This is a genomic window from Stenotrophomonas sp. YJH_SMC_101-4, assembly GCF_059370395.1.
Genome location: NZ_JCAFTP010000001.1, coordinates 1 through 112,607, shown reverse-complemented (window position 1 = coordinate 112,607; position 112,607 = coordinate 1). Strand labels below are relative to the sequence as shown.

Sequence of the window (112,607 nt, the reverse complement as noted above, 5' to 3'; positions counted from 1 at the left end):
CGGCCTGGGCGTGATCGAGCTCACCGTGGCCCTGCACTACCTGTACCAGACCCCGCAGGACCAGCTGGTCTGGGACGTCGGTCACCAGACCTACCCGCACAAGATCCTGACCGGTCGCCGCGACGAGATCCACACCGTCAAGCAGAAGGACGGCGTGGCGCCGTTCCCGAAGCGTGAAGAGAGCGAGTACGACACCTTCGGCGTCGGCCATTCGTCGACCTCGATCTCGGCCGCGCTCGGCATGGCCATCGCTCGCCAGTCCGAAGGCGACAACCGCCAGGTCGTTGCAGTGATCGGTGACGGTGCGATGACCGCCGGCATGGCCTTCGAAGCGCTGATGCACGCCGGCGGCATGGAGCCGGAACCGAATCTGCTGGTGATCCTCAACGACAACAACATGTCGATCTCCGAGGCGGTCGGCGGCCTGACCAAGATGCTCGGCCGTGCTACCGGCAGCCGCACGCTCAATGCACTGCGCGAAGGCGGCAAGAAGATCCTCGGCGACAAGAAGAACAACCCGGCGCGCTTCGTGAAGCGCTGGGAAGAACACTGGAAGGGCATGTTCGTGCCGTCCACGATGTTCGAGGAAATGGGTTTCCACTACACCGGCCCGATCGATGGCCACGACATGCCCGCCCTGCTGTCCACGCTGAAGACGCTGCGCGCCTCCAAGGGCCCGAAGCTGCTGCACGTGATGACGACAAAGGGCAAGGGCTACGAGCCGGCCGAAGGCGATCAGATCGGCTACCACGCGGTGGGTCCGTTCGATCCGGACAAGGGCCTGGTGGCCAAGGCTGGCGCCAAGAAGCCCACCTATACCGACGTGTTCAGCGACTGGCTGTGCGATGCCGCCGCCGCCGAGCCGCGCCTGTACGGCATCACCCCGGCGATGCGCGAAGGCTCCGGCCTGGTGCGTTTCAGCAAGGAATACCCGCAGCGCTACTTCGACGTGGCGATTGCCGAACAGCACGCGGTCACGCTGGCCGCCGGCATGGCGACCCAGGGGGGCAAGCCGGTGGTGGCGATCTATTCGACCTTCCTGCAGCGCGCGTACGACCAGTTGGTGCATGACGTGGCCATCCAGGACCTGGATGTTCTGTTCGCCATTGACCGCGCCGGTGTGGTCGGCCCGGACGGTGCGACCCATGCCGGCAACCTCGACCTGAGCTTCCTGCGCTGCGTTCCGAACATGGTGGTGATGGCGCCATCCAATGAGGCCGAGTGCCGGCAGATGCTCAGCACCGGCCTGCAGCACCCGGGCCCAGCCGCCGTGCGCTATCCGCGCGGCACCGGCACCGGCGTGGCTGCCGGCACCGACCTGTCCACCCTGCCGATCGGCAAGGGCGAGTTGCGCCTGCAGGGCAGTCGTATCGCCCTGCTCGCCTTCGGCAGCACCGTGGCCGCCGCCGAACAGGTTGGCCGCGAACTGGGCCTGAGCGTGGTCAACATGCGCTTCATCAAGCCGCTGGACCGCGAGCTGGTGCTGGCTGTCGCCGCCCAGCACGAGGGGCTGGTGACGATCGAAGACAACGTGGTGGCCGGTGGCGCCGGCTCCGGCGTCGGTGAGCTGCTCAATGCCGAAGGCGTGCTGCGCCCGATCCTGCACCTGGGCCTGCCCGACAGCTACCAGCACCACGCCAGCCGCGAGGACCTGCTGGCCGAAGCCGGCATCGACGCCGCAGGCATCCGCGCGGCGGTACTCAAGCGCTGGCCGCAGCTGGCTGCCGGGACCCCGCCGCTCAGCGCGGCAGGCTGAGACCGGTCACCACCCAGTGGATCCACGTATGGCGTGGATCCACTGCGGAACAGGGGTCGATCCACGCCATGCGTGGGGACAGATCAGGGAGCCCCAGCTCTCAGCCGTAGCTGACCGCTTCCACGAACGCGCCGCTGGCCTCCACCCGCACCGCAGCGCGCTGCCCGGTGTCGACGAAGTGGAGGCGTGCAAGGGTTTCAGCGAAATCGTAGGCCCGGGCACCATCGCGGAACTCGATCGGTTCCGGCCGGTCCGGGTGCAGCACGCGCCATTGGCGTTGCTCGCATTGCAGGCGGATCAACATGCAGCTCACTCCTTGAGGCAGCGTATCGACGGTGGCGGGACGGGCGTGCCGGTTACGGCAGACTTCATCGCGGCGGATCAGGGGCACGCAGAGGTGCCCTGATCGCAGAAGATACGACGTTCAAAATGTGAGCTGTATCAGATTATTCTGATTTTCGAGGCGCGTGCTCAATTCACCTGGAACTGCGCCCGGCAACCGTCGCTGACCCAGATGCCACGGCGGTCCCAGCCCCAGGTCTGGCCCTCGATGCAGGCGCTGCGCGAATCCTGGCGGACCAGGCGCACACCACGACGGATGCGCGCATCGCAGTACTCCTGGCGATGACCGTTGGAATGGCAGGTGATCACCTCACCCCCACCCCAGCCATTGCCACCATTGCCCCAGCCGTTGCCATGGCCACCACCCCAGCCACCGCCGCGGCGGTACTCACCAACGAACTCGGCACGACAGCCCTGGGTAACCCAGACACCATAGCGCGATTGTCCCCAGGTCTCGCCTTCCACGCACGGCGAGCCCGACAACTGGCGGATCATCCGGGCACGGCCTTCCAGGCGGCATTCATTGCTGCGGTTCTTGATCGATTCGCAGCGTACGATGCCGCCGCCATCACGACCGCCGTAGCGATCGTCGTCATAACCGTAACCATAGCTCTGCGCCTGCGCGCCGCCCGCGGCCGCCAGCATTGGCAGCAGGGTGCAGGCCAGGGTGCGCCAGGTGAGTGCCTTGCCCATCGGGATCTCCGGATGAATACGATGGCGCAAGCATCGGGGATTCGTGGCGCGGCGCACAGGGGGGCGCCCCACGGCGGTTTTTCCCCATTCAAACAACTCAACCGTGGCTGACTGCGCCTCAGCCGGTGGTGTCAACTTCCGACGTGGAGTGCGTCCACCGAATTGCCGAGCGCCTCGACCCGTACCGTGCTGCGCTGGCCGGTACGGCGGTGGTGCTCCAGGGCCCGCGCCGCAGCGACATCGAAAGCCTCGGCGCCCCGTGCATAACGGGTGGCGTCATGCGCCTGCGGATCCAGTACGGACCAGTGCCGGGCGTTGCATTGAACGGTAATGACCATTGGAAGACTCCTGCGGAATGAAGGCACGCCGGCAGCGGAAGGCTCTGAGTGCCGGTACACCATCAGGCTAGCGAGCACCTCCGGGATGGCCTATCAGATTTGTACGAAAATGCCGCGCCGGACTGTCAGACCGCCCCGCCCTCACATCCCTGAGGCCGTTTAGTGAATCCCTTTCGTGACCCTTGTCACGGAGTTGACAGAGCTTCACACTACCGTCACCAACAGGGGCCCCTTCCACATGCGCACCTTCTTCTCGCAGCAGCGTTCGACGTTGCTGAAGTTCTACTTCGTGGCCAGCTATCTGGTGCTGATCGAGGAACTGATCCGCGCCGCCCTGCACTGAGCACTTGCTGCCGTTTTTCCTGCGGCCGACACTGTTGCTTTAGGCACGGAGCTCCGCCGATGAAATCCCTTCTTCTGATTCCCGCGCTACTGGTCCTGGTCGCCTGCGCCAGCCCGGACAAGGCACCCACGCACGCCGAAGCGACAGCCACGCCGGTGGTCGGCGGTGATCGCGATGCGCATGGCTGCATCGGTTCGGCCGGCTACCAGTGGTGCGAGCACAGCCAGCGTTGCGAACGCCCGTGGGAACTGGCGCAGGCACAGGGCCTGGCCAACACCGCCGAAGCCATCAACGCCTATTGCGCAAAGCCGGCCAGCCCGGCGCGCAAGTGAGTCGCGCCCACCATGGCTGAGCTCAGTCCGCTCCCCACCCTGGCCCCGGGCCGCTACCGCCACTTCAAGGGCGGCGAGTACGAAGTGCTGGACATCGTCCGCAGCAGCGAGACCCTGCAGCCGATGGTGCTGTACCGCGCGTTGTATGGCGAAGGCGGTCTGTGGGTACGCCCGTACGCCATGTTCGTCGAGCAGGTGCCCGGCGAGCACGGACCGCAACCACGTTTCGCCCGCGTCGACGCATGACGGTTCCGCTGCCGGTCCAGGCCGGCAGCGCGCGGCAACACAGCGGGCCTGCGCTACAATCGTACCGTCCAGTCGGTTTCTTCCCACCATGTCCGCATCCCCCTCCCGTTCGCGCCGCAAGGCGCCCGACAGCGTGCGCCAGTCACTGCTGCAGGCCACCATTGAAGTGATCGGCCGTAACGGCCTGGCCGCGCTGACCGTGCAGGACGTCGCGCAGGCCGCTGGTGTCAGCAAGGGTGCGTTGTTCCATCATTTCAGCAGCAAGCAGGCACTGGTGGATGAAGCCGTCGGAGCGCTCATCGGCGAGTTCGAAACGCGGGTACGCGCCCTGCTGCAGGAGAATCCCGAAGGCCATGGCCGTTTCAGCCGCGCCTATGTGCAGGCCAATTTCGAGCATCTGCTGCAGCAGGAGCAGGACAACGACATCGGCCTGACCCTCGGCAACCTGATGGAACCGGCCCTGCTCGCGCATTGGCGCACCTGGAAGCGTGCGATGCTGGCCGAATTCGCCGGCGAAGCCAACGATCCCCGGCTGTACGCGGCGCGCTGCGCTGCCGATGGCTACTGGGCCACGGCCTATGGGCGTCCGCTGGACGAGGAGGAACGTGCCAACGCATTGGCCATGGCCGAGCAGGCCCTGAAACTGTGCGACCCGCAGTGAGCTGGAGCGCGCAATGAATCCCTACCTCTACCTTGCTGCCGCCATCGTGCTGGAAGTGATTGCCACATCACTGCTGAAGGCATCCGACGGCATGAGCCGGCTGGCGCCGACGCTGGGCGCGCTGGTCGGCTACGGGCTGTGCTTCTACCTGTTGTCGATGACCATGAAGTCGATTCCGACCGGCATCGCCTACGCGATCTGGTCCGGCGTCGGCATCGTGCTGATCTCGCTGATCGGGCTGGTAGTGTTCAAGCAGCGCCTGGATGCACCCGCGTTGATCGGCATCGGCCTGATTTGCGCCGGTGTAATGGTGATCAATCTGTTCTCGCGCAGCAGCGCACATTGAGCACGCTGCTGCGCGATCAACGCTAGCTGACCTTCTTCGCTACGGTCATGCCGAGCAGGAACAGCACCACGGCGATGATGATGCCGGCCCAGAACAGGAACTTGGCGATGCCGACCGCGGCACCGGCAATGCCACCGAAGCCGAGCACGCCCGCAATGACGCCGATGATGGCGAAGATGATGGCCCACTTGATCATGTCAAACCTTTCCCCGCAGGGACTGCGTACTGGATGATCAGGCTAGGCCGTGGCCGATGCGGCAGTCGTGAACAGGCCGCGTGCGCGGCGTGAATCAGCGCGGACGGAAGCGCAGCAGCGCGACGGCAAACGCCAGGAACACGCTGCCCACCAGCCGCTCGAACCAGCGTCGCGCAAACGGCTTGGCCAGCCAGCGGCGCAGGCCATGGCCACCGGCTGCATACATCACGTACCAGAACAGTTCGCAGGCGGCGAAGGTGGCCACCAGCACGCTGTACTGCAGTGCCTGGCCGCGTGACGGATCGACGAACTGCGGCAGGAACGCCGCCGCGAACAGCAGCAGCTTGGGATTGCTCAGGCCCACCAGAAGGCCACCACGGAACACGGTCCAGGCACCAAGCGTCGGCGTCATCGGCAGTGCGGCATCCACCGTCACCGCAGGCGCGGGACGGCAGCTATCGCGCCATGCCTTCAGGCCCAGCCAGGCCAGGTAGGCCACACCCAGATAGCGCAGCACTTCGAACAGCATCGGCGAGGAATGAAGCAATGCGCTCAGGCCAGCAGCGGACGCGGCCAGCACCAGCAGCATCGCCAGCAGGCAGCCGGCCATCGCCGGCACACTGCCGCGGAAGCCGAGTCCGACGCTGCGGCCGAGGATATGCAGCATGTTCGGCCCCGGCGTGCCACACAGAACAAACACCGTGGCCAGGAACCACCACCAGGTATGCAGGGCCATGGCGCACATCCACTTCAGAAGACCGTACCAGCATAGAGTGCGTCTGCAACGCGCGGCACATACAGCACAGCGTGGATGTGGTGGTTACAGAGGCAGGCTCAGGCCGCGTGCGCGTCGCGCCGTACCAGTACCTGGTCGATCAGGCCCCATTCGCATGCCTGCTCGGCACTCATGAAATGATCGCGGTCCAGGGTCTGCTCGACCTCCTCGACACTGCGTCCGCAATGCTGCGCATACAGCCGGGTGATGCGCTGCTTGGTGCGCTGCATTTCCTCGGCGTGGATGAAGATGTCCGAAGCCTGGCCCTGCACCCCGCCCAGCGGCTGGTGCACGTGCAGGCTGGCATTGGCCAACGCCGCGCGGTGACCGGGCTCGCCGGCCATCAGCAGGAACGAACCCATCGACCGTGCGGTGCCCATGCACAGCGTATGCACCGGGGCCGAGATGTATTGCATCGTGTCGTACATCGCCAGGCCGCTGGAGATCACCCCACCCGGCGAGTTGATGTACAGATGGATCGGCTTCTCCGGGTTTTCCGATTCCAGGAACAACAACTGCGCGCAGACCAGCGCCGACACGGCGTCATCGACTTCGCCGTTGAGAAAGATGATGCGCTCGCGCAGGAGCCGCGAGTAGATGTCATAGGAGCGCTCGCCCCGCTCGCTGCGCTCCACCACCATCGGTACCAGCTGCATTCTGTCCGGCATGTGCCTGCTCCTTGTCCGGTGGGATTGAGGCGCCACCTCAGGCCGCGCGCATCATGGTGCGATGATCGTCGTTGGCGGCCAACGGCAGCGGCGCGCGCAGGTCGGTGAGCCGATGCACGATGGTCAGCACCGTCCCCCCACTGTCATCCGCGCGCAGCTGGAAACACACCAGGCTGTGCAGATGTGGGGGCTGCGCATCGCGCAAGTGGAACCCCAGCTCCCGTCCTTCCTCGCACAGGCAGGGCTGCGGGTCGGCAAGATCGGCTGCAGGCAACCAGCGCTCACGCAGCGCTGGATCGCACAGTGCGCGCCAGACCCGTCCCGGTGGTGCTGGCAGCCGTTGCTCCATCACCAAGGCGGGAGCCGCTTCGTTCAGAACGTCGTCCATCAGTCCATCTCCTCCAACAGGTTCTGCAGTGCGGACATCCGCGCCGGCCAGTAGGCCCGGTAGCGCTGCAACCAGCGGCCGATGTGGGCCAGCCCGCGCGGATCGACCTCGTAGTGGACGAAGCGGCCTTGGCGCTGCTCATGCACCAGTCCGGCATCGCGCAGCACTGCCAGGTGCTGGGACATCGCAGACTGGCTGATCGCCATGCCCTCGCGCAGCGCGCTGGCATGCTGCCCGCCCTCGGCCAGCTTTTCGAAGATATGGCGGCGGGTGGGGTCGGCCAGCGCCTTGAACAGGGCGTTCTCGATCATGATCAATACATTAGTATCCACTAATGTTTAATGCAACCCTCCGATCTGCTGTGCTGCAATGACAGCCTCTTCCCTGGAGCAATGCATGAAGACCCTTGGCCTGATCGGCGGCATGAGCTGGGAAAGCTCGGCCCAGTACTACCGGCTCATCAACGAGGACGTACGGCAGCGCCTCGGTGGCGCGCACTCCGCGCAGCTGCTGCTGTGGTCGGTGGACTTCGCCCCGATCAAGCAGCTGCAGCACGACGGCGACTGGGATGCACTGGGCGACCACATGGTCGACGCCGCACGGCGCCTGCAGGCCGGTGGTGCCGATCTGCTGCTGGTCTGCACCAACACCATGCACACGCTGGCCGACCGCATCGAGGCGGCCTGCCCACTGCCGCTGCTGCATATCGTCGACCCCACCGCCCAGGCCATCGTGCAGGCAGGCGCACGCAAGGTGGGCCTGCTCGGCACCGCCTTCACCATGGAGCAGGACTTCTACCGCGGCCGGCTGCAGGATCGCTTCGATCTGGAAGTGCTGGTGCCCGATGCCGATGACCGGCGCAGCGTGCACGACATCATCTACCAGGAGCTGATTGCCGGCGTGGTCAGCGAGCACTCACGGCAGGTCTATGCCGGCGTGATCGCGCGACTGGTGGCGCGCGGTGCCGAAGCGATCATTCTTGGCTGCACCGAGATCATGCTGCTGGTACGCCCGGAGGACAGTTCAGTGCCGTTGTTCGATACCACTGCCCTGCATGCGCGGGCTGCCGTGGACGCAGCACTGGCCTGATCCTGCCTTCGGTGCAGCGCGGAATCAGTCCGCGCCCTGCACTTCCAGCGCGGTGATCAGCCACTCGACCACCGCCTGGGAATCGCACAGGAAGAAGATGGCATCGCCGGAGCGCGCTTCGGTAAGCAGGCGATAGACCGTGATCGCCACCGCCGACTGGTTGGCGATGAACACTTCCGGGCTGCGCGGCCCTTCGCTGTGGCCGGCAACCGCGTGCAGCGCCTTGCGTGCGGCCACGGTCGCAGCCGGGTCCGCGCTGCGGGTCAGTTCCGGCCCGCGCAGGCCCCAGGCAATGAACACATGCTTGCCCTTGAACGTGGTGTCCAGGACCCGCACCTCGGCGCCGCCTGCGTCGGCCGAGCGATGAATGACGGTACTGCTGATCAACGCAACCCCCTGTGGTCGTCGTGGTCCGCGCATCCTCCCCCACAGGCCGCCCGCACACCAGTGACGGCAGCCACAGGCTGCGCCGACAGGCGTGGAAGACATGTAAGAAGGTGTAAACCGATGCGATCGGATGTGCAGCGATGATACGGGATGTAAGCCTCTGCATGGGCCCGTGCGCACTACTAAATCCTTACTGAGCCACATCCGGAACGATGCGTTCCGACGGCCTCGTGCTGGGTCATTCTTGCCGCCCGAATCCACGCTCGAGGCTCCCTATGACCCTTCGCCCGCTGCTGCCGATCACCGGCGCCGCCCTTGTCCTGCTGCTGGCCGCCACCGCCGTGGCCGCCCAGGACTACGACACTGATCACATTCCAGCGCTGCGCTGCGAATCCCAGTTCAACAAGACCGAGCAATGCCCCATCGAGGGCCCGATGCGCCTGGCCAGGCAACTGTCGGTCACCCGCTGCGTGGAGAACCAGAACTGGGGCCAGAGCCGCCGCACGTTATGGGTGACCGACGGCTGCCGCGCCGAGTTCGTCGCCGATGGATACGGGCGATGGCCGGGACGTGGCCGCGGCCGTGACCGCGACAACGAGGGTGAACGCCTGGTCTGCGAGTCCTACGAGAACAAGGACAAGGAGTGCCGGATTCGCGTTCGTCACGAGGTACGGCTGGTCAAGCAGAAATCGGTGACGACCTGCATCGAGGACCGCAACTGGGGCTGGGACCGTCGCGGCGTGTGGGTCAGCGACGGCTGCCGTGCCGAGTTCCGGGTGTATTGACTGCCTGCCACGCGCTGGCTGCAACGCGTAGGCGTGCGTGCAAGGCGGAGTCGATAGACTATGGCCTGCATGGCAGGGAGCACGACATGGAACGATGGTATCTGGCGACGCTGCTGGCGTTGATCCTGCATCAGATCGACGCTGCGTTCTGGCAGGAATGGACCATGTTCCATGTGCCCGGCGGCATCCAGGGCTTCCTGCTGTTCAACCTGTTCGCAGTCGGCGCCGTGCTTTGGGGTTATCGCCATGCCCTGCTGGGTACATCCACGGCGCGCGGCTATGCATTGGTTTGTGGCGCGCTCGGCATTGGCACGGCGCTGATCCACCTGGCGTTTGCCCTGCTCGGTCGCAATGAATTCCACCTGCCGCTGTCGATCATCGTCCTGCTCGCCTGTTTTGTATCGGGTGGCGGTCTGTTGCTGCAGCTCCGCCCGCGATGAGCCAGACGTCCCGTTCTCCGCGCCTGCGTAACGGCAGCCCCCAGGACGCGGATGCCTTGATCGCGCTCGACAGCGTGGCAGCCATTGATCCAGAGCGGATCATGCAGATTGGCAACTGGCTGGCACACGGCGGCGTGTATGTCGCCGAGCAGGACGGCAGGGTCGTCGGCTACCTGGTCATGCATCACCACTTCTTCGGCGAGGCCTTCGTCGAGATGCTGATGGTGGCGCGCGAACGCCGCGGCCACGGCATTGGTACCGCACTGCTGCGACACGCGATCGCACGGCGCGGTCGCGGCAAGCTGTTCACCTCGACCAATGCCTCCAACATCGGCATGCAGCGCCTGCTCGTTGCGTCGGGCTTCATCGACAGCGGCATCGTGCACGGATTGGATGACGGCGACCCGGAGCTGATCTACCGCTTCGCTGAAGACTGATCATCGGCATCAGCAGCGCGCACAAAAAAGCCCACGCATTGCTGCGCAGGCTTCTTGATTCATCACAGTGGTCGGGACGGCCGGATTCGAACCGACGACCCTCTGCCCCCCAGGCAGATGCGCTACCAGGCTGCGCTACGCCCCGACTGATGCTGCGATGTGCCCGCCAGTGCGGCGGGCCGTGAAGTATAGCGGATTACGATGGAAATGGGATCAGCGGCGCAACAACTGCAGCACTTCTTCCAGCTCCATGCGTACCTGCTTGATGATCTGGTTGCTCAGCGCCGATTCCTCGCGGGCATCGGGGCCGTCCAGACGCAGGCGTGCACCACCGATGGTGTAGCCCTGTTCGTACAGCAGGCTGCGGATCTGCCGCACCATCAGCACGTCATGGCGCTGGTAGTAGCGGCGGTTGCCTCGGCGCTTGGCCGGCTCAAGGCTGGGAAACTCGGTTTCCCAGTAGCGCAGGACGTGCGGCTTGACGTCGCACAGCTCGCTGACTTCACCGATGGTGAAGTAGCGCTTGGCCGGGATCGGCGGTAGTTCGCGGTTACTGCCCGGATCCAGCATAAGCTTCCACCCTCTCCTTGAGCTTCTGGCCCGGACGGAAGGTGACCACCGTACGGGCGGAAATCGGAATTTCCTCGCCGGTCTTGGGGTTGCGACCCGGGCGCTGGTTCTTGCGCCGCAGATCGAAATTACCGAAGCCCGACAGCTTCACCTGACGTCCCTGTTCCAATGCTTCACGCAGCACATCGAAAAACGCGTCGACGAATTCCTTGGCTTCCCGCTTGTTCAGACCGACTTCGTCGAACAGCTTTTCCGCCATCTCCGCCTTGGTCAATGCCATTGCCTGCTACCCCCGAGTGCTGCCCGCTCAGCCGCGGATCCGGGCGTGGTGTTCACGCTCGATGGCAGTGACCGCCTCGGCCACCACCGCATCCACGTCGCGGTCCGTCAGAGTGCGCGACTTGTCCTGCAAAATCAAGCCCATAGCGAGACTCTTGAATCCCGGCTCGACGCCCTGGCCGACATAGCGGTCGAACAGGTTCAGGTCGCGCAGCAGCGGGCCGGCGGCCTGGCGGACGGTCGCCGCCAGATCGGCCCAGGCCACCTGTTCAGGCACCAGGAACGCCAGGTCGCGACGCACCGCTGGGAAGCGCGACAGCTCGCCGGCACGCGGCAGGCGGCGGGCGGTCAGCGGTTCCAGATCCAGTTCGAAGGCGTAGACGTCGGATTCGATGTCCATCGCCTTGACCAGGCGCGGATGGACCTGGCCGATCCAGCCCATCGCCACGCCATCGCGGAACACCTCGGCCGAGCGCGCCGGGTGGCCGTAAGGACGGGCCGACGGGCGGAACTCCAGCTGCGCGCCACTGGCAGCGGCCAGCGATTCCAGGTCGCCCTTCAGATCGTGGAAGTCGACCTTGCGGGTCGGCAGGCCCCACTGCACCGCCTGCGCATCACCGCAGACCGCAGCGGCCACGCGCGGGGTTTCCAGCGGCGCCGGCTGGCCATCTCCGGCCTGCTGGGTGAACACCCGGCCGAGCTCGAACAGGCGCACGCGACCCAACTGGCGCGCGGCATTGCGGCCCAGCGTGGCGACCAGGCCCGGCAGCAGCGACGGGCGCATCACCGCCAGTTCGGCCGACAGTGGGTTGGCCAGCGGTACCAGGCCATCGCGCAGCTGCCACTGGGTCAGCAGCGCGTCGTCGACGAAGGCAAAGTTGACGGTTTCCTGCTGGTCGCGGGCGATCAGCTGGCGACGAACGCTCAGCGCGTCCAGCTGGGTCTCGCTCGGCATCGCCACGCGCGAGGCACCGCCCGGCAGCGTGGTCGGGATCTGCTCGTAACCGTGGATGCGGGCCAGTTCTTCGATCAGGTCTTCTTCGATGGCGATGTCGAAGCGACGGCTCGGCGCGGCGACCTGCCAGCCCTCGGCCGTCGCAGCCACGTCCATGCCCAGCGCGCGCAGGATGCGCTCGACTTCGGCGTCGTCGATGGTGATGCCCAGCACGCGGCTGATGCGAGCACGGCGCAGTACGATCGTCGCCGGCTGCGGCAGGTCATCGGCACGCACGGCCTCGGTGACCGGCGCCGGGGTACCGCCGGCGAGGTCCAGCACCAGGCGGGTGGCGTATTCGATGGCGGTGCGCGGCAATGCCGGGTCGACGCCACGCTCGAAGCGGTGGCCGGCATCGGTGTGCAGGCCGAGCTTGCGGCCACGGCCCATGATCGCGGCCGGCGCGAAGTGCGCAGCTTCCAGGAACACGGCGGTGGTCGCGTCGGTGACGCGGGTATCGAAGCCGCCCATCAGGCCGGCCAGACCGACCGCACGGTCAGCATCGGCAACCACCAGGAAGCTGTCGTCCAGTGCGGCATCGCGGCCGTCCAGCAGCTTCAGGCTCTCGCCCGCGCGCGAACGGCGCACGGCAATGCTGCCCTGCAGGGTACCGAGGTCGTAGGCATGCATCGGCTGGCCCAGCTCCAGCATCACGTACTGGGTGATGTCGACCAGCAGCGAGACCGGACGCACACCGCTGCGGCGCAGGCGCTCAGCCATCCACAGCGGGGTCTTGGCAGCGGCGTTGACGCCTTCGATGACGCGGCCCAGGTAACGCGGTGCTTCGGCGCCGGCGTCGAGCTGGATCGACAGTTCGCGGCTGCCGACCGGCGCAATGGCGTCGGCCGCGAAGTCCAGCACTTCACTGCGGGTGGCGGCGGCGACGTCGTAGGCGATGCCGCGCAGGCTGAAGCAGTCGGCACGGTTCGGGGTCAGCTTGATCTCGATGCTGGCGTCCGGCAGCCCCAGATACTCGACCAGGGACTGGCCGACCGGTGCGTCGTTCGGCAGTTCCAGCAGGCCGGAGGCATCGTTGTCCAGGCCCAGCTCCTTGGCCGAGCACAGCATGCCGTTGGACTCGACGCCGCGCAGCTTGGCCGGCTTGATCTTCAGCTCGCCGATCTGCGCGCCGACCATCGCCAGAGGCGCGACCAGGCCCGGGCGCGCGTTCGGCGCGCCGCACACGATCTGCAGCAGCTCGCCCTGCCCGGCATCGACCTTGCACACCTGCAGGCGATCGGCTTCGGGATGGCGCACCGCTTCGACGATGCGCGCCACGACCACGTGCTCGAGGCCTTCGCCAAGCGCGGCCACCTCTTCCACTTCCAGGCCGATGGCGGTCAGCACCGCGCTGAGCTCATCGCGCGAGGCGGAGGTCGGGACGTGGCTGCGCAGCCAGTTTTCGGAGAATTTCATGGTGTCACCCTGGTGGGCCCGGCGCATGCGCCTGGGCCTGCGAATTTAGGAGCAGCCGAGCATGGCTCGGCTCTACATGGTTGCGACTTACGCGAACTGTTTCAGGAATCGCACGTCGTTCTCGAAGAACGCGCGCAGGTCGTTGACGCCGTAGCGCAGCATCGCGAAACGCTCCACGCCCATGCCGAAGGCAAAGCCGGTGTAGCGCTCCGGATCGATGCCGACATTGCGCAGCACGTTCGGATGGACCATGCCGCAGCCGAGCACTTCCAGCCAGCGGGTGCTGCCATCGGGCTGCTGCCAGGCGATGTCCACTTCCGCACCCGGTTCAACGAACGGGAAGTAGCTGGGACGGAAACGCATCTCGAAGTCGCGCTCGAAGAACGCGCGCACGAACTCGGCCAGCGTGCCCTTCAGGTCGGCGAAGGTCGAATGCTCGTCCACCAGCAGGCCTTCGACCTGGTGGAACATCGGCGAGTGGGTCTGGTCGCTGTCGCTGCGGTACACCTTGCCGGCGGCGATCATGCGCAGCGGCGGCGCGTGGTCGCCCATGTAGCGCACCTGCACACCGGAGGTATGCGTGCGCAGCAGGCGTCCGTCGCCGAAGTAGAAGGTGTCGTGCATGGCGCGCGCCGGGTGGTGCGGCGGGAAGTTCAGCGCCTCGAAGTTGTGCCAGTCGTCCTCGATCTCCGGCCCTTCCGACAGCTCGTAGCCCAGCCGGCCGAAGATGCCGGTGATGCGCTCCAGGGTGCGGGTGATCGGGTGCAGGCCGGCGCGGTCGCCGTTGCGACCCGGCAGGGTGATGTCGATGGCTTCGGCGGCCAGGCGCGCATCCAGTGCCGCGTCTTCCAGCAGTGCCTTGCGCTCACCCAGCGCGCGGGTCAGCGCATCGCGGGCCTGGTTGATCGCTTCACCGGCGGCCTTGCGCTCGTCGGCCGGCAGCGCGCCGAGCTGCTTGAGCTGCGAAGTGATGCTGCCACTCTTGCCAAGCAGGGCCACGCGCAGCTGTTCCAGCACGTCGGGGCTCTGTGCGGCGGCCACATCGGCCAGCGCCTGGGTGGTGAGGGATTGGATGTCGCTCATGGGGGGCCGGAACTCCAGTCGATCTGCCATCGCGATGCGCGAAGGGCCGACCCCTGTCGCCACCGCCGTCCCCGCGCTGCCATCGTGGCCTCGCCGGGACCCAAAAAAGAATGGGGAAGGACTTGCGCCCTTCCCCATGCATTGCCTTGACCTGACACCGTTCCGAGTGAACGGTTACGGCATCGGGAAGGACTTATGCCGCCAGCGCGCCCTTGGCCTTTTCGGCCAGCGCAGCAAAACCGGCTGCGTCGTGCACGGCGATGTCAGCCAGGACCTTGCGATCCAGGGTGATGCCGGCCTTCAGCAGACCGTTCATGAAGCGGCTGTAGCTCAGGCCGTTGATGCGGGCAGCCGCATTGATACGGGTGATCCACAGCGAACGGAAGTTGCGCTTCTTCTGCTTACGGCCGATGTAGGCGTACTGCTGAGCCTTGATGACCGCCTGCTTGGCGACGCGGAAGACCTTGCGACGGGCGTTGTAATAGCCCTTGGCGAGATCCAGAATCTTCTTGTGGCGGCGACGCGCCTGTACGCCACGCTTAACTCGTGCCATTTTTCAGTTCCTCAGAGGTAAGGGAGCATGCGGTCCAGACGGCCTGCGTCTTCTGCACGGACATGGCCCGTCTGACGCAGATTACGCTTACGCTTGGTCGCTTTCTTCGTGAGGATGTGGCTACGGTTGGCGTGGCCGCACTTGTACTTGCCCGAGGCGGTCTTGCGGAAACGCTTGGCCGCTGCCCGGTTGGTCTTGATCTTGGGCATTGCAATGTCCTTGATGGGATATGACCCTGGTTTCTGACTGATCTGGCGGCGGCCTGGGCCGCTCTTTCCGTCCTGCCATGATCGGCGTACGACCCGTCCTGGGTGGGTCGAGCCGGGCATGATACAGGCAAAACCGCCCTGCCACCAGCCCCTGCAACCCTTTCACGGCAATTCACCGGCATGCCGCAAAAGCGAAGGGGCGCCGATGGCGCCCCTTCACCCTGAACCGTTCAGCCAGGCGCCCCGGAGGGCGGCCCGTCAGGCCTCAGGTCTTCTTCTTCGGCGCGATCATCATGACCATCTGACGCCCTTCCAGGCGCGGACGGGATTCAATGACGATGTCCTCGCCCAGATCGGTCTCGATCCGGTTGGCCATTTCGCGGCCCAGTTCCTGGTGGCTCATTTCACGGCCACGGAAGCGGATGTTGACCTTGATCTTGTCACCATCCTCAAGGAACCCGCGCATCTTGCGCAGCTTGATCTGGTAGTCGCCCTCGTCCGTGACCGGACGGAACTTCACTTCCTTGATCTCGACCTGCTTGGTCTTCTTCTTGGCCTCGCTGGCCTTCTTCTGCGCTTCGAACTTGAACTTGCCGAAGTCCATGATCTTGCAGACCGGCGGATCGGCCTGCGGCTGGATTTCGACCAGGTCCAGGCCTTCATCTTCGGCCATGGACAGCGCTTCGTCGCGCGACAACACGCCGATCATTTCTCCGTCACTGCCGATCACGCGGACGCGCGGCACACGGATTTCCTGATTCTTGCGGTTCTGTTTGTTGTCAGGGGTGCTGATATTACGTTCTCCCAAGGGTATCGAACCGGTCCGGGTGCCTGTGCGCCCGGACCGGACCTTTGCTTACGCGCCCTCGGCGTGGAGCCGCTCGATGAAGGCCTGCAGGCTCATGCTGCCCAGATCTTCGCCAGAACGCGTACGCACCGCCACAGCCCCATTTTCCTTCTCGCGGTCACCAATGACCAGCAGGTAGGGCACGCGCTGCAACGTATGCTCGCGGATTTTATAGCCGATCTTCTCGTTACGCAAATCCGAGCTGACGCGGAAGCCTTGCTCCGCAAGGGTTTTGGTCACGCCCGAGACGTAGTCGGCCTGGGCGTCGGTGATGTTGGCCACCACCACCTGGGTCGGGGCCAGCCAGGCCGGGAACTGGCCGGCATGGTGCTCGATCAGGATGCCCAGGAAGCGCTCCATCGAGCCGACGATGGCCCGGTGCAGCATGACCGGGTGCCTCTTCTGGCTGTTCTCGTCCACGTACTCGGCGCCCAGGCGGCCCGGCATCATGAAGTCGACCTGCATGGTGCCCAGCTGCCAGGTACGGCCGATGGCGTCCTTCAGGTGGTACTCGATCTTCGGGCCATAGAAGGCACCCTCGCCCGGCAGCTCCTGCCATTCCACGCCACAGGCGGTCAGCGCCGAGCGCAGCGCGCCCTCCGCTTTGTCCCAGGTCGCATCGTCACCCAGGCGCGATTCCGGGCGCAGGGCGATCTTGATCTGGATGTCGTCGAAGCCGAAGTGCTGGTAGACCGCCAGCGCCTGCTGATGGAAGGCCGTCACTTCCGACTCGATCTGGTTTTCCGTGCAGAACACGTGGCCGTCGTCCTGGGTGAAGCCACGCACGCGCAGGATGCCGTGCAGCGCGCCGGACGGCTCGTTGCGGTGGCAGGAACCGAACTCACCGTAGCGGATCGGCAGGTCGCGGTAACTGTGCAGGCCCTGGTTGAACACCTGGATGTGGCCCGGGCAGTTCATCGGCTTGACCGCGTAGGTGCGCTTCTCCGATTCGGTGAAGAACATGTTGTCCTGGTAGTTGTCCCAGTGGCCGGACTTCTTCCACAGGCTCACGTCCAGGATCTGCGGGCAGCGCACTTCGCCGTAGCCGCTGTTGCGGTAGACCTTGCGCATGTACTGCTCGACCACCTGCCACAGCGCCCAGCCCTTCGGGTGCCAGAACACCAGGCCCGGCGCTTCTTCCTGCAGGTGGAACAGGTCCTGCTGCTTGCCGATGCGGCGGTGGTCGCGCATCTCGGCTTCCTCGATGCGCTTGATGTACGCCTCAAGCTGCTTCTTGTCCGCCCAGGCGGTGCCGTAGATGCGCTGCAGCTGTTCGTTCTGCGCGTCGCCACGCCAGTAGGCGCCGGAGATGCGGGTCAGCTTGAAGGCCTTCAGGAAGCGCGTGTTCGGCACGTGCGGGCCACGGCACATGTCCACGTATTCCTGATGGTAGTACATGCCCATCGCCTGGATGTCGTCGGACATGTCCTCGATCAGGCGCAGCTTGTAGTCCTCACCACGGGCCTTGAAGATCTCGATCACTTCGGCGCGCGGCGTCATCTTCTTGATGACGTCGTAGTCCTGGGCGATCAGTTCACCCATGCGCTTCTCGATCGCGGCCATGTCGTCCGGGGTGAACGGGCGCTCGGAGTAGATGTCGTAGTAGAAGCCTTCGGCGATCACCGGGCCGATCACCATCTTCACATCCGGGTACAGCTGCTTGACGGCGTGGCCGACCAGGTGGGCGCAGGAGTGGCGGATGATCTCCACGCCCTCCTCGTCCTTGGCGGTGATGATGCGCAGGCTGGCATCGTGGTCGATGACGTCGCTGGCATCGACCAGCACGCCATCCACGGCACCGGCGATGGTGGCCTTGGCCAGGCCGGCACCGATCGACTGGGCGACGTCCATGACGCTGACGGGGTTTTCAAACTCGCGGCGGCTGCCGTCGGGAAGGGTAATGTTGATCATCGCAGTGGCTTCGTGCGGGGCCCGCTGGGCGGGCTGGAAAGCGCTCCCGGGGCGGCGCCCGGGCAATAAAAAAGCGCCACGAGGGCGCCAGGGACACAGGGCCTTCGGGGGCAGGTCAACAGTGGGCGGTGGTAGTGCTCATGTCGCACGCTCGGCCGGCGCTGGGCGCGGGCCACCTTGTTCCAGTCAGGGAGTGTGATGATCTTAAACCAGCGCACCGGAAAGCCCAAGGGCTACCGTACGGTACGCTGAATGGCCCTCGCTGGCGGCGTGAAAACGCAATGATTACCATGTCCGCGCAGCCCGCCCCGTGCCAGCCTGCCCGCTTCCCCCCAGGACCTCGTGATGCGCCACCCGCTCCGACCGGCTCCCGCCGGCCCCGCCCGTGCCCCGCGTTCGCTGGCCCGCTGCCACGGCGGCCGCCCGCAATGATCACCGTCGGCCTTTCCACCCTGGGCTTCTGCAGCCTGGGCATGCTGGCGGCGATGTTCTCCGCGCTGGCCTTCTATGCTGCCTCGCCGCACTGCCGCTGGCCGCGCCTGCGCCGGGCCGGCCGCCTGGGCCGCCAGATCGGCCTGGTCGCGGCCGCCGCCGCGCTGTGGCTGTGGATGGCCGAGCTCGGCTTTGCCGCCGGCCTGGTGGCCATGCTGTGCACCTGGATGCTGGCGGCGATGCTGCTGCCGGCACTGGCCGCCTGGCATCGCCCGGGCACGGAGTCGCCCTGATGTGGCCGCGCGCCTTCGCCGGCATCGTCGCCGGCTTCTTCCTGGCCGCGGCCGCGACCGGCCTGCTGGCATGGCTGCCGCCCGGCCCCTGGCAGCGGGCGCTGGTGCCGACCCTGATCGCTTTCATCCCGCTGTGGATGCTGGCCGCCCTGTGGGCGTTCAGTTTCCGCAGCGCGCTGCGTGCCTGGCTCGTGCTGGGCGGCAGCGCCGCCGCCGGCTTCGCCGTGCTCGGGCTGCTGCGCCTGACCGGCGCGGTGCAATGAGACCTCTCCCATGAAGTTCAGTTCGCAGACGCTGCGCACGTTCACCACCCTGCACACCTGGGTCGGCCTGGTCGCCGGGTTCGGCCTGTTCGTGGCCTTCTACGCCGGTGCGCTGACCCTGTTCCATCACGACCTGCCGCTGTGGCAGACCCCGGGCGCGGCCACCGCACTGCCAGCCGGGCTGGACGATGCGCAGTACCTGCTGGAAGACGTACTGGCGACACACCCGGAAGCCCGCCGCCACGTCGGCATGACCTTCCCCGGCGCCGACCACCCGCAGCCACTTGCGTACTGGCAGGCCGATGATGGCAGCTGGCGCTATGCCTGGCCGGGGCAGATTGGCGGCAGCCCGACGCCGCCGCAGACCGGGCTGGCCGAGCTGGTCAACGAGCTGCACTACAGCCTGGGCCTGCCCGTGGCCGGCATCTACGTGATGGGCATTGTCAGCCTGCTGTACGGCATGGCGCTGCTCAGCGGCCTGGTGATCCATCTGCCGAAGCTGCTCGGCGACCTGTTCGCGCTGCGTCCGGGGCGCAACCTGAAACAGCTGTGGCAGGACGCGCACAACGTGATCGGCGTACTGAGCCTGCCCTTCCACCTGATGTTCGCGGTGACCGGCGCCCTGCTCTGCCTGGTGTTCGTGCAGATGGCCCTGCTCAACCCCCTGATCTTCGACGGCAAGGCCCTGCAGGCCGTGCCAACAGCGATGGACACCGCACCGGTGCGTGAAGCGACCGGCATCCCCTCGCCGCCGGGCAGCCTGCGCGTGCTGCAGGCGCGGGCGCTGGAGGTGGCGCGCGCACAGGGCGTGACCAGCTTCGAGCCGGCCTACCTGAAGCTGGCCAACGCGGGCGACACCAACGCCACCATCGAGATCACCGGCGAATCCACCGGCACCCTCGGCCCGCTCGGCGCCGTGGCGCTGGATGTCGCCACCGGCCAGGTACTGGCCACCCAGCTGCCAGGCCAGCGCGACGCCAACCACGCCACGCTCAGCGCCGCCTATGCGCTGCACTTCGGCGAGTTCGGCAACGGCGTGGTGGTCTGGCTGTACTTCCTGCTCGGCCTGGGCGGTGCGTTCCTGTTCTACTCGGGCAACCTGCTGTGGATCGAGTCGCGGCGCAAGCGTCGCCAGCCGCAGCAACCGCGCGCCGGAGTGAACATGGCACGGGCCACGGTCGGCGTGTGCATCGGCCTGTGCGTGGCGATCTCGGTCGCGTTCCTCACCGCGCTGGTGCTGGAACGGCTGGCGCCGGCGGCGGTCGACCACGGCATCCGCTGGGCCTGCTTCGGCAGCTGGGCGGCCTGTGCGCTGTGGGCCGCGCTGCGCCGCCCGGCACAGGCCGCACGCGAGCTGCTGTGGGCGGCGGCAATCAGTACCGCGCTGGTGCCGATCCTGCACGGCGCACTCAATGGTGACTGGCTGTGGCGTGCGGCCGCGCGTGGCCACTGGCCGCTGTTCTGGGTCGATGCCATCGCGCTGGCCATGGCCTTCGGCTTCGCCCGCCTGGCAGTGGCCAGTCAACGCCGCGCCCGCAACGGCGATCCGAACAGCGTCTGGGCCAACTGAGCCTTCGCCGGGCATGGCCCGGCGCTACCGGAGCAGGTGCGCTGGGTCCAGGTAGCGGCTGACTTCGATCAGGTTGCCATCCGGGTCGCGGAAGTACACCGATTCGATTGGACCCAGTGCGCCGGTGCGGGCCACCGGCCCCTCCTCCACCGCGACGGCCTGCGCCTGCAGGTGTGCCAGCACATCGATTGCCGCCGTATGCGTGACCAGGCACAGGTCGGCGCTGCCCGGCGTGGGTCGTAACGCATGCGGCTGCAGCGGGGCACTGGCCGGATGCAGATTGATCTTCTGCTGGCCGAACTGCAGCGCGGTACGTCCCGCGCCGAAGCGCACGACCTGCATGCCGAGCACGCGCTGGTAGAAATCACAGCTGCGGTCGATGTCGGCGACGGTGAGGACCAGATGGTCCAGGCGTTCGAGATGGATCATGCCCGCAGCGTAACGCTGCGGGCGTGGACATGCTGTGCGGGGTTGGGCCGATGGCGTTGCGGCATTGCGCCGGGCATCGCCTGATGCAGCTCAATCGCCGATGCGCGCCTTCTGCCAGGGGCCCAGCATGGCGTTGAGCAGGCTGGCCTGCTCGTCGTCGCCGGTCAGCTCCCACATGAATACACCGGCCAGGCCCTGCTCGCGGGCGAACTGCGCACGCAGCCCGATCGAGCGCGGGTCTTCATAGCTGATGAAGACCTTCTGTTCGGCGTTGTACAGCCACGGGCTCTGCGCCTGCGGCTGCCAGTGCTTCGTCCAGCCCGGCTGGTCGAGATAGCGCGCCTTGATCACCCGCCAGTCGCCTGCATCGGCCGGTGCGCTGTAGGGCTGGTACAACCCATCCGGGGCATCACCTGTAACCTTGAAGCCGCGCCCGTAGAACGGCACGCCCAGCACCAGCTTGTGGGCCGGTACGCCGTGGTCGCGGTAAAACTGCACGGCACCGGCCACGTTGTTCCAACGGCGCAGCTCCGGCGCCAGTGGATCGGCCGCCACCTCAAGCAGCGGTGCGTTGAAGGTCGACACCGCCGAGAAGCCGGTGCCCATGTCGTAGCTCATCAGGTTGATGAAATCGAACACCTTGGCCAGCGCCTGCAGGTCGTAGCTCGCCGCCGGATCGTAGGGGCCATCCGTCTGCAGGCGACCGGCGGCCAGCGCGGCGGTCAGCAGCATCGGCTGCCCCGCCTTGCGACCGCGCGCATCAAGTGCCACGCGGAACGCCTGCGCGAGCCGGGTCAGGTTGGCGCGATCCTGCGGGCGGTGCGCCAGTTCCTTCGGCCCACCACTGACCGGGAATTCCCAGTCGATGTCCACACCATCGAAGCTGCCTGCATGACGCTCGAAGAACAGCGTCATGCATGAGTCGACCAGGCGCTTGCGGCTGGTATCGGTCAGTGCCGCATCGGAGAACCCGCCTGCGCCCCAGCCGCCGATCGAAATCAGCGTGCGCAGGTGCGGATGCGCCTTCTTGAGTTCGGCCAGTGCGGCGAAATGCTTCGGCGCTTCCGCACCGATCGTGCAGCGCCCGTCCTCGATGGTCGAGAACGCGTAGAACAGGTGGGTCAGGCGCTCGGCCGGAATGCTCGACACCGGATAGCGCTCGGCGGAACCACCGGGGTAGTAGGCACCGAAGATCGGCGGCTGTGCGGGCGCAGCGTGCGCGGCAATGGGCAGGGCGCCGGCAATCAGTACGGCAAGGACGGCCACAGTCTGGCGGAACATGGAATCTCCCGGTTCGAAGGCGCCGCCACGTTAGCAAACCGATGGGGCTGTGGGACCGATGTCGTGGCATGTCGTCCGATGGACAGGCGCGATCCGTGCAACGGTGACAGAACAATGGCTGCGTAGCGCCTCTCATGCACCGCAGCAGGACATGCGGCGACCTGGGTGAGCGGTTGTTCGCAACTTCGAGGCAAAGAAAAAGCGGGCCGAAGCCCGCTTTTTCATTTCAGCGATTCCAGGAGCGTGTCAACCAAGCAAGGTTGACACCCACCGCCGATTATTCGGCGCTGACGGCGTCGCCTTCTTCCACGGCCTTCATCGACAGGCGGATACGGCCCTGCTTGTCGACTTCCAGCACCTTGACCTTGACCACATCGCCTTCCTTCAGCACGTCGCCGACCTTCTCGACGCGATCGCTGGAGATCTGCGACACGTGGACCAGACCGTCCTTGCCCGGCAGGATCGTGACGAACGCACCGAAGTCCATGATCTTGGCGACCTTGCCTTCGTAGATGCGGCCCGGCTCGACGTCCGAGGTGATCTGCTCGATGCGGGCCTTGGCGGCCTGGGCAGCGATGGCGTTGACCGATGCGATGACGATGGTGCCGTCGTCCTGGATGTCGATCTGGGTGCCGGTTTCCTTGGTGATGGCCTGGATGGTCGAACCACCCTTGCCGATCACTTCGCGGATCTTGTCCGGGTGGATCTTGATGGTCAACAGGCGCGGCGCGTAGTCCGACAGCTCTTCACGCGGAGCGGTCAGGCCGTGGGCCATTTCGCCCAGGATGTGCAGACGGCCAGCCTTGGCCTGCTGCAGGGCCTGCTTCATGATCTCTTCGGTGATGCCTTCGATCTTGATGTCCATCTGCAGGGCGGAGATGCCCTCAGCGGTACCGGCCACCTTGAAGTCCATGTCGCCCAGGTGATCTTCGTCACCCAGGATGTCGGACAGGACGACGAAGCGCTCGCCTTCCTTGACCAGACCCATGGCGATACCGGCAACCGGTGCCTTCACCGGCACGCCGGCGTCCATCAGGGCCAGCGAGGAACCGCAGACCGAGGCCATCGACGAGGAACCGTTCGACTCGGTGATTTCCGAGACGACGCGGATGGTGTACGGGAAGGCTTCCAGCGACGGCATGACAGCCAGCACGCCGCGCTTGGCCAGGCGACCGTGGCCGATTTCGCGGCGCTTCGGGCCCATCATACGGCCGCACTCACCCACCGAGAACGGAGGGAAGTTGTAGTGGAACAGGAAGTTTTCCTTGTACTCACCGGCAACGGCGTCGATGACCTGGCCGTCACGGGCGGTGCCCAGGGTGATGGTCACAATGGCCTGGGTTTCGCCGCGGGTGAACAGCGAGGAACCGTGGGTACGCGGCAGCACGCCGGTCTTCACGGCGATCGGGCGGACGGTGTCCAGCGCACGGCCGTCGATGCGGATCTTGGTGTCCAGCACCGAGTCACGCATGGTGCGGTATTCCAGCTCGCCGAATTCCTTCGACAGCTCGGCCGGGTTCCAGCCTTCAGCGGCCACGCGGCCAGCCAGGGTTTCGACCACGTCCTTCTTGATCGCCGAGATGGCGTCGCGGCGCTGCAGCTTGTCGCGCACCTGGAAGGCTTCGCCCAGGCGCGGGCCGATGGCTTCCTTCAGGGCGGAGATCAGCGCGTCGTTCTTGGCCGGGGCTTCCCAGGTCGACGGCTTGGTGCCGGCTTCGACGGTCAGCTCGTTGATCGCGTTGATGACCTTCTGCATCTCGCGGTGACCGAAGGTCACGGCGCCCAGCATCACTTCTTCGGACAGCAGCGCAGCTTCGGATTCAACCATCAGCACGGCGTTGGAGGTGCCGGCGACGACCAGTTCCAGCTGCGAGTCAGCCAGTTCGCTGACGGTCGGGTTCAGGATGTACTCGCCGTTCTTGTAACCGACCTTGGCAGCGCCGATCGGACCCATGAACGGGGTGCCGGCCAGGGCCAGGGCAGCCGAGGCGCCGATCAGGGCCGGGATGTCGCCGTCCACGTCCGGGTTCAGCGACATGACCGTGGCGATGATCTGCACTTCGTTCTTGTAGTCTTCGGGGAACAGCGGGCGGATCGGACGGTCGATCAGACGCGAGATCAGGGTTTCCTTCTCGGTCGCACGGCCTTCACGCTTGAAGAAACCACCCGGGATACGGCCGCCGGCGTAGAACTTTTCCTGATAATCGACGGTCAGCGGGAAGAAGTCCTGGCCTTCGCGCGCGCTCTTGGCGGCGACGGCGGTGACCAGCAGTACGGTGTCGTCCATCTTGACGATGACGGCACCGCTGGCCTGACGGGCGACTTCGCCGGTCTCGAGCGTGACGGTGTGCTTGCCGTACTGGAAGGTTTTGGTGATTTTTGCCACGGAGGGTGTCCTTGGGGATGCTGTCTGCGAATTTGGACCGTCGGCGACCCTTGCCGCCAGCGGGTGGCCGGATCGTTCCGGCCTGAATCGGGGATTGCGGTGCTACAAAACAAAACCGCGGCGCATCGCTGCGCCGCGGGGGATTCGTTGCTTAGCGACGCAGGCCAAGCTTTTCGATCAGGGCCTTGTAACGCTCGACGTCCTTCTTCTTCAGGTAGTCGAGCAGGCTGCGACGGCGGTTGACCATCTGCAGCAGGCCGCGGCGGCTGTGGTGGTCCTTCTTGTGGGTCTTGAAGTGGCCGGTCAGCAGTTCGATGCGGGCGGTCAGCAGTGCAACCTGGACTTCCGGGGAGCCGGTGTCAGCCGAGCTGCGCTTGTTGTCTTCAATGACCTTCTGGGTGTCGATCGACATTTCTTTTTTCTCTGTGATGCGTGGCCGGCAGGAACGCGCTTCGCGCACCGCCAGGCTCGCCGTGGACTACGAGGATGAAACCCGCGCGAGGCAGGCTGCCGGAAAACGGCCGCGAAATTGTAACGGTCGGGGGCTTCCGGGACAAGGACCGGGGCTGAACCGCCCGGGCCCGGTCAGAGGTTGAAACGACGCTGCGGAGCCAGCAGGCCACTGTCATCGACCTGGCCCAACCCCTGGACAGCATCGTCCGGACCGAACACGGACACCAGACCACGGGGCCACGACAGATCGCGCTGGCGCTGGCCGACGCAGAAGCGATGGGCCTGGTCGGCATCGAGGTCGACCCGCGGGTATTCAGCCAGGCCGGCCGCCAGCGGCAGCAACAGCGCGTCCATGCCCGCCTCGTCACCCGCCTCGACCATCGCCCGCAGCTGATCCAGGGTGACCATCGCCGGTTCACGGAACGGCTCGACCCAGAGCCGGCGCAGCGCGCTGATATGCGCGCCACAGCCCAGCGCCTCGCCCAGATCGCGGGCCAGGCTGCGGATATAGGTGCCCGAGCCGCAGGTCACACGCAGCCGCAACCGCTCCGGCCGCTGCTCGAGCACCTCGATGGCGTGCACCTGCACCTCGCGCTCCGGCGCTTCAATGACGTCACCGCGGCGGGCCTTCACATACAGCGGCTCCCCGCCCTGCTTCAGCGCCGAATAGATCGGGGCGCGCTGGCGGATGCTGCCGGTCAGCGGCGCCAGCGCCGCCTGCAAGGTCTCGGCACTGATCGAAGGCACCGGGCGCTGCAGCAGCACCTGGCCTTCGGCATCGTCGGTGTCGGTGGTCTGGCCCAGCATGATCTCGGCGTCGTAGGCCTTGGCCGAGCCGAGCAGCAGGCCGGCAATCTTGGTCGCCTCGCCGAAGCACAGCGGCAACAGGCCGGTGGCCAGCGGGTCGAGACTGCCGGTATGGCCGCCCTTTTCGGCACGGAACAGGCGACGAGCCACCTGCAGGGCGGCGTTGGAACTCATGCCGGTCGACTTGTCGAGCAGCAGGATGCCATCCAGGCGGCGGAACTGAATTCGGGTCATGACAGGATTGTGTAGAGCCGAGCCATGCTCGGCTGCCGCAGCGCGGCCGGCACAGGCATCGCGTTGCCGGAATGAAAAGACGCCGGGCATGGGCCCGGCGCTGGCTTATTCTTCGTCGCTCTCGCGACGCTTCTCCGCGGCCAGCGTATCGGGCAGGTCGCGCAGGATGTTGTCGATGTGCTCACCACGGTCGACCGAGTCGTCATAGTGGAAATGCAGCTCCGGCACGTGGCGCAACTTCATCGCACGGGCCAGGTCCATGCGCAGGCGGTAGCCCAGCTCCTTCAGGCCGGCCACGGCTTCGGCCGAACGCTCCGGCATCAGCGCGGTGACGAACACCTTGGCATGAGCCATGTCGCGGGTGATTTCCACGTCGGACACGCTCACCGAGGGCAACCCATGCTCGCGCACGGCGTTGTGCACCAGGGTGCCGAGTTCACGGCGCAGCTGGGCGGAGACACGGTCGGTTCGATGGAAAGTCTTGGGCACGCGGTCGGGCTCTCGATTTGAATGTGACCCGACCAAGGTCGGGTCCTACCAGGAGGAGCGGCCCGACCAAGGTCGGGCCCCACCAGGGGGTGGACCGGCCCGTGAGGGCCGGTCCTGTACAGCATTACAGGGTGCGCGGCACTTCGATACGCTCGAAGCACTCGATCTGGTCACCCGGCTTGACGTCGTTGTAGGCCTTCACCGCGATACCGCATTCGGTACCGTTGCGGACTTCCTCGACGTTTTCCTTGAAGCGGCGCAGCGATTCCAGTTCGCCTTCGAAGATCACCACGCTGTCGCGCAGCACGCGGATCGGCTTGTTGCGCTTGACCACGCCCTCGATGACCATCGAGCCGGCAACGGCGCCCAGCTTGGAGCTGCGGAACACGTCGCGGACCTCGGCGATACCGATGATCTCTTCGCGGATCTCCACGCCCAGCAGACCGGAGGCCACCTGCTTCACCTGATCGATCACGTCATAGATGATCGAGAAGTAGCGCAGGTCCACGCCGTTGGATTCGATGATGCGACGGGCCGAAGCATCCGCACGCACGTTGAAGCCGATGACGGTAGCCTTCGAAGCGGCCGCCGAGTTGGCGTCCGATTCGGTGATGCCGCCCACGCCGGAGTGGATCACGTTGATGCGGATGTCTTCGTTGGACAGCGCGACCAATGCCTGGCTGAGGGCCTGCACCGAACCCTGCACGTCGGCCTTGATGACCAGGTTGAGGACCTGCTGGCCCTCGCCCTTGCCCAGGGTCGCCATGATGTCTTCCATGCGGCTGCCCGCGGTGGCCACCAGGCGCGATTCACGGCGCTTGGTCTCACGCTGCTGGGCAACGTCCTTGGCCAGGCGCTCGTCCTCGACGACCACGAAGTCGTCACCGGCTTCCGGCACGCCGGACAGGCCCAGGACCTGCACCGGGATGGACGGGCCGGCGAACTCCGGCTGCTTGCCGGTTTCGTCGAACAGCGCACGCACGCGGCCGTACTGGATGCCGCACACCAGGTAGTCGCCCTTCTTCAGGCGGCCCTGCTGCACCAGCACGGTCGCGACCGGGCCACGGCCCTTGTCCAGCGACGATTCGATCACCACGCCCGCGGCGCGGCCTTCGTCGACCGCCTTCAGTTCCAGCAGTTCGGCCTGGATCGAGATGGCGTCCAGCAGGTCGTCGATGCCCAGGCCGGTCTTGGCCGAGATCTCCACCATCTGGGTGTCACCACCGAAGTCTTCGGCCACGACCTGCTCGGACAGCAGTTCGTTCTTGACCCGCATCGGGTCGGCGTCGGACTTGTCGATCTTGTTGATCGCCACGATCAGCGGCACACCCGCCGAACGGGCGTGCTGGATCGCTTCCTTGGTCTGCGGCATGACGCCGTCATCGGCGGCCACGACCAGCACCACGATGTCGGTCAGCTTGGCGCCGCGGGCACGCATCGAGGTGAAGGCAGCATGGCCCGGGGTATCCAGGAAGCTGATCACGCCCTTCGGCGTATCCACGTGGTAGGCACCGATGTGCTGGGTGATGCCGCCGGCTTCGCCGGTGGCGACCTTGGTACGGCGGATGTAATCCAGCAGCGAGGTCTTGCCGTGGTCGACGTGGCCCATGATGGTGACCACCGGCGGACGCTGGGTGGCTTCGCCCTGGTTTTCACCGGTCGAGGCCAGCAGTGCGTCTTCGGCGTCGTTGTCATTGGCACGGATCGCCTTGTGGCCGAGCTCTTCGGTCACCAGCGCAGCGGTGTCATGGTCGATGGACTGGGTGATGGTGGCCATCACGCCCATCTTGAACAGCGCCTTGACCACCTCGCCGCCCTTCAGCGCGAGCTTCTGCGCCAGGTCGGCCACGGTGATCGTGTCGCCGATCGCCACTTCACGCACCACCGGCGCGGTCGGACGCTCAAAGGCGTGCGGACCGGCGTTGTTGCCACCGCGCGACATGTCGCGACGGCCACCCGCCTGGTTGCGCCCGCCCGGACGACCACGGGTGTTGCTGTTGTTGCTGTTGCCACGACGCGCGCGGTCGGCAGCCGACAGGTGCATCTGGCCGGCGAAACGATCGCCCGGGCCACGCTCGTTGCGCGGCGCGCTGCGGTTGTTGCGGTCGTCGTTGCGCGGCGGCGGCGGCGCACTGCGCGGCGCAGCCGGAGCGGCGGCCGGCGTGCGTGGCGGCCGCGGCGCGGTTTCATCGATCGGAGCGCGCTTGGGCTTGGTGGCGGCCAGTGCCTCGGCAGCCTTGGCGGCAGCCGCAGCCTCTTCGGCAGCCTTCTTCTCGGCCTCTGCGCGTTCCTTGGCCGCAATCTCTTCCTCACGGGCGCGGACGATGGCTTCGTCGCGCAGACGATCCTTCTCGGCCAAGGCCTGCTGTTCGGCGAGGTTGCGGGCACGCGACTCTTCCAGCTTGCGCAGGATGTCGGCGCGCTCTTCGTCCGGCGTCATGGCGCGCGCACCATCCTTGACGTAGGTGCGCTTCTGGCGCACCTCGACATTCACGGTCGTCTTGCTGCGACCGGAATTGACCGTCACTTCCTGCTGCTTCCGGCGGTTGAGCGTGATCTTCTTTGCAGACTGATCGGTCTCTTCCGGGGCCTGCTCGGGCTTGCCGTGCGAACGACGAAGGAAGCCCAGGAGCTTAACCTTCTCGGAGCTGGTCACGACCTGGTCGGGACCGCTGAACTTCATGCCGGCACCGGCCAGCTGTTCCAGCAGTTTTTCGACCGGCGTGTTGACCAGTTCGGCAAGCTTGCGGATGGTGGTTTGCTGCGACATTCGGATCCTATGATCTTGTGGGCGCCCCCCCGCATCTGGAGGTGGCGCGGATTCTACGCCCTGAGCGGCTCAGGGCCCTGTTCATTGCCGGCTCATTCGCCGCGTTCCAGTCGGGCGATCTCTTCGGCACGGGCGGCCAGGATCAGCGCAGCGGCGCGCGCCTGATCCAGTCCTTCGATACCGAAGTCCATGACCTCGTCGGCGGCCAGGTCGGACAGGTCCTCGCTGGTACGCACGCCGTGGCCGGCCAGCGCATATGCGGTGGCTTCGTCCATGCCCTTCAGGGACAGCAGGTCCTGCGCCGGCTGGCCGTCTTCAAGGCCTTCTTCGACTGCCAGGGCCTCATTGAGCAGCGCATCGCGGGCACGAGCGCGCAGCTCTTCGACGATGTCTTCGTCGAAACCTTCCACGGCCAGCAGTTCGCCGACCGGGACATAAGCGATTTCCTCGACGGTACCGAAGCCTTCGCTGACCAGGATGCCGGCGATCTCTTCGTCAACTTCCAGCTTGTCCATGAACAGCTGGCGGGCCGACGCCTGCTCGGCTTCCGACTTGGCGGTGACCTGGTCCTGGGTCATCACGTTGAGCTGCCAGCCGGTCAGGCGGCTGGCCAGGCGCACGTTCTGCCCGCCCTTGCCGATCGCCTGGGCCAGGCGGTCTTCAGCGACAGCCAGGTCCATCGAGTGCTTGTCTTCATCAACGATGATCGACTGCACTTCGGCCGGCGCCATCGCGTTGATGACGAAGTTGGCCGGGTTGTCGTTCCACAGCACGATGTCCACGCGCTCGCCATTGAGCTCGTTGGACACGGCCTGCACGCGCGAACCGCGCATGCCGATGCAGGCACCGATCGGATCGGTGCGCTGGTCGTGGGCCAGCACGGCGATCTTGGCGCGGTCGCCCGGATCGCGGGCACAGGCCTTGATTTCCACCAGGCCCTGGCCGACTTCCGGCACTTCCAGCTTGAACAGCTCGATCATGAATTCCGGGGCGGCACGGCTGATGAACAGCTGCGGGCCACGCGGTTCCGAACGGACTTCGGCCAGGTAGCCGCGCACGCGGTCGCCGGCGCGCAGCACGTCGCGCGGAATGCCCTTGTCCTTCGGGATGAAGCCTTCGGCGTTGCCACCGAGGTCGACGTAGATGTTGCCGCGCTCGGCGCGCTTGACCACACCGGTGATCAGCTCACCCACGCGATCCTTCCATGCATCCACGACCTGCTGGCGCTCGGCTTCGCGCACGCGCTGGACGATGACCTGCTTGGCGGCCTGGGCAGCGATGCGGCCGAAATCCGGGTTCTCGATCTGCTCTTCGATGTAGTCGCCGACGTCCACGCCTTCGGCCTCATCGACCGCGTCCATCAGGCGGATCTGGCGATCCGGCGATTCCATGACCACGTCATCGGCCACCACTTCCCAGCGGCGGTAGGTTTCGTAGCTGCCATCCTTGTGGTCGATGACCACGCGGGTCAGCACTTCCTCGTCGGGATAGCGCTTCTTCGCTGCCGAGGCCAGGGCGGCCTCGATGGCATCGAAGATCACTTCACGCGGCACGCCCTTCTCGTTGGCGACTGCGTCGACTACCAGCAACAGTTCCTTGCTCATTGGCTCACTCCGCGCGCGGCTTCTTTGCCGCCGGCTCGTTGGAAGAAGAATTCGTGTTCGGCTTCGGACGCTTCGGTGCCGGACCGGTCGGCTTGCTCGGGGCCAGCCCCAGCGCCACCCAGTCGGGCATGATCCGTGCCTTGTCGATGTTGTCGGCCGACACCACCACTTCGGTCTTGTCGACGATGAAGGTGATGGTGCCAGCGGCCTCGTCGGTCGCCTCGATACGGCCCTGCAGGCGACGACGGTTGTCCTGCGGCAGCTTCAGCGTGACCTTGGCCGATTCACCCTGGTGGCGGGCGAACTGCTCCAGGTTGAACAGCGGGCGATCCACGCCCGGCGAGGACACTTCCAGCGTGTAATTGCCGCTGATCGGGTCTTCGACGTCCAGCTGCGCCGACACTTCGCGGCTGACCCGCTCGCAGTCGTCGACATTGATGATGCGCTCGGGCTGTTCAGCCAGCGGCACGTCGATGTAAAGGCGCAGGGTCGCACCGCCGGGGGCCGGCAGATACTCAACGCCCAGCAGCTCCAGGCCCAGCGACACGACGGTCGGGGCGAGCAGATTCGCGATGTCGGTTGCCTTGTCGCTCACAGCCTGCCTTGATCTCTTGGTTGGGTGCCGGCCTTGGCCGGCGTGAAAACATGACGCCCCGGAAACGACAAAGGGCCCGCTGGGCCCCTTTTTCCGGAAAGACTCCGGTGACTGGATTCCGGTTGCAACCCGCATTGCCTGCCGGTTGCGGCCCTCCTTCCGGGTCTGGACTCCCGCTGGGGAGGCCACCTTCAGGGGTGTTGCTAGGTCGCTGATGATAGCGGCTGCACCGCGCTGGTGCAAGGTGCGAGGCCTGGGGTCAGATCCCATTTCCGCAGGATAAAGGGATCTGACCCCAATCGGACGGAAACGACGCAAACTGCAAAGAAAAACGCCTTCGAAGCAGGACTTCGAAGGCGATCTCTTTACTTGGTAGCGGGGGCAGGATTTGAACCTGCGACCTTCGGGTTATGAGCCCGACGAGCTGCCAGACTGCTCCACCCCGCATCAGAAGCGGAATTATGAGTGATGGCTTCAAAACATGCAAGCTTTCCCTCATTCATCAAACCGGTTGGCGCCGATCTGAAGTTGGTAGCGGGGGCAGGATTTGAACCTGCGACCTTCGGGTTATGAGCCCGACGAGCTGCCAGACTGCTCCACCCCGCACCGGAAGTGTTTGAACTGCTGCCCTGCTCTTTCGAGGAGGACTCCCGCAACGATGTTCTGGCTGAACCGCTGCAGTGACAACTCAGGCTGCGCATATTACACGAATCGCGCAGCTTTGTGTCAACTTTTATGCAAGATGCGCAAATGCCTGCTGGCACCAGACCATGATCGGGTTCCAGGCCAGGCCCAGAGCCAGCAGCGCCAGGGCGTTCACGCCCAGCACCAGGCCCAGCACGCGATCGTTGCTGCGCGGCATGGCCTCACCCACCGGCTCATCGAAGTACATGACCTTGATGACACGCAGGTAGTAGAAGCAGCCGACCACCGCGCACAGCACGCCCAGGATCGCCAGCCACAGCAGGCCACCGTTCACGGCAGCGCCGAGCACGGCCAGCTTGGTCCAGAAGCCCAGGAACGGCGGGATGCCGGCCAGCGACGCCATGATGCACAGCACGAGGCCGGCCATCCACGGGTTGCGGGCATTGAGGCCCTTGAAGTCCTCGATGTTCTCGGCTTCAAAGCCGGCGCGCGACAGGGCGATGATCGCACCGAAGGCGGCGGTGGACATGATGGCGTAGGCCAGTGCGTAGAACAGCGCTGCGGCATAGCCCTGGGCGCCACCACCGGCGATGCCCATCAGCAGGAAGCCGATATGCGACACGGTGGAGAAGGCCAGCATGCGCTTGAGGTTGCTCTGCGCGATGGCCATCAGGTTGCCGATGACCAGCGACACGGCGGCCAGGCCGGCAATCAGCATCTGCAGTTCGGTCGACAGCGGGCCCACGCCCATTTCCAGCAGGCGGTAGGCCATGCCGAAGGCGGCCAGCTTCGGCGCCGAGCTGATGAACAGCGCGATCGGCGCCGGGGCACCCTGGTAAACGTCCGGCAGCCACATGTGGAACGGCGCGGCACCCAGCTTGAAGGCGACGCCGGCGATCATGAACACCGCACCGGTGATCAGCAGCACGCGCTCTTCCGAGTGCGGGATGGCATCGCGGATGACGTCCAGGTGCAGGCTGCCGGTGGCGCCGTAGATCAGCGACATGCCGTACAGCAGCAGGCCGGAGGCCAGCGAGCCGAGCACGATGTACTTCATCGCCGCTTCCGAGGCCAGGCCGTTCTCGCGGTTGCTGGCGACCAGGGCGTAGGAGCACAGCGCCAGCAGTTCCAGGCCCAGGTAGACCATCAGCAGGCTGCCGGCGGACACCAGGATCATCATGCCGGCGGTGCCGAACAGGATCAGAACCGGGATTTCACCCTGGAACAGGTCACGGTCACGCAGGTAGCGCCAGCCGTAGATCAGGGTCAGGCCGCTGAGCAGCACGATCCCGGTCTTCATCACGTCCGCGGCGGTGTCGCGCACGAACATGCCATGGAAGACTTCCCCCTGCCCGCCCACGCCGGTGGCCAGCATGAACAGCACCACGGCCAGCGCGGCGACTGCGAACAGTTGGGTGACGATCTTGTTCCGGTTGCTGACGAACAGGTCGAGGATCATCAGGGCGAAGGCGCTGCCGATCAGCACCAGCTCGGGAGCGAGCGGAGGCAGGTCGGCGGCGGTCAATGGCAGCAGCGGCGAGGTGGTCATCATCAAATCCTGGAATTACAGCAGCTTGCTGGATGCGATCTGCATCGCCAGCTTCGCGATCGAGGGCTCCATCAGGTCGGTCAGCGGCTTGGGGTAGATGCCCAGGGCCAGCACGCCGATGGCGAACACGCCCAGCACCAGCCATTCGCGGCCGTTGATGTCCTTCAGTTCGGCCACGTGGCTGTTGGCCACTTCGCCGAAGAAGATGCGCTTGTACAGCCACAGGGTGTAGGCGGCGCCGATGATCAGGGTGGTGGCCGCGCCCAGTGCGATCCACGGATTACGCTGGAAGGCCGACAGGATGACCATGAACTCGCCAACGAAACCGCTGGTGCCCGGCAGGCCCGCATTGGCCATGAAGAACAGCATGGCGAAGGTGGCGAACCACGGCATCACGTTGACCACGCCGCCGTAATCGGCGATGCGGCGGCTGTGCATGCGGTCGTACAGCACGCCGACGCAGGAGAACATCGCACCGGACACGAAGCCGTGCGAGATCATCTGCACCATGGCGCCCTGCAGGCCCAGGCGGGCGGCATCGGCGTTGCCGGCCTCACGCACCAGCCACAGGGCGATGAAGGTGCCCAGGGTGACGAAGCCCATGTGCGCGATCGACGAATAGGCGATCAGCTTCTTCATGTCGTCCTGCACCAGGGCGACCAGGCCGACGTAGATCACCGCGATCAGCGACAGCGCGATCACCAGCCAGGCCCATTCCTGCGACGCGTCCGGGACGATCGGCAGGTTGAAGCGCAGGAAGCCGTAGCCACCGATCTTCAGCGCGATGGCGGCCAGGATCACCGAACCGGCGGTCGGCGCTTCCACGTGGGCGTCCGGCAGCCAGGTGTGGACCGGGAACATCGGCACCTTGACCGCGAAGGCGATCAGGAAGGCGAAGAAGATCCAGGTCTGTTCCTTGGCCGACAGCGGCAGCGCGTACAGGTCGGCCAGCTGGAAGCTGCCGCCCTTCATGTACAGGTAGATCAGCGCCACCAGCATCAGCACCGAGCCGAGGAAGGTGTACAGGAAGAACTTCAGCGCGGCGTAGATGCGGCGCGGACCACCCCAGACACCGATGATCAGGAACATCGGGATCAGCATCGCCTCGAAGAACACGTAGAACAGCATCGCGTCCGTGGCCGAGAAGATACCGACGGTGACGCCTTCCAGGATCAGGAAGGCCGCCACATACTGGTTCACGCGCTTGTCGATGGCGCTCCAGGCGCCGATCAGGGCAAGCACGCTGACCAGGGTGGTCAGCAGGATCAGCGCCACGGCAATGCCGTCCACGCCCAGGTTGTAGCCGATCTTGTACGCCGGGATCCAGGCATGGGTCTCGACGAACTGCAGACCGTCGATGCCCGCGTTGTAGCCGCTCAGCAGCGAGAGGCTTGCAACGAAGGTGAGTACCGCGACGCCCAGCGACGCCCAGCGGGCGGTCTGTGCATCACGGATCGCAAGGATCAGGGCGCCACCGATGATCGGCAGCCAGATGAGGACACTGAGTAGAGGCCAGTTCGACACGTCTTCTTATTCCGTACAGGTCATCAACGCAGGTAATGCATCAGCACGCCCAACAGGGCAATCAGGCCGATGATCATCGCGAAGGCGTAGTGATAGAGGAAACCGGATTGGGTACGACGCAGCACGCCGGCTGCAACGTCCACAACACGTGCCGAGAGATTGACCACGCCGTCGACGATGTTGCTGTCGATCCAGCGCGAGACCTTGCCCAGCTTGACGCTGCCGCCGGCAAAGCCATCGATCCACAGCTTGTCGAAGCCGTACTTGTTTTCCAGCACCGAAACGATCGGGGCGAAGGTCTTGCGTGCCTTGCCCGACAGGTCCGGCTTCCACAGGTAGAACAGCGCGGCCAGCAGGAAGCCCGCCAGGGTCAGCCAGAACGGCGGCAGCATCATGCCGTGCAGCGCGAACGCCACCGGCCCGTGGAACTCTTCGCCCAGGAAGGCAACGGTGTTCTTGGCCGGATCGTAGAAGTCGACGATGCCGGTGAAGAACGTCTGTGCCTGGCCCTTGATCGCCTCGTGCGCATGGTGGCCGGCCCAGTCGGTACCGTGCAGCATCGGACCGATGCTGAAGAAACCGATGGCGATCGACGGGATGGCCAGCAGGATCAGCGGCAGGGTCACCACCCACGGGGTTTCATGCGGCTCATGCGGACCGTGGCCATGGCCGTGGTCGTCATGGGCATCGCCGTGGTGGGCGTCAGCGGCGTGGTGATCGTCATGGCCATGGCCATGATCGTCGTGCGCGTCGCGGAAGCGTTCCTTGCCATGGAAGGTCATGAACAGCAGGCGGAAGCTGTAGAAGCTGGTCACCAGTACGCCACCCAGCACCGCCCAGTAGCCATAGGTGGCCACCCAGCTGTTCTGCATGTGGGCGTGGATCTCGGCTGCCTCGATGATGGTGTCCTTCGAATAGAAGCCGGAGAAGAACGGCGTACCGACCAGGGCCAGCGTACCGATCCACATGGTGATGAAGGTGATCGGCATGTACTTGCGCAGGCCGCCCATCTTGCGCATGTCCTGCTCGTGGTGCATCGCGATGATGACCGAGCCGGCACCCAGGAACAGCAGCGCCTTGAAGAAGGCGTGGGTCATCAGGTGGAACACGGCGGCCGAGTAGGCCGACACGCCCAGCGCCACGGTCATGTAGCCCAGCTGCGACAGCGTGGAGTACGCGACGACGCGCTTGATGTCGTTCTGCACGATGCCGATCAGGCCGGTGAAGAACGCGGTGGTGGCACCGATGAAGAGGATGAAGTTCAGCGCGGTCTGCGACAGCTCGAACAGCGGCGACATGCGGGTGACCATGAAGATACCGGCGGTCACCATCGTCGCGGCGTGGATCAGTGCCGAGATCGGGGTCGGGCCTTCCATCGAGTCCGGCAGCCACACGTGCAGCGGGACCTGGGCCGACTTGCCCATGGCACCGATGAACAGGCAGATGCAGATGACGGTGGCGATCGACCAGATCACCGGCTCGTTCAGCAGCTGCATGCCCAGGATCGTGCCGTCCCAGATCTGCAGCTGGGCACGCGGGTCAGCCAGCATGCCGGCCTGCGAGAACACCTGCGAGTAGTCCAGGGTACCGAACACCCACAGCACGCCGGCGATGCCCAGCAGGAAGCCGAAGTCACCGACGCGGTTGACCAGGAACGCCTTCATGTTGGCGAAGATCGCGGTCGGACGCTTGAACCAGAAGCCGATCAGCAGGTACGACACCAGGCCCACCGCTTCCCAGCCGAAGAACAGCTGCAGGAAGTTGTTGCTCATCACCAGGGTGAGCATCGAGAAGGTGAACAGCGAGATGTAGCTGAAGAACCGCTGGTAGCCCGGATCGTCCTGCATGTAGCCGATCGTGTAGATGTGGACCAGCAGCGACACGAAGGTCACCACCACCATCATCATCGCGGTCAGCTTGTCGACCATGAAGCCGACGTGGGCCGAGTACTGGCCGACTTCAAAGAACGTGTAGATGTTCTGGTTGAACGGCTGCGCACCGCCCCAGAGCAGCTGGTAGAGCGTGTACATCGACAGGCCGCAGGCAACCGCAACGCCGAGGATGGTGATGGTCTGCGCGCCGAAGCGCTTGACCTGGCGACCGAACAGGCCGGCGATGATGCTGCCGAACAGCGGTGCAAGCACCACTGCGATCAACAGACTCTTGGAGAGAGTGATTTCCATCTGCGGATCAGCCCTTCAACGAATCGACTTCGCCGACATTGATCGTGCGGCGGGTACGGAACAGGGTCACCAGGATCGCCAGGCCGATGGCGGCTTCCGCGGCGGCGACGGTCAGGATGAAGAACACGAACAGCTGGCCGGACGGATCGCCCAGCTGACGCGAGAACGCGACGAAATTGACGTTCACCGACAGCAGCATCAGCTCGATCGACATCAGCAGGACGATCACGTTCTTCCGGTTGAGGAAGATGCCGGCCAGGCTGATGGCGAACAGCACCGCGCCCAGCGCAAGCATGTGGCCAAGGGTAATCACGGCTGGGTCTCCTCGCCGGCGGCCGGCTTGCTGTTGCTGTGCACGACCGGTGCCTCGGCGCCCATCTTGACCATGCGCAGGCGCTGGCCGGCCTTGACCATGGTCTGCTCGCCCGGGTTCTGGCTCTTCACGCCGGTACGGCGACGCAGGGTCAGCATCACGGCGGCAACCACGGCCACGGTCAGGATGACCGCAGCAAACTCGAACGGCAGCAGGTATTCGGTGAACAGCGTGCGGGCCAGCCAGGTGACGTTGGAGCTGTCGGCGGCGAGCGCAGCGGCGTTGTCGGCCGGGAACGGGGTGACCGCCCTGCCCTTCACGCCGATCAGGATCAGCATCTGCACCAGCATGGCCACGGCAACGATCAGGCCGACCGGCAGGTAGCGCACCCAACCCTCACGCATCTTGGTGGGGTCGATGTCCAGCATCATCACCACGAACAGGAACAGCACCATCACCGCGCCGACATACACCAGCACCAGTGCCACACCGAGGAACTCGGCGCCGACCAGCAGCCAGACGCAGGCGATGGAGAAGAAGGTCAGCACCAGGCAGAGCACGGCGTGAACCGGGTTGCGCACGCTGATCACCGCACCGGCCGAAACCGTTGCCGCGATGGCGAACACCCAGAAAGCGATATTTACCCAATCCATCTCTCGACCTCAGCGGTAAGCGGCATCGGCGGCGCGACGCTCGGCGATCTCGGACTCGAGACGGTCGCCCAGGGCCAGCAGCTGCGGCTTGGTAACGATGTTTTCGCCACGATTCTCGAAGTGGTACTCGAGGATGTGGGTTTCGACGATCGAGTCCACCGGGCAGCTTTCTTCACAGAAGCCGCAGAAGATGCACTTGAACAGATCGATGTCATAGCGCGTGGTACGGCGGGTGCCGTCTTCGCGCTTGGCCGAGTCGATGGTGATGGCCAGTGCCGGGCACACCGCTTCGCACAGCTTGCAGGCGATGCAGCGCTCTTCACCGTTGGGGTAACGGCGCAGGGCGTGCAGGCCACGGAAGCGCGGCGACTGCGGGAACTTCTCCATCGGGTACATCATCGTGTACTTGGGCTTGAAGCTGTACTTCAAGGTCAGCCAGAGACCGGCCAGCAGTTCGAGCAGCAGCAGGCTCTTGAAGTAATGGGTAATCCTGTTCATCACTTTAGACGCCCTTTTGAATCACGCCGAAGAACACCATGACGGCGGTAACCGCGATCCACAGAATGGCCAGCGGGATGAAGACCTTCCAGCCCAGGCGCATGATCTGGTCGTAGCGGAAGCGCGGGAAGCTGGCACGGAACCAGATGTAGGCACTGGCGAAGAAGAACACCTTGACGAACAGCCACGGTGCACCGCCCTTCCAGATCCAGTCGACCAGCGGCGAGACATCGCCGAAGTTGACCCAGCCCTGGATCGGGCTCAGCCAGCCGCCGAGGAAGAAGATCGAGATCAGGAAGCTGATCAGGATCATGTTCGCGTATTCGGCCAGGAAGAACAGGGCGAAGGCACCGCCGGAGTACTCGACCATGTGGCCGGCGACGATTTCCGACTCGCCTTCCACCACGTCGAACGGCGCGCGGTTGGTTTCAGCCACGCCCGACACCCAGTAGATGACGAACAGCGGGAACAGCGGCAGCAGGAACCAGTCGAAGAAACCGGAATTGCCGGCCTGCGCCATCACGATGTTGCTCAGGTTCAGGCTGCCCGACGCGATCATCACGCCAACCAGGGCGAAGCCCATGGCGATTTCGTAGCTGATCATCTGTGCCGAGGCGCGCATCGCACCCAGGAACGCATACTTCGAGTTGGATGCCCAACCGGCCAGGATGATGCCGTAGATGCCCAGCGAGGTCATCGCCAGCAGATACAGCAGGCCGGCGTTGGCGTTGGACAGCACGATCTGCGAATCGAAGGGCACCACCGACCAGGCCGCGAAGGCCGGCGCCAGGGTGATCAGCGGTGCCAGCAGGTAGATCGCCTTGTTGGCACTGCTCGGCTGGACCACTTCCTTGAACAGCAGCTTGAAGACGTCGGCGAAGGCCTGGAAGATGCCCATGCCCACGTACATCGGGCCGTGGCGGACGTGCATCCAGCCGATCAGCTTGCGTTCCCAGACCACATAGAAGGCCACCGAGATGATCACCGGAACGGTGATCACCAGGATCTTCAGGATGATCCAGATCAGCGCGCCGATGTCACCGAGGCCAAGCAGCCACTGGTGCAGCGGGTCGACCGCGTTCAACAGCAATTCGTTCATGCAGCCACCACCGATACGCGAGCGGCACCCAGCGGCGCGGTCGCGCCGTGGCCCGATTCAATCCAGACCGAACCCGCAGCGACGCGGGCGTCGACCACCACCGGCAGGGTGGCCTTGCCGGCATCGGTGCCGACCTTGGCCATCTGCCCTTCCTGCAGCTGCAGGCGAGCGGCATCTTCAGCATTCAGCACGATGCGCGGGGCGTTGTTGAGCGGATGCGACTGCAGCGCCGGGGCGCGACGGACCACCGCATCGGTGCGGTAGATCGCGGCGGTCGAAGCCACTTCCAGGCCTTCGCCGGCAACCGCCGGCTGCGCCGAAGCGGCGACGGCGACCGAAACCGGGGCCAGGCTGGCACGCAGGCCGGCCAGGTCGGTGAAGTCGAAACCGGCCACGGCCAGCTCGCCGCCCAGGGCGCGCAGCACGCGCCAACCCTCACGGGCCTCGCCCGGCAGCTTGCCGCCGGCACGGGCCAACTGCTCGCGACCATCGAGGTTGGTCAGGGTGGCGTCGATTTCCGGCAGCGCACCGATCGGCAGGATCACGTCGGCGACGTCGCGGGTCGAAGCACAGGCGAACTGGCTGAAGGCCACCACCTGGGCACCCACCAGCGCCTTGCGCGCGGCGGGTGCGTCGGCGAAGTCCAGGCCCGGCTCCAGGCCGTACACCACGTAGGCCTGGCGCGGCTGCGCCAGCATCGCGGCGACGTCCTTGCCGGCCGGCAGCACACCGGCGCGGGTCAGGCCAACAGCATTGGCGCCCTGCGGGATGCGGCACAGCTTGGCACCGGTAGCGGCAGCGAAGTCACGCGCGGCGGCGCGGATCGCGGCAGCCTGCGGGTGGTTCTCGGCGATGCCACCGACGATCAGTACGGTGTTGTTGCCGCCCTGCACTGCCGAGCGCAGCTCTGCGTTGGCCAGCGCGTCGACGAACTTCGACGGCGCAACGATCTGCTTGCCGGCGATGCTGAAGGCGAAGTCGAAGTCCACTGGGTTGACGACGTGGATCTTCGCGCCGTTGGTGGTCTGCGCCTTGCGCAGGCGGGCGTGCAGCAGCGGCAGTTCGTGGCGGATGTTGCTGCCCAGAACGACGATGCGGTCGGCGCCTTCGATTTCGGCCAGCGGCAGGCCGAACACTTCGGCGGTGGCGGCGTCGGAGAAATCGCGGTTGTTGACGCGGTGGTCGATGTTGCTCGAGCCCAGGCCCTTGGCCAGACGGGCCAGCAGCGCACCTTCCTCGTTCGAGGTGGACGGATGCACCAGCACGCCCAGGTTGTCGCCCTGGTTCGCCTTGAGAATCTCGGCGGCCGCGGCCAGGCCTTCGGCCCAGCTCACTTCCTTCCACTCGCCATTGACCTTGCGCAGCGGCTTGACCGCACGGTCTTCGCTGTACAGGCCCTGGTGCGAGTAGCGGTCACGGTCGGACAGCCAGCACTCGTTCACCGCTTCGTTGTCGCGCGGCACGGTGCGCAGCACTTCGCCGCGACGTACGTGCAGGAACAGGTTCGAACCCATCGCGTCGTGGTAGCCCAGCGATTCGCGCGCGGTCAGTTCCCACGGGCGGGCGCGGAACTGGAACACCTTGTTGGTCAGCGCACCGACCGGGCAGACGTCGACGACGTTGCCCGACAGCTCGGTGGTCAGCGGCTTGCCGTCGAAGGTACCGATCTGCAGGTTCTCACCGCGGTACATGCCACCCAGTTCGTAGGTACCGGCCACGTCGGCGGTGAAGCGGACGCAGCGGGTGCACTGGATGCAGCGGGTCATCTCGGTGGCGACCAGCGGGCCCATGTCCTCGTCCGGCACCACGCGCTTGCGCTCGTTGAAGCGGCTGACCGAACGGCCATAGCCCAGCGACACGTCCTGCAGCTCGCACTCGCCGCCCTGATCGCAGATCGGGCAGTCCAGCGGGTGGTTGATGAGCAGGAACTCCATCACCGAGCGCTGGAACTTCAGTGCCTTTTCGCTGCGGGTGGCGACCTTCATGCCGTCCATCACCGGGGTAGCGCAGGCCGGCGCCGGCTTCGGCGACTTCTCCACGTCCACCAGGCACATGCGGCAGTTGGCGGCAATCGGCAGCTTCTCGTGGTAGCAGAAGCGCGGAATCGAAATGCCGGCCTTGTCGGCCGCCTGGATGATCATCGAACCCTTGGGCACGACCAGGGACTTGCCATCGATTTCGATGGTCACGTGATCCGGTGGCACGTTCGGGTTTACGGGTTGCGCGCTCATGCGGCGGCTGCCTCCACCTTCTTGCCGTCAACCATCGAATGACCGTTGACGATGTAGTACTCGAATTCGTCCCAGAACTGGCGCAGGAAGCCCTGGATGGGCCATGCAGCCGCTTCACCGAACGCACAGATGGTGTGGCCTTCGATCTGGCCGGCCACCGCCTTCAGCTGGTGCAGGTCTTCCATCGTGGCCTTGCCGGCGACGATGCGCTCCAGCACGCGGTGCATCCAGCCGGTACCTTCACGGCACGGGGTGCACTGGCCGCAGGATTCCTTGTGGAAGAACTGGCTGATGCGGCAGGCGAACTTGACGCAGCACACGCTGTCGTCGAGCACCACGATCGCACCCGAACCCAGGCCGGAGCCCAGCGCACGGATGGTGTCGTAGTCCATCGGCAGGTCCTTCAGCTCGGCCGCGGTCAGCACCGGCATCGACACACCGCCCGGGATCGCGCCCTTCAGCGTGCGGCCCGGACGCAGGCCACCGGCCATTTCCAGCAGATCGTGGAATTTGGTGCCCAGCGGCACTTCGAAGTTGCCACCGTTCTGCACGCAGCCGGACACCGAGAAGCACTTCGGGCCGCCGTTGGCGGTCAGGCTCAGGCCCTTGAACCACTCCGGGCCGTTGCGGATGATCGCCGGCACCGAACCATAGGTTTCGGTGTTGTTGATCGTCGACGGCTTGCCGTACAGGCCGAAGTTGGCCGGGAACGGCGGCTTGTAGCGCGGCTGGCCCTTCTTGCCTTCCAGCGATTCCATCAGCGCGGTTTCTTCGCCGCAGATGTAGGCGCCAGCGCCCAGCGCGCCGTAGATGTCGATGTCCACGCCGCTGCCGAGGATGTTCTTGCCCAGCCAGCCGTTCGCATAGGCATCGGCCAAGGCCTGTTCGAAGTGCTCGAACGGCTCATGGTGGAACTCACCGCGCAGGTAGTTGTAGCCCACGGTCGAACCGGTGGCGTAGCAGGCGATCGCCATGCCTTCCACCACCGAATGCGGGTTGTAGCGCAGGATGTCGCGATCCTTGCAGGTGCCCGGCTCGGATTCGTCCGAGTTGCAGAGGATGTACTTCTGCATGTTGCCCTTGGGCATGAAGGACCACTTCAGGCCGGTCGGGAAGCCTGCGCCACCGCGGCCGCGCAGGCCCGAGGCCTTGACCATCTCGATGACCTGCTCCGGCGGGATCTTCTCTTCGAGGATCTTGCGCAGGGCGGCGTAGCCACCGGTCTTCAGGTAGCTTTCGTACGACCACGGGGTGTCGTAATGCAGGGTGGTGTAGACCACCTGGTGCGGCAGCGGCGCGGGGCCGACCGGACCCTTGGATTCGTGGTGATGTGCCATGCCCTTACTCCAGCCCGTCCAGCAGCTCGTCGACCTTTTCCAGGGTCAGACGCTCATGGTAGTGACCGTTGATGACCATCATCGGCGCGCCACCGCAACCGGCCAGGCACTCTTCCTCGCGCTTGAGGTAGACGCGGCCGTCCGGGGTCGATTCACCGTGCTTGATGCCCAGCTTCTTCTCGCAATGGCGGACGATGTCCTCGGCGCCATTGAGCCAGCAGCTGATGTTGGTGCAGATGGCCACGTTGTTGCGGCCCACCTTCTCGGTCTCGAACATCGAGTAGAAGCTGGCGACCTCGTAGGCCCACACCGGCGGCAGATCAAGGTACTTGGCCACGCCGGCGATCAGCTCGTCGGTAAGCCAGCCCTCGTTCTGTTCCTGGGCCGCATGCAGGCCCTGCAGCACGGCAGAGCGCTTGCGGTCCGGCGGGAACTTGGACAGCCAGTGATCGATGTGAGCGCGGGTCTTGTCGCTCAGCACCACCATCGGGTCGACGTCGCGCGCCGCCTCGAAATTACCTGTCGCCTTCATCGGCCGACCTCAGCGAAATGCATAACGTGAAATTCCAGAAACTGCGGCGCCGGCTTGCGCCGGCTGCCTGCAGCGGGCGTTGGCGTGGCGGACGGCATTACCGGTCAACCTCGCCGAACACCAGGTCGTAGGTACCGATCATCGCCACCACGTCGGCCAGCATGTGGCCGCGCACGACCGAATCGATCGAGGACAGGTGGGCGAAGCCCGGTGCGCGCAGGTGCACGCGGAACGGCTTGTTGGCGCCATCGGAGACCAGGTAGCAGCCGAACTCGCCCTTGGGCGCTTCCACTGCCGCATAGGTCTCGCCGGCCGGCACGCAATAGCCTTCACTGAACAGCTTGAAGTGATGGATCAGCGCTTCCATGTCGTCCTTCATGTCCTCGCGCTTGGGCGGAGCGACCTTGAAGTTCTTCACCATCACCGGGCCCGGGTTGGCCTTCAGCCACGCCACGCACTGCTTGATGATGCGGTTGGATTCGCGCATTTCGGCAACGCGGACCAGGTAACGGTCGTAGCAGTCGCCTTCCTTGCCCAGCGGGATGTCGAAATCGACGGCATCGTACTTGGCGTACGGACGCTTCTTGCGCAGGTCCCAGGCAATGCCCGAGCCGCGCAGCATCACGCCGGTCATGCCCCACTGGTGGGCCAGTTCCGGAGTGACCACGCCGATACCGACGGTACGCTGCTTCCAGATGCGGTTGTCGGTCAGCAGGGTTTCGTATTCGTCGATGCGCTTGGGGAACTCGACGGTGAAGTTCTCCAGGAAGTCCAGCAGCGAGCCTTCGCGCGAAGCATTGAGCTGCTTCAGCGCCTTGCCCTTGTGCCAGCGCGATTCCTTGTACTTCGGCATGTGGTCCGGCAGGTCGCGGTAGACACCGCCCGGACGGTAGTACGCCGCGTGCATGCGCGCGCCGGAGACCGCTTCATAGCAGTCCATCAGCTCTTCGCGCTCGCGGAAGGCGTACAGCATCACCGCCATCGCACCCAGGTCGAGCGCGTTGGAGCCCAGCCACATCAGGTGGTTGAGGATGCGGGTGATTTCGTCGTACATGGTGCGGATGTACTGCGCACGCTCCGGCGCCTCGATGCCCATCAGGGTCTCGATCGCGCGCACGTAGGCGTGCTCGTTGCACATCATCGACACGTAATCCAGGCGATCCATGTAGCCGATCGACTGGTTGAACGGCTTGGACTCGGCCAGCTTTTCGGTACCACGGTGCAGCAGGCCCACGTGCGGGTCGGCGCGCATGATGGTTTCGCCGTCCATTTCCAGGATCAGGCGCAGCACACCGTGCGCGGCCGGATGCTGCGGGCCGAAGTTCATGGTGTAGTTGCGGATTTCCTGCCGGCTTTCGGCGGCGTTGCTGGCGAATGCTTCGCCGGCCTGGTGTACGTGGCTCACTTCACTGCCTCCTGCGCGCGCTCACCTTCTGCGGTCTGCAGACGGGCGTCGTCGCGGATCACGCGCGGCACGCCGACGCGCGGCTCCACCGAGGTGACCGGTTCGTAGATCACGCGCTTCTTTTCTTCGTCGTAGCGGACTTCGACATTGCCGATCAACGGGAAGTCCTTGCGGAACGGATGGCCGACGAAACCGTAGTCGGTCAGGATCCGGCGCAGGTCCGGGTGGCCTTCGAAGATCACGCCGTACAGGTCGAACGCTTCGCGCTCGAACCAGTTCAGGCCCGGCCAGATGCTGGTCAGCGAGGACACCACCGGCAGCGCTTCGTCAGGGGCGAAGCACCGCAGGTGCATCATCAGGTTGTGCTGGTACGAGCGCAGCTGGGCGACCACGGCGAAGCGCTGGGTCGGCATGTGCTGCGGGCGGGCACCGTCGGCGCCGTTTTCCTCGGTGGGGAACTCGCCCCACGCGAAGCGGCCCTGGGCCTTGCCTTCGACGCCGCGACTGAAGCCCTGAGAAGACACGTCGGCGGTGTCCCATTCGTCGGAGCCATAACCAAGGTAGTCGACGCCGCAGAGATCCACGGCCTGTTCGAAACCAAACTCGTCACGCAGCGCCAGGGCGGTGGCGTGCCACTCGGCGGCAGGCACTTCCAGCGTCACTTCGCCGCGGGGTTCGACCACGATGACTTTCGCACCAGCGAAACGTGCGGACAGTCGGTCGATGAAGGATGCTTGCTCTGCCATGGGGGCTTGGCGCGCTCTTGTCAGGTGAAGGGGTCAGCGGGCGATGGTCTGTGTACGCCAGATCTTCTTCTGCAGCTGCAGGATCCCGTACACCAGCGCCTCGGCGGTCGGCGGGCAGCCCGGGACGTAGACGTCCACCGGCACCACGCGATCACAGCCGCGCACCACAGAATAGGAGTAGTGGTAATAGCCGCCACCGTTGGCGCAGCTACCCATCGAGATGACCCACTTCGGGTCCGGCATCTGGTCGTAGACCTTGCGCAGCGCCGGGGCCATCTTGTTGACCAGGGTACCGGCCACGATCATCACGTCGGACTGACGCGGCGACGGGCGGAACACCACGCCGTAGCGGTCAAGGTCCAGGCGAGCGGCGCCGGCGTGCATCATCTCGACCGCGCAGCAGGCCAGACCGAAGGTCATCGGCCACATCGAGCCGGTGCGCGCCCAGTTCAGCAGTGCATCGACGCTGGTGGTGACGAAGCCCTTTTCCAGCAGCGGGTTGTCGCCTTCCGGCCGCAGGATGTCATCAACCCGGCCTTCCGGCGTGGGGTTGTTCATGAGGCCATCGAGAGTCTGAATCACTCCCATTCCAGCGCTCCCTTCTTCCAGACGTAAATGAAACCGAGGAACAGCATGCCGACGAACAGGCCCATGGTGATGAGCGAACGGGCACCCAGCTCCATGAAGACCTGGGTCCACGGCACGATGAAGATGATTTCCAGGTCGAAGACGATGAACTGGATCGCGATCAGGTAGTAGCGCACGTCGAACTTCATGCGCGCGTCTTCGAAGGCCTCGAAGCCGCACTCGTACGGCGACAGCTTTTCCAGATCGGGGCGGCGGGGACCGAGGAATCGACCAACCAGCATCAGCGTAACGCCGATACCGGTGGCAACGATCAGAAACAGCAGAGACGGCAAATATTCGGCCAGCACAGCGATTCTCTCTTGCCTCTGCCGCCGCGCCTGCAGGCGCTTTGGCATGGGGGAGTGGACGGGAATCTGCCTGGCGCCTTGCGCGCCAGACGAACCCGCTTTACTTACAAATGGTGCCCAAGAGGGGACTCGAACCCCTACGACTTGCGTCGCTACCACCTCAAGGTAGTGCGTCTACCAATTCCGCCACCTGGGCAAACGATCACATCAGACTATCTTCCCGATGCGCCGCGTATTGTAACCGGCTTCAGTCTTTCTGGGAGCCTTCCGAAGGCATTTCTTCACCAGAAACCGAAGATTCCGCCTGAGCCGGCACATTCGCGGCCGGAACCGGGGCGGCCGGGACCGCATCGGCCTTCGGAACGGCCGGCAGCTCGCCCGCCGGAGCCGCCGGAGCGACGGCCGCCGGAGCGGACATCAGGCCCAGATCCTGGTCGGCCGCCGGGCGGCTGCCATGACCGGCATACCAGGCCATGAAGAGGCTGATGCCGAAGAACACGACAGCCAGCCACTTGGTCGATTTGGACAGGAAGTTCGAGGCGCCACGCGCACCGAACACCGTACCCGAGGCACCGGCACCAAAGCCCGAACCCGCCGCCGCACCCGAACCACGCTGCATCAGGATCAGCGCGATCATGGCCACAGCGACCAGCACGTAGACGACATTGAGGATCAACATCAGCATTGGAAACCGCCCTCGGACAAAACTTCTAGGATTAGTTCGCGGCCGCCGCCCTTGCGATGGCCAGGAAGTCCGCGGCCACCAGGGAGGCGCCGCCGACCAGCCCACCATCGACATCCGGCTGCGCGAACAGTTCCCCGGCATTGTCGGGCTTCACGCTACCGCCGTAAACAATGGGCAGTGAATCAGCGATTCTAGCATCGATGCGCGCGACTTCGCCACGGATGAACGCGTGCACCTGCTGCGCCTGCTCCTTGGTGGCGGTACGGCCGGTACCGATGGCCCAGACCGGCTCGTAGGCGACCACGGCCTTGGCGAAACCGGCCGCGCCGACCAGCTCCAGCACCGGCGCCAGCTGGCTGGCGATGACCGCTTCAGTCTGCCCGGCCTCGCGCTGCTCCAGGGTCTCGCCCACGCACAGCACCGGCACCAGGCCGGCGTGCTGGGCGGCGGCGAACTTGCGTGCGACCAGCTCGCTGCTTTCATGGTGGTACTGGCGACGCTCGGAATGGCCGACCAGGCCATAGCGGGCCCCGACCTCGACCAGCATGGCCGCGCAGACTTCGCCGGTGTAGGCGCCCTTCTCGTTGCTGCTCACGTCCTGTGCGCCAAAGGCCAGGCCGGCCTCGCCGAAGTCCTCGACCAGCTCCCCCAGGTAGGGCAGCGGCGGCAGGATCACCACGTCCACCCCCTCCAGCGGCAGCCCGGCGGCCACCTGCCCCAGCAGTTCATTGGCGAATTGACGGCTGCCATGCAGCTTCCAGTTTCCGGCGACGATCTTGCGGCGCATGAGCGGGTGGCTCCTGTGTGAAGTCAGCCGGTCATGATACCCGTTGCGGCAAAAATCCGTTTCCTTGTAAGCGGTTACATGGATTTTCAGCCAACGGCGCAGCCCCTCGTGGCGGGAGTTTGGTTGGGTTGGTCGCGGAAAGCCCGGTTGGATTGGCGGGCTTGGCCGGGCGGGTGGGGATGGCGGGGGACGCCGTAAACCCGTCCCTGGGGGCTTGGCCGCGGCATCCATGCCGCGGACACCCCCGCCATCCCCACCCGCCCGGCCTCTGACACATTCCGGCGGTTCCGCCCGCCACGGAAAGAAAAAGAAGATCAAAAGCAAAAGCGGCATTGCGGGTGGCTGCCGGGCTGGACCAGCCCCCTACCCCGCTTCGATCTGACAGATCTCATCCACGCATGGCGTGGATCTACTGTGTCGACCAAGGTCGACACCTACCCACCGTCACCGGGAATCCGTCGAAGGCGGGGCGGTGTGGGCTGGCAGGACCGTTGGCGCCATGGATGGCGCCATCGAGCCCCCAGGGACGGGTTCACGGCGTGTCCTGCCAACCCACACCGCCCCGCCCAACACGCAGAAACCCAGAGCCGATTTGGCTTTGGGCCTTGGCTTTGGCTTCGGCCTCTGCGGGTGCAGGGTGCAACCCTGCAAAGAAGAAGGCCGCCTTTCGGCGGCCTCACTTCTCTTTACTTCAGCTTGATCTCGCGCAGGCGTTCCTCGAGGAAGCCGTGGGCGGTGATCGCCTCCGGGTACCGGCTCGGGTTCTCCGGGGTGATGCAGGACGGCAGCACGTCGATCAGGAAGTCCGGGTTCGGGTGCAGGAAGAACGGCACCGAGTAGCGCGGCTGGCGCGCAAGCTCACCCGGAGGATTGACCACACGGTGGATCGTCGACGGATACACGTGGTTGGTCAGGCGCTGCAGCATGTCGCCGATGTTGACCACGATCGTGTCCGCGTCTGACGTAAACGGCACCCACTCGCCCTCATGCGACTGCACTTCCAGGCCCGCGGCGCTGGCACCGACCAGCAGGGTGATGAAGTTGATGTCGCCATGGGCACCGGCACGCACGTTCGGGATGTCGTCGGTGGTGATCGGCGGGTAATGGATCGGGCGCAGGATCGAATTGCCGAAGTTGGTCTTGTCGGCGAAGAAGTCTTCCGGCAGGCCGATGTGCAGGGCCAGCGCCGACAGCACGCGCGAACCCAGATTATCCAGCGCCTGGTACAGCCCGTAACCGCGCTCACGGAAGCCCTCGACCTCGGTCGGCCACAGGTTCGGCGCCATCACGTCACGATACTTGGAGTCGTCGGCGATCTCGCGACCGATGTGCCAGAACTCCTTCAGGTCGAAGTGCTTGGAGCCCTTGGCGGTCTCCACGCCGAAGGGGGTATAGCCGCGGGCGCCGCCGCTGCCGGCCACGTGGTACTTGCGCTTGACCTCCTCCGGCAGGGCAAAGAAGGCCTTGAAGGCATCGTAGGCAGCGTCGATGTCGGCCTGCGGGATGCCGTGGTTGCGGATGCCCGCGAATCCCCATTGGCGGTAGGCCGCGCCCAGCTCGGCCACGAAGGCCTCGCGGTCGCTGTCAAAACGGGTGATGTCGAGGGTGGGGATCTGGCTCACAGCGGTTCCTGGCTTGTCGTTGGGTCTGGGAGGGCCAGCGCATTCATGGCCCACCTGAACATTGTGACAGATCGCCCCGGGGACGCCACTCGATACGAAGAAACAAACCGATACAATGCGCAACCCGCGCGCGGATTAACGATTCCGTCACAACCGGGACTCCCGCCCTGTTCCACCTGCCCCCTCCGTCCTTCATGCGTCCTGCTGCTCCTTCTGCCGACACCTCCCTGCCCTCCGGCCCGGCACGCCATTGGCGACGACTGGCCTGGTGGTCGCTGTTCGTGGCCGGCAACGCATTGCTGGCCATGGCGATCACGCTCGGCAACGTGCCGTTGGCCGACAACCCGGGTGGCAGCGTGGGCCTGGCCTATCTGGCCGTCGCCCTGCCCGGCCACCTGCTGGCCTTCGGCGCCCTTGCCGGCCTGCTGCCTCTGCTGCTGGGCCTGTGGCCGCGCAGCGCACGCACGCTGAGCATCAGCGCCGTGCTGCTGCAGGGCCTGTGGCTGTGCCTGTTGCTGGTTGATGCGAAGGTTTTCACTCTGTATCGGTTCCACCTCAATGCCATGGTCGTGAACATGGTGTTCGGCGGTGCGCTGCAGGACCAGGTCGCGTTGTCGTGGAAAACCTGGCTGCAGGCCGGACTGCTGGTGGCCGCCATCTTCGCTGCCGAAGGCTTGTTGGCCTGGGCCTGCTGGAAGCTGCTGCCTGCCCCGCCGCGCCGCCGCCGGGTCCTGCAGGCCTGGGCCGTGGTTGCACTGCTGATGGCGGGCGGCCAGGTCGCCACGGCCTACTACGATGCCCGCGGCGACCGCGACGTCATCGCCCAGTGGAACTACCTGCCCTGGGCACAGCCGATCACCGCCAAGAGCTTCATGCGCAGGCTCGGGGTCATCAGCGAACAGCAGGCCGGCCTGCCCGACCCGCGCCATGCGCAGCTGCTGTATCCGCTGCACCCCCTGCGCTGCCAGAACCCACACCGGCCGAATGTGCTGATGGTGGTGCTGGAGTCGCTGCGTCAGGACGCCATGACCCCCGAGCTGATGCCCAACACGACGGCACTGGCCCGGACCGCGCGCGTGTACGACCAGCATTTCAGCACCGGCAATGCCACCCGCTACGGCCTGTTCGGCCTGCTCTACGGCCTCCCCGGCGGCTACTGGCAGAGCATGCTGGACGAACAGCGCGGCTCGCAGCTGTTCCAGGTGCTGGGCCAGCAGGGCTACGACCTGCACCTGTACGGCAGTGCACCGCTGTACAGCCCGGAGTTCGATCGCACGGCCTTCGCCGACGTGCGCGACCAGCTGCACCAGGGCCCCTCCGCCCTGACGCCCGACAAGCGTGACGCAGCCATCGTCGCCGCACTGCAGACCGACATCCGCACCAGCCAGGCCGCGCAGCGCCCGTGGTTCGGCTTCGTGTTCCTCGACTCCACCCACGCCGGCTACCACCTGCCCACCGGCTACCCGCCGGTGGCCACACCGATGGCCAAGGAGATCGACTTCCTGTCCTTCGGACCGGACCACGACCCGACGCCGGAGCTCAATCGCTACCACACCGCCGTGCACTACGCCGACAGCCTGATCGGCTCGCTGCTGGACGACCTTCGCGCGCAAGGCCTGGCCGACGACACCATCGTGCTGGTCACCGGTGACCATGCCGAAGAGTTCAACGACCTCAAGCTGAACTACTGGGGCCACAACGGCAATTTTTCCGACTACCAGTTGCAGGTGCCGTTCGTGCTGCACTGGCCCGGCCAGGCCAGCGGCCATGAGGCGCGCACCAGTTCGCATGAGGACTGGGTGCCGACGTTGATGCGCCACGCACTGGGCTGCGAGAACGCATTGAGCGACTTCAGTACTGGCCAGGACCTGCTGGCGGCACCCACCACCGGCAAACGTGCGCTGGTGGTGGAGAGCTGGTCGCAGCGCGCGGTACGCCATGGCGATGCCATCTACGTATTCGACAAGTTCGGCAACGCCACCGCGCTCGACCGGCACTACCGCCCGCTGCCGCAGCAGGCTCCGGACGCCGCCGCCATCCGCTCCGCATGGGAAGCGCTGACCCGCTTCCGCAACCGCTGATTTTCAAGGGCCGATCCTGCATGAACCGTCCGCTGCGCATCCTGCATACCGAAGCCGCCAAGGGAATGGGCGGGCAGGAGATCTACATCTTCCGGCACATGCAGGTGATGCGCGCGCGTGGCCATGAGGTGTCGTTGCTGTGCCAGCCCGATGCGCGCCTGGCCACACTGGCACGCGATGACGGTTTCACCGTGCATACGCTGCGCATGGGAGGCCTGGCGCGCCTGCTGCGTGGCGTGTGGTCGGTATCGCGACTGGTGCGCCGCGAACATTACGACGTGGTCAATACCACCAGCCGCCGCGATGCGCTGATCGCCGCCGCCGGTGCACGCCTGGGCGGCACGCCGCTGGTGGTGCGCTCGCGCCATCTGATGAGCCCGGTCAATTCGCTGCTGACCTATACCGGGCTTCCACACCGGGTATTGACCGTCAGCAGCTTCGTCAAGCAGCTGCTGGCCGACCGCGGCATTCCGACCGAACGCATCGGCATCGTGCCGCCGATCGCGGTTCCGCCGCGCTGGAGCGAGATCCGCAAGGCCGATCCCTGGCAGTGCCTGCAGGAGGTGCGCACGCAAGTACGTGCCGAGCTCGGCTTCGGCGAACAGGACATCGTGGTCGGCTGCGTGGCGGTGCTGCGCGAGCCCAAGGGCCACGCCGACCTGCTGCAGGCGATGGTGCCGTTGTGCAAGGCCAACCCGGACCTGCACCTGGTGATCGTCGGCGATGGCCAGGCCGTGACGGAACGACTGCAGGCGATGTGCGCCGAGCACGGGCTGCAGCGCCAGGTGCACCTGCTCGGCTACCGCGATGGAGCCTGCCGGCTGATGGCCGGCTTCGACATCTTCGCACTGGCCTCGCACAAGGAAGCAGCCGGCACCGTGTTCCTGGAAGCGGCTTACGTGGGCGTACCGATCGTGGCCACGCGAGTGGGTGGCGTGCCGGAGATGGTGGTCGATGGCAGCAATGCGATCCTCACCCGTTTGGGTGACAATGCCGCCCTGACAGGTGCATTGCGCCTGCTGGTGGACGACCCGGAACGGCGGCGGCAGATGGGGCGCGCTGGCTGGGACTGGATGCACGGCGCACATCGCTTCACGCCGGACGGCCACGGTGAAGCCACCGAACACTACTACCACCAGTGGCTGAAGGAGCTGGGACATGGCTGATGCGCGAACCGTTCCGGTGCTGATGCACCACCATGTCAGCCCCTCGCCGGGCATGATCACCGTGTCGCCGGAAAACTTCGAAAGCCAGATCGCGTGGCTGGCAGGCAATGGCTGGACCTCACTGACGCTGGACCAGTACGCAGGCTTCCTGGCCGGCAAGCCGGTGCCGCGCAGGTCGATCGTCATCACCTTCGACGATGGCTACCTCGACAACTGGGTGTATGCCCATCCGATCCTGCAGAAGTACGGCATGCATGCGGTGGTGTTCGTGGTCACCGGCTGGATGGGCGAAGGCCCGGAACGTCCGCACGCGGGCATTGCCGGGGCGACGCTGCCGCCGACGCCGGACCATCGTGGCTGCGAAGCCGCGATCTACGAGCAGGACCGCAGTGACGATGTGATGATGCGCTGGAGCGAAGCACGTGCGGCCATCGCCGCCGGCACCTTCGAAGTGCATTGCCACACCCATACCCATACCCGCTGGCTGCGCCGCGACGATCTGGACCGTGCGCAGCGCCGCGCAGGCCTCAGCCGGGATCTGGCGATCTCGCGCGAAGTCCTGCAGGACAAGCTCGGCGACGTGTCCGATACGCTGTGCTGGCCGTACGGTGATTTCGACCAGGATCACATCGAAGTGGCGCGCGAGCAGGGCTTCCGCTACCTGCACACCACCCATCCGTTCGGCCGCAACGTGATCGGCGGCGACCCGGAACGCATCTATCGTTTCGCGATCCGCAACCGGCCGGCCAACTGGCTGCGCAAGCGCATCCGCCTGAGTTACAACCCGCTGATCGCGCCGCTGTTCAATGGGTTCAAGGCACGCCAGAAAAAGATGGTGCCGGGGCCGTAGGCGCGACACAGCCCTGCCCGCAAACACAAAACGCCCCGGAATTCCGGGGCGTTTTTCCTGTACCGACGGGCAGGCGCCTCAACTGGCGGCTTCACGCACCGCAGCGGACAAGCGGTCCAGCGTCTGCTGCATCAGCGTGGCGTCATCGGCCTCCACGGTGACCCGCACCACCGGCTCGGTACCGGACGGACGCAGGAACGCGCGGCCACGGCCGGCTACGGCCTGCTGCGCCACAGCCAGCGCGGACTGCACGCTTTCAGACTGCACCGTGGCCTTGGCCGAGACATTGCCCAGGCGCACGTTGACGGTCTTCTGCGGCACCCGTACCAGGCCCTTCAGTGCCTGGCGCAGGGTCTGCCCACTGTTGCGCAGCGCGACCAGCACCTGCAGGGCGCTGACAATGCCATCGCCGGTGGTGGCCCGGTCCAGGCACAGCAAGTGGCCCGAGGCTTCGCCACCGAGTACACCACCGCCCTCGACCAATGCCTGGTGCACGTAGCGGTCACCGACGTTGCTGCGCACGAACGGGATCTGCAGATCGGCGAAGGCCTTCTCCACACCGTAGTTGCTCATCAGCGTGCCGACCACCGGGCCGCGCAGGCGGCCTTCGTCCTTCCAGGCGCGGGCCAGGATGTACAGCAGGTCATCGCCGTCGACCGGGTTGCCCTGGTCGTCGGCCATCAGCACACGGTCGCCATCACCATCGAAGGCGATGCCAAGATCGGCGCGGGTCTCGCGGACCTTGGCCGCCAGGTTGTCGATATGGGTGGAGCCCACGCCGGCGTTGATGTTGACGCCATTGGGCTCGGCCCCGATGCCGATCACTTCGGCACCCAGTTCGCGGAACAGCAGCGGTGCGATCTGGTAGGTGGCGCCGTGTGCGCAATCCAGCACCAGGCGCACGCCACGCAGGTCGAACGCGCGCGGCACGCTGGCCTTGCAGAACTCGATGTAGCGGCCGACCGCCTCGCGCGCGCGCGACGCCTTGCCCAGCTTCTCCGATTCGGCGGTGGTGAACGGAATGTCCAGCGCCGCTTCCAGGGCCAGTTCGGTGGCGTCGTCGAGTTTCTCGCCCTGGGCGGAGAAGAACTTGATGCCGTTGTCGTAATGCGGGTTGTGCGAGGCGCTGATGACGATGCCGGCGTCCACACCCAGCGTACGGGTCAGGAATGCCACCGCCGGGGTCGGCATCGGGCCGAGCAGCTGCACGTCGGCACCGGCGGTCACCAGGCCTGCTTCCAGAGCCGCTTCGAACATGTAACCGGAAATGCGGGTGTCCTTGCCGATCACCACGATCGGCCTGCGCCCGTCCTGGCCGCGCTGGGCGACCAGGACACGGCCCAGGGCGTTGCCCAGGCGCAGCACGAAGTCGGCCGAGATCACGCCCTGGCCGACCCGCCCACGGATGCCATCAGTACCGAAGTACTTGCGGCCTCCCATCAAGCCACCTCCGGCGCCGGCTGACGGCCCAGCATCGCCAGCAGATCGGACAGGCGGTCGCGCATCTCGCGGCGGTCGCAGATCTGGTCGATGGCACCGTGCTCCAGCAGGAACTCCGAACGCTGGAAGCCTTCCGGCAGCTTCTCGCGCACGGTCTGCTCGATCACGCGCGGGCCGGCGAAGCCGATCAGCGCCTGCGGTTCGGCGATGTTGATGTCGCCCAGCATTGCGAACGAGGCCGATACGCCACCGGTGGTCGGGTGGGTCAGCACCGAGATGTACGGCAGGCCAGCTTCACGCAGCTTGCCCAGCGCGGCCGAGGTCTTGGCCATCTGCATCAGCGAGAACAGGCCTTCCTGCATGCGCGCGCCGCCACTCTGCGAGAAGCACACATACGGGGCACCGATCTCGACTGCGGTTTCGGCGGCCAGCGCGAAACGCTCCCCCACCACCGAGCCCATCGAGCCGCCCATGAAGGCGAAGTCGAACGACGAGGCCACCAGCGCACGGCCCTTGAGCAGGCCGCGCATGGCGATCAGCGCGTCATATTCGCCGGTGTTCTTCTGCGCGATCTTGATGCGCTCGCTGTACTTCTTCTGGTCCTTGAACTTGAGCAGGTCGGTCGGCCCCAGGCGCGCACCGATCTCGGTGGTGCTGTCGGCGTCGAACAGGGCGGCCAGGCGCGCGCGCGCGCGGATCGCCATGTGGTGGCCGCACTTCGGGCAGACCTCCAGATTCTCTTCCAGTTCCGGACGGTACAACGCGCTGCCGCAATTGCTGCACTTTTCCCACAGGCCCTCGGGGACACTGCGCTTCTTGCTGGGGGTGTTGTCGGTGCGGATGCCGGACGGCATCAACTTGCTGAGCCAACTCATGCGGGAGGACACTTCCGTTCAGGGCGGCCCAAGGGCCGCAAAGGCGGACAGTCTAGCTCCGCTTTCCCCGCCCGTGCACCCCCTTGCCGGCCACGGGGCAGCCTGAAAAAACCATGCTGGGACGTACGTTTAGGTGCTGGGTCGTGCCGGCCGCTGGCCGGCAGCCCTTGCATGCGAGCCGCCAGGAGGATGCCGGCCAGCGGCCGGCACCACCGTTACGCATCCAGCGCCTGCCGCAGCGGGGCCAGGAAGGCTCCAGCGCGCTGCTCGGCCTCTTCAGCCGAGCCCGCTTCGGCCAGCACCGCCACCAGTGCACTGCCGACCACCACGCCATCGGCCTGGCGCGCCATCGCCGCCGCACTGGCCGCATCCTTGATGCCGAAGCCAGCCACCACCGGTACCGAAGCGCGCGCACGCAGGGCCTGCAGGCGGGCGCTGGCAGCATCACTGTCCAGCCGCTCGGACGCGCCGGTGACACCGGCAAAGCTGACGTAATAGAGATAGCCACGGGCCAGCGCCAGCAGCTTGTCGGCACGTGCCTCGCTGGTGGTCGGCGAGGCCAGCAGCACCAGCGCCAGGCCGGCCGCATCGAAAGCCTGCTGCGCTTCACCGGCTTCTTCCGGCGGCAGGTCGACCAGCAGCACACCATCCACACCGGCCTCCACGGCCGCCTTGGCGAAGGCGGCGTAGCCGTGGATCTCCACCGGGTTCAGGTAGCCCATCAGTACTACCGGCGTCTGCGCGTCACGCTCTCGGAACTGCGCCACGGCCTGCAGCACGTAGCGGCTGCCCGCCCCGCGTGCCAGTGCACGTTCGGAGCTGCGCTGGATGGTCGGGCCATCGGCCATCGGGTCGGAGAACGGCACGCCCAGTTCGATCACATCGGCGCCGGCATCGACCAGTGCATGCATGACCGGCACGGTGGCCTCCAGCGAGGGATCACCGGCAGTGATGAAGGGAATCAGCGCCTTGCGCTGCTGCTCGCGCAGTCGCTGGAAACAGGCATCGAGTCGGGATACAGGCATCTCAGGCACATCCTTCAATCAGTTCAATCGCATCGCTGGTCCCCCAGTACATCCGGGTGACCTTCCCTTCAAACAGTTCCAGGCGGATGCCCAGGTCCGAACCCGGGTCCTGCCAGGTGAGGTACTCGCCCTGGTCACCGTCGTAGGCATGCGGGCTGGACACCGGCGGTTTCGGGAACTGGGCCATGGCCTGGGCTCGGGTCATGCCGATGCGCAGGCCGAACGGCCCCGGCTGTTCGACCGGCAGTTCCGGCTCATCGCCCGGCTTAAGATCAAAACGGACCACGCGGTCGTCGTCGGTCATCATCGACACGCCCGGCGGCAGCCCCTTGCCGTCGTAGTACTCGCAGTCGCCTTCGAAGAATTCCTTCGCGCCCTGCGCCTTCCAGGGACCCAGCGCCTTCAGGTCAGTCATGTGCTGGCCAACCAGCACGTCACCGGCATGGTCCAGTGCCACCGAAGCCACCGCAGGCGCGTCATCGCCGCTCGTCCCTTCTTCGGAGGGGGCATCGACAATGGGCGTACGCGCCATCGGGTCAAGATCATCGTTGGCAGCCTGCTGCACAGGCTGCGTGGTGGCCTTGGCGGCCGGTGCCAGCACCGGCGGCTCCGGCGGCTGGCACGCGGCCAACCCCAGTGCCAGCAGCAGCACGCCACTGTTCCGCAGCAGCGCGCTCACAGCACCAGCCCTTCGCGCGCGGCGATGGTATGCACGTCCTTGTCGCCACGGCCGGACAGATTGCAGAGCACGATCTGGTCACGCGGACGCTCACGCGCCAGCTTGATCGCCTGCGCCAGCGCATGGCTGGATTCCAGTGCCGGCAGGATGCCTTCGGTGTGCGCCAGCAGGTGGAAAGCCTGCAGCGCTTCCTCGTCAGTGATGCCGAGGTACCGTGCACGACCGGTATCGGCCAGGAATGCGTGCTCCGGGCCGACGCCCGGGTAGTCCAGGCCGGCCGACACCGAGTGGGTCTCGATGATCTGGCCGTCGTCGTCGCACAGCACATAGGTGCGGTTGCCGTGCAGCACGCCGGGGCGACCCGCCGCGATGGAGGCGGCATGGCGACCGGTGCTGATGCCATCACCGGCAGCTTCGGCGCCGACGATATCGACCTGGCGATCGTTGAGGAAAGCATGGAACAGGCCGATGGCATTGCTGCCACCGCCCACGCAGGCGGTGATCGCATCGGGCAGGCGACCGTATTCGGCCAGCATCTGCTCACGCGCTTCGCGGCCGACGATGGCGTTGAAGTCACGCACCATGCGCGGGTACGGATCGGGGCCGGCCACGGTGCCGATGATGTAGAAGGTGTCCTGCACGTTGGTCACCCAGTCGCGCATCGCTTCGTTGAGCGCGTCCTTCAGGGTGGCCGAGCCGGAAGTGACCGGTACCACCGTCGCGCCCAGCAGCTTCATGCGGTAGACGTTGATCTTCTGCCGCTCGATGTCGGTGGCGCCCATGTACACCACGCATTCCAGGCCCAGGCGCGCGGCAACCGTGGCACTGGCCACGCCATGCTGGCCGGCACCGGTCTCGGCAATGATGCGCTTCTTGCCCATGCGCGCGGCCAGCAGCGCCTGGCCGATGGTGTTGTTGATCTTGTGCGCGCCGGTGTGGTTCAGGTCCTCGCGCTTGAGCAGGATCTGCGCGCCGCCGACGTGATCGCTCAGGCGCTGGGCGTGATAGATCGGGCTCGGCCGGCCCACATAATGCGCCAGGTCGCGGTCATAGGCCGCCTGGAATTCGGGGTCCTGGCGGGCCTGGTCATAGGCCTGGGCCAGTTCCTGCAGCGGGCCGACCAGGGTTTCGGCAACGAAGCTGCCGCCGTAGCGGCCGAAGTGGCCCTGGGCATCCGGGAAGGCGTGGTAGTCGGCAATGGGGGAGGCAGACATGGATACGACCGGTGGTTCAGACAGGTGGATACTCTAGCGCACGGGTCGTGACCGGAAAATGGATATTATCTGGCGCATATCGTCAGGAAATCTCACATGAGCCGTTCCCTGCTTCCGCCGCTCAATGCACTGCGCGCGTTCGAGGCCACCGCACGCCTCGGTGGCGTGGGCCGCGCCGCACAGGACCTGCACGTCACCCACGGTGCGGTCAGTCGGCAACTGAAGCTGCTGGAGGATCACCTGGGCCTGGCACTGTTCCAGCGTGCCGGCCGCGGGCTGCGCCTGACAGCGGCTGGCACCCGCCTGCAGGCGGCGTGCAGCGAGGCCTTCGGCGGGATCGAGGACTGCGTGCGCGAACTGCGCCGGCCAGCGGCCTCCCCAGCACTGGTACTGGGCTGCAGCGGCAGCGTACTGGCGCGCTGGATGATTCCGCGCCTGCCCGTGCTGCAGGCCGCCCTGCCCGGCGTGCGCCTGCAGTGGTCGGCGCTGGATGGCAGCTTCACCGAAGCACAGGCGGCGCTGGACGCCGTGCTGCTGCTGGCGCAGGGTCCGTGGCCACGGGGCTGGCAGGTCCGCGAGCTGGCACCGGAGCGGGTGGGCGTGGTGGTGGCCCCGTCACATCCGGCGGCGCAGCGCCTGCGGCAGGCACCGCCCTCGGCACTGCTGCAGGAAACAGTGCTGCACACCAGCTCGCGGCCACAGGCGTGGCCGGCATGGGCGCAGGCACATCGCCTGGACCCAGCAAAGCTGCAGCTGGGCACCGCTTTCGAACATCTCTATTACCTGCTGGAAGCAGCAGTCGCCGGGCTGGGCCCGGCGATCGCGCCCGAGCCGCTGGTAGCCGAAGATCTGGCAGCAGGCCGGCTGGTCGCACCGTGGGGGTTTGCCGCCACCGGCGGCTTCTGGGTGCTGGCACGGCCGGATGGCCCGGCCGATGCACGGGTGGACGCCCTGGCCGAGTGGGCAGCAGCGCAACTGCGATGAGACGAGGCCCCGGGCGGCATTCACCTCCCGGAGCCGGCAACGCAGGCCTCAGCGACCGCCCATCGAGACCCGCTGCTGCTCCTCATGCACCTGCTGCTGGTGCGAGGGATCTGCCAGCAGCTTGGCACTGGTCTGCTCCAGCGACGGCGGCGCCTGGGCCAGATCGACAGCGGTGCGGAAGCCCGGCGTCGTGCCCATCACGAACGCCTTGCCATCCTGCACCGTGATGCTCTGCAGCTTGTCGGCCGCGTCGATACCGTTCTGCTTTGCATGCAGGGTGATATTGGCCGCAGCCTCTTCGGAAAACACGCTGGGAAGCTTGCTGCGGACGGCGTTGTGCAGTGCGTGGTCCGGATGCGATGCATCGTTCAGCGACGGCCCCTTCGGCGCAGCCGCTGCAGGTTCATGGCCCTGCGCACGGCCCGCCGCCAGTGCGGCAGTGGTCTGGCGACCGACAATTCCATCGGCCGCCAGCCCCTGCTGCTTCTGGAACGCGATCACCGCTTCGCGGGTGTGGTCACCGAAACGGCCATCCTCCGACAACCGATGGCCCTGCGCATCACGCACGCCGAGCTGATTGAGGGTCTGCTGCAACGCCTGCACGTCGGTGCCACGCTGCCCCTGCTTCATCACCTCGCTGGCCGCAGGGTGTGATGCAGCCGGCTGCACGGTGGCGCCAGGCCGGGACAGCGCAGGTTCGCCATTGCCATGCAGCGGCGCGCGCACCTGGAATTCCGGCTTCGGTGTCAGCGCACCAACGATGCGGGTGCTTCCGCCATCCCAGTACCCGCCCGGCCGGATGGTGACTTCGGCCGGCCCCGTGCTTCCCTGCGAACCGATGAACTGGATGTTTCCCTGCGCGTCGTAGCCTTTGAAAATACCGACATGCTGGCCCTGCGACGAGGAGAACATCAGGATGTCGCCCTGCTTCAGCGATCCGTTCGGCTTGCGTGCTTCGGCAGCCGAGGTCACGTCGAAATGCTCGCGTGCGTAAGCGGTCGTGTTCGCGCCATTGAACAGCGTCGAGGTAGTGAACCCTGCGGCGTTCTCGCCACGCACGTCGTAACCCGCGTTCTTCAGGCCACGCCATACGAATGCCGAGCAATCCACGCCCAAGCGTCCGTCACCATCGAGATCACGCTCCAGCCGGCTGCTGTCGCGACCGGGACGCGGATGGTCGGGGCGCCCGTATTCGTACTGGCGGCCCGAGGCCATGAAATGCTGATAGGCCTCGTTGTAGAGCGCGGCACTGCCGACTGCAGCCGCGGCCTGGCCCGCCGCGGGCGCAGCTGCCGAAGGCATCTGTACCTGCGTTTGGGCCTGGGCCTGCACGGGCGTGGCCGCCTGTGTGCGCGTGGGTGGCTGCTGCGTGGCAACCTCACCCGGCTGCCAGCCCTCGAAACGGCGAATGCCGTCGGCCAGCACTTCACGCTCGCGCACGCTCATCTGGCCGACGGTCTTCGAACGCAGATCGACACCCTGGCGATCGCCTTCGGCATAGATGGTGGCCGCCTGCTCCTTGTGGTGGGTGGTGCCGCTGTAATCCTTCGTGGAGTAGCTCGGCAGCATTTCCTCCACGGTCTTGTCGCCGAACCGGCGTTCGAGCAGCTGGATCTTCGCCACCCGGCCCGCTTCATAGCTTTCGAAGACCGCGTTGCCCCATTGGTCGAGATCGACCACGCCCTTGTAGCGCCCCTGCGCCGATTCCAGCGCCTGCTCGCGGGTACGCGGATTGGTCACCGTCTTGTCCGCGCTGCCGGCGAATTCAAACTTGAGATTGCCAGGATTGTTGTTGCGCCACGAGACGCTGCCACCTGATCGTTCGATGACACTGCCATCGTCCATTTCCAGCGTGCGCGTGGTACCTACGCTGCTGACCAGCCGGGTGATTTTTGGATCCGACATGAGCTGTTCCTTTGCCAGTGGTTGATTGGACCGCTCCCCTGGCGGTGATTACATTCCGTTGGAAAACACGTCGAGCACGTCCGCACTGACCCAGCCCTGTGCGCAGTTCCCGGCGTAACGTCCCGGCGCCGCCGCATGGCAGGCCTCGCCCCCTGTGCTGGCCAAGCCAGTGATCGGCCTGTCGCCATAGGTGTCACACAACGTGTTGCCCTTGCACTTGCCGACCGTCGCGGCGGGAACCGCAACGACGTAATAGAACAGGGGATTCTGTCCGGTGCGCCCGATGCCCTGCACGCAGACCAGCTGCCCCTTCGACAGCTTCGCGGTCACGCTGGCCTTGCTGCCGGTGGATGGCACCGCATTCAACGTTTCCACGCCTTTGGCGTCGGCTACGCCGGCGAAGAAACCCTGGTCGCCACAGTCCGGCGACAGTTCAACATCGTAGAAATCGCCGCTGTCCACATCACCGGCCGTGCAGCCGCTGCCCGTACTGGCGTTGCTGCATTTCACGCCACTGGCCTGGATCAGCGCAGCCAGGCCGTCGGCAGCCGGAGCCGTGGCCGGCGCTGCGGCAGGTGCGGCCGCCGGTGCTGTAGCGGCCGGTGCCGACGCTGTCGGGACGGATGAGTCACCGGCCGCACATGCGCCCAAGGCGAGCAGCAGGCCGGGCACGAGCGTCAGGCGGGCCAGGCGGAGACGGTGGGAAGAAAGATGGGGCATATCCATTGCGTCCTCGTTCGAAAGGTAGGGCATATCTCAAGGGTGCGGCCAGCGACACGCACACGGCATCACACCCGGCCAGCTAAGGCTGGGCGCATTGTGTCCGATCAGATGTTCGGGGGGTGTCGACTTTTTGGCGCTGGAACCTGAATTGCCCGGAAGCGTGACTCCCATCACACCAAGGTGACGCGGATCACTCCAGAACGGTGCAATCCGCGCGACGCACTTCCTCGACGAAGGTGCGCATCCTGTAGCCGTCCTTGATGCCCGGCTCCAGTTCGATGCCACTGGAGACGTCCACGCCCCACGGCAGCGTCGCCAGCACGGCGTCGTAGACATTTTCCGGGTTCAGGCCACCGGCCAGCAGGAACGGCCGGTGCAATCCGGTCGGAACGCGGCCCCAGTCGAATGCCACGCCGGTGCCGCCGCCACCACCCGGGGCGTGGCTGTCGAACAGGAAGCCGGCAGCGCTGGGATAGCGTAGCTGCAGGGTGCGGGCGTTGACCTCTTCACGGCCCCCCATGGCGATCGCCTTCAGGTAAGGCATGTTGAAGCTGCGGCAGAAGCTCTCGTCTTCCTCACCGTGGAACTGCAGCAGGGTCGGCCGCACCGTGCGCAGGACCTCGCGCACTTCTTCCTTGCTGTTGTTGCGGAACAGCGCCACCACGTCGACCATCGGTGCGATCGCCTGGCGCATCGCGCGGGCCTCAGCCGGTGCGACCCGGCGGCTGCTCTCGCGGGCAAAGATGAAACCCACTGCGTCCACGCCCAGCTCACCGGCCAGGCGGACGTCGCCAGCACGGGTCATTCCACAGAACTTGATGCGCGTACGGTAGTAGGAACGGCTCATAGCGTGACCTCGGCGGGCAGATGCCAGTTGTCGGGGTACAGGGGCCCAAGGAACACCAGGCCCTGCGGCGGTGCGGTGGGACCAGCTACGGTGCGGTCGCGCCCGGCCAGCAGTTCGGCGATCCATTCCACCGGTTTTTCACCGCTGCCCACCAGGATCAACGATCCGACGATATTGCGGACCATGTGATGAAGAAATGCATTGCCACGTACTGCGACTTCGATCACTTCGCCATCGCGGCTGACCTGCAACGACTGCAGTTCACGCCGCGCATGCAGCGCCTGGCACTGCACCGAACGGAACGCGCTGAAGTCGTTCTCGCCAAGCAGGGCCTGGCCGGCGGCGTGCATCAGGGTCTCGTCCAGCGCCCGGCGCTCCCAGCTCAGGGTCTGCCGGTCCAGTGCCGGCCGTACCTCACGGTTGAGCAGCCGATAGCGGTAGCGGCGCGCACGTGCGGAGAAGCGGGCGTGGAAATCATCGGCCACCGGCACGCACCAGCGCACCGCGATCGAGCGCGGCAGGCGGGTGGTGGTGCCGAGCATCCAGGCGCGCGGATCGCGCACCACGTCGGTATCGAAATGCACGACCTGGCACTGGCCATGCACGCCGGCATCGGTGCGGCCGGCGCAGACCACCTGCAGCGGCGCATCAGCCACCGATGACAGGGCCTGCTCGAGGCTGGCCTGCACGCTGGGCCCCCCCTCGCCCAGGTTCTGCCAGCCTCTGAAATCGCTGCCGTCGTACTCGACGCCAAGCGCATAACGCATGTGCTACCTCGATGTTGCGGATGGGGCGGCGCTCAGGCCGGATCGCGTTCGGACCAGACCGCCAGTTCGTTGCCACCGGGCTCGACGAACTGGAAGCGGCTGCCACCGGGGAAGGAGAACACCGGGCGCACGATCTCGCCGCCGGCGTCGCGCACGGCGGCCTCGACCGGTGCCAACTGGTCGGCATACAGCACCAGCAGCGGTGCACCGCTGTCGCTGGCCCGCTGCGGCTGGCCACGGAAGAAGCCGCCCTGCAGGCGGCCATCGTCGAACGCCGTGTAGTCGCTGCCGTAGTCGACGAACGACCAGTCGAACACCTTCTCGAAGAAGGCACGGCTGGCGGCCGGGTCGCTGGACGCGAATTCAACGTAGTCGATGCGGCGTTCGCGGCTCATGGCAAGGTCCTTGTCGGCAGGTTCGGTCACGGCAGGCGCCCCAGCAGTTCGCGGGCCTGGGCCTGGCTGTGCAGGTCACCGCCTTCAGCGACTTCCAGCAACAGGGTGCGCGCGGTCTGTGCGTCGCCCAGATCGAGGTAGGCAATGGCCAGTTCCAGGCGCTCCTGGCCGGCACGTGGCGACCAGCCCGCGTCGCCGGCAGGCGCAGCCGCGCTCGACGCGATGTCGTCGGAATGAGAGGCCTCGACGGCGCCATGATCGATGCCGTCGATGGCTTCGCGACGGGCGGCGTCCACCGGAGCCTCGTTCTCATGCGCGTCGGCCGGCAGATCGAACACGCCACGGAACTGCGGCTGCTGTTCGGCATGCAGTGCGTAGTCCGGCACCACCACTTCGACCGGCGCCTGCGGTGCAACGCGCTCGTCCTGCAGCGGCTCGGCGACGACACCCTCGTCGCCGGTGGTTGCGGGATCGTCCCAGCGCGGCAGATCGGTCACCGCTTCGGGCAATGCCACCACGTCCTCCTCGCGCAGCGTGTCGGTCTGCCAGCCGGCCCGCGCCAGGTCCTCGGCAACGGGTTCGGCGACCACCACGTCATGCACTTCGGTTTCGGTGGCCCAGGCGGGCATCGCCGGTTCCTGGCGGCCATTGTCGGCAACAGCCGACGACCATGAGGACTGCTCGGCCAGCGTATCCAGCGCCGCACCCGCCGGCACCGCCGCGGTCAGGCCGGCGGCATCGTCTTCCTCACGCAGCGGCGGCAGCGGCGACGGCTTGCGACGACGCAGCAGCCAGGCCGCGCCCGCCGCCAGCAGCAGTACCGGCAGCCCCAGCCAGTACCACGGCGTTGCCGCATCGCGGGCATCCGGTGCCTGCGCCAGGCGCTGCTGCGCGGCGGCCAGGTCGTTGTCCTTCATCGCGATCAGCGACTGCTGCTGTTCCTTGAGTTTCTCAAGGTCGGCCACGCGCTGCTTCAGCTCGCCGATCTCGGCATCGCGGGTGGCGATGTCCTCACGCGCCTGGCGCAGTTGTTCGTTGCCCAGCATGTCACCCTCGCTGCCGGCAGCGGTGCCGGTGGTTGTGCCCGCGTGCGCGGCGTCGGACGCCAGCGCCGGAGCGATCTCAAGTCGTGCCCCGTTGGCGGCAGGCGGGGAAGAAGCGTTCGTGGTTGCGGCCTTGGCGACCGGGGCGACGGTACCCGCGGGTTGCGGCACGGTACGCGCCTGCCGCCATTGCGCAGCGTGCTCGCGCACGAGCGTCGCCGCTTCGGCAGCGTCGACCGCAGCAAGCGCATCGCTGCCTGGCATGCGCAGCACCGCCCCCTGCTTGAGCAGGTTGACGTTGCCCCGGATGAAGGCTTCGGGATTGGCACGCAGCAGGGCGATCATCGCGCGGTCGCGACTGACCTGGTTGCCACGTGCCACTGCACTGGCGATCTGCGACAGGGTCTGCCCGCGCTGCACGGTGATGCTGCCATCGGCCGCCGGTGCAGCAACCGGCGCGGAGGCCGCACGCGGGCGTGCCGGTGCAGGCACCACCGCAGATGGCGGCGTAGTGGGCGTCTCTGCTGCCGGCACCGTTGCCGAAGCCGGTGCAGGTTCGCGCACGATGGTATTGGAGAGCGTGCCGGCCGGTGCGACGATCTCCGGCTCGGCCACGGCCAGCGCACTGGGCGGCGCATCGACCAGCGCCGAGTACTCACGCACCAGGCGGCCCTGACCCCAGTCGGCTTCGATCAGGAAGCTCAGCGACGGCGTCTCCACCGGCGCCTGCGAGGTGACGCGCACCACTGCCCTGCCCTGCGTGTCGCGGGTCAGTTCGAACTGCAGTTCACTGACCAGTCCGGTTGGCCGCTGCAGGCCGACACGTTCGAAGGTGACCGGTGAGGCAAGCGCCACGCGCAGGTTTTCCAGCTCGGACGGATCGGCCGAGACCACCGGGATTTCAGCCAGCAGGGGCTGGCCCGGCTTGGACAGGACCCGGATGTCACCCAACCCCAGGGCGAGCGCCGAACTGCTGGCCAAGGCGAGCAGTGCGGCGGACAGATAGGTGAGCGGGCGCTTTGCGCCCTTGGCCCGTTTATTCATGGGCGACACTATAAAGCGTGCGGACCGGGGTCCGCACCCATGTAGAGCCGAGCCCATGCTCCGCTACATGGCCTGAGCCGAGCGTAGGCTCGGCTCTACAGAAAAGGCCGGACATTGCCCGGCCTCTCCATCAGCGCTGCTCGGCGGCGACCAGCTCGGCCAGCTGCACGGCATTCAACGCCGCGCCCTTGCGCACGTTGTCCGACACGATCCACAGGTTCAGGCCGCGCGGATGCGACAGGTCTTCACGGATACGGCCGACATACACCGCATCGGTGCCCGAGGCATGGGTGACCGGAGTCGGATAACCACCGGCTTCATGGCGGTCCACCACTTCAACGCCCGGCGACTGTTCCAGCAGCGCGCGCGCTTCGGCCACGGTCACCTTGTCGCGGGTTTCGATCGCCACCGATTCGGAGTGGCCGTAGAACACCGGCACGCGCACCGCGGTCGGGTTCACCAGGATGCTGTCGTCACCGAGGATCTTGCGGGTCTCCCAGATCAGCTTCATCTCTTCCTTGGTGAAACCGTTGTCCTGGAAGTCATCGATGTGCGGGATCAGGTTGAAGGCGATCTGCACCGGGAAGCGCTGCGGATCGATCTCCTGGAAGCTCAGCAGCTGGCCGGTCTGCTTGCCCAGTTCCTCGGTTGCCGAACGGCCGCCGCCAGACACCGACTGGTAGGTGGAGACGTTGATGCGCTCGATGCCGTACTTGCGGTGCAGCGGTGCCAGTGCCACCAGCATCTGCATGGTCGAGCAGTTCGGGTTGGCGATGATGCCGCGCGGACGGTTGGCGACCTGCTCCGGGTTGACCTCGGACACCACCAGCGGCACGTCATCGTCGTAACGGAAGGCCGAGGAGTTGTCGATCACCACAGCGCCCGCTGCTGCGAACTTCGGCGCGTATTCCTTGGACACGCTGCCGCCGGCCGAGAACAGGGCGATCTCGACGCCGCTCGGATCAAAGGTAGCCAGGTCCTGGACCTTGACCTTCTGGCCGTTGAACTCGATCTCGCCGCCGGCCGAACGCTCGGAAGCGAGAACGCTCAGGGTACCGACCGGGAAATCACGCTCGGCCAGGATCGACAACATGGTCTCGCCGACCGCACCGGTGGCACCGACGACGGCGACGTGGAAACTGCGCTGTGCATTGCTCATGGGGGAAACTCTCACGAAAACGGGAATGGGGAAGAAACACGCACGACAGCTGGGTTCGGGGAACCTCCTCAAGCGGGGCGCGCGGAGGTTCCCTATCGTTTCCCGGTTTTTTTGCCCAGAGTCACGCGCGCGGCCATCGCCGCGTCAGCGTTGATCGCGCTCGGCATGCGCGACAGGCCGCCGTCCAGGCCGAGCCCGGCAACCAGATTATCCACGGCCAGCTGTACCATCGCCGTGCGCGTGGCCAGCGAGGCGCTGCCGATATGCGGAGTCAGCACGACATTGCGCAGCGCCAGCAGTTCGGGGCGCACCTTCGGCTCGCCTTCGTACACATCCAGGCCCGCTGCGGCAAGGCGACCGTTGGCCAGCGCATCGGCCAGCGCGATCTCATCAACCAGGCCACCACGGGCGATGTTCACCAGCGTTGCCGACGGCTTCATCTTCGCCAGCGCGACGGCATCGATCAGATGGTGCGAGGCCGGCGTGTACGGCAGCACCAGCAGCAGGTGGTCGGACTGTGCCAGCAGCGTATCCAGGTCCACATAGGTGGCGCCCACTTCCGCTTCGGTCGCGGCCGGCAGCTGCGAGCGGTTGTGGTACAGCACCTTCATGCCGAACCCGTGTGCACCGCGGCGGGCAATGCCCTGGCCGATGCGGCCCATGCCGAGGATGCCCAGCGTGCTGCCGTGGATGTCGGCACCGAGCATGGTCTGGAACGACCACTGCTGCCACTGCCCTTCGCGCAGCCAGCGCTCGGATTCAGTGATGCGGCGTGCAGTGGCCATCAGCAACGCGAAGCCGAGATCGGCGGTGGTCCCGGTCAGGACGTCCGGCGTGTTGCTGGCGAGAATGCCGGCGGCGCTGAGCGCGTCGACATCCAGGTTGTTGTAGCCAACGCCGACATTGGCGATTACCTGCAGCTGCGTGGCATCGGCCACCTGCGCTGCACCGATGCGCTCGTTGAGGGTGATGATGGCGCCGTCGGCGCTGGCCAGCTGTTCGGCGATCTGGTCGGGCGACCAGGCGGTGACGGTGTCGGTGGTGCGCAGCTGCACGCGATCGCGCAGCGGCGCGATGGCCGCGTCGATCAGCGGCTGGCTCACCCACACCGTCGGCCGCGTGTCAGCCATCGATCTGCCCGGGAATGCGCGGGGTGATCGTGCCGACATCGCCACACTGCGCGCGATGACGCAGCGCCTGGTCCATCAGCACCATCGCCACCATCGCCTCGGCGATCGGTGTGGCGCGGATGCCGACGCAGGGATCATGGCGGCCGGTGGTGACCACCTCGACCACGTTGCCGGCCGTGTCCAGCGACGGGCCCGGCAGGCGCAGGCTGGAGGTCGGCTTCAACACGATCGAGGCGACCACCGGCTGGCCGGTGGAAATGCCACCGAGGATGCCGCCGGCATGGTTGCTGGCGAAGCCCTGCGGGGTCAGCAGGTCACGGTGCTCGGTGCCCTTCTGCGCTGCACTGGCGAAACCGTCGCCGATCTCCACACCCTTCACCGCGTTGATGCTCATCAGCGCAGCGGCCAGTTCGCCATCGAGCTTGCCGTAGATCGGCTCGCCCCAGCCCGGCGGCACGTTGTCGGCGACCACGTCCACGCGCGCACCGACCGAATCACCGGACTTGCGCAGCGCATCCATGTACGCCTCCAGTTCCGACACCTGTGCGGCGTGCGGCCAGAAGAACGGATTGTCTTCCACCGCCGACCAGTCGAAACCGGCCGGCGTGATGTCGCCCAGCTGCGACAGGTAGCCACGCACGGTCACGCCGAAGCGCTCGGCGAGCCACTTCTTGGCGACCACGCCGGCGGCCACGCGCATGGTGGTCTCGCGTGCCGAGGAACGGCCGCCACCGCGCGGGTCGCGGATGCCGTACTTGTGCCAGTAGCTGTAGTCGGCATGACCCGGCCGGAACTGCTGGCCGATGTTGGCGTAGTCCTTGCTGCGCTGGTCGGTGTTGCGGATCAGCAGCGCAATCGGCGTGCCGGTGGTCAGGCCCTCGTACACGCCGGACAGGATCTCGACCTCATCGGCTTCGCGACGCGCCGAGGTGTGCCGGCTCTTGCCGGTTGCGCGACGCTGCAGGTCGTGGGCGAATTCGGCCGCGTCCAGCGCCAGCCCCGGCGGGCAACCATCGATCACGCAGCCGATGGCCGGCCCGTGCGACTCGCCGAACGTGGTGACGGTGAACAGCTTGCCGAACGAATTGGAGCTCACGGGCGCTGCGCCGCCAGTTCGGTGATGCGGGCGCTGTGGGCGATCAGTTCGCGGCACTCGACCGCGAAGATGCCCATCTGGCCAACCTTGAACTCGATCCAGGCGAAATCGACTTCCGGCAGCAGCTTGACCAGATGCTGTTCGGACTCGCCCACTTCACAGATCAGCAGACCGTCTTCGCTCAGGTGCAGCGGGGCATCGCGCAGGATCTTCAGCACCAGGTCCAGGCCGTCATCGCCGGCACGCAGACCCATCTCCGGCTCGTAGGAGTATTCCCGCGGCAGGGCATCGGTCTCGTCGTTGGTGACGTACGGCGGGTTGGTGACGATCAGGTCGTAGTGGCGGCCGGTCAGGCCGTTGAACAGGTCCGACTTGAGCAGGGTGACGTTGTGCGCCTGCAGGCGTTCCTTGTTCTCTTCGGCCAGCGACAGCGCGTCGTCGCTCAGGTCGACGCCATCCACTTCCCAGTTCGGGTAGTAATGGCCCATGGCGATGGCGATGCAGCCCGAACCGGTGCAAAGATCCAGCGCGCGGCTGACATCGCGGCCGGCCAGCCACGGCTCGAAGCCGCATTCGATCAGTTCGGCGATCGGCGAACGCGGCACCAGGGCGCGCTTGTCGCTCTTGAAGCTCAGGCCGGCGAACCAGGCCTCACCGGTCAAGTAGGCGGCCGGGATGCGTTCATCGATGCGACGCTGGAACAGTTCCAGCACGCGCAGCTTTTCGGCCTGCAGCAGGCGCGCCTGGCCATAGGCCGGGCCCAGATCGTGCGGCAGGTGCAGGCTGTGCAGCACCAGCTGGGTGGCCTCGTCCAGCGCATTGTCGTAGCTGTGACCGAAGGTCAGCCCGGCTTCGTTGAAACGGCTGGTGCCGTAGCGGATCAGATCGATGATCGTGTGGAGTTCGGCGGCCGTTTCAGCGGTCATGGCGGTACTGCGGGCAAAGTGGCCCCCGATTATAGGGGCTGGCGCCCGCGGCGGCATCCGTTGCGGCAGAAACGATCGGGCCGCAGCCGGTATGATGGAGCCCACTTCGCGCGGGGGCTCCCATGTTCAATCGCAACGCCGGCATCATCCTGCTGATCGCCCTGGCGGCGGGCCTGGGCCTGCTGGCCGCCCAGCAGGTGTTCGCGCCGAAGCCACCGGCCAACGCCCCGGCCACCGAAGCGATCACGCTGTACCCGCAGCCGCGCGAACTGCCCGACTTCAACCTGGCCCAGTCCGACGGCACCCGCCTGATTCCGGGCGAGCTGAAGGGCCACTGGACCCTGGTGTTCCTGGGCTTCACCTTCTGCCCCGACGTCTGCCCCACCACTCTGGCCGAGCTGGCCGGCGCGCAGAACCAGTGGGAGGCCCTGCCCGACAGCCTGCGCCCGCGCGTGCTGTTCATCTCGGTCGACCCGGACCGTGACAGCGCCACACGCCTGGGCGAGTACGTGCACGGCTTCCACAAGGACACCCTGGCCGCCACCGCCGATATCCCGTCGCTGGAGCGCTTTGCCACTTCGCTGGGTTTCGTGTTCCAGAAGGTGCCGGGCAAGCACTTCGACGAGAACCCTGAGGATTACACCGTCGAGCACTCGGCCAGCCTGGCCGTGCTCGACCCGCAGGGCCGCCTTGCCGGCCTGGTGCGGCCCCCGTTCAACGCGCCGGCCATTGCCCGCGACCTGCAGAAGCTGACCGAGAAAACCGCCCCATGAGCCTCACCACCGCCCTGACGTACGCCCTGCCCCACCGCCTGCTGTCCTCGATGGCGCGTTCGCTGGCGTACTCGGACGATCCGCGCGTGTCGCGCTGGCTGATCGACACCGTCACCCGCAAGTTCAACGTCAACCTGGACGAAGCGGCCAACCCGGACCCGCGCAGCTATGCCACCTTCAACCAGTTCTTCACGCGTGCGCTGAAGCCGGGGGCGCGCGTGGCCGATGCCGATCCGCGCAGCCTGGTGATGCCGGCCGACGGCCGCATCAGCCAGCTGGGGAAGATCGAGGCCGGCCGGATCTTCCAGGCCAAGGGCCAGTCGTTCACCGCCGCCGAACTGCTGGGCGGCGACGAGGATGCCAAGCCGTACAACGACGGCCTGTACGCCACCGTGTACCTGTCGCCGCGCGATTACCACCGCGTGCACATGCCGTGGACCGGCACCCTGCGCGAGACCGTGCACGTGCCGGGCCGCCTGTTCAGCGTCGGCCCGGCCGCGGTGAACGGCGTGCCGCGCCTGTTCGCCCGCAACGAGCGCCTGGTCTGCCACTTCGATACCAGCTTCGGCCCGATGGTGAGCGTGATGGTCGGTGCACTGCTGGTGTCCGGCGTGGAGACCGTATGGAGCGGTGAGGAGATCCCGGCCTACGGTGACCGCATCACCCGCAAGGATTACCGCGGCCAGGGCATCCAGCTGGAGCGCTTCGCCGAGATGGCGCGCTTCAACTACGGTTCGACCGTGATCGTGCTGCTGCCGCCGGGCGTGGCCGAGTTCGCCCCGCAGCTGGGCGCCGAAAGCCCGGTGCAGCTGGGCCAGGCGCTGGCGAAGCTGCGCTGACAAAAAGGGGACGGAGGGGATTAAGTCGTTTATGCATAAACGACTTAATCCCCTCCGTCCCCTTTATCCACGCCATGCGTGGAGGGAATCAACGGAATGCCGGCCAGCGGCCGGCACTACCGGTATGCGCGTTACTGCAGGGACGGGGCCGGGCCGACGTCCATGCCGTCGTAGTCTTCCACGCCCTTCTCCGCGGCCAGCGCCGCGAACTCCTGGTTGCGACGGTCCAGCGAGGCTTCGTCGTGAATCTCCACGCGCTCCACATGCAGCACGTGGAACGGCGCGTCGCCTTCTTCCGGCTCCTGCTCGAACAGTTCCACGAAGGTGTAACCCTGCGCCTGCAGATGGTCAGCCAGCACCTGCAACGGCTCAGCAGTGGAATGCACGAAGAAGTACCCCCACAGTAACGGGCCGGTGATGTCCCAGTCGGTGTTTTCGCGGAGGTTGGCGAACAGGTTGCGGGTGTCTTCGAGGTCCATGCGGATTCCAGGGGTCGGGGGGGATTACTTGTCGCAGCCCTGCAGCTTCAGCGTCTGGCCGTGGCGCAGGCTGTAGGCCGGGGCCTTCAGGCCGTTGGCGCGGGCCAGGGTCGGCACGTCGCACTGGAATTTCGCGGCGATGGCGCCCAAGGTCTCGCCCTTGCCCACCTTGTGGCTGCGCACCGGCTTCGGGCGCGCCGCCGGGCGCGGGGCCGCCACCGGCGCCACCGGGGTGGTCGGCACGCTGGTGGACGCGGCCGCATCGGCCACCGGCACCACACCGCCCACGGCCACGCTGCCGGTGTAGCTGGCAGCGGTCGGACGCTTGATCGCTGCGTTCAGATCGGCGGTGATCAGGGTACGGGCCAGGTCGGCACGCGGGCCGCTGACGCAGTTGCGCTGGTACAGGCCGGCGATGCGGGTGGTGGCGTTGATCAGCGTGCCGGCCGGAATCCAGCCGTCGGCTTCATAGCGCGGGTTGAGGTTGCGCAGCGCGCGCATGTAGCCATCGCGGGTGCCGTGGCTGCCCAGGCAGATGGTCAGTTCGTAGATGGTGGTGGACTTGGCCAGGCGCAGCGTGGCCGGCTGCGCGCTGATCTTCGGGAATTCCACGCCGTACTGCTGCGGGTGCAGGAAGATCCAGGCCGCCGCGATCACCATCGGCACATAGTCCTTGGTCTCGCCGGGGAACTGGTTGTAGACGCTGTCGGTCCAGAAGCTCTGGCCGGCGCTCTGCTTGAACACGCGCGCGGCACGGCCTTCACCACCGTTGTAGGCGGCCACCGACATTTCCACGTTGTTGTTCAGCTCGCGTAGACGCTCGTTGAGGTAACTGGCGCTGGCTTCAGCAGCACTGCGCGCATCGAAACGGGTATCGAAGCCGGTGCCATCCGGACCGAGGCCGAAGCGGCGGCCGGTGGCCGGCATGAACTGCATCAGCCCGGCGGCGCCGGCGCGCGAGGACGCATGCACGCGACCGTTGGATTCCTTGGCCATGATGCCGAACAGCAGTGCCTCGGGCAGGCCACGCTTCTCCCACTCCGGCCACATCACCGCGCGCAGGTTCTGGTAGTTCTCATAGCTGGTCAGCAGCGCCGGGCGCATGTCGGTCAGCCAGCGGCGGATGCCGGCCTGCACCGCCGGGTTGTATTCGACCATGCTGTCGAAGGCGTGCCGCTTGTCGTTGAGCAGCGCGGCAGCGCGCGCGGCCTCCGGCACGTCGGCGGTGAGCGGGCCGATATGGTCGGGGTCGGCTTCCAGGCGGTCGCCGCCTTCGTCCGCCACATCATCGCTGGCCGCGGCATCAGCGTCGTGCTTGAGCAGGCGCTTGTAGCTGGCAAGCAGGGTGCCCATCTGGCAGCCCTTCTGCTTCACGCAGTCGTTGAGGACATCTTCCATGTCTTCCAGCGCGGCATCGGCCTCGTTGCTGCCCTTCGGGTCGGCATTGGCGACCAGCAGCAGGGCGTCGCTGTAACGCTTCTCGGCGACGGTCATGCGCTGCTGCAGCGCATCCACCTTCACCTTGTCCCGGGCCGAAACCCGCTGCGCATGGGCGTCGGGCGCCAGGGAAACCAGGCCGGCCAGGGCCAGCAGCGGCCAACCGCGGGAAATCAGGACAGGAACGGGCATTGATGGCACTGTGTGCGAAACAGGCAGGCAGAGTAGCGGCGCCGCCAAGGTCCGGGCAAGCCGACCTTCGGACCGCCACCGCCGGCGGTTAACATTGGGCTATTCACCACAAGGGCTGGACCATGGATCCGATTCTGCTCGGCAAAGGCATTACCGACGATATTGCCGTCACCCTGCTGCCGAAACTCGGCAACCGCCACGGCCTGGTGGCCGGCGCCACCGGTACCGGCAAGACGGTGACCCTGATGACCCTGGCCGAGGGCTTCTCGCGGCTGGGCGTACCGGTGTTCCTGGCCGATGTGAAGGGCGATGTGTCCGGCCTGGCCGTGCCCGGCACCGGCGCCGAGAACCTGCTGACGCGTGCTGCCGAGATCGGCGTGGCCGACTATGCGCCGGCCGCCAGCCCCACCATTTTCTGGGACCTGTACGGCAAGCTCGGCCATCCGGTGCGCACCACGGTCAGCGAGATGGGCCCGACCCTGCTGGCGCGCATCCTCGAGTTGAACGATACCCAGTCCGGCGTGCTCGACATCGTGTTCAAGCTGGCCGACGACCGTGGCCTGCTGCTGCTGGACATGGACGACCTGCGCGCCCTGCTCGGCCTGGTGGCCGAGGAGCGCAAGGACATCTCCACCGAGTACGGCCTGGTCAGTGCGCAGTCGATCGCCGCGATCCAGCGTTCGGTGCTGCGCCTGGCGCAGGATGGCGGCGAGAACTTCTTCGGTGAGCCAGCCCTGGAACTGGCCGACATCATGCGGGTCAATCACGACGGCCGCGGCGTGATCGGCATCCTCGCCGCCGACCAGCTTGTGCTCAAGCCCAAGCTGTATTCCACCTTCCTGCTGTGGCTGCTGTCGGAGCTGTTCGAGCAGCTGCCGGAGGTGGGCGACCTGGACAAGCCGAAGCTGGTCTTCATCTTCGACGAGGCCCACCTGCTGTTCGACGACGCACCGCCGTCGCTGGTGCAGCGCATCGAGCAGGTGGTGCGCCTGATCCGCTCCAAGGGCGTGGGCGTGTATTTCTGCTCGCAGTTCCCCGACGACGTGCCGGGCAACATCCTCGGCCAACTGGGCAACCGCGTGCAGCACGCGTTGCGTGCGTTCACCCCGCGCGACCAGAAGGCGGTGAAGACCGCGGCCGAAACCTTCGTGCCGAACCCGAAGCTGGACGTGGCCAAGGTGCTGAGCCAGCTCGGCACCGGCGAGGCGCTGGTATCCACGCTGCAGGACAAGGGCGTGCCGATGCCGGTGCAGCAAACGATGATCGCGCCGCCGCGCTGCCGGATGGGACCGATCACCGAGACCGAGCGCGCGCAGGTGCGTGCCGGCAGCCCGGTCGGCAGTCGTTACGACACGGCGATCAACCGTGAATCGGCCGCCGAACTGCTGGCCCAGCGCGCGCAGAAGACGGTCGAGCAGGCGCAGGCACCGGCCGCCCGCAGCCGCGAGCAGGACGAAGCGCAGGAAGGCGGTTTCGGCCAGGCGATCAAGGATGCGATTTTCGGCACCAAGCGCCGCCAGGGCATGATCGAGACGATGGCCAAGCAGACCACGCGCACGGTCGGCACCAAGCTGGGCAACCAGATCGTGCGTGGCCTGCTGGGCGGCATCTTCGGCGGCAAGCGCTGATTCACCGCCACTGGCGGTCAGAGCTCTTTCCACGGGAAAGGGCTCCGACCCCATCGTTCCCCTGAAAAGAAGTCTTACCGCATGTCCCGTTGGCGTCCCCCTGCAGAAAAGAGTACCGCCCTGATCACCGCCTCCGGCCACGCACGGCTGAAGGCCGAACTGGATGACCTGTGGCGGGTCCGCCGCCCAGAGGTGGTGAAGGCGCTGGCCGCAGCCGCCGCGGAAGGCGATCGTTCCGAGAACGCCGAGTACACCTACCGCAAGAAGCAGCTGGGCGAGATCGACCGTCGCGTACGCTACCTGACCAAGCGATTGGAATCGCTGCGCGTGGTCGACACCACGCCGACCGATCCGCAGGCGGTGTTTTTCGGCGCGTGGGTGGAACTGGAGAACGTGGACAGTGGCGACACCAGCCGCTATCGCATTGTCGGCCCGGACGAGACCGACGCAGGCCTGGGTTGGATCAGCATCGATTCGCCGCTGGCACGTGCGCTGCTGAAGAAGCGGCTGGATGATGAATTTTCGGTGGAACTGCCCGGCGGCCAGTTCACCTTTGCGGTAATCGGGGTGGAGTACCCGCAAGTGTAGGGCCGAGCCGATGCTCGGCTGATGGGCAAACGCAGCCGAGCATCGGCTCGGCTCTACAGGGAGGACATCAACGGCGGCGGGTACTGGCGGCCGGCACGCAGCGGGCGGAAGTACGCGGCATCTGCGTAGAAGGCGACATCCTGTCCCTCGTACCAGTCCGGGATTCCGGCCAACGGCAGCGGACGCAGCTGCAGCGGATCGGTCACTGCCCTGCCCTCGGCGATGGCCGCAGTCACTCCGTCAACGCAGGCATCATCGACTTCACCGTGCACCACCACACACTTGCCCACCAGCCGGCGGCCCGGCAGCAGCGCCTGCTCCATCAGCGCGTGCCCGAATACCGCAGCGATGGCGATGTCTCCGCTCAGCCAATATCTCGATTCAAACAGCGCACGCCAGTCGTGGGCATCCCAGGCAGTCAGCGGCGCGTGATCGCGCACACGCACGATCACGCCGGTCTCATCGAACTGGGTCAACGCGGCCTGCGCACGGTTGCGCTGGCCCGGCGGCATGGCCTCGATATGCCGGCACTGCTGCACATTGAGGGCCTGCTTGAGCTGCGGGTAACGGGCCCACACCAGTGCATTGAACAGGTCATGCCAGTTGTCGGTGCGGGTGGCGATATGCCCCTGCGCGATGCGCGCCTCGTAATGCAGGCCGTCGGCCAGCAGCGCGGCGTCCTGTTCCACCAGGCGCTTGCCGGGCAACCCGAGCCGCGCATCAAGCGCTGCGATGGACGGCCATGCCGCATCGTCCAGCAGATCACGGAATTCCTGCAAGCCGGCGAACAGCGGATGTTCAAGCACCTGCGGATCGACCGCCGCACGCGGCGGCGGCACGAAGCGGCGGACACCGCTGCCGTCACCGGCGGCGGTCGTCGCTGTGGTCACAGCATCTTGAGATCGAATGCCGGGCGGGTAGCGGCCGGCAGCGCGTCACCGTACAGGTCGTGCTCGTCGCTCTCGGTGATTTCCACGTCGACGAACTCACCCACGCGCAGCGGCACCTGGTCGGCATTCTGGATGTGCACCAGGCCATCGATCTCCGGGGCATCGGCCTTGGAGCGGGCCACGGCGATATCGCCTTCGATGGCGTCGACCAGGCACTGCTGCACGGTGCCGATCTTGGCCTCCAGGCGCGCAGCGGAAATCTGCGCCTGCTTTTCCATGAAACGGGCCAGCCGCTCCTGCTTCACTTCCTCCGGCACCGCATCGGGCAGGTCGTTGGCGGTGGCGCCTTCCACCGGCGAATAGGCGAACGCACCGACGCGGTCCAGCTGCGCCTCGTCCAGGAACGAGAGCAGCTCTTCGAACTCGGCCTCGGTCTCGCCCGGGAAGCCAACGATGAAGGTCGAACGCACGGTGATGTCCGGCGCGATACGGCGCCAGTTCTGTACGCGCTCCAGGGTCTTCTCGACCGCACCGGGGCGCTTCATCAGGCGCAGGATACGCGGGCTGGCATGCTGGAACGGAATGTCCAGGTACGGCAGGATGCGGTTCTCGGCCATCAGCGGCACCACCTCGTCCACGTGCGGGTACGGGTAGACGTAGTGCATGCGCACCCACGCATCCAGCTCGGACAGGCCTTCGCACAGTGCCTTCAGGCGAGTCTGGTAGGCCTTGTCGCGCCACATCTTCTCGGCGTACTTCACGTCCACGCCATAGGCCGAGGTGTCCTGCGAAACCACCAGCAGCTCACGCACGCCGCCGCGCACCAGGCGCTCGGCTTCGCGCAGCACCTCATCCACCGGGCGCGAGACCAGCTTGCCGCGCATCGACGGAATGATGCAGAAGCTGCACTTGTGGTTGCAGCCTTCGGAAATCTTCAGGTAAGCGTAATGGCGCGGAGTCAGCTTGATACCGTAGTCGGGCACCAGGTCCACGAACGGATCGTGCTTGGGCGGCAATGCTTCATGCACCGCTTCCATCACGCTCTGGTAGTCCTGCGGGCCGGACACCGCCAGCACGTTGGGGTACGCCTCGCGGATCTGCTCAGGGCGCTTGCCCAGGCAGCCGGTGACGATGACCTTGCCGTTCTGGTTCATCGCCTCGCCGATCGCGTCCAGCGACTCGGTCACCGCCGAATCGATGAAGCCACAGGTGTTGACCACCACCACATCGGCCGAATCGTAGGACGGGACGATGTCGTAGCCTTCCGAGCGGAGCTGGGTAAGGATGCGTTCGGAATCGACAAGGGCCTTCGGGCAGCCAAGGCTGACGAAGCCGACTTTGGGGTTCAGCTGGGACATGGAATCGCGGGACTCTGGGGGCCTGGGCCCCTGCCGTCGTGGCAGGGGTTCCTGGGGGCCGGGGCCTGAAAGGGCGCCAGTATACCGGGGTTGGCGGCCGCGCTCTGAATGGCCAGCCGCCCGATCCCGCACAGCCGCTGACATCGCGCTAACCCACGCTGCACCGACAATGCCGTTCTGTTCCCCACAACGAGATGGAAACGATGGCCGAGTGGATCACCCTGGATACGCATCACGGCCCGGTACGGGCCTGGCAGGCCCTGCCGGAGGGCACCCCGCGTGGCGGGCTGGTGGTGGTGCAGGAAATTTTCGGCGCCAACCCGCACATCCGCGGCGTAGCGGAGCGCTTCGCGGCCGAAGGCTACGCGGTGCTGGCGCCGTCGTTCTTTGACCTGGTCGACGGTGCAGAAGCCGATCCGGATGCCCTGCCCTATGACGCCGAAGGCGTGAAGCAGGGCCTGGAACGGGTGACCGCACTGGGCATGGAGAAGGCGCTGGAGGTCGTGCGTGCGGCCGCCACCCGGCTGGCACCCCATGGCAAGGTCGGCACGGTGGGCTACTGCTGGGGCGGCACGGTGGCGATGCTGTCGGCCCTGCGCCTGGGCCTGCCCTCGGCCAGCTACTACGGTGCGCGCAATGTCCAGTTCCTGGATGAGACGCCCAAGGCCCCGGTGATCTTCCACTTCGGCGCCCAGGACAGGAGCATCCCGCCGGAGGCGGTCCAGGCCCATCGCGAGAAGCTGCCGCAGATGGCCACCTTCGTCTATCCGGCCGACCACGCCTTCAACCGGGAGGTCGGACATGCGTATGATCCAGACAGCGCCGCCCTGGCGCTGCAACGCACCCTGGACTTCTTCTCGGAGCATCTTGGATGAGCGATTTCGAACTCGATTCACGCCTGGCCACCGATAGCGTGCTGGTGGCGGAAGGACCGTTGTCGCAAGTGCGGCTGATGAACGACGAACGATTCCCCTGGCTGGTGCTGGTACCGCGCCTTGCCGGGGTGACCGAGTGGATCGAGCTGGACGGCGAGCAGCAGGACAAGCTGCGCACCGAGCTCAACCGCGCCTGCAAGGCCCTGAAGGGTGCCGACGGGGTGGAGAAGATCAATATCGGTGCGCTGGGCAACATCGTGCGGCAGCTGCATTTCCATGTGATCGGCCGCCATGACGGCGACCCCGCGTGGCCGGGCCCGGTCTGGGGCAGCGGCCCCGCGCACCGCTACGAGCCGGGTGCACTGGACCAACATGTCGCCTACTGGAAGGAACGGCTAGGATATCCAGCCCAGTCCTGAGCGTTTGCCGACCCGATGCGATTCAACCTCGTTGCCGCCGTCCTGCTGATCCTGATCGGCCTGTTCATGCTCGCCAGCAACCTCGGCTGGACGCACCTGAACCTGTCCAAGCTGCTGCTGACCTGGTGGCCGGTGGCACTGGTGGGTGTCGGCATCGCGATGCTGTTCGGTCGCGGAAAATAAAGGAGGCGGCGCATTGCGCCGCCTCCTTCATGTAGAGCCGAGCCATGCTCGGCTTCACAAATCGCCTTCAATCTTCAGGTCCGCGGCAGGGTCACGCCGGTCTGGCCCTGGTACTTGCCACCACGATCGCGGTACGACGTCTCGCAGATGTCATCGGCGGCCGCCTGGAAGAACAGCATCTGCGCCACGCCTTCGTTGGCATAGATGCGCGCCGGCAGCGGCGTGGTGTTGCTGAACTCCAGGGTCACGTGCCCTTCCCATTCCGGTTCCAGCGGGGTCACGTTGACGATGATGCCGCAGCGCGCGTAGGTGCTCTTGCCCAGGCACACCACCAGGGTGTCGCGCGGGATGCGGAAGTACTCCACGGTGCGCGCCAGCGCGAAGCTGTTTGGCGGGATGATGCATTCATCGCCGACGATATCGACGAAGCTGCCCGGATCGAAGTGCTTGGGATCGACGATGGTCGAGTTGATGTTGGTGAACACCTTGAACTCGCGCGAGCAGCGCACGTCGTAGCCGTAGCTGGAGGTGCCATAGCTGACGATGCGCTCGCCGTTGGCCTGCTTGACCTGCCCGGCCTCGAACGGCTCGATCATGCCGTGCTGCTCGGACATGCGGCGGATCCAACGGTCACTCTTGATGCTCATGCTTTGTCCTGGGGTGCGAGGGGGCGCGAGGATTCTAGCAGGGGGCCGGGCGTCGCCGGCGGCCCCTGCCCGGGCACTTACAGCAGCGACGACAGGATCGGGATCGAGGCACGCGGACGCTTGCCAACCTCCTCGATCAGGCGCTGCGCGGCATGGCGGTAGGCCTGGGCCGGAACCGAATCCGGCTGGGCCACGGTGATCGGGGTACCGGAATCGCCCTGCTCGCGGATGCCGATCTGCAGCGGCAGCGAACCGAGCAACGGCACGCCGTACTGCGCGGCCATGCGCTCGCCGCCGCCCTCGCCGAACAGGTGCTCGACATGCCCGCAGCTGCTGCAGGTATGCACCGCCATGTTCTCGACGATGCCCAGCACCGGCACCTCGACCTTCTCGAACATCTTCAGCGCCTTCTTCGCGTCCAGCGTGGCGATGTCCTGCGGCGTGGTGACAATCACCGCACCGGCCAGCGGAATCTTCTGGGTCAGGGTCAGCTGGATGTCACCAGTGCCCGGCGGCAGGTCGATCAGCAGGTAGTCCAGGTCGTCCCACAGGGTGTCGTTGAACAGCTGGGTCATCGCCGAGGTGGCCATCGGCCCACGCCAGATCATCGGCGTGTCCTCTTCGATCAGGTAGCCGATCGACATGGTGTCGACGCCGAACGCACGCAGCGGCTCGATGCTCTTGTTGTCCGGGCTTTCCGGGCGGCCGGACAGGCCCAGCATGGCCGGCACGCTGGGGCCATAGATGTCGGCGTCGAGCACGCCCACGCGCGCACCGAGCTGCTGCAGCGCCACGGCCAGATTGACCGCGGTAGTCGACTTGCCGACGCCGCCCTTGCCCGAACCAACCGCGATCACATTGCGGATGCGGGCATGCGGCGTGAGTCCCTTCTGGACCTGGCTTGCATGGGGACGGCGGGGAGAACTGTTCACAACGAGCACCGGCGGGGTCAGGGGGAATAACCGAGCATCATACAAGCTGGACGTAACCTGACTGAAATTCAGGATTGCTACAGATTCGTGCACAGATTGTTAAGTTCATGTTACGTTCGACCCGCACTGTTTTGGGCTGCGGAGCTGGCATTTCCAGCCCGCGCGATGGCGCATGCGCAGTGCCGTTTTTGTTTTTGCTCTCCAATGGAACTACATGAACTACGTAAGCAACACCGCACGTCGCAACACGCTCGCCGTCGCCCTGATTTCCGCTCTGATGGCCGCCGCCCCGGCAATGGCCCAGGACAAGGCGACCAACCTGGACAAGATCACCGTCACCGGTTCGCTGATCCCGCAGACCCAGGTTGAAACCCAGACCCCGGTGATGTCCATCACCGCCGAAGACATCCAGACCCGCGGCTTCAGCAGTGTTGCTGAAGTGCTGCAGCAGTCGTCGCTGACCACTGGCGGCCTGCAGGGCGGCCAGACCTCGGGTTCGTTCACCCAGGGCGCCGAAGCCGCCGGCATGTTCGGCCTGAATCCGGGCTACACCAAGTACCTGATCAACGGCCGCCCGATGCTCTCGTATCCGGCGCTGTACAACGGCAGCGAAACCTTCAACAACATCAGCGGCATTCCGATCGACATCGTCGAGCGGATCGAAGTGCTGCCGGGCGGCCAGTCCTCGCTGTACGGCTCGGACGCGATCGCCGGTGTGGTCAACATCATCCTGAAGGAGCGCATGGACGGCGGCACCATGACCCTCCGTGGCGGCACCTACACCGAAGGCGGCGGCAGCAACATCCGCTTCAGCGCTGCCAAGGGCATCAACGCCTTCGACGACCGCTTCCATGCGCTGTTCAACGTGCAGATCGAGAACGGCAGCCCGATCTGGGGCTACCAGCGCGACATCACCCGCCAGAACAACCCGGTCGGCTACACCGCCCAGGTTCCGTCGAACGACTTCGCCGTCATCACCAACGCTGACAACAAGCTGCTGATGATGGACCCGAGCCGTTGCGCCAACGTCGCTGGGCTGTATGACGGCACCACCGTGGTCGGCCAGCGCGCGTCGGGCGAGTCCTGCGGTTCGGTGTACAGCGCCGGCTACAAGACCCTGAAGAACGGCAAGAACAGCGGCCAGTTCTACTCGTCGATGACCTTCGACGTGAACGACAACTTCCAGCTGTTCGCCGACGTGCTGTACAGCAAGGAAAAGACCGAGTTCACCTCCGGCTCGAGCGCCCTGTGGTGGGGCACCAAGTCGAGCCTGGGCAGCTTCTACGACCAGGGCCTGGGCAAGGTCGTGAACCTGCAGCGCGCCTTCGCGCCGGAAGAAATCGGCCCGGGCCATTACAACAACATCATGAACTCCGACGAAAGCCGTGCCTACCAGGTTACCCTGGGCGGCAAGGGCATGGTCGGCGACTGGGACTACAGCGCCAGCTTCACCCGTGGCGAGTACCGCCTGGACCAGAACCGCTTCGTGCGCTGGAAAGACAAGATCGATGGCTTCTTCGTCGACAACGTGCTGGGCCCCAAGCTGGGCACTACCGCTGATGGCTTCGACATCTACAACCCGAACTACGCGGCCTTCTACTCGCCGATCACCCCTGACCAGTTCGCCAGCTTCACCGGCTACGGTACCCACCGCAGCAAGACCTGGCAGAACCTGGGTCGGGTGCAGGTGACCAACGGTTCGCTGTTCAGCCTGCCGGGCGGTGATGCCGGCCTGGCCGTCGTGCTGGAAGGTGGCAGCGAAGGTTGGGATTACTCGCCGGACCAGGCGTTCGTTGATGGCAATGTGTGGGGCACCACCGCCGTCGCCGGCGCCGGCCACCGCAGCAACTACGCGGTCACCAGCGAACTGCGCATGCCGCTGCACGACACCCTGACCGTCAGCGCCTCGGGCCGCTATGACGCCTTCAAGATCGCCGACAAGACCGTCGACAAGGCCACCTACAGCATCGGCCTGGAATTCCGTCCGATCGAGAGCCTGCTGCTGCGCGGCAAGTACGGTACCGCCTTCCGCGCACCGACCCTGTCCGATGCCTTCCAGGGCATGAGCGGTTCGTACTCGTCCGGCCAGAACGACTACTACCGCTGCAGCCAGATGGGTTACGGCCTGCGTGATGAGGCCTGCTCGTTCTACAAGAACACCTCGGTGTACAGCGAAAAGTCCGGCAACCCGGACCTGAAGCCGATCACCGCCGATGTCTGGAGCGCAGGTGTGGTGTGGGCTCCGGTCAGCAACTTCTCGCTGTCGGCCGACTACTACAACTGGAAGATCAAGAACGAGGTCAAGACCCTGAGCTCGGACCAGCTGCTGCTGGCCGAGTACCAGTGCCACAACGGCCTGCCGAACAACACCTCGGCCAGCTGCGGCGACGTGACCAACTGGGTGTCCCGTGACAAGGGCGGCAATCTGGAGCGCGTGTACACGCCGAAGCTCAACGTTGCCAGCCAGAACCTGGAAGCGGTGACCGTGGCGGCCAAGTACCAGCAGGATATCGGCCGCTTCGGCTCGCTGATGTTCTCCGGCAACTACACCAACATGCTGAAGCGTGAAGTGCAGCCGATGCCGGGCGCCGCCAAGCTCGACCTGCTGAGCGACCCGTACAACATGTGGTACTACGACAACTTCGCCAAGGTCCGCGGCGATCTGTCGGTGGCCTGGAACATCGCCAAGTTCACCACCACCGTGTACGCCAACTACGTCGGCAGCACCCCGAACTACCTGGCCTACACCGGCCGCAGCTACGGCTACGTCCACTCCTCCGGTGCCAAGGCCGGCAAGTGGGGTTCGTACACCACGTACAACCTGAGCATGAACTACCAGGCACAGGAAGATCTGGTCCTGTCGCTGATGGTCAACAACGTGTTCAACAAGCTGCCGGAAGGCCAGCGCTACAACTACCCGGGCAACGAATCGACCCCGTTCAATGACGGCTTCTACAGCGTCTACGGCCGCCAGATCTCGGCCCAGGTCAAGTACAACTTCTGATCCCGTCGTTTTCCGGACTCCGTGTCTGGACCAGGCCCCGCTTCGGCGGGGCCTTTTTTTTGGCCAGTCAACCTGTCTCGCTGCGCAAAGGCACCCCATTCCGCCCATTCATCTTCAACTCATAAAGACTGAACATGCACATCACGAATGAGACCAAGCTACCGAATTCATTGCACTTTCAAGTCCAACGAATGCACATTTCGAGACATAGAGTAACGCGAACCTCCATTTTTCGTTAAGCCCGTGTTAGGTTCGATGAACCACAGGCCTACACATGAACGCCGCTGTAACGCCTGAATGGAATCAGCATGCTTCAGTCAACAAGGGGATCCACTACGATGACCAAGACCCGTACACCCGGCCGCCACCCGCTGACCAGCGCTCTGCTCGTCGGCCTGCTTGCAGCGAGCTCGGCACCTGCCTTCGCGCAGGAAACCAATTCCAACCCGGTCGATCTTGACCGGGTCAGCGTGACCGGCTCGCGCATCGCGCGTACGGGCTTCGTGACATCCTCGCCGGTTACCGCCATCACCGCCGAAGAAATCCGCCAGACCGGCGCGCTGACCATCAGCGACCTGATGAACAAGATGCCGCAGCTGGCACCTTCGTTCACCCTCGGCAACTCCACTCGCTACATCGGTACCGCCGGCCTGGGCCTGATGGACCTGCGCGGCATGGGCTACGACCGTACCCTGGTGCTGGTCAACGGCCGTCGCCATGTCGGTGCCAATCCCGGCAGCACCGCGGTCGACGTCAACACCATCCCGGTGGAGTGGATCGAGCGCGTTGAAGTCATCACCGGCGGCGCATCGGCCATCTATGGCGCCGACGCCGTGGCCGGCGTGGTCAACTTCATCATGAAGAAGAACTACGAGGGCTTCGAGGCCCGCGCGCAGAAGGGTATTGCGGGCGAAGGCGGCTTCAATCGCGGCTTCGTGTCGGCTACCGCGGGCACCAATTTCGCCGACGGCCGAGGCAATGTCGCCGTGGCGGTCGAGTACAGCCAGCAGGATCGTTTCGGCCGTGGCGACCGTTCGATCGGTAAACGCTACGACGTGACCGTGCCCAATCCGAATTTCGATCGCACCAAGCCGCCGAGCGAGAGCAACCCGCAGACCGTCCTGGCCCGCCCGGGCGGCAACTACTCCACCTCCTACGGCGGTTCGTTCCAAGCCGGTGGCACGTTCGATTTCACCAAGCCCAACACCTACCAGTACCGCTATCACTTCAATCCGGATGGCAGCTTCAGCCGCAACCGTTTCGATGGGCCAGTGGTCAGCCCTTCCTCGTGCGTCAACTGTGACTTCACCGATCTGAACGCTGTTGCCGACCTGCAGCCGAAGTTCGACCGCCTGAGCGTCAACACCGTCGCCCACTTCGACCTGAACGACAAGCACCGCCTGTTCTTCGAAGGCAAGTACACCAAGACGGAATCGACCTTCTTCGGCCAGCCCGCTTTCGACAACACCATCCGCATCCGTCGCGACAATGCTTTCATCAGCCCTGAGCTGGGCGCCCTGATGGATGCCAACGGTCTGACCCAGCTGCAGATAGCCCGATTCAATGTCGACGCGGGCCGCCGCGGCGAGGAAGTCAAGCGCGAGACCAAGCGCTTCGTCTTCGGCGTGGAAGGCATGTTCGGTGACAACTGGAGCTACGAGGCCTCTGGCAACTATGGCGAGACCGAGATCAACCGCGTCAACGTCAACAACCGCATCAACGAGCGCTGGCAGGCCGGTCTGGACGCAGTCCGCGATTCCAGCGGCAAGATCGTCTGCCGTGTCGACCGCGATGCCAATGCCACCAACGCCAATGCCGGTGGCCGCGCTTACAACCGCGACCTGATCGGTTCGGGCTGCATTCCCTTCAGCATCTTCGGTGATGGCGCCGTGCCGCAGAATGCGGCCGACTGGTTCAATACCCGTTCGCACTACTTCGGCAAACTGCAGCAGACCGTGTTCAGCGCGTCGGTGAGCAACAACGCGCTGTTCTCGCTGCCGGCCGGTGATGTCGGCATTGCGGCCGGCGCCGAGTACCGCAAGGAGAAGAGCCAGGAGCGTACCGATCCGCTGGCAGCCTCCGGTGCCACCTTCCTCAACGCCATCAACGGCGGTGGCGGTTCGTACAACGTCAAGGAAGTGTTCGCCGAAACCAACATCCCGCTGCTGGCCGACATCCCGGGCATCCGCCGCCTGTCGCTGGATCTGGCTGGCCGCTATTCGGACTACAACACCATCGGTTCGACCAAGACCTGGAACGTCGGCCTGGACTGGGAAGTGATCCCGTCACTGCGCGTTCGCGGTACGTTGGCCAAGGCCATCCGCGCACCCAACATCGGCGAACTGTATGACGAGCAGTCGCAGAACTTCGCGACCATCGCCGACCCCTGCAACACCAACGCCACCAATTCGAACCGTCCGGGCACCGCTGGCGATCCGGCCCTGCGCGCCGCCAACTGCGCGGCTCTGGGCATTCCGGCAAACTGGGTTGACTCGTACAGCGCCAACCGTCCAGGCGTCAGCGGCGGCAATCCGAACCTGAAGCCGGAGCGCGCCGAGTCCACCTCGATTGGTTTCGTCTGGCAGCCGGAGTTCTTCGAAGGCTTCGGCATGTCGGTCGACTACTGGCGTATCACCCTGAAGGACGCTATCGGTGCGGTCAACGCCCAAACCCTGGCAACCCGCTGTGTCGATTCGCCGGGGGGCATCAACAACGCCTTCTGCGGCAACATCAAGCGCGCGCCGGTGGGCGGTGCGGTCGGTGCGAACGGTGCTGAGTTCCCGGCATACAGCATCTACGACTGGACTGCGATCGCAGAGAACCTGGCCAAGAGCCGTCGTACCGGCATCGACCTGGAAATGAACTACGACTTCGGCATGTTTGGTGGCCACACCAACCTGCGCCTGGTCGGCACCCGCCTGCTGGAATCGCGTGAGTGGGAGTTCCAGGACTTCCCGAACGAATACAAGGAACGTTCGAACTACGTGACCAACCCGCGCTGGCGTGGCCAGTTCACCGCCAAGTACACGCTGGGCAACTTCCGCGCCAGCTGGGACATGGTGTACATCCACCGCAACCTGCGCGTGTTCCCGGAGAGCTACAACAGCAATCCGGGTTCGCAGAGCCCGATCTGGAACCCGTCGTTCACCTATCACAACATGCAGGTCGGCTACAAAATGGCTGACTCCGGCGTAGAGGTGTACCTGGGCGTGGACAACGTGTTCGACAAGGATCCGCCGGTCAACTACTTCGGCGCGGACCTGGGCTCGGCGTACTACGACAACGTCGGCCGCTTCATGTACATGGGCGTCAACTACAAGTTCTGATCCATCCACACTTGCAGCACCCCGACAGACCCGGCTTTTGCCGGGTCTGTCTTTTCCGGGCCACGAAACGGCCCCCTTGCGCCCGGCCATGACCTTCGACACCCTTGCAGGGCAGGCCGGCGGCGTATCGTTCGGCCCACGGCCGTCCCCGCGGCCCTTCCCTGACTCACTCGGCCTGGAGGCCATCAAAGTGACCCGTACTCCCAAGATCGTGCTGCTGACCCTGGCCGTTTCGGCCGCGCTGGTCGGCTGCGGCAAGAACGAAACCCCGGCCAAGGACGCCACCGCCTCCACGCCGGCTGCGGCCGAAGCCACCCAGTACACCCTGGACGAGAGCAAGCTGCCGGCCTACAACGCCTTCCAGCCCAGCGATCTGGATACCAGCAAGGACGCCTGCGGCGCCTTCGGCGACTACGTCAACAGCAAGTGGCTGGCCGCCAATGAAATTCCGGGCGACCGCACCAGCTGGGGCGCGTTCACCATCCTCGACGAGCGTTCGGTGGCCGTGCAGCACCAGCTGGCTGAACAGGTCGCGCAGGTCAAGAACCCGAACCACATCGAGAAGATCGTCGGCGACCTGTGGGCCACCGGCATGGACGAGGCCAAGATCAATGCCCAGGGCATCGAGCCGCTGAAGGCCGACCTGACGGCGATCGACGGCCTGCAGGACAAGGCGGCCATCGCCGACTACCTGCGCAGCAGCGCGGCCAAGGGTGACAACGTCCTGTTTGGCTTCGGCGCCGAAGCCGACTTCAAGAACTCGGCCGTCAACCTGGCCTACGCCAGCCAGGGCGGCCTCGGCCTGCCGGACAGCACCTACTACACCGATGCCAAGAACGCCGACAAGCTGAAGGCCTACCAGGCGCACGTCGCCAAGGTGCTGGAGCTGTCCGGCGTCGCCGCTGCCGACGCTGCCAAGCAGGCCGAGGACGTGGTCAAGTTCGAGACCCGCCTGGCCAAGGCCTCCAAGTCGCGCGTCGAGCTGTCGCGCAACGTCGAGCTGTACTACAACCCGGTCACCCTGGCCGACGCCGACAAGCTGACCCCGAACTTCAGCTGGACCGAGTTCTTCAAGTCGCAGGGCGTGGCCGCACCGGAGAAGTTCTCGCTGGCGATGCCGGCCTTCCATGAGGAAGTGAGCAAGGCACTGGGCGACACAGATCCGTCGGTGTGGCGTGCCTACCTGCGCTTCCACACCGTGGACAGCGCCTCGCCGTATCTGGCCGACGCCTTCGTGCAGGAGAACTACGAGTTCTACGGCAAGACCCTCAACGGCCAGAAGGAACAGAAGCCGCGCTGGAAGCGCGTGCTGGGCACCATCGAGAACGATGCCGGCGAAGCCTTCGGCCAGCTGTACGTGAAGGTTGCCTTCTCGCCGGAAGCCAAGGCGAAGATGGAAGAGCTGGTGAAGAACCTGGCCGCCTCGCTGAAGGAACGCATCCAGGGCCTGAGCTGGATGAGCGATGAAACCAAGGCCAAGGCCATCGCCAAGTGGGAAACCTTCACCCCGAAGATCGGTTACCCGGACAAGTGGCGTGACTGGGCGGGCCTGCAGACCCAGCGCGACAGCTACCTGGGCAATGTGCGCGCTGCCAGCGAGTTCAACTACAAGTTCAACCTGTCCAAGATCGGCAAGCCGGTGGACAAGACCGAGTGGGGCATGACCCCGCAGACGGTCAACGCCTACTACAACCCGCTGCAGAACGAGATCGTGTTCCCGGCCGCCATCCTGCAGCCGCCGTTCTTTGACCCGAAGGCCGATGACGCGCTGAACTACGGCGGCATCGGTGCGGTGATCGGCCACGAGATGACCCACGGTTACGACGACCAGGGCGCACGTTTCGGGCCGACCGGCAACATGGAAGACTGGTGGACCGCCGCTGACAAGAAGAACTTCGAAGGCCTCACCGGCAAGCTGGTCAAGCAGTTCGACCAGTACAAGGTCGACGGCCAGGCCGTGAACGGCCACCTGACCCTGGGCGAGAACATCGCCGACCTGGGCGGCCTGGCTACCGCCTACGACGCGCTGCAGAAGGCCTCCGCCGGCAAGGAAGATGCAAAGGTCGATGGCTTCACCCGCGACCAGCGCTTCTTCTTCAACTGGGCCACCGTGTGGCGCACCAAGTACACCCCGGAAAACGCCAAGGTCCGCCTCGCGACCGACCCGCACGCGCCGGCGCAGTTCCGCGCCATGGGTGCGCCGTCGAACCTGCCGACCTTCGCCGCGGCATTCCAGTGCAAGGCCGGTTCGCCGATGGCCCGCACTGGCGAGCAGCAGGTGGTGATCTGGTAAGCCCCGGCTGACGCCAAGGCAGACCTGCAGAGGCCCGGGAATTCCCGGGCCTTTGTTTTTCTGGGGTGTCTTTCATCCACGCATGGCGTGGATCTACTGATCCCGGCGCTCCCCGGTAGCTGCCGACCTCGGTCGGCGAATGCACCGCGACGCGTGCATGCCGCGTCGATGCCCGGCTTGCTATAGTGCGCGCGCCCTCAATCCATCACGGATTCGTTCCACATGCCCAACTTCCGTCCGCTTGCCATCGCCCTGGGCATCAGCCTGGCGACCCTGGTCCCGACCCACGACGCGTTCGCTGCCAAGAAAAAGGCTGCGCGTGCCCCGGCTGTCAGTGCCCAGTGCAGCGACTTCTATGACGCCACCAATGCAGGCTGGCTGAAGGCCAACCCGGTGCCGCAGACCGGCGCCACCACCGCGCTGGGCCAGCTTGTCGACCGCAGCCGCCAGCAGCAGCGTGAACTGCTCGACGCCGCGATGAAGGCGCCGCAGGGCAACGTGCAGAAACTGCTGGGTGACTTCTGGGCCAGCGGCCTGGACGAAGCCGCCGTGGAAGCAGACGGCTCCAACCCGATCGCCCCGCTGCTGACCCGCATCAATGCCATCAAGAAGGCCAAGGATGTGCCGGCCTCGATCGCCGCACTGCACCAGGTCGGCATCCCGGTGGCATTCAACTTCGGCCCGGACGTGGACCTGAAGGCGCTGGACCGCCACATCGGCTACTTCATGCAGGGCGGCATGGGCCTGCCGGACCCGGCGTTCTATACCCGCAGCGACGCCGACACCGTGGCGCTGATGGGCCGCTACCGCAACTACGTCAAGCAGATCCTGGCGCTGACCGGCACCCCGGCTGCCAAGCTGGATGCCGAGTCGCAGGCGGTGATCGCGCTGGAAACCGAGCTGGCACGCAATGCGCAGTCGCTGGCCGGCATCAACAACCCGTTCAACAACTACGCGCCGATCTCCACCAAGGAGCTCAACAGCCGCTACCGCAACCTGCAGCTGGATGCCTTCCTGAAGGCACAGGGCGTGGATGACGACCTGGTCTCGCTGGCCGACCCGGGCCTGTTCAAGCAGCTCGACGGCATGGTCACCAAGCTCAAGCCGGACCAGTGGAAGGCCTACCTGCGCTGGCGCGTGGGCGACTCGATGGCACCGTACCTGTCCAAGGCCTATCGCGACGCCGAGTTCGAATTCCGCGGCCGCGTGCTGCGTGGCGAAACCCTGCCGCCGCAGCGCTGGGAAGATGTGCTGGAGGCGATCAACGTGGCCGCCGGCCCGATGGTCGGTCGCGAGTACGCTGCCCGTTACCTGTCCGCCGAAGATCGCCGCCAGGCGGCGTGGATCGTCGACAAGGTGCGCGAAGTGCAGATCGAGGCGGTCAAGAACAGCAGCTGGATGAGCGCCGAAGCCAAGACCGAAGCGCAGGCCAAGCTGGCCGCGCTGAAGATCGAGATCGGCACCCCGCTGCGCGACCTCGACTACAGCGTGCAGCCGATGGGCCGCGGCTCGTTCGGCGGCAACATGCTGATTGCTTCGACCTGGCGCCATCGCGAAGAAATGAAGCGCATCGGCAAGGGCAACGCCGACCGTCGCTGGGACGTGCTGCCGCAGCAGCCGTCGCTGGCCTACGACCTGGCGCAGAACCGCCTGATCGTCACCGCCGCGATCCTGCAGGGCCCGGTGTTCAACGCCAAGGCCGATGCTGCCGACAAGTTCGGCAGCTTCGGTGGCCTGGTCGGCCATGAGCTGACCCGCGCGATCGATGCCAAGGGCGCGCTGGTCGACGCTAAGGGCGAGCTGCGCAGCTGGTGGACCCCGGCCGACAAGACCGCCTGGACCCTGCTCGGCAGCCGCGTGGCCGCGCAGTACAGCGCCTACGACTTCCCGGGCGTGAAGGGTGCCAAGGTCAACGGCGCGCTCACCCAGGAAGAGAACCTGGCCGACATCGCCGGCCTGGAACTGGCCTGGGCGGCGTATGTCGCGCAGGAGCCGAAGGCCAAGCAAGCGCAGCAGCAGGGCTTCTTCCGCGCCTGGTCTGCACTGTGGGCGCAGCAGCTGGCGCCGAACGAGGCCGTGCGCCGCCTGACCGCTGACATCCGCGCACCGGGCCTGTGGCGCAGCAACGGCACGCTGGCCAACCTGCCGGCCTTCGGTGCTACTTTCAGCTGCAAGGCCGGCCAGCCGATGCAGCGCAGCGAAGCCGAGCAGATCAAGGTCTGGCGCTGATCATGCGGTTGTAGCGGCTGACCCGTCCTGCCATAGGTTGACACCGATGGGGTGGATGATCTGGCCGCCCTCAGGCGGCCAAAGACGCCCGATGCACCGCATCGGGCGTCTGCATTTTAAGGGACAGATGGGGTCGCTCCGCGTTATAGACCTCCACTGCCTCAGCCACCATCTGCCGGGCCTGTCCCAAGGTCCCGTGGGCGACGAAGCAGAAATTCTCCTTTGAGTATCCCGTTGATCCGTTCCGCCAGCGCCTTTTTGTAGGTCAGTTCCCCGCGCTCCACCTGGTCGACCACCGACAGCTTGAAGGCCAGCGAATAGTCCCGTTGGCTGCGCCTGATTGTTGATTTCATTGAACATTCCTTTTCCGTAGGGAAGAGGTGTCAACCCAATTCAGGACGGGGCAGGCAACAGGAAAAGGGCGCCTTCAGGGCGCCCTTTTCCTGTGCCAGTCACTCCAAAAAAAGGACCCCGGCAATGCCGGGGTCCCACTCATCTCATGGAGAGGTCGACACGCGACTACGATCAGAAGTCGTACGACGCACTGACACGGACCGAACGCGGTGCGCTGAAGTACGTGCCCATACCGTAGGTGTTCGACACAGTGTAGGGGGCATCCCCATATACCGCATCGGTCTGCACGGCACGACGCTGATTGAGCACATTGAAGACATCCAGACCGAATGCCAACTTGTGATCGGCAAACGCAGGGCGATACATCACCCCCAGATCCACGCGCGTGGTCCATGGCGTACGGCCGGCGTCACCCGGACGCGAAGGCGTGCCACCACAGTAGTGATACGCTGCATCGTAACCCAGAGGATCGCTTTCATCGGTGCCGTAGTAGCCCAGGCAGCTCTTCGGCATTCCAGACATGATACGCAGGGTCGCCGACGCTGACCACTCGTCATTGAACATGTATGCACCGTAGCCCTTCAGCTGGTGGCGTCGGTCGTTGGCGAGGTACCCGCCCGCGTATTCCATCAACGCCCCGGCGTCCCAGTCCTGCGTCTTGGATACATCATCCTGTCCGATGTCCGACTTCACCTGGCCCTCGGTATTGCCGAAGTTGCGCGACCAGGTGTAGTCCAGGCGGCCATACCACTTGTCACTCAGCGGGTGTTCGATGAACAGGTCCACAGCAATGTAGTCGCGCTTGGCCTTCTTGTTCCCGAAACCCCAGTCTGCCGAACTCATCCGTACCGGCGTATAGCCCGAGCCATCGGCATGCTTGAGCATGATCGTGTTCGTCTTGCCGGGATTGAAGATCACGCAACCCGGGATCACCAGATCGCTCGAATCAACGCCCATCGCGTCCAGCTTGTCGATGATACGATCCGAGTCACAGGTGTCGTCGATGGCCGACTGCAGGCGGCGATAGGTGAATTTGGCACCGGAGTTCCAGCGCTCACCCAGCGTCTTCTCGAAACCAAGAATGAGTTCGTCCTGATACTGCGACTTCAGGTCTGTTGGAGCTACCGACAGCGGATCCGGGGTCTGGCCATACTCGTTGTTGGACGACACCGGACCCGGGCCAAGCGCGGTGAGGCCCGTCGGAACACCGTTCTCATCAATGCCGTTGTAGGCAAAGTACTCGCGAGTGAAGGTCGATGCCGAAGCACCGCGAATAGCCACACTGTTCGGAAGTGCCAGGTAGTAGCGGCCGAGATTGGCAAACAACTTCAGCGACGAATCGCCGAACACGTCCCAGCTTGCACCAAGGCGCGGCGCCCACTGATCGCCACTCTCCACATAAGGCCTGGCATCACTGTTGTAGTTGGTGAACTTGTCGTTGCGCACGCCGATGGTCAGCAGCCAGTTCGGCGTGACTTGCCAGCGATCCTCCAGATAGTAGGCCTTCTGCTTGACCGACATGCTGGTGGTGGTGGAGAAGATGTACTTCTGCACGAAGTAGCCATCACCCGGCGGTGGCGCGATGTCAAAGCGCGGGCTCGGCGATTCGCCGGGCTCGACGCGTCCATAGATCCACGCGTAGCCGGGGCCCGTGACCTTCTGGCCTTCGTTGTGCCCCTGGTAGTACATGTTGTCGATACCACCGGTCAGCTCGTGGTCACCGATCCGATACTGCAGATCCAGTCGCAAGCCACGCGTCTTGCTGCCCGCATCTGCAGCCTTTTCATAGAGCTCAGGCTGGCTGTTGCGGATCGGACGTCCGCCCGTGATGGCGGGGTCCTGGTTACCCGGGGCACTGAGATAGGGGATACCGGACGAGGCCGGGTTGGATTCCAGGTTGCTCTGCTTGCTGCGTCCCCAGACCGCACTGAGGGTCAGGTCATCAGTCAGGTAGCCGGTGTACTTGAAAATATCGAAATCGTCCTTGACCTTCGTGGTATTCGGGAAGGTCCCGGTGCGATCGCCTTCGGTCAGGTCGTCGTACTCGAACGACCGGTAGTAGCCACCAGTGCGATCGGTGTTCTGCACACGGGTGTACTCAAGGGTATTGCTGTCGTTTATGTTCCAGTCGATCTTGCCGTAGAACTTCGGCGTGTCGATCGTGTAGTGGTTGCGAACCTGTTGCGAGGCCGCAGCACTGTTCGTCGACACGCCTTCCGTACGGTCCTTCTCGGCGGCCAAGTGGATGAACAGGCGATCCTCGATCAACGGGCCGCTGGCATAACCGCTGTACGTGGTGCGAGTCGCGGCATCGTCCTTACGATAGCGATAGAGGCTGCCACGCAGCGAATCCTTGGTATAGGCGTAGCCTGCGGGCAACTCGCGGTCCGGATACATCACCGTCGCCGCGGAGGCAGCCAACGAGTCGGGTGCCCACGTTGCCTGCACACCAAAATGCCATTCGTTGGTACCGCGCTTGCCCAGCTGATTGATCACGCCACCGGTAGATCGACCATAGCCGGCACCGTAGCCGCCCATGTAGGTTTCCTGCTGGTCGATCGAACCATAGGGCAGGCTGACACCACCGAGGTTGCTCAGCGGGTTGGACGCGTTGAAGCCGTTGAGGTAGTAGGCGTTCTCGGTAACGCTGGAGCCACCGAACGACAACACCGACCGCGAACCGTTGGTGAATGATCCACTGCCAGACACCACGCCCGGCGCCAGCAGCGCAATGGCTTCAGCGCTACGGCCCAGGGGCAGCACGTCGAGTTGCTCGGAGGTGATCACCGACTTGGAGACCGTGTTGCTGACGTCGATCTTCGGCACGTTGGCCGCAACCACGTTCACAGTGCCAAGCGTAGTCGCGCCGGCCGCACCGCCGCCAAACGACACCTCGGTACCGCCGCCGACCCTCAGCAGCACGTTCTCGCGACGCTCGACGATCTGGCCATCGCGCTGCTGGGTAATGGTGTACTTGCCTACCGGCAACGAACCGAGGTTGTAGCGTCCACTGCTGTCGACCGTCGCTGATCGGGTCAGGCCGGTGTCGCTCTGCACGACAATGGTGGTGCCGGCGGGGGCACTGCCGAACAGCGAGCCGGTGGTGCTCTGCGCGGCGGCTGCGCCAATGAATGAGGTCAGGACGACTGCGAGGGCGGTGCGCTTCAACCGTGCAACGTTGGTGCGGCTGGTCATGAAGTTTCCTTGATTCAGTGAGATCAGGCGTCTGTGGCAATTGCGCTGCAGCAAAGCGAAGGCCTTACGACAACTGAACCCGATCTTAATTTCATCAATCACGCATCCGCAACGGCAGATGAACAAATGTAACCATTTGATCTTGAAAGACAAATTTCGACACAATAGTGAAAATAATCCGCTTTTAATTTATCTTTCAGTCACTTGCAGCCATCTCCGGCCCTCCCCTGACGCGTCTTTACGTGCGAGTGTCAGCAGATGCCGGATTAACGGTCGACGTGCTATCGCTGGTATCTCCCCCGCTGCGGAGCCCACGCTGATGGCACACAAGAACACGATCTGTGTCTGGTACGACAACGGCGCGCTCGAGGCCGCCACCTTCTACGCCAGTATCCTGCCCGACAGCGCAGTAATTGCCGTACATCACGCACCGGGCGACTATCCCGACGGCAAGGAAGGCAACGTTCTGACCGTCGAATTCACCGTCTGCGGCATCCCCTGCGTCGGCCTCAACGGCGGCACCGCGTTCAAGCACAACGAAGCCTTCTCCTTCCAGATCCAGACCGAGGACCAGGCCGAGACCGACCGCCTGTGGAACGCGATCGTGGGCAATGGCGGCCAGGAGAGCCAATGCGGCTGGTGCAAGGACCGATGGGGCATCTCCTGGCAGATCAGCCCGCGCATGTTGATCGAAGCGGTGACCAGCAAGGACAAGGCACTGGCCAAGCGCGCCTTCAACGCGATGATGCCGATGAAGAAGATCGACATCGCCACCATCGAAGCAGCGATCAAAAAAGGGGACGGAGGGGATTAAGTCGTTTTTCCCCATTGCCGGTGACCCCATGCGAATTGCGACTTGATCCCCTCCGTCCCCTTTTCCCGAGGTGCTGATGTCCTGGGATGCAATCATCATCGGCGGTGGCCACAACGGGTTGGTCTGTGCAGCCTATCTGGCACGCGCCGGCAAGCAGGTGCTGGTGCTCGAACGGCGTGATGTGCTCGGCGGCGCCGCGGTCACCGAGGAGTTCCATCCCGGCTTCCGCAACTCGGTGGCGTCGTACACGGTGTCATTGCTGCAGCCGAAGGTGATCGACGACCTGCAGCTGCATGCGCATGGGCTGCGCATGGGCTGCGCATCGTCGCGCGCCCCGTCAACAACTTCCTGCCATTGCCGGACGGGCGCCACCTGTTGTCGGCGCCCGGCCGCACCCAAGCCGAGGTGGCGAAATTTTCCGAGCGGGATGCACAGCGCCTGCCCGCATATGAAGCGCGACTGGAGATTTTCGCCGACGTGCTGCGTGCGTGGGCCCTGCGTACACCACCGGACCTGGGCGTGGCGGGTGGTTGGCGCGCACTACCCGCACTGTGGCGGATGGGAAAGCTCGGCCGCGAACTGGCGGCGTTGGATGCGCCACTGCGACAGGAGCTGCTGGACCTGTTCACGCTGTCGGCGGCGGAGTACCTGGACCGCTGGTTCGAGAGCGAGCCGATCAAGGCGCTGTTCGGCTTCGATGGCATCGTCGGCAACTACGCCAGTCCGTACACGCCCGGCAGTGCCTACGTGTTGCTGCATCACGTGTTCGGCCAGTGCAATGGCGTGAAAGGTGCGTGGGGCCATGCGATCGGTGGCATGGGCGCGATCAGCCAGGCCATCGCCGCCGCTGCACGCGAGGCCGGTGCGGAACTGCGCGTGGATGCCGGCGTGCAACGGGTAGTGACCGAACAGGGCCGCGCCGTGGGGGTGGAACTGGCCAACGGCGAAACCCTGCGTGCACGCGCGGTGGTCGCCAACGTCAATCCGAAGCTGCTGTACGAACAGCTGCTGGAGCCGGCGCAGGTACCGGCTGCCACACGCGAGCGCATGGCGCAGTGGCGCTGTGGCTCGGGCACCTTCCGGATGAACGTGGCGCTGTCGCGGCTGCCGGACTTCCGCGCCCTGCCCGGCCCCGGCCCGCACCTGAGCGCGGGCATCATCCTGGCCCCCTGCCTGGACTACATGGATCGCGCGTGGCTGGATGCGCGGCGCGACGGCTGGTCGCGCGAACCGATCGTGGAGATGCTGATTCCCAGCACACTGGATGACTCACTGGCGCCAGCGGGGCAGCACGTCGCCAGCCTGTTCTGCCAGCACGTGGCGCCGGTGCTGCCCGACGGGCGTCACTGGGATGATCGTCGTGAAGCAGTGGCCGATCTGATGATCGCCACCGTTGAGCGGTATGCACCGGGTTTCGCTGACAGCGTGCTGGGCCGCCAGGTCCTGTCACCGCTGGATCTGGAGCGCACGTTCGGGCTGATCGGGGGCGACATCTTCCACGGTGCGCTCAGTGCCAACCAGTTGTTCTCGGCACGGCCGATGGTTGGCCAGGCCGGCTATCGCGGTGCCCTGCCCGGGTTGTATCTATGCGGGTCGGGTACCCATCCCGGTGGTGGCGTGACCGGCGCGCCAGGTCACAATGCGGCGCAGGTGGTGTTGCAGGATCTCTGAAGGCGTGCCGACCAACGGTCGGCACCTACCGCGTCAAATGATCCTGGCCAAGGTGTGCCAACCAAAGTTGGCACCTACCCGCGTGAAGCGAGGCGCATCGCGCCTCACTTCACGCTGCGCAGATGGTTCGGGCGCTTCGGCGGGCCGGGCGGGCCGGGCGGGCGACGCTTGTTGAATGGCGGCTGCCCGCGCCAGTAGCGGATCAGCAGCCAACCGAACAGCATGCCGCCCAGATGCGCGAAGTGGGCCACGCCCGGCTGCCAGCCGGTCATGCCCAGCACCAGCTCACCCACACCGAACAGGATCACGAAGGTCCGTGCCTTCATCGGGATCGGCGGGAACAGCAGCATCACCCGCTGGTTCGGGAACAGCATGCCGTAGGCCAGCAGCAGGCCGAACACGCCGCCGGAGGCGCCCAGCACCGTGGCCGGATTCTCCAGCAGGGTACCCACCAGCAGCTGGCAGACACCGGCGCCAGCCACGCACACCAGGTAGTACAGCAGGAAGCGCTTCTCGCCCCAGGTCTGCTCCAGCGGCGCGCCGAACATGAAGACCGCCAGCATGTTGAAGAACAGGTGGCCGAAGCTGCCATGCAGGAAGCCATAGGTCAGCAGCTGCCACGGCTGGAAGTTGCCGCCCGGCGAGAACGCATCGAAGCCCTGCTGCAGCGGTTGCAGCATGAACGGCTCGAAGGTCTGCATGCCGAGCAGGAACGGCTGCTGCAGCAGGAACAGGATCGCGTTGGCGATCAACAGGGCCTTGGTGACGGTAGGCAGTCGCGGGAACATGGGAGCACCGGCATGGAACGGCCTCCATCATAGCCGCAGCACCGTGTGTTGTTGGCGACCGGCAGGCGCAGCCTGTTCAGTCGCCAGCGGTGCTCAGCCCGGGCCCCACACGGCGGCATCCAGCGCCGCGGCCGGATCGGTGGCCGGCATCCGCACCCGGCCGTTCTCCACCACCACACCTTCGGCACGCAGCCGTTGTGACTGCTCGCGCCAACCAGCCGACCCTTCTTCCATGGCAATGCGCCCGTCCGAACGCAGCACGCGATGCCAGGGCAGGTCGGGATCGTCGTTCTGGCCGAGGATGCGCGCGGTCAAGCGCGCACGCCCCGGTAGGCCGGCACGCATCGCCACCTGGCCATAGCCCATCACCTGCCCCGCCGGGATCGCGCGGATCACCGCCAGGATGCGCGCCCGCGCCTGCTCCGGCGTCAGCGCCGCAGGCGGGTCACCAGTAGTACACCGATCAGCACCAGCACGGTGCCGGCGATCTGTGCCGGCCCCATCGGTTCGTCGAGCAGCCATAGGCTCATCACGATGGTGGAAACAGGGCCCAGCATACCGACCTGCGCGGCCAGCGACGAACCCACGCGCTGCACCGCCAGCATGATCGCCAGCACCGGCAGCACCGTGCACACGGTGGCATTGACCAGCGACAGCCACTGCACTGCTGCCGGCGCCTGCCACAGCAACGGCAGCGGGTGGGTCACCGCGAAGTGCAGCAGCACCAGCACGCTGGCCACGCAGCTGGCGTAGGCGGTCAACCGCACCGCGCCGATGCGTGCCACCACCTGCCCGCTGCCGAACAGGTACAGCGCGTAGCTGAGCGCACTGCCCAGCACCAGCAGGCTGCCGACGATGATCTGCCCGCCCTCGCGCTGCAGATCGTGGCCGAAGGCGAGCAGCACGCCCAGATAGCTCAGCACCAGCGCACCGATCTGCCAGCGGCCCGGCCGCTGCCGTGCCAGCAGCACGTTGATCAGCAGCACCAGGGTCGGGTTCAAGTAAAGAATCAGCCGCTCCAGGGTCACGCTGATGTACTGCAGGCCCTGGAAATCGAGCAGGCTGGACAGGTAGTAGCCGGTGAAGCCCAGCCACAGCACGCGGGCGCGGTCTGCCCAGGACAGCGGCTCTGCCCGGCGCGCAGCCCACAGTGCCATCAGCACGAACAGCGGCAGCGCCATCAGCATGCGCAGGGCGAGCAGCGTGGTGGCATCGACGCCGTGGCGCAGGCCGAGCTTGACGATGATGGCCTTGCCGGAGGCGGCGATGGCGCCGATCGCGGCCAGGCCGATACCCCCCAGCGCGATGCGCGGGGAAGCGGTGGCGATACGGGAAGCGGGGCTGGACATCAGGACGACGGCGGGCCGCATGGAGCGGCCCGGAAACGCATGGGGGCGCCCAGTATCGCATGGGGGCGCCAGGTGCCCTGTAGAGCCGAGCCTGCGCTCGGCTGCACCATGTCTGCACGGAATGCAGCCGAGCATAGGCTCGGCTCTACAACCGCCCAGGTCAGCGCATCAGCACCACTTCCTCGGCCGAGGTCGGGTGGATCGCCACGGTGTCGTCGAACTGGGCCTTGGTCGCGCCCATCTTCACCGCAACCGCGAAGCCCTGCAGGATCTCGTCGGCCGCTTCGCCCAGAAGGTGGATGCCCACCACCCGCTCTTCCGGACCAGCACAGACCATCTTGAACAGGCTGCGCTGGGTGCCGTTGGCCAGCGCCTGCAGCATCGGGCGGAAACGGCTGTGATACACACTCACCTGATCGAAACGGGCGCGCGCCTCTTCTTCGCTCATGCCCACCGCGCCCAGCGGCGGATGCGAGAACACCACGCTGGCCACGTTCTCATAATCCATCTTCGACTGCGGCCGGCCACCGAACAGGCGGTCCATCAGCCGCCGCGACGCGGCCACCGCCACCGGGGTCAGGCCAACCTTGCCGGCGATGTCACCCACCGCATGCACGTTCGGCACGCTGGTGGTCTGCCATTCGTCCACCTCCACCTGCTGGTGCTCACCGATGCCGATGCCGAGCGCTTCCAGGCCGAGGTCACGGCTGTTGCCGCGCCGGCCGGTGGCAAAGAACACCGCGTCGAACACGCTGTCGAGCGGGCCATCATGGCCGAATGCACGCACACGCTCGCCATCGCGCTGCAGTTCGCGCAGGCGATAGCCGAAATGGATGCGCACGCCCTGTTGCTTGAGGTTTTCGGCCAACTGATCAGTCAGCTCGTAGTCGAAGCGCTCCAACAGGCGCTTGCCGCGCACCAGCAGGCTGACCTTGCTGCCCAGTGCCTGCAGCAGGCCGGCCAGCTCCACCGCGATGTAGCCGCCACCGATGATCGCCACCTCGGCAGGTGCCGCGCGCAGATCGAAGAAATCATCGGAGACCAGACCCAGTTCCGCGCCGGGAATGTCGGGCCGCAGCGGGTGCGCGCCGGTGGCGATCAGGATGTGCTCGGCGCTGTAACGCACACCATCGCTGCAGGCCACGGTGTGCGCATCGAGCAGATGACCGCGCGCCGGAATGCGCACCACGCCGGTTTCGTCCAGGCGCTTGTGGTAGCTGGTGTGGATGTTGCTGATATAGGCCTGGCGATGGATCACTAGTTCCTTCCACGACAGCGCCGGGCGCGCTTCGACATCGAAGCCCATCGCACTGGCCAGGCCGATGCGCTCGTGCAGGTCGGCCGCCAGCCACATGGCTTTCTTCGGCACGCAGCCGACATTGACGCAGGTTCCGCCCAGTTCGCCAGGCTCCAGCATCGCCACGCGCTTGCCGTGCTGCGCGGCGCGGATCGCGCCAGCCAGGCCGGCGGAACCGCCGCCAAGGACGATCAGGTCGTAATCATAGGGTGCAGTGCTCATCGGAATCGCTCGGGTCGGTAAGGGGCAGGATCGATCGCCGGCGTGCGGCCGCAGACGAGATCGGCGATCAGCTGGCCGGTGCCGGCGCTCATGCTGATGCCGAGCATGCCATGCCCCGCTGCAAGCCAGACGTGAGGATGTGCGGGCGCGCGGCCGATCAACGGCACATCGTCCACGCTCATGGGACGCCAACCGCACCACTGCTCCTGCAGCTGCGCACCACGCGGCGCGCGCAGGTAGTGGTCGGCAGCGTGCTGCAGGGCCTGCAGGCGGGTCGTGCGCAGCTGCGGGTCGGCACCGGCGAATTCCATGGTGCCGCCCAGTCGCAGTGCTTCACGCCAGGCAATCACGAACACGGAATGGTCCTTCAGCACGACTGGGCGCTGCGGCACCTGCGCCGGTCGCGACCAGGTCAGCGAATAGCCCTTGCCGGGCTGGATCGGCACGCGCAGATCCAGTTGCCGTGCCCAGCGCGGTGACCACGGCCCGGTCGCCAGCACCAGCTCGCGTGCGTGCAGCGTGCGTTCGCCGACGTGCACGCGCACACCCTGCGCGTCGGCGCTGAAATCCCGCATGTCCGAGTGCTCTTCGATCACCACGCCCTGTGCGCGCAGCACGCGCGCCAGTTCGGCGGTGTAGCGGTCCGGACGCAGCTGCGCATCGCCGGGGAAGTGGATCGCACCGGCAAGGCGATCATGGAACGCTGGATTGTCGCGCGCGTAGTCGGCCCCATCGATGCGCACCGTGGCGATGCCCTGCGCGTTCAGCGCCTCACACTCGGCTGCATGGTGATCGAAATTGCGGGCGTCACCGAACACATAGTCCAGACCGCGCGCCTCGAACTCGCAGTCCAGCGCATGCGTCCGCACCCACTGCGCCAGGCGCAGCCGTGAATCATTCAACAGTGCGCCGCGTGCCCGCGTGGAGTGCAGCCAGTCACGCGCGTTGCAGCGCGCCCCGAACTGCAGCAGCCAGCGCCACAATGCAGGGTCGAGGCGTGTACGGACGTACAGCGGCGCACGCGGATCGAGCATCCAGCGCAGCGCCCGTAACGGCACACCAGGCGCTGCCAGCGGTGGCGCGTGGCTGGGGGTGATGGTGCCGCAGTTGCCATGCGAAGTCGCCGCACCCACGCGTCCCCGCTCGATCATACGGACCTGCCGGCCGTTCGCGCACAGCGCAAGCGCGGTGGCCAGGCCGATGGCACCGGCGCCCACCACGATCACATCCTCGCGCGCGCCCTGCATCGATCAGCCCTGCCCGGCCTCGCGCCGCATCGGCGGCCACTGCCGGTAGGTCATCGCGCGCCACAACCATTCCATCGGGCCAAAGCGGAAGCGGCGCAACCAGACGTGTGAAAGGGCCACCTGCACGGCAAACAACAGCAGTGCGAACAGCAGCTGCACGCTGCGTGGCATCATTTCGAACGCGCCCAGGCCGTAGTGGTAGAACACCCAGGTGCACAGCAGCGACTGGCCCAGGTAGTGGGTCAACGCCATGCGCCCGACCGGTGCCAGCCAGGCCAACCGCGCACGCCAATGCACGATCCACGCCAGGTAGCCCAGGCACATCGGCAGGCCACCGATCGTCACCAGTGCCATTGCGGCTGTCACCGGCAGATTGTAGGCACCCGGTGCAAGGTAGGGTTTCCAGGCAACACCGATCAACGTGACCAGCAGGCCCAGCGGCAACGCAATCCAGCGCAGCGTCGCGTACAGCCGCGGGAAGCGCTCCGGCGCCGCCAGCGCGCCACTGCCGGCAAACCAGCTGCCGATCAGGAACATGCCCAGCACCTCCGGGCCGGTGATCAGCAGCGCGCCCATCGACGTGCCGAACTCGCTCAGCCGCTGCGCATTGGCCTGCATCCAGCTGCCGTGCCCGTACACCAGGCGCTGCAGCTCGATGCTCTGCTGCGCGTCGGCGAGCATCTTCTGTACGTCTTCCGTCGAAGCCATCGACACCATCGCGCCCACCAGCAGCATCATCGCTATACCGCCGAGGTACACCGTCACGCCCATCCACGGCAGCCAGCTGCGCGGCGCCTCGCGGCAGGCCAGCAGCGGCAACGAGACCAGCGCGTACATCACCAGGATGTCGCCGGACCAGACCAGCAGCGCGTGGCACAGGCCGATCAGCAACAGGCCAGCGCTGCGGCGCAGGTAGAACGGGGTGAAGTCGCGCCCGGCGGCCTCGGCGCGCTGCGCCATCACCGCGAAGCCGGCGCCGAACAGCAGCGAGAACAGGGTGAAGAACTTGCCCTGCACGAACACGTACACAAAGGCATCGGCCCAGTAGTCGATGCCCTGCCAGTGCACGTCGATGCCAGTGAAAGCCAGGTCCAGCGGTCCGCTGAAGGCCTCGATGTTCATCAGCAGGATGCCCAGCAACGCCGCACCGCGCAGCACGTCCAGTATGGCGATGCGTTCGCCGGAAGCCATCGGCTGCAGGGAAGGAGAAGCGGCGTTCACGGGGCATCCGTCAGGCAGGTCCGCCATTATGCCGTCGGCCCACACGCCATGGATGGCCGCGTCGTGTTCCAGAAACGCAACGGCCCGCCGAAGCGGGCCGTTGCTGCCATCACGATCGCGCTGCGATCAGTGGTGGTGGCCGCCGTCGCCGTGGACGTGGCCGTGGTCGATCTCTTCCTTGCCGGCTTCACGCACGTCAACGATTTCGACGTCGAAATGCAGGTCCTTGCCAGCCATCGGGTGGTTCAGGTCGACGTCGACGACGCTCATGCCGACCTTCTGCACGGTCACCGCACGCGGGCCGAAGTTGGTCTGCAGCACGACCTGCTGGCCCGGGGCCAGCTTGGTGTTGCCGAAGTGCTTCTTCGGCACGCGCTGGGACAGGCCCTCGCGGCGCTCGCCGTAGGCATCAGCGGCAGTGACGTCGACGCTGAAGGTCGCGCCGGCTTCCTTGTCCATCATGGCGTTTTCCAGGCCCGGGATGATGTTGCCGTGGCCGATCAGGATCGCCAGCGGCTCGCCGCGGTCCTTGGACGATTCGATCGGCTCCTGGCCGACTTCGGAAACGGTGTAGTGGAAGCGGACAACGCGGTCTTTTTCGATCTTCATGCGCAACTCTGTCTGGATCTGCCGAAGGCAGGCGGGTTGGGGCGGGTTGTCGCCCGGCGGGGACGCCGCCATCATGACGGCCAATCCAAGGTGGCGCATTATCCGGAGATCATGCACATCACGCCAGTTTCGTCCGGCCAGCGCCGGTTTCTCGCCCCGGCCCTGCTGCTGGCCCTGCCCCTGTTGATGACCGCCTGTGGCGGTGGCAAGGCCACCCGCCCGGCCCCGCCCCCGCCCACGGCGAACTGGCCAAAGACCGTGCCGGACAACCCCGAGGCGGCCAACTCGGTGCTGATGCGCGCCATCAGCCTGGTCGGCACGCCCTACCGCTATGGCGGCAACACCCCGGATTCGGGCTTCGACTGCAGCGGCCTGGTCGCCTATGTCTATCGCGAGATGCTGGACCTGCGGCTGCCGCGCACCTCGCGCGACCTGGCGGCGGTACAGGGCCCGAAGATCGACCCGCAGCGCCTGGCCACCGGAGACCTGGTGTTCTTCGGCAGCCGCGGCAGCGTCACCCATGTCGGTATCTATGTGGGTGAAGGGCGCTTCGTGCACGCGCCGAGCACCGGCGGCACGGTACGCCTCGACTCGCTCAGCGGTCCCTACTGGAAGGACCACTACACAGGGGCGAAACGCGTCCTTCGCTAAAATGAACAGGTGATATGTTTAAAACTGTGACGTCCATCACCACGAAACTAACGGTTTACTAACGGAATTTTTAACTTATTGCCGCGTTTACAGGGCATGATGCCCCATCGTTTTTTTCCTGTGACCGACGCGTGACGACTGACGACCTGAAAAGCGAAGGCCAGACTTCCGTATCTTCACGTAGTGCCCGCCCGCTGTTGCTTGGCCTGGCACTCTGTCTGACCAGCCTTCCGGCCTGGTCGCAGACTGCTCCGAATCGTTCCGATGTGACCCCGGCCCCGGTGGCCGAGAGCACCGCCCGACCGGCCACCAAGGCCGAGGCCGCTGCTCCGCAGCGCAGCCGCGTCGATGCCGCCGCCAGTGCCACGCTGGCCGCCCTGCTGCCGCACCTGGCCGCCAATGACACCATTCCGCTGATGGACCGCTCGGCCGTGGTGGCGGGCGATCTCAGCCGCCTGCTCGCCAACTACGACACCAGCAGCGCCGCCAATGGCAGCGTTGTCGGCACCGCCGCCGATAACGGCAAGGTGCAGTCGCTGCTGCGCCGAGCGATGACCCTGCTGGGCACCCCGTACCGTTGGGGTGGCAGCAACCCGGACAGCGGCTTCGACTGCAGCGGCCTGGTCGGCTACGTGTTCCGCTCGGCGCTGGGCATCGAGCTGCCGCGCGTCTCGCGCGAGATGGCCCACGATGACAACGCCGAGCTGATCAACGACCGCACTGCGCTCGCCGCCGGTGACCTGGTGTTCTTCGGCCGCAAGGGCCGCGTCGACCACGTCGGCATCTATGTCGGTGACGGCCGCTTCCTGCACGCACCGAGCTCGGGCAAGGACGTCCGCGTGGACACCCTGCTCAGTGGTTACTGGGGCAACAAGTTCATGCAGGCCCGCCGGGTCGACCTCTGACCCGCTGGCGCTACGGCGCCGCCTGAAAGACAAAAAGCCGCTGCCCCGCAGCGGCTTTTTTGTTTGCGCCCCCGGTAGGTGCCGACCTTGGTCGGCATCGCGCCGCCTGCCCTGGTGGGTGCCGACCGTTTGTCGGCACTGCCTCCATCCACGCATGGCGTGGATCTACCAGGACCCGCCTTGGCCGCCACCGCGCCAACCAGCTCCCAAACAAAAGGCCCGCCGGGTCAGGGCGGGCCTTTTACATCTCCACGCAACCTCAGGCGCGTGGCGGTGTCGGGTCTGGATCGTCCACCCCGACATTGCTGGACGGATTGTCATACACCGCCTGATCGAGCAGCCCGGTCTCCTTGGCCACGATCACCGGCACCAGCATCTGGCCCGTCACGTTCGTCATCGTGCGCATCATGTCCAGGATGCGGTCGATGGCATACAGGTAGCCGATGGTCTCCAGCGGCAGGTTGGCCGCGCTCAGCACCACCGTGGCCATGATCACCGCAGTACCCGGCACGCCGGCGGTACCGAAGCTGCCCAGCACCGAGGCGATCAACACCACCACATACTGTTCCGGGGTCAGCGGCACACCGCTGTACTGCGAGATGAACACCGCGCACAGCGCCGGGTAGATCGCGCCGCAGCCATCCATCTTGATGCTGGCGCCCAGCGGCACCGCGAACGAACCGTAGTCCTTGTTCACACCCAGGTTGTGGGTGATCGAACGCAGCGCCACCGGCATCGCGGCGAAGCTGGACGAGCTGACAAACGCCACCTGCATGCCCGGCGCGGCGCCACGGAAGAACTTCAGTGGGTTCAGGCCGTGCGCCAGCAGCAGCGCGCTGTAGACCACCACGATGTGCAGGGCGCAGGCCACGTACAGGGCCAGCACGAAATGCCCCAGCGGCAGCAGCTTCTCGAAGCCGTAGCTGCCGACCAGGCCAGCGATCAGGCCGAAGGTGCCGATCGGGGTGACTTCCAGCACGAAGCGGGTCACCTGGATCATGATGTCGCTCATCTGGCCGACCAGCTTGCGCGCCTCGGTCACCTTCTCGCCCAGCTTGACGATGGCGAAACCGACCAGACCAGCAAAGAAGATCACCGGCAGGATCGAGCCACGGCCCGCGGCCAGCACGGTTTCACCGGCGGCGTTGACCTTGGTGCCGATGCCGGACAGCGCGTAGAAGACATTGGCCGGCACCACATCCAGCAGCACCTGCACCACGCTGGGCACTTCACGCGGCACGTAGTTGCTGGCCATCGTCAGTTGCAGGCCACCGGCGCCGGGCTGCAGCACGGTGCCCACGCCCAGACCGACGCACACCGCCAGCGCAGCGGTGATCACGAACCACAGGAAGGTGCGGCCACTGAGCGCGGCGACCGATTTCTGGCCGTGCAGCGACGAGATCGCGTTGATGACCGCGAAGAACACCAGCGGCACCGCGATCATCTTGATCAGGGTGACGTACAGCTCGCCGAGCGGGCCGAACCACGTTTCCGCGGCCGGGCCGAGCGCCCAGCCGGCCAGCGCGCCGAGCACGAAGCCACCGACCACGCGCTGCCAGAATGGAATCCGCAGCCAGGCAGAGACCAGCTTCATAGGCAATCCAGAGGGGAAGGAAGGGATGCTGGCACGATAGCCCAAGGCGGCCCGCAGAACGACCGCCCGGCCGGCAAATCAGTGTGTCATCGGCGTGCCTTGCGAGGGCGGGCATAATGAACGTCCCGTTACAGTTTGTGAGATCCCAGCGTCCATGCGCCGTTCCGTCTCCCTGTTGGCCGCCTGCGCCACCACCCTGCTGCTGGGCGCCTGCGCCAGCACCGCCCCCGCGTCCGCTCCGGCCGGCCTGAAGGTCGCCGTCGATCCCGTTACCCACCCGGCCGGCGAGACGCCGCAGTGGTGGTACCGCAGCGGCGCGGCCCAGGCCGCGGCGAACGGTGCGATGTCCGGCAAGGCCAGGAACGTCATCCTGTTCCTCGGTGACGGCATGAGCCTGACCACGGTGGCCGCCTCGCGCATCTACGAAGGCCAGCAGAAGGGTGGCTCGGGCGAAGAGAACCTGCTGTCCTGGGAACGCTTCCCGGCCACGGCGTTCAGCAAGACCTACAACACCGATTCGCAGACCCCTGATTCGGCCGGCACCATGACCGCCATCACCACCGGCGTGAAGACCCACATGGGCGCGATCGGCGTCAGCGCCGGCAGCCGCACCGACTGCGCCGACAGCCTGTCCAAGGGCCTGCTGACCTGGCTGCAGCTGGCCGACAGCGCCGGCCTGGCCACGGGCGTGGTGTCCACCGCACGCCTGACCCATGCCACCCCGGCCGCCACCTATGCACATTCACCCGAGCGCAACTGGGAAAACGACACCGACCTGACTGAAGCGGCCAAGGCGGCAGGCTGCAAGGACATCGCCCAGCAGCTGCTGTCGACCTCGCGCTATGGCCGCGGCCCGCTGGTCGCCCTCGGCGGTGGCCGCGGAGAATTCACCACCGTGGAAGAGCGCGATCCGGAGTACGACGACAAGGTCGGCCAGCGCCTGGACGGCCGCAGCCTGGTGCAGGAATGGCAGCAGGCCCATCCGCAGGGCGCCTACGTCTGGAACAGCAAGCAGCTGGCCGCCGCCGCCAATGCGCCGGCCATCCTTGGCCTGTTCGAGCCGGACCACATGCGCTACGAGTACGAGCGCCCGCAGGATCCGGGCGGTGAGCCGAGCCTGGCCGAACTGACGGCTGCGGCGATCAGGAATCTGTCGAAGCACCAGGAAGGCTACGTACTGATGATCGAAGGCGCGCGCATCGACCACGCCAACCACAGCGGCAACGCCTACCGTGCACTGACCGAGACCGTGGCCCTGTCCGATGCAGTGCGCGTGGCCAACGAACTGACCTCGGCCGACGACACCCTGATCATCGTCACCGCCGACCACTCGCACACGCTGAACTTCGTCGGCTACCCGGCACGCGGCAACCCGATCCTGGGCAAGGTGAAGGACAAGGGTGGCGAAGATGGCGCCGGCAAGCTGGATTACGCGCTGGACGGCACCGGCCAGCCGTACACCACGTTGAGCTACGCCAATGGCCCGGGCCATACCGGCAGCAGCAACCAGCAGCCGGCCGGCCCGAAGCGCTACCCGCACAACCCGAGCAGCTTCGAACCGGCCAACGGCCGCCCGAACCTGCGCGAGGTCGACACCGAGCATCCGGACTACATGCAGGAAGCACTGGTGCCGATGAAGTCCGAGTCGCACGGCGGCGAAGACGTCGGCATCTGGGCACGCGGCCCGGGCAGCAAGGCGATCCGCGGCACGCTGGAACAGAACGCGATCTACCACATGATCGTGCAGGCCACCCCGGCCCTGCGCGAGCGCCTGTGCCAGGCCGGCACCTGCGATGACAAGGGCGTGCCGGTGCAGCTGCCGGCGCCGACGGCCTTCGAACGCAAGGCCGAGGCCAAGTGATCGCCCTGCAGGCCCGCCCTGCGCCTGCCAGCGGCCGCTTCGCGCGGTCGCTGGCCCTGCTCGGCGTGCTGGCCAGTGCCAACGCGCTGGCGCAGGCACCGGCGTGCAAGCTGCTGACCGACGAACACGGGTTGTGGCCGCTGCCCAACTGCGAAGTGGTCGACCACCGGCCGAAGATCCAGCCGGACACCCTGAAAGACCTGAACTTTGATGACCACGGCCTGGCCGTGGTGTATGCCGACCAGGGTTTCCACTACGTCGACCGCAAGGGCCGCAGCCTGCCGGTGCTGACTTGGGACAACGGCCCGGAGATGCCGGAAGAAGGCCTGCTGCGCGGCCGCGTCGGTAATCGCGTGGGCTACTTCGATCTGACATTCCGCCAGGTGGTGCCCGGCACCTTCGATTTCGCCTGGCCGTTCCGCGACGGCGTGGCCGAGGTCTGCAACGGCTGCCGTCGCGGCACGCCGGATGCCGATGGCCACACGCCGATGGAAGGCGGAGAGTGGTTCCGGATCGACCGCTCGGGTCGTCGGGTGAACTAGGGGTTTTCGGCAGGGCTGCGCCCTGCACCTGCAGACGCAACGGCAACGGCCGAAGCAACAGCAACAGCGTGCATTTCGTGGGATGGCGGGGCACTGTGGGTTTGCGGGGACGGCGCAAGTACGTCCATGTAGCCTTGGTCGCCGCATCCATGCGGCTCACACCCCGCAAACCCACAGTGCCCCGCCTTCGACAGTTTTCCGGTGGCCAGTAGATCCACGCCATGCGTGGATCAGATCTGTCAGATATCGAATTGAATCCGGGGTCAGATCCGTTTTCCACAGGAAAACGGATCTGACCTCAAGAGCAATTCCGACAGTTCGCAGGAAACTGTCGAAGGCGGGGTGGGTCCGGTTGCGGGGGCGTGAGCCGCATGGATGCGGCGACCGAGCTTACATGGACGTACTTGCAGCG

Annotated in this window: 105 protein-coding genes, 4 tRNA genes and 2 pseudogenes (1 of these 111 running past the window's edge); 33 read left to right on the top strand and 78 right to left on the bottom strand. The window is 65.8% G+C overall.

Annotated features, from left to right (window positions below):
- A protein-coding gene (gene dxs / locus AC5P8D_RS00555; RefSeq protein ID WP_010486509.1) for a 1-deoxy-D-xylulose-5-phosphate synthase crosses the window boundary here: on the top strand, positions 1–1,756 show its 3' portion. 152 nt of this gene lie to the left of the window's left edge; only the last 1,756 of its 1,908 coding nucleotides appear in the window; its start codon lies off the left edge, out of view; the stop codon is at positions 1,754–1,756.
- Positions 1,757–1,856: 100 nt separating this feature from the next.
- Here the strand turns inward: dxs and AC5P8D_RS00550 are convergent, their stop codons facing one another.
- The 3 genes from AC5P8D_RS00550 to AC5P8D_RS00540 all read right to left on the bottom strand — a co-directional run bounded on the left by AC5P8D_RS00550 (position 1,857) and on the right by AC5P8D_RS00540 (position 3,129).
- Positions 1,857–2,060, bottom strand: coding sequence for a hypothetical protein (locus AC5P8D_RS00550; protein ID WP_005417823.1), 204 nt, complete (start codon positions 2,058–2,060; stop codon positions 1,857–1,859).
- Positions 2,061–2,227: 167 nt separating this feature from the next.
- Positions 2,228–2,791 (bottom strand): DUF3011 domain-containing protein, encoded by a 564-nt coding sequence (locus AC5P8D_RS00545; RefSeq protein WP_010486507.1) that lies wholly within the window; start codon positions 2,789–2,791, stop codon positions 2,228–2,230.
- A gap of 131 nt (positions 2,792–2,922) precedes the next feature.
- A complete protein-coding gene (locus AC5P8D_RS00540; RefSeq protein ID WP_010486505.1) occupies positions 2,923–3,129 on the bottom strand; it encodes a hypothetical protein in 207 nt (68 codons plus the stop codon).
- A 402-nt stretch (positions 3,130–3,531) separates the two neighbouring features.
- Between AC5P8D_RS00540 and AC5P8D_RS00535 the strand changes: the two genes are divergently transcribed.
- The 4 genes from AC5P8D_RS00535 (at position 3,532) to AC5P8D_RS00520 (ending at position 5,057) form a co-directional block, all read left to right on the top strand.
- The gene (locus AC5P8D_RS00535; protein WP_019336879.1) at positions 3,532–3,804 is read left to right on the top strand and encodes a hypothetical protein; all 273 of its coding nucleotides are present in this window, start codon (positions 3,532–3,534) and stop codon (positions 3,802–3,804) included.
- A 12-nt stretch (positions 3,805–3,816) separates the two neighbouring features.
- A complete protein-coding gene (locus tag AC5P8D_RS00530; RefSeq protein ID WP_005410421.1) occupies positions 3,817–4,050 on the top strand; it encodes a DUF1653 domain-containing protein in 234 nt (77 codons plus the stop codon).
- An 88-nt stretch (positions 4,051–4,138) separates the two neighbouring features.
- Positions 4,139–4,711: a TetR/AcrR family transcriptional regulator gene (locus AC5P8D_RS00525; RefSeq protein WP_043401897.1), complete on the top strand. Its 573-nt coding sequence runs from the start codon at positions 4,139–4,141 to the stop codon at positions 4,709–4,711.
- A 13-nt stretch (positions 4,712–4,724) separates the two neighbouring features.
- Complete coding sequence (locus tag AC5P8D_RS00520) at positions 4,725–5,057, top strand: SMR family transporter (RefSeq protein WP_100446302.1); 333 nt, start codon at positions 4,725–4,727, stop codon at positions 5,055–5,057.
- A gap of 22 nt (positions 5,058–5,079) precedes the next feature.
- On the opposite strand, the gene AC5P8D_RS00515 is transcribed toward AC5P8D_RS00520, so the two are convergent.
- The 5 genes from AC5P8D_RS00515 to AC5P8D_RS00495 all read right to left on the bottom strand — a co-directional run bounded on the left by AC5P8D_RS00515 (position 5,080) and on the right by AC5P8D_RS00495 (position 7,395).
- Positions 5,080–5,253: a DUF1328 domain-containing protein gene (locus AC5P8D_RS00515; RefSeq protein ID WP_006380555.1), complete on the bottom strand. Its 174-nt coding sequence runs from the start codon at positions 5,251–5,253 to the stop codon at positions 5,080–5,082.
- 94 nt (positions 5,254–5,347) lie between these two features.
- Positions 5,348–5,989, bottom strand: coding sequence for a LysE family translocator (locus tag AC5P8D_RS00510; protein WP_019336882.1), 642 nt, complete (start codon positions 5,987–5,989; stop codon positions 5,348–5,350).
- Between the two features lie 98 nt (positions 5,990–6,087).
- Entirely contained in the window at positions 6,088–6,696 is a 609-nt protein-coding gene (locus AC5P8D_RS00505; protein ID WP_329834917.1) for an ATP-dependent Clp protease proteolytic subunit, read from the bottom strand.
- Between the two features lie 37 nt (positions 6,697–6,733).
- Positions 6,734–7,084 carry an SRPBCC family protein gene (locus AC5P8D_RS00500; protein WP_019336884.1) on the bottom strand — a complete coding sequence of 117 codons (351 nt, stop codon included), beginning with the start codon at positions 7,082–7,084 and terminating at the stop codon, positions 6,734–6,736.
- On the bottom strand, positions 7,084–7,395 hold the full coding sequence (locus AC5P8D_RS00495) for an ArsR/SmtB family transcription factor (RefSeq protein ID WP_010486485.1): 312 nt from the start codon (positions 7,393–7,395) through the stop codon (positions 7,084–7,086). Before AC5P8D_RS00495 ends, AC5P8D_RS00500 begins: the two co-directional genes overlap by 1 nt.
- 85 nt (positions 7,396–7,480) lie before the next feature.
- On the opposite strand from AC5P8D_RS00495, the gene AC5P8D_RS00490 reads away from it, so the two are divergent.
- Complete coding sequence (locus tag AC5P8D_RS00490) at positions 7,481–8,173, top strand: aspartate/glutamate racemase family protein (protein ID WP_010486483.1); 693 nt, start codon at positions 7,481–7,483, stop codon at positions 8,171–8,173.
- A 24-nt stretch (positions 8,174–8,197) separates the two neighbouring features.
- On the opposite strand, the gene AC5P8D_RS00485 is transcribed toward AC5P8D_RS00490, so the two are convergent.
- Positions 8,198–8,593 (bottom strand): hypothetical protein, encoded by a 396-nt coding sequence (locus tag AC5P8D_RS00485; protein ID WP_012511691.1) that lies wholly within the window; start codon positions 8,591–8,593, stop codon positions 8,198–8,200.
- Positions 8,594–8,835: 242 nt separating this feature from the next.
- On the opposite strand from AC5P8D_RS00485, the gene AC5P8D_RS00480 reads away from it, so the two are divergent.
- The 3 genes from AC5P8D_RS00480 to AC5P8D_RS00470 all read left to right on the top strand — a co-directional run bounded on the left by AC5P8D_RS00480 (position 8,836) and on the right by AC5P8D_RS00470 (position 10,222).
- On the top strand, positions 8,836–9,345 hold the full coding sequence (locus AC5P8D_RS00480) for a DUF3011 domain-containing protein (RefSeq protein WP_010486479.1): 510 nt from the start codon (positions 8,836–8,838) through the stop codon (positions 9,343–9,345).
- Between the two features lie 86 nt (positions 9,346–9,431).
- Positions 9,432–9,785 (top strand): DUF6713 family protein, encoded by a 354-nt coding sequence (locus AC5P8D_RS00475; RefSeq protein ID WP_010486477.1) that lies wholly within the window; start codon positions 9,432–9,434, stop codon positions 9,783–9,785.
- Positions 9,782–10,222, top strand: a complete 441-nt coding sequence (locus AC5P8D_RS00470) for a GNAT family N-acetyltransferase (RefSeq protein WP_049482230.1) — start codon at positions 9,782–9,784, stop codon at positions 10,220–10,222. Before AC5P8D_RS00475 ends, AC5P8D_RS00470 begins: the two co-directional genes overlap by 4 nt.
- 68 nt (positions 10,223–10,290) lie before the next feature.
- On the opposite strand, the gene AC5P8D_RS00465 is transcribed toward AC5P8D_RS00470, so the two are convergent.
- The 9 genes from AC5P8D_RS00465 to thrS form a co-directional block, all read right to left on the bottom strand.
- Positions 10,291–10,367: transfer RNA gene (locus AC5P8D_RS00465), tRNA-Pro, on the bottom strand.
- A gap of 68 nt (positions 10,368–10,435) precedes the next feature.
- Complete coding sequence (locus tag AC5P8D_RS00460; protein WP_005410431.1) at positions 10,436–10,792, bottom strand: MerR family transcriptional regulator; 357 nt, start codon at positions 10,790–10,792, stop codon at positions 10,436–10,438.
- Entirely contained in the window at positions 10,773–11,072 is a 300-nt protein-coding gene (locus AC5P8D_RS00455) for an integration host factor subunit alpha (RefSeq protein WP_005410432.1), read from the bottom strand. The genes AC5P8D_RS00460 and AC5P8D_RS00455 overlap by 20 nt, the downstream gene beginning before the upstream one ends.
- A 27-nt stretch (positions 11,073–11,099) precedes the next feature.
- Complete coding sequence (gene pheT, locus AC5P8D_RS00450; RefSeq protein ID WP_495202988.1) at positions 11,100–13,481, bottom strand: phenylalanine--tRNA ligase subunit beta; 2,382 nt, start codon at positions 13,479–13,481, stop codon at positions 11,100–11,102.
- An 87-nt stretch (positions 13,482–13,568) separates the two neighbouring features.
- The gene (locus tag AC5P8D_RS00445; protein ID WP_005417865.1) at positions 13,569–14,564 is read right to left on the bottom strand and encodes a phenylalanine--tRNA ligase subunit alpha; all 996 of its coding nucleotides are present in this window, start codon (positions 14,562–14,564) and stop codon (positions 13,569–13,571) included.
- 193 nt (positions 14,565–14,757) lie between these two features.
- Positions 14,758–15,117 carry a 50S ribosomal protein L20 gene (gene rplT, locus AC5P8D_RS00440; RefSeq protein WP_005410435.1) on the bottom strand — a complete coding sequence of 120 codons (360 nt, stop codon included), beginning with the start codon at positions 15,115–15,117 and terminating at the stop codon, positions 14,758–14,760.
- Between the two features lie 11 nt (positions 15,118–15,128).
- A complete protein-coding gene (gene rpmI, locus AC5P8D_RS00435; protein ID WP_005410436.1) occupies positions 15,129–15,326 on the bottom strand; it encodes a 50S ribosomal protein L35 in 198 nt (65 codons plus the stop codon).
- A 265-nt stretch (positions 15,327–15,591) separates the two neighbouring features.
- Positions 15,592–16,134, bottom strand: coding sequence for a translation initiation factor IF-3 (gene infC / locus AC5P8D_RS00430; protein WP_005410437.1), 543 nt, complete (start codon positions 16,132–16,134; stop codon positions 15,592–15,594).
- Positions 16,135–16,182: 48 nt separating this feature from the next.
- On the bottom strand, positions 16,183–18,084 hold the full coding sequence (thrS, locus tag AC5P8D_RS00425; protein ID WP_043401929.1) for a threonine--tRNA ligase: 1,902 nt from the start codon (positions 18,082–18,084) through the stop codon (positions 16,183–16,185).
- 428 nt (positions 18,085–18,512) lie between these two features.
- On the opposite strand from thrS, the gene AC5P8D_RS00420 reads away from it, so the two are divergent.
- The 3 genes from AC5P8D_RS00420 to AC5P8D_RS00410 are packed head-to-tail and all read left to right on the top strand — an operon-like array spanning position 18,513 to position 20,642.
- On the top strand, positions 18,513–18,809 hold the full coding sequence (locus tag AC5P8D_RS00420; RefSeq protein WP_005410439.1) for a hypothetical protein: 297 nt from the start codon (positions 18,513–18,515) through the stop codon (positions 18,807–18,809).
- The gene (locus tag AC5P8D_RS00415) at positions 18,809–19,072 is read left to right on the top strand and encodes a hypothetical protein (RefSeq protein WP_043401932.1); all 264 of its coding nucleotides are present in this window, start codon (positions 18,809–18,811) and stop codon (positions 19,070–19,072) included. The genes AC5P8D_RS00420 and AC5P8D_RS00415 overlap by 1 nt, the downstream gene beginning before the upstream one ends.
- 10 nt (positions 19,073–19,082) lie before the next feature.
- On the top strand, positions 19,083–20,642 hold the full coding sequence (locus AC5P8D_RS00410) for a PepSY-associated TM helix domain-containing protein (RefSeq protein WP_019336890.1): 1,560 nt from the start codon (positions 19,083–19,085) through the stop codon (positions 20,640–20,642).
- 24 nt (positions 20,643–20,666) lie between these two features.
- Here AC5P8D_RS00410 and AC5P8D_RS00405 read toward each other — a convergent pair whose 3' ends face one another.
- The 29 genes from AC5P8D_RS00405 to AC5P8D_RS00265 form a co-directional block, all read right to left on the bottom strand.
- Positions 20,667–21,071, bottom strand: a complete 405-nt coding sequence (locus AC5P8D_RS00405; RefSeq protein WP_100446314.1) for a VOC family protein — start codon at positions 21,069–21,071, stop codon at positions 20,667–20,669.
- Positions 21,072–21,161: 90 nt separating this feature from the next.
- Positions 21,162–22,352 (bottom strand): glycoside hydrolase family 18 protein, encoded by a 1,191-nt coding sequence (locus AC5P8D_RS00400; protein WP_495202987.1) that lies wholly within the window; start codon positions 22,350–22,352, stop codon positions 21,162–21,164.
- A gap of 277 nt (positions 22,353–22,629) precedes the next feature.
- Positions 22,630–24,738, bottom strand: a complete 2,109-nt coding sequence (gene pnp, locus AC5P8D_RS00395) for a polyribonucleotide nucleotidyltransferase (RefSeq protein WP_329833071.1) — start codon at positions 24,736–24,738, stop codon at positions 22,630–22,632.
- Between the two features lie 151 nt (positions 24,739–24,889).
- Complete coding sequence (gene rpsO, locus AC5P8D_RS00390) at positions 24,890–25,150, bottom strand: 30S ribosomal protein S15 (RefSeq protein ID WP_005410445.1); 261 nt, start codon at positions 25,148–25,150, stop codon at positions 24,890–24,892.
- Between the two features lie 173 nt (positions 25,151–25,323).
- Positions 25,324–26,232 (bottom strand): tRNA pseudouridine(55) synthase TruB, encoded by a 909-nt coding sequence (gene truB / locus AC5P8D_RS00385; RefSeq protein WP_414614818.1) that lies wholly within the window; start codon positions 26,230–26,232, stop codon positions 25,324–25,326.
- Positions 26,233–26,337: 105 nt separating this feature from the next.
- Complete coding sequence (rbfA, locus tag AC5P8D_RS00380) at positions 26,338–26,721, bottom strand: 30S ribosome-binding factor RbfA (RefSeq protein ID WP_005410447.1); 384 nt, start codon at positions 26,719–26,721, stop codon at positions 26,338–26,340.
- Between the two features lie 124 nt (positions 26,722–26,845).
- On the bottom strand, positions 26,846–29,491 hold the full coding sequence (gene infB / locus AC5P8D_RS00375) for a translation initiation factor IF-2 (RefSeq protein ID WP_495202986.1): 2,646 nt from the start codon (positions 29,489–29,491) through the stop codon (positions 26,846–26,848).
- A 92-nt stretch (positions 29,492–29,583) separates the two neighbouring features.
- Positions 29,584–31,095 carry a transcription termination factor NusA gene (gene nusA, locus AC5P8D_RS00370; RefSeq protein WP_006458580.1) on the bottom strand — a complete coding sequence of 504 codons (1,512 nt, stop codon included), beginning with the start codon at positions 31,093–31,095 and terminating at the stop codon, positions 29,584–29,586.
- A 4-nt stretch (positions 31,096–31,099) separates the two neighbouring features.
- The gene (rimP, locus tag AC5P8D_RS00365) at positions 31,100–31,690 is read right to left on the bottom strand and encodes a ribosome maturation factor RimP (RefSeq protein WP_005410450.1); all 591 of its coding nucleotides are present in this window, start codon (positions 31,688–31,690) and stop codon (positions 31,100–31,102) included.
- Between the two features lie 370 nt (positions 31,691–32,060).
- Positions 32,061–32,137: transfer RNA gene (locus AC5P8D_RS00360), tRNA-Met, on the bottom strand.
- Between the two features lie 82 nt (positions 32,138–32,219).
- A tRNA-Met gene (locus AC5P8D_RS00355) sits at positions 32,220–32,296 on the bottom strand.
- Between the two features lie 127 nt (positions 32,297–32,423).
- Complete coding sequence (gene nuoN, locus AC5P8D_RS00350) at positions 32,424–33,884, bottom strand: NADH-quinone oxidoreductase subunit NuoN (protein ID WP_414614941.1); 1,461 nt, start codon at positions 33,882–33,884, stop codon at positions 32,424–32,426.
- Between the two features lie 15 nt (positions 33,885–33,899).
- Positions 33,900–35,408, bottom strand: a complete 1,509-nt coding sequence (locus tag AC5P8D_RS00345) for an NADH-quinone oxidoreductase subunit M (RefSeq protein WP_049437087.1) — start codon at positions 35,406–35,408, stop codon at positions 33,900–33,902.
- Between the two features lie 23 nt (positions 35,409–35,431).
- The gene (gene nuoL, locus AC5P8D_RS00340) at positions 35,432–37,591 is read right to left on the bottom strand and encodes an NADH-quinone oxidoreductase subunit L (protein WP_049437085.1); all 2,160 of its coding nucleotides are present in this window, start codon (positions 37,589–37,591) and stop codon (positions 35,432–35,434) included.
- A 7-nt stretch (positions 37,592–37,598) separates the two neighbouring features.
- Positions 37,599–37,904, bottom strand: a complete 306-nt coding sequence (gene nuoK / locus AC5P8D_RS00335) for an NADH-quinone oxidoreductase subunit NuoK (protein ID WP_006381125.1) — start codon at positions 37,902–37,904, stop codon at positions 37,599–37,601.
- Positions 37,901–38,557 (bottom strand): NADH-quinone oxidoreductase subunit J, encoded by a 657-nt coding sequence (locus AC5P8D_RS00330; protein ID WP_049437083.1) that lies wholly within the window; start codon positions 38,555–38,557, stop codon positions 37,901–37,903. The genes nuoK and AC5P8D_RS00330 overlap by 4 nt, the downstream gene beginning before the upstream one ends.
- Positions 38,558–38,566: 9 nt before the next feature.
- The gene (gene nuoI / locus AC5P8D_RS00325) at positions 38,567–39,055 is read right to left on the bottom strand and encodes an NADH-quinone oxidoreductase subunit NuoI (protein WP_005417924.1); all 489 of its coding nucleotides are present in this window, start codon (positions 39,053–39,055) and stop codon (positions 38,567–38,569) included.
- A 4-nt stretch (positions 39,056–39,059) separates the two neighbouring features.
- On the bottom strand, positions 39,060–40,154 hold the full coding sequence (nuoH, locus tag AC5P8D_RS00320) for an NADH-quinone oxidoreductase subunit NuoH (RefSeq protein WP_006381129.1): 1,095 nt from the start codon (positions 40,152–40,154) through the stop codon (positions 39,060–39,062).
- Positions 40,151–42,385 carry an NADH-quinone oxidoreductase subunit NuoG gene (gene nuoG, locus AC5P8D_RS00315; RefSeq protein ID WP_392422016.1) on the bottom strand — a complete coding sequence of 745 codons (2,235 nt, stop codon included), beginning with the start codon at positions 42,383–42,385 and terminating at the stop codon, positions 40,151–40,153. Before nuoG ends, nuoH begins: the two co-directional genes overlap by 4 nt.
- On the bottom strand, positions 42,382–43,722 hold the full coding sequence (gene nuoF / locus AC5P8D_RS00310; RefSeq protein ID WP_010486436.1) for an NADH-quinone oxidoreductase subunit NuoF: 1,341 nt from the start codon (positions 43,720–43,722) through the stop codon (positions 42,382–42,384). The genes nuoG and nuoF overlap by 4 nt, the downstream gene beginning before the upstream one ends.
- Before the next feature lie 4 nt (positions 43,723–43,726).
- The gene (gene nuoE, locus AC5P8D_RS00305; RefSeq protein ID WP_006381132.1) at positions 43,727–44,254 is read right to left on the bottom strand and encodes an NADH-quinone oxidoreductase subunit NuoE; all 528 of its coding nucleotides are present in this window, start codon (positions 44,252–44,254) and stop codon (positions 43,727–43,729) included.
- 97 nt (positions 44,255–44,351) lie between these two features.
- On the bottom strand, positions 44,352–45,659 hold the full coding sequence (locus AC5P8D_RS00300; protein ID WP_010486430.1) for an NADH-quinone oxidoreductase subunit D: 1,308 nt from the start codon (positions 45,657–45,659) through the stop codon (positions 44,352–44,354).
- A complete protein-coding gene (locus AC5P8D_RS00295; RefSeq protein WP_010486428.1) occupies positions 45,656–46,405 on the bottom strand; it encodes an NADH-quinone oxidoreductase subunit C in 750 nt (249 codons plus the stop codon). Before AC5P8D_RS00295 ends, AC5P8D_RS00300 begins: the two co-directional genes overlap by 4 nt.
- Positions 46,406–46,438: 33 nt before the next feature.
- Positions 46,439–46,993: a NuoB/complex I 20 kDa subunit family protein gene (locus AC5P8D_RS00290; protein ID WP_005410463.1), complete on the bottom strand. Its 555-nt coding sequence runs from the start codon at positions 46,991–46,993 to the stop codon at positions 46,439–46,441.
- Entirely contained in the window at positions 46,984–47,340 is a 357-nt protein-coding gene (locus AC5P8D_RS00285) for an NADH-quinone oxidoreductase subunit A (protein WP_010486426.1), read from the bottom strand. The genes AC5P8D_RS00290 and AC5P8D_RS00285 overlap by 10 nt, the downstream gene beginning before the upstream one ends.
- Before the next feature lie 111 nt (positions 47,341–47,451).
- A tRNA-Leu gene (locus AC5P8D_RS00280) sits at positions 47,452–47,536 on the bottom strand.
- A gap of 51 nt (positions 47,537–47,587) precedes the next feature.
- Entirely contained in the window at positions 47,588–48,025 is a 438-nt protein-coding gene (secG, locus tag AC5P8D_RS00275; protein WP_495202985.1) for a preprotein translocase subunit SecG, read from the bottom strand.
- Positions 48,026–48,056: 31 nt separating this feature from the next.
- On the bottom strand, positions 48,057–48,812 hold the full coding sequence (tpiA, locus tag AC5P8D_RS00270; RefSeq protein WP_010486422.1) for a triose-phosphate isomerase: 756 nt from the start codon (positions 48,810–48,812) through the stop codon (positions 48,057–48,059).
- Between the two features lie 686 nt (positions 48,813–49,498).
- Positions 49,499–50,434, bottom strand: a complete 936-nt coding sequence (locus tag AC5P8D_RS00265; RefSeq protein WP_010483082.1) for an isopenicillin N synthase family dioxygenase — start codon at positions 50,432–50,434, stop codon at positions 49,499–49,501.
- Between the two features lie 194 nt (positions 50,435–50,628).
- Between AC5P8D_RS00265 and AC5P8D_RS00260 the strand changes: the two genes are divergently transcribed.
- From AC5P8D_RS00260 to AC5P8D_RS00250, 3 genes are read left to right on the top strand one after another with little or no spacing between them, the layout of a single operon-like run.
- On the top strand, positions 50,629–52,515 hold the full coding sequence (locus tag AC5P8D_RS00260) for a DUF3413 domain-containing protein (protein ID WP_049454948.1): 1,887 nt from the start codon (positions 50,629–50,631) through the stop codon (positions 52,513–52,515).
- A 20-nt stretch (positions 52,516–52,535) separates the two neighbouring features.
- Complete coding sequence (locus tag AC5P8D_RS00255) at positions 52,536–53,681, top strand: glycosyltransferase family 4 protein (protein WP_029379853.1); 1,146 nt, start codon at positions 52,536–52,538, stop codon at positions 53,679–53,681.
- Positions 53,674–54,531 carry a polysaccharide deacetylase family protein gene (locus AC5P8D_RS00250; RefSeq protein ID WP_010483075.1) on the top strand — a complete coding sequence of 286 codons (858 nt, stop codon included), beginning with the start codon at positions 53,674–53,676 and terminating at the stop codon, positions 54,529–54,531. The genes AC5P8D_RS00255 and AC5P8D_RS00250 overlap by 8 nt, the downstream gene beginning before the upstream one ends.
- Before the next feature lie 78 nt (positions 54,532–54,609).
- Here AC5P8D_RS00250 and glmM read toward each other — a convergent pair whose 3' ends face one another.
- The 5 genes from glmM to trpB form a co-directional block, all read right to left on the bottom strand.
- Complete coding sequence (gene glmM, locus AC5P8D_RS00245; RefSeq protein WP_495202984.1) at positions 54,610–55,971, bottom strand: phosphoglucosamine mutase; 1,362 nt, start codon at positions 55,969–55,971, stop codon at positions 54,610–54,612.
- Positions 55,971–56,846 (bottom strand): acetyl-CoA carboxylase, carboxyltransferase subunit beta, encoded by an 876-nt coding sequence (gene accD, locus AC5P8D_RS00240; protein ID WP_005410473.1) that lies wholly within the window; start codon positions 56,844–56,846, stop codon positions 55,971–55,973. Before accD ends, glmM begins: the two co-directional genes overlap by 1 nt.
- Before the next feature lie 215 nt (positions 56,847–57,061).
- Positions 57,062–57,871, bottom strand: a complete 810-nt coding sequence (gene trpA, locus AC5P8D_RS00235; protein ID WP_109814860.1) for a tryptophan synthase subunit alpha — start codon at positions 57,869–57,871, stop codon at positions 57,062–57,064.
- A gap of 1 nt (position 57,872) precedes the next feature.
- Complete coding sequence (locus tag AC5P8D_RS00230) at positions 57,873–58,550, bottom strand: hypothetical protein (protein WP_010483068.1); 678 nt, start codon at positions 58,548–58,550, stop codon at positions 57,873–57,875.
- Positions 58,547–59,764, bottom strand: a complete 1,218-nt coding sequence (trpB, locus tag AC5P8D_RS00225) for a tryptophan synthase subunit beta (protein WP_010483065.1) — start codon at positions 59,762–59,764, stop codon at positions 58,547–58,549. The genes AC5P8D_RS00230 and trpB overlap by 4 nt, the downstream gene beginning before the upstream one ends.
- Positions 59,765–59,860: 96 nt before the next feature.
- On the opposite strand from trpB, the gene AC5P8D_RS00220 reads away from it, so the two are divergent.
- Positions 59,861–60,748 carry a LysR family transcriptional regulator gene (locus AC5P8D_RS00220; protein WP_019336661.1) on the top strand — a complete coding sequence of 296 codons (888 nt, stop codon included), beginning with the start codon at positions 59,861–59,863 and terminating at the stop codon, positions 60,746–60,748.
- 48 nt (positions 60,749–60,796) lie between these two features.
- Here the strand turns inward: AC5P8D_RS00220 and AC5P8D_RS00215 are convergent, their stop codons facing one another.
- The 10 genes from AC5P8D_RS00215 to prmB all read right to left on the bottom strand — a co-directional run bounded on the left by AC5P8D_RS00215 (position 60,797) and on the right by prmB (position 71,783).
- Positions 60,797–62,653, bottom strand: coding sequence for a C40 family peptidase (locus AC5P8D_RS00215; RefSeq protein WP_329761056.1), 1,857 nt, complete (start codon positions 62,651–62,653; stop codon positions 60,797–60,799).
- A 48-nt stretch (positions 62,654–62,701) separates the two neighbouring features.
- On the bottom strand, positions 62,702–63,379 hold the full coding sequence (locus AC5P8D_RS00210; RefSeq protein ID WP_329759195.1) for a hypothetical protein: 678 nt from the start codon (positions 63,377–63,379) through the stop codon (positions 62,702–62,704).
- A gap of 187 nt (positions 63,380–63,566) precedes the next feature.
- Positions 63,567–64,223 (bottom strand): phosphoribosylanthranilate isomerase, encoded by a 657-nt coding sequence (locus AC5P8D_RS00205; protein ID WP_010483057.1) that lies wholly within the window; start codon positions 64,221–64,223, stop codon positions 63,567–63,569.
- Complete coding sequence (gene truA / locus AC5P8D_RS00200; protein WP_010483055.1) at positions 64,220–64,990, bottom strand: tRNA pseudouridine(38-40) synthase TruA; 771 nt, start codon at positions 64,988–64,990, stop codon at positions 64,220–64,222. Before truA ends, AC5P8D_RS00205 begins: the two co-directional genes overlap by 4 nt.
- A 32-nt stretch (positions 64,991–65,022) precedes the next feature.
- Positions 65,023–65,385: a VOC family protein gene (locus tag AC5P8D_RS00195; RefSeq protein ID WP_032952441.1), complete on the bottom strand. Its 363-nt coding sequence runs from the start codon at positions 65,383–65,385 to the stop codon at positions 65,023–65,025.
- Between the two features lie 26 nt (positions 65,386–65,411).
- On the bottom strand, positions 65,412–67,472 hold the full coding sequence (locus AC5P8D_RS00190; protein ID WP_495202983.1) for a FimV/HubP family polar landmark protein: 2,061 nt from the start codon (positions 67,470–67,472) through the stop codon (positions 65,412–65,414).
- 130 nt (positions 67,473–67,602) lie between these two features.
- On the bottom strand, positions 67,603–68,631 hold the full coding sequence (locus AC5P8D_RS00185) for an aspartate-semialdehyde dehydrogenase (protein ID WP_010483049.1): 1,029 nt from the start codon (positions 68,629–68,631) through the stop codon (positions 67,603–67,605).
- A gap of 92 nt (positions 68,632–68,723) precedes the next feature.
- On the bottom strand, positions 68,724–69,761 hold the full coding sequence (locus AC5P8D_RS00180; RefSeq protein WP_329763851.1) for a 2-hydroxyacid dehydrogenase: 1,038 nt from the start codon (positions 69,759–69,761) through the stop codon (positions 68,724–68,726).
- Positions 69,754–70,857: a chorismate synthase gene (aroC, locus tag AC5P8D_RS00175; RefSeq protein WP_099560513.1), complete on the bottom strand. Its 1,104-nt coding sequence runs from the start codon at positions 70,855–70,857 to the stop codon at positions 69,754–69,756. Before aroC ends, AC5P8D_RS00180 begins: the two co-directional genes overlap by 8 nt.
- Positions 70,854–71,783, bottom strand: a complete 930-nt coding sequence (prmB, locus tag AC5P8D_RS00170; RefSeq protein ID WP_227199888.1) for a 50S ribosomal protein L3 N(5)-glutamine methyltransferase — start codon at positions 71,781–71,783, stop codon at positions 70,854–70,856. Before prmB ends, aroC begins: the two co-directional genes overlap by 4 nt.
- Before the next feature lie 122 nt (positions 71,784–71,905).
- Between prmB and AC5P8D_RS00165 the strand changes: the two genes are divergently transcribed.
- On the top strand, positions 71,906–72,556 hold the full coding sequence (locus tag AC5P8D_RS00165; RefSeq protein ID WP_010483041.1) for an SCO family protein: 651 nt from the start codon (positions 71,906–71,908) through the stop codon (positions 72,554–72,556).
- Positions 72,553–73,395 carry an archaetidylserine decarboxylase gene (gene asd / locus AC5P8D_RS00160; protein ID WP_331601145.1) on the top strand — a complete coding sequence of 281 codons (843 nt, stop codon included), beginning with the start codon at positions 72,553–72,555 and terminating at the stop codon, positions 73,393–73,395. The genes AC5P8D_RS00165 and asd overlap by 4 nt, the downstream gene beginning before the upstream one ends.
- Positions 73,396–73,526: 131 nt before the next feature.
- Here the strand turns inward: asd and AC5P8D_RS00155 are convergent, their stop codons facing one another.
- Complete coding sequence (locus AC5P8D_RS00155) at positions 73,527–73,874, bottom strand: ribonuclease E inhibitor RraB (protein WP_049436791.1); 348 nt, start codon at positions 73,872–73,874, stop codon at positions 73,527–73,529.
- Between the two features lie 24 nt (positions 73,875–73,898).
- Complete coding sequence (locus tag AC5P8D_RS00150) at positions 73,899–75,503, bottom strand: transglycosylase SLT domain-containing protein (RefSeq protein WP_049436792.1); 1,605 nt, start codon at positions 75,501–75,503, stop codon at positions 73,899–73,901.
- Between the two features lie 122 nt (positions 75,504–75,625).
- Here AC5P8D_RS00150 and AC5P8D_RS00145 point away from each other — a divergent pair, with 122 nt between their 5' ends.
- A complete protein-coding gene (locus AC5P8D_RS00145) occupies positions 75,626–77,131 on the top strand; it encodes a helicase HerA-like domain-containing protein (protein ID WP_049436793.1) in 1,506 nt (501 codons plus the stop codon).
- Positions 77,132–77,212: 81 nt separating this feature from the next.
- Positions 77,213–77,719, top strand: a complete 507-nt coding sequence (gene greB / locus AC5P8D_RS00140) for a transcription elongation factor GreB (RefSeq protein WP_049436794.1) — start codon at positions 77,213–77,215, stop codon at positions 77,717–77,719.
- 53 nt (positions 77,720–77,772) lie between these two features.
- On the opposite strand, the gene AC5P8D_RS00135 is transcribed toward greB, so the two are convergent.
- Both AC5P8D_RS00135 and rimO read right to left on the bottom strand, forming a co-directional pair.
- Positions 77,773–78,609, bottom strand: coding sequence for a DUF3025 domain-containing protein (locus AC5P8D_RS00135; RefSeq protein WP_217013895.1), 837 nt, complete (start codon positions 78,607–78,609; stop codon positions 77,773–77,775).
- Positions 78,606–79,967, bottom strand: coding sequence for a 30S ribosomal protein S12 methylthiotransferase RimO (gene rimO / locus AC5P8D_RS00130; RefSeq protein ID WP_049436796.1), 1,362 nt, complete (start codon positions 79,965–79,967; stop codon positions 78,606–78,608). The genes AC5P8D_RS00135 and rimO overlap by 4 nt, the downstream gene beginning before the upstream one ends.
- Before the next feature lie 203 nt (positions 79,968–80,170).
- Between rimO and AC5P8D_RS00125 the strand changes: the two genes are divergently transcribed.
- The 3 genes from AC5P8D_RS00125 to AC5P8D_RS00115 are packed head-to-tail and all read left to right on the top strand — an operon-like array spanning position 80,171 to position 81,444.
- Positions 80,171–80,842: a dienelactone hydrolase family protein gene (locus AC5P8D_RS00125; RefSeq protein WP_049409172.1), complete on the top strand. Its 672-nt coding sequence runs from the start codon at positions 80,171–80,173 to the stop codon at positions 80,840–80,842.
- A complete protein-coding gene (locus tag AC5P8D_RS00120; protein WP_010483023.1) occupies positions 80,839–81,261 on the top strand; it encodes an HIT domain-containing protein in 423 nt (140 codons plus the stop codon). Before AC5P8D_RS00125 ends, AC5P8D_RS00120 begins: the two co-directional genes overlap by 4 nt.
- Positions 81,262–81,276: 15 nt before the next feature.
- A complete protein-coding gene (locus AC5P8D_RS00115) occupies positions 81,277–81,444 on the top strand; it encodes a LiaI-LiaF-like domain-containing protein (RefSeq protein ID WP_005418011.1) in 168 nt (55 codons plus the stop codon).
- Between the two features lie 74 nt (positions 81,445–81,518).
- Here the strand turns inward: AC5P8D_RS00115 and dcd are convergent, their stop codons facing one another.
- Positions 81,519–82,091, bottom strand: a complete 573-nt coding sequence (gene dcd / locus AC5P8D_RS00110) for a dCTP deaminase (protein ID WP_010483020.1) — start codon at positions 82,089–82,091, stop codon at positions 81,519–81,521.
- 77 nt (positions 82,092–82,168) lie between these two features.
- Positions 82,169–83,023: an iron-sulfur cluster carrier protein ApbC gene (apbC, locus tag AC5P8D_RS00105; RefSeq protein WP_026347084.1), complete on the bottom strand. Its 855-nt coding sequence runs from the start codon at positions 83,021–83,023 to the stop codon at positions 82,169–82,171.
- Between the two features lie 214 nt (positions 83,024–83,237).
- On the opposite strand from apbC, the gene AC5P8D_RS00100 reads away from it, so the two are divergent.
- From AC5P8D_RS00100 to AC5P8D_RS00085, 4 genes are all read left to right on the top strand, one after another.
- Complete coding sequence (locus tag AC5P8D_RS00100; protein WP_495202982.1) at positions 83,238–86,027, top strand: TonB-dependent receptor domain-containing protein; 2,790 nt, start codon at positions 83,238–83,240, stop codon at positions 86,025–86,027.
- Positions 86,028–86,365: 338 nt separating this feature from the next.
- Positions 86,366–89,353 carry a TonB-dependent receptor domain-containing protein gene (locus tag AC5P8D_RS00095; RefSeq protein WP_064968343.1) on the top strand — a complete coding sequence of 996 codons (2,988 nt, stop codon included), beginning with the start codon at positions 86,366–86,368 and terminating at the stop codon, positions 89,351–89,353.
- Between the two features lie 190 nt (positions 89,354–89,543).
- On the top strand, positions 89,544–91,646 hold the full coding sequence (locus AC5P8D_RS00090) for a M13 family metallopeptidase (RefSeq protein WP_019338610.1): 2,103 nt from the start codon (positions 89,544–89,546) through the stop codon (positions 91,644–91,646).
- Between the two features lie 222 nt (positions 91,647–91,868).
- A complete protein-coding gene (locus AC5P8D_RS00085; RefSeq protein WP_312719712.1) occupies positions 91,869–93,875 on the top strand; it encodes a M13 family metallopeptidase in 2,007 nt (668 codons plus the stop codon).
- A 70-nt stretch (positions 93,876–93,945) separates the two neighbouring features.
- Here the strand turns inward: AC5P8D_RS00085 and AC5P8D_RS00080 are convergent.
- Positions 93,946–94,138 (bottom strand): annotated as a pseudogene (locus AC5P8D_RS00080) (integrase core domain-containing protein); the annotation flags it as partial.
- A gap of 262 nt (positions 94,139–94,400) precedes the next feature.
- Entirely contained in the window at positions 94,401–97,424 is a 3,024-nt protein-coding gene (locus tag AC5P8D_RS00075) for a TonB-dependent receptor (protein ID WP_049482146.1), read from the bottom strand.
- A 319-nt stretch (positions 97,425–97,743) separates the two neighbouring features.
- Here AC5P8D_RS00075 and AC5P8D_RS00070 point away from each other — a divergent pair, with 319 nt between their 5' ends.
- Together AC5P8D_RS00070 and AC5P8D_RS00065 are read left to right on the top strand one after the other, a co-directional pair.
- Entirely contained in the window at positions 97,744–98,238 is a 495-nt protein-coding gene (locus AC5P8D_RS00070) for a VOC family protein (protein WP_049482148.1), read from the top strand.
- Between the two features lie 76 nt (positions 98,239–98,314).
- Positions 98,315–99,909: pseudogene (locus AC5P8D_RS00065) on the top strand (phytoene desaturase family protein).
- 104 nt (positions 99,910–100,013) lie between these two features.
- Here the strand turns inward: AC5P8D_RS00065 and AC5P8D_RS00060 are convergent.
- The 7 genes from AC5P8D_RS00060 to AC5P8D_RS00030 form a co-directional block, all read right to left on the bottom strand.
- Positions 100,014–100,697, bottom strand: a complete 684-nt coding sequence (locus AC5P8D_RS00060; protein ID WP_049482152.1) for a rhomboid family intramembrane serine protease — start codon at positions 100,695–100,697, stop codon at positions 100,014–100,016.
- 93 nt (positions 100,698–100,790) lie between these two features.
- Positions 100,791–101,129, bottom strand: coding sequence for an MGMT family protein (locus AC5P8D_RS00055; RefSeq protein WP_224329410.1), 339 nt, complete (start codon positions 101,127–101,129; stop codon positions 100,791–100,793).
- A complete protein-coding gene (locus AC5P8D_RS00050; protein ID WP_414614933.1) occupies positions 101,126–102,046 on the bottom strand; it encodes a DMT family transporter in 921 nt (306 codons plus the stop codon). The genes AC5P8D_RS00055 and AC5P8D_RS00050 overlap by 4 nt, the downstream gene beginning before the upstream one ends.
- A gap of 160 nt (positions 102,047–102,206) precedes the next feature.
- Positions 102,207–103,565 (bottom strand): glutathione-disulfide reductase, encoded by a 1,359-nt coding sequence (gene gorA, locus AC5P8D_RS00045; protein WP_414614934.1) that lies wholly within the window; start codon positions 103,563–103,565, stop codon positions 102,207–102,209.
- Positions 103,562–104,812 (bottom strand): NAD(P)/FAD-dependent oxidoreductase, encoded by a 1,251-nt coding sequence (locus tag AC5P8D_RS00040; RefSeq protein ID WP_043401124.1) that lies wholly within the window; start codon positions 104,810–104,812, stop codon positions 103,562–103,564. The genes gorA and AC5P8D_RS00040 overlap by 4 nt, the downstream gene beginning before the upstream one ends.
- 3 nt (positions 104,813–104,815) lie before the next feature.
- Complete coding sequence (locus AC5P8D_RS00035) at positions 104,816–106,060, bottom strand: DUF418 domain-containing protein (RefSeq protein ID WP_043401121.1); 1,245 nt, start codon at positions 106,058–106,060, stop codon at positions 104,816–104,818.
- A 99-nt stretch (positions 106,061–106,159) separates the two neighbouring features.
- A complete protein-coding gene (locus AC5P8D_RS00030; RefSeq protein WP_010482989.1) occupies positions 106,160–106,642 on the bottom strand; it encodes an FKBP-type peptidyl-prolyl cis-trans isomerase in 483 nt (160 codons plus the stop codon).
- Between the two features lie 111 nt (positions 106,643–106,753).
- On the opposite strand from AC5P8D_RS00030, the gene AC5P8D_RS00025 reads away from it, so the two are divergent.
- Together AC5P8D_RS00025 and AC5P8D_RS00020 are read left to right on the top strand one after the other, a co-directional pair.
- Positions 106,754–107,293, top strand: coding sequence for a C40 family peptidase (locus tag AC5P8D_RS00025; protein ID WP_026347086.1), 540 nt, complete (start codon positions 106,754–106,756; stop codon positions 107,291–107,293).
- 131 nt (positions 107,294–107,424) lie between these two features.
- Entirely contained in the window at positions 107,425–108,198 is a 774-nt protein-coding gene (locus tag AC5P8D_RS00020; RefSeq protein ID WP_010482985.1) for a C40 family peptidase, read from the top strand.
- Positions 108,199–108,457: 259 nt separating this feature from the next.
- Here the strand turns inward: AC5P8D_RS00020 and AC5P8D_RS00015 are convergent, their stop codons facing one another.
- Positions 108,458–109,792: a dicarboxylate/amino acid:cation symporter gene (locus AC5P8D_RS00015; protein WP_019338617.1), complete on the bottom strand. Its 1,335-nt coding sequence runs from the start codon at positions 109,790–109,792 to the stop codon at positions 108,458–108,460.
- Between the two features lie 154 nt (positions 109,793–109,946).
- On the opposite strand from AC5P8D_RS00015, the gene AC5P8D_RS00010 reads away from it, so the two are divergent.
- Together AC5P8D_RS00010 and AC5P8D_RS00005 are read left to right on the top strand one after the other, a co-directional pair.
- Complete coding sequence (locus AC5P8D_RS00010; protein WP_057502494.1) at positions 109,947–111,653, top strand: alkaline phosphatase; 1,707 nt, start codon at positions 109,947–109,949, stop codon at positions 111,651–111,653.
- A complete protein-coding gene (locus AC5P8D_RS00005; RefSeq protein ID WP_049454980.1) occupies positions 111,650–112,195 on the top strand; it encodes a WG repeat-containing protein in 546 nt (181 codons plus the stop codon). The genes AC5P8D_RS00010 and AC5P8D_RS00005 overlap by 4 nt, the downstream gene beginning before the upstream one ends.
- The last annotated feature ends 412 nt before the right edge of the window (positions 112,196–112,607 follow it).

Excerpts from the sequence above, each read along its gene's own strand:
- AC5P8D_RS00550 (WP_005417823.1), bottom strand. The coding sequence starts at position 2,060 with ATGTTGATCCGCCTGCAATGCGAGCAACGCCAATGGCGCGTGCTGCAC.
- AC5P8D_RS00545 (WP_010486507.1), bottom strand. The coding sequence starts at position 2,791 with ATGGGCAAGGCACTCACCTGGCGCACCCTGGCCTGCACCCTGCTGCCA.
- AC5P8D_RS00540 (WP_010486505.1), bottom strand. The coding sequence starts at position 3,129 with ATGGTCATTACCGTTCAATGCAACGCCCGGCACTGGTCCGTACTGGAT.
- AC5P8D_RS00535 (WP_019336879.1), top strand. The coding sequence starts at position 3,532 with ATGAAATCCCTTCTTCTGATTCCCGCGCTACTGGTCCTGGTCGCCTGC.
- AC5P8D_RS00530 (WP_005410421.1), top strand. The coding sequence starts at position 3,817 with ATGGCTGAGCTCAGTCCGCTCCCCACCCTGGCCCCGGGCCGCTACCGC.
- AC5P8D_RS00525 (WP_043401897.1), top strand. The coding sequence starts at position 4,139 with ATGTCCGCATCCCCCTCCCGTTCGCGCCGCAAGGCGCCCGACAGCGTG.
- AC5P8D_RS00520 (WP_100446302.1), top strand. The coding sequence starts at position 4,725 with ATGAATCCCTACCTCTACCTTGCTGCCGCCATCGTGCTGGAAGTGATT.
- AC5P8D_RS00515 (WP_006380555.1), bottom strand. The coding sequence starts at position 5,253 with ATGATCAAGTGGGCCATCATCTTCGCCATCATCGGCGTCATTGCGGGC.
- AC5P8D_RS00510 (WP_019336882.1), bottom strand. The coding sequence starts at position 5,989 with ATGGCCCTGCATACCTGGTGGTGGTTCCTGGCCACGGTGTTTGTTCTG.
- AC5P8D_RS00505 (WP_329834917.1), bottom strand. The coding sequence starts at position 6,696 with ATGCCGGACAGAATGCAGCTGGTACCGATGGTGGTGGAGCGCAGCGAG.
- AC5P8D_RS00500 (WP_019336884.1), bottom strand. The coding sequence starts at position 7,084 with ATGGACGACGTTCTGAACGAAGCGGCTCCCGCCTTGGTGATGGAGCAA.
- AC5P8D_RS00495 (WP_010486485.1), bottom strand. The coding sequence starts at position 7,395 with ATGATCGAGAACGCCCTGTTCAAGGCGCTGGCCGACCCCACCCGCCGC.
- AC5P8D_RS00490 (WP_010486483.1), top strand. The coding sequence starts at position 7,481 with ATGAAGACCCTTGGCCTGATCGGCGGCATGAGCTGGGAAAGCTCGGCC.
- AC5P8D_RS00485 (WP_012511691.1), bottom strand. The coding sequence starts at position 8,593 with ATGCGCGGACCACGACGACCACAGGGGGTTGCGTTGATCAGCAGTACC.
- AC5P8D_RS00480 (WP_010486479.1), top strand. The coding sequence starts at position 8,836 with ATGACCCTTCGCCCGCTGCTGCCGATCACCGGCGCCGCCCTTGTCCTG.
- AC5P8D_RS00475 (WP_010486477.1), top strand. The coding sequence starts at position 9,432 with ATGGAACGATGGTATCTGGCGACGCTGCTGGCGTTGATCCTGCATCAG.
- AC5P8D_RS00470 (WP_049482230.1), top strand. The coding sequence starts at position 9,782 with ATGAGCCAGACGTCCCGTTCTCCGCGCCTGCGTAACGGCAGCCCCCAG.
- AC5P8D_RS00460 (WP_005410431.1), bottom strand. The coding sequence starts at position 10,792 with ATGCTGGATCCGGGCAGTAACCGCGAACTACCGCCGATCCCGGCCAAG.
- AC5P8D_RS00455 (WP_005410432.1), bottom strand. The coding sequence starts at position 11,072 with ATGGCATTGACCAAGGCGGAGATGGCGGAAAAGCTGTTCGACGAAGTC.
- pheT (WP_495202988.1), bottom strand. The coding sequence starts at position 13,481 with ATGAAATTCTCCGAAAACTGGCTGCGCAGCCACGTCCCGACCTCCGCC.
- AC5P8D_RS00445 (WP_005417865.1), bottom strand. The coding sequence starts at position 14,564 with ATGAGCGACATCCAATCCCTCACCACCCAGGCGCTGGCCGATGTGGCC.
- rplT (WP_005410435.1), bottom strand. The coding sequence starts at position 15,117 with ATGGCACGAGTTAAGCGTGGCGTACAGGCGCGTCGCCGCCACAAGAAG.
- rpmI (WP_005410436.1), bottom strand. The coding sequence starts at position 15,326 with ATGCCCAAGATCAAGACCAACCGGGCAGCGGCCAAGCGTTTCCGCAAG.
- thrS (WP_043401929.1), bottom strand. The coding sequence starts at position 18,084 with ATGATCAACATTACCCTTCCCGACGGCAGCCGCCGCGAGTTTGAAAAC.
- AC5P8D_RS00420 (WP_005410439.1), top strand. The coding sequence starts at position 18,513 with ATGATCACCGTCGGCCTTTCCACCCTGGGCTTCTGCAGCCTGGGCATG.
- AC5P8D_RS00415 (WP_043401932.1), top strand. The coding sequence starts at position 18,809 with ATGTGGCCGCGCGCCTTCGCCGGCATCGTCGCCGGCTTCTTCCTGGCC.
- AC5P8D_RS00410 (WP_019336890.1), top strand. The coding sequence starts at position 19,083 with ATGAAGTTCAGTTCGCAGACGCTGCGCACGTTCACCACCCTGCACACC.
- AC5P8D_RS00405 (WP_100446314.1), bottom strand. The coding sequence starts at position 21,071 with ATGATCCATCTCGAACGCCTGGACCATCTGGTCCTCACCGTCGCCGAC.
- AC5P8D_RS00400 (WP_495202987.1), bottom strand. The coding sequence starts at position 22,352 with ATGTTCCGCCAGACTGTGGCCGTCCTTGCCGTACTGATTGCCGGCGCC.
- rpsO (WP_005410445.1), bottom strand. The coding sequence starts at position 25,150 with ATGTCGATCGACACCCAGAAGGTCATTGAAGACAACAAGCGCAGCTCG.
- truB (WP_414614818.1), bottom strand. The coding sequence starts at position 26,232 with ATGACCCGAATTCAGTTCCGCCGCCTGGATGGCATCCTGCTGCTCGAC.
- infB (WP_495202986.1), bottom strand. The coding sequence starts at position 29,491 with ATGTCGCAGCAAACCACCATCCGCAAGCTTGCCGAACTGGTCAACACG.
- nusA (WP_006458580.1), bottom strand. The coding sequence starts at position 31,095 with ATGAGCAAGGAACTGTTGCTGGTAGTCGACGCAGTCGCCAACGAGAAG.
- nuoN (WP_414614941.1), bottom strand. The coding sequence starts at position 33,884 with ATGACCACCTCGCCGCTGCTGCCATTGACCGCCGCCGACCTGCCTCCG.
- nuoL (WP_049437085.1), bottom strand. The coding sequence starts at position 37,591 with ATGGAAATCACTCTCTCCAAGAGTCTGTTGATCGCAGTGGTGCTTGCA.
- AC5P8D_RS00330 (WP_049437083.1), bottom strand. The coding sequence starts at position 38,557 with ATGGATTGGGTAAATATCGCTTTCTGGGTGTTCGCCATCGCGGCAACG.
- nuoI (WP_005417924.1), bottom strand. The coding sequence starts at position 39,055 with ATGAACAGGATTACCCATTACTTCAAGAGCCTGCTGCTGCTCGAACTG.
- nuoH (WP_006381129.1), bottom strand. The coding sequence starts at position 40,154 with ATGAACGAATTGCTGTTGAACGCGGTCGACCCGCTGCACCAGTGGCTG.
- nuoG (WP_392422016.1), bottom strand. The coding sequence starts at position 42,385 with ATGAGCGCGCAACCCGTAAACCCGAACGTGCCACCGGATCACGTGACC.
- nuoF (WP_010486436.1), bottom strand. The coding sequence starts at position 43,722 with ATGGCACATCACCACGAATCCAAGGGTCCGGTCGGCCCCGCGCCGCTG.
- nuoE (WP_006381132.1), bottom strand. The coding sequence starts at position 44,254 with ATGAAGGCGACAGGTAATTTCGAGGCGGCGCGCGACGTCGACCCGATG.
- AC5P8D_RS00295 (WP_010486428.1), bottom strand. The coding sequence starts at position 46,405 with ATGGCAGAGCAAGCATCCTTCATCGACCGACTGTCCGCACGTTTCGCT.
- AC5P8D_RS00290 (WP_005410463.1), bottom strand. The coding sequence starts at position 46,993 with ATGGGAGTGATTCAGACTCTCGATGGCCTCATGAACAACCCCACGCCG.
- secG (WP_495202985.1), bottom strand. The coding sequence starts at position 48,025 with ATGCTGATGTTGATCCTCAATGTCGTCTACGTGCTGGTCGCTGTGGCC.
- tpiA (WP_010486422.1), bottom strand. The coding sequence starts at position 48,812 with ATGCGCCGCAAGATCGTCGCCGGAAACTGGAAGCTGCATGGCAGCCGT.
- AC5P8D_RS00260 (WP_049454948.1), top strand. The coding sequence starts at position 50,629 with ATGCGTCCTGCTGCTCCTTCTGCCGACACCTCCCTGCCCTCCGGCCCG.
- AC5P8D_RS00255 (WP_029379853.1), top strand. The coding sequence starts at position 52,536 with ATGAACCGTCCGCTGCGCATCCTGCATACCGAAGCCGCCAAGGGAATG.
- AC5P8D_RS00250 (WP_010483075.1), top strand. The coding sequence starts at position 53,674 with ATGGCTGATGCGCGAACCGTTCCGGTGCTGATGCACCACCATGTCAGC.
- glmM (WP_495202984.1), bottom strand. The coding sequence starts at position 55,971 with ATGGGAGGCCGCAAGTACTTCGGTACTGATGGCATCCGTGGGCGGGTC.
- accD (WP_005410473.1), bottom strand. The coding sequence starts at position 56,846 with ATGAGTTGGCTCAGCAAGTTGATGCCGTCCGGCATCCGCACCGACAAC.
- trpA (WP_109814860.1), bottom strand. The coding sequence starts at position 57,871 with ATGCCTGTATCCCGACTCGATGCCTGTTTCCAGCGACTGCGCGAGCAG.
- trpB (WP_010483065.1), bottom strand. The coding sequence starts at position 59,764 with ATGTCTGCCTCCCCCATTGCCGACTACCACGCCTTCCCGGATGCCCAG.
- AC5P8D_RS00220 (WP_019336661.1), top strand. The coding sequence starts at position 59,861 with ATGAGCCGTTCCCTGCTTCCGCCGCTCAATGCACTGCGCGCGTTCGAG.
- AC5P8D_RS00215 (WP_329761056.1), bottom strand. The coding sequence starts at position 62,653 with ATGTCGGATCCAAAAATCACCCGGCTGGTCAGCAGCGTAGGTACCACG.
- AC5P8D_RS00210 (WP_329759195.1), bottom strand. The coding sequence starts at position 63,379 with ATGGATATGCCCCATCTTTCTTCCCACCGTCTCCGCCTGGCCCGCCTG.
- AC5P8D_RS00205 (WP_010483057.1), bottom strand. The coding sequence starts at position 64,223 with ATGAGCCGTTCCTACTACCGTACGCGCATCAAGTTCTGTGGAATGACC.
- truA (WP_010483055.1), bottom strand. The coding sequence starts at position 64,990 with ATGCGTTATGCGCTTGGCGTCGAGTACGACGGCAGCGATTTCAGAGGC.
- AC5P8D_RS00195 (WP_032952441.1), bottom strand. The coding sequence starts at position 65,385 with ATGAGCCGCGAACGCCGCATCGACTACGTTGAATTCGCGTCCAGCGAC.
- AC5P8D_RS00190 (WP_495202983.1), bottom strand. The coding sequence starts at position 67,472 with ATGAATAAACGGGCCAAGGGCGCAAAGCGCCCGCTCACCTATCTGTCC.
- AC5P8D_RS00185 (WP_010483049.1), bottom strand. The coding sequence starts at position 68,631 with ATGAGCAATGCACAGCGCAGTTTCCACGTCGCCGTCGTCGGTGCCACC.
- AC5P8D_RS00180 (WP_329763851.1), bottom strand. The coding sequence starts at position 69,761 with ATGGCTGACACGCGGCCGACGGTGTGGGTGAGCCAGCCGCTGATCGAC.
- prmB (WP_227199888.1), bottom strand. The coding sequence starts at position 71,783 with ATGACCGCTGAAACGGCCGCCGAACTCCACACGATCATCGATCTGATC.
- AC5P8D_RS00165 (WP_010483041.1), top strand. The coding sequence starts at position 71,906 with ATGTTCAATCGCAACGCCGGCATCATCCTGCTGATCGCCCTGGCGGCG.
- asd (WP_331601145.1), top strand. The coding sequence starts at position 72,553 with ATGAGCCTCACCACCGCCCTGACGTACGCCCTGCCCCACCGCCTGCTG.
- AC5P8D_RS00155 (WP_049436791.1), bottom strand. The coding sequence starts at position 73,874 with ATGGACCTCGAAGACACCCGCAACCTGTTCGCCAACCTCCGCGAAAAC.
- AC5P8D_RS00150 (WP_049436792.1), bottom strand. The coding sequence starts at position 75,503 with ATGCCCGTTCCTGTCCTGATTTCCCGCGGTTGGCCGCTGCTGGCCCTG.
- AC5P8D_RS00145 (WP_049436793.1), top strand. The coding sequence starts at position 75,626 with ATGGATCCGATTCTGCTCGGCAAAGGCATTACCGACGATATTGCCGTC.
- greB (WP_049436794.1), top strand. The coding sequence starts at position 77,213 with ATGTCCCGTTGGCGTCCCCCTGCAGAAAAGAGTACCGCCCTGATCACC.
- rimO (WP_049436796.1), bottom strand. The coding sequence starts at position 79,967 with ATGTCCCAGCTGAACCCCAAAGTCGGCTTCGTCAGCCTTGGCTGCCCG.
- AC5P8D_RS00125 (WP_049409172.1), top strand. The coding sequence starts at position 80,171 with ATGGCCGAGTGGATCACCCTGGATACGCATCACGGCCCGGTACGGGCC.
- AC5P8D_RS00120 (WP_010483023.1), top strand. The coding sequence starts at position 80,839 with ATGAGCGATTTCGAACTCGATTCACGCCTGGCCACCGATAGCGTGCTG.
- AC5P8D_RS00115 (WP_005418011.1), top strand. The coding sequence starts at position 81,277 with ATGCGATTCAACCTCGTTGCCGCCGTCCTGCTGATCCTGATCGGCCTG.
- dcd (WP_010483020.1), bottom strand. The coding sequence starts at position 82,091 with ATGAGCATCAAGAGTGACCGTTGGATCCGCCGCATGTCCGAGCAGCAC.
- AC5P8D_RS00100 (WP_495202982.1), top strand. The coding sequence starts at position 83,238 with ATGAACTACGTAAGCAACACCGCACGTCGCAACACGCTCGCCGTCGCC.
- AC5P8D_RS00095 (WP_064968343.1), top strand. The coding sequence starts at position 86,366 with ATGACCAAGACCCGTACACCCGGCCGCCACCCGCTGACCAGCGCTCTG.
- AC5P8D_RS00085 (WP_312719712.1), top strand. The coding sequence starts at position 91,869 with ATGCCCAACTTCCGTCCGCTTGCCATCGCCCTGGGCATCAGCCTGGCG.
- AC5P8D_RS00075 (WP_049482146.1), bottom strand. The coding sequence starts at position 97,424 with ATGACCAGCCGCACCAACGTTGCACGGTTGAAGCGCACCGCCCTCGCA.
- AC5P8D_RS00070 (WP_049482148.1), top strand. The coding sequence starts at position 97,744 with ATGGCACACAAGAACACGATCTGTGTCTGGTACGACAACGGCGCGCTC.
- AC5P8D_RS00060 (WP_049482152.1), bottom strand. The coding sequence starts at position 100,697 with ATGTTCCCGCGACTGCCTACCGTCACCAAGGCCCTGTTGATCGCCAAC.
- AC5P8D_RS00050 (WP_414614933.1), bottom strand. The coding sequence starts at position 102,046 with ATGTCCAGCCCCGCTTCCCGTATCGCCACCGCTTCCCCGCGCATCGCG.
- gorA (WP_414614934.1), bottom strand. The coding sequence starts at position 103,565 with ATGAGCACTGCACCCTATGATTACGACCTGATCGTCCTTGGCGGCGGT.
- AC5P8D_RS00040 (WP_043401124.1), bottom strand. The coding sequence starts at position 104,812 with ATGCAGGGCGCGCGCGAGGATGTGATCGTGGTGGGCGCCGGTGCCATC.
- AC5P8D_RS00035 (WP_043401121.1), bottom strand. The coding sequence starts at position 106,060 with ATGGCGGACCTGCCTGACGGATGCCCCGTGAACGCCGCTTCTCCTTCC.
- AC5P8D_RS00030 (WP_010482989.1), bottom strand. The coding sequence starts at position 106,642 with ATGAAGATCGAAAAAGACCGCGTTGTCCGCTTCCACTACACCGTTTCC.
- AC5P8D_RS00025 (WP_026347086.1), top strand. The coding sequence starts at position 106,754 with ATGCACATCACGCCAGTTTCGTCCGGCCAGCGCCGGTTTCTCGCCCCG.
- AC5P8D_RS00015 (WP_019338617.1), bottom strand. The coding sequence starts at position 109,792 with ATGAAGCTGGTCTCTGCCTGGCTGCGGATTCCATTCTGGCAGCGCGTG.
- AC5P8D_RS00010 (WP_057502494.1), top strand. The coding sequence starts at position 109,947 with ATGCGCCGTTCCGTCTCCCTGTTGGCCGCCTGCGCCACCACCCTGCTG.